The 108,106-nt window shown below is 44.0% G+C and carries 98 protein-coding genes and 1 tRNA gene (1 of these 99 only partly in view); 49 read left to right on the top strand and 50 right to left on the bottom strand.

The features are described from left to right. The 8 genes from BC643_RS21865 to gdhA (BC643_RS21900) form a co-directional block, all read right to left on the bottom strand. Positions 1-262: the 5' portion of a biopolymer transporter ExbD gene (locus tag BC643_RS21865; RefSeq protein ID WP_120275455.1), read on the bottom strand. 317 nt of this gene lie to the left of the window's left edge; 262 of the gene's 579 nt are visible here — the first part of the coding sequence; the start codon lies at positions 260-262; the stop codon falls past the left edge of the window. Positions 263-296: 34 nt separating this feature from the next. Next, a complete protein-coding gene (locus tag BC643_RS21870; RefSeq protein WP_120275457.1) occupies positions 297-752 on the bottom strand; it encodes a hypothetical protein in 456 nt (151 codons plus the stop codon). A gap of 8 nt (positions 753-760) precedes the next feature. Continuing rightward, a complete protein-coding gene (locus BC643_RS21875) occupies positions 761-1,579 on the bottom strand; it encodes a MotA/TolQ/ExbB proton channel family protein (RefSeq protein WP_245995045.1) in 819 nt (272 codons plus the stop codon). 149 nt (positions 1,580-1,728) lie between these two features. Then, a tRNA-Ser gene (locus BC643_RS21880) sits at positions 1,729-1,816 on the bottom strand. Positions 1,817-1,876: 60 nt separating this feature from the next. Continuing rightward, positions 1,877-2,923: an asparaginase gene (locus tag BC643_RS21885; protein WP_245995046.1), complete on the bottom strand. Its 1,047-nt coding sequence runs from the start codon at positions 2,921-2,923 to the stop codon at positions 1,877-1,879. Positions 2,924-2,936: 13 nt separating this feature from the next. Beyond that, the gene (locus tag BC643_RS21890) at positions 2,937-3,701 is read right to left on the bottom strand and encodes a TatD family hydrolase (protein ID WP_120275459.1); all 765 of its coding nucleotides are present in this window, start codon (positions 3,699-3,701) and stop codon (positions 2,937-2,939) included. Between the two features lie 147 nt (positions 3,702-3,848). Then, on the bottom strand, positions 3,849-5,183 hold the full coding sequence (gdhA, locus tag BC643_RS21895) for an NADP-specific glutamate dehydrogenase (RefSeq protein WP_120275461.1): 1,335 nt from the start codon (positions 5,181-5,183) through the stop codon (positions 3,849-3,851). A 160-nt stretch (positions 5,184-5,343) separates the two neighbouring features. After that, positions 5,344-6,696 carry an NADP-specific glutamate dehydrogenase gene (gene gdhA, locus BC643_RS21900; protein ID WP_120275462.1) on the bottom strand — a complete coding sequence of 451 codons (1,353 nt, stop codon included), beginning with the start codon at positions 6,694-6,696 and terminating at the stop codon, positions 5,344-5,346. A gap of 410 nt (positions 6,697-7,106) precedes the next feature. Here gdhA (BC643_RS21900) and BC643_RS21905 point away from each other — a divergent pair, with 410 nt between their 5' ends. The 4 genes from BC643_RS21905 to BC643_RS21920 all read left to right on the top strand — a co-directional run bounded on the left by BC643_RS21905 (position 7,107) and on the right by BC643_RS21920 (position 9,802). Then, complete coding sequence (locus BC643_RS21905) at positions 7,107-7,901, top strand: CPBP family intramembrane glutamic endopeptidase (protein ID WP_147377302.1); 795 nt, start codon at positions 7,107-7,109, stop codon at positions 7,899-7,901. A 61-nt stretch (positions 7,902-7,962) separates the two neighbouring features. Beyond that, positions 7,963-8,400, top strand: coding sequence for a peptidylprolyl isomerase (locus tag BC643_RS21910; protein WP_120275465.1), 438 nt, complete (start codon positions 7,963-7,965; stop codon positions 8,398-8,400). Positions 8,401-8,478: 78 nt separating this feature from the next. Then, the gene (locus BC643_RS21915; RefSeq protein WP_120275467.1) at positions 8,479-9,366 is read left to right on the top strand and encodes a DMT family transporter; all 888 of its coding nucleotides are present in this window, start codon (positions 8,479-8,481) and stop codon (positions 9,364-9,366) included. Between the two features lie 43 nt (positions 9,367-9,409). Further along, complete coding sequence (locus BC643_RS21920; RefSeq protein WP_120275468.1) at positions 9,410-9,802, top strand: rhodanese-like domain-containing protein; 393 nt, start codon at positions 9,410-9,412, stop codon at positions 9,800-9,802. Here the strand turns inward: BC643_RS21920 and BC643_RS21925 are convergent. The 3 genes from BC643_RS21925 to BC643_RS21935 all read right to left on the bottom strand — a co-directional run bounded on the left by BC643_RS21925 (position 9,799) and on the right by BC643_RS21935 (position 13,011). Beyond that, a complete protein-coding gene (locus BC643_RS21925) occupies positions 9,799-11,004 on the bottom strand; it encodes an MFS transporter (protein ID WP_245995047.1) in 1,206 nt (401 codons plus the stop codon). The genes BC643_RS21920 and BC643_RS21925 overlap by 4 nt on opposite strands. Before the next feature lie 16 nt (positions 11,005-11,020). After that, positions 11,021-12,547: a pyruvate kinase gene (locus BC643_RS21930; RefSeq protein ID WP_120275470.1), complete on the bottom strand. Its 1,527-nt coding sequence runs from the start codon at positions 12,545-12,547 to the stop codon at positions 11,021-11,023. 158 nt (positions 12,548-12,705) lie between these two features. Next, positions 12,706-13,011: an isoamylase early set domain-containing protein gene (locus tag BC643_RS21935; protein WP_120275472.1), complete on the bottom strand. Its 306-nt coding sequence runs from the start codon at positions 13,009-13,011 to the stop codon at positions 12,706-12,708. A 413-nt stretch (positions 13,012-13,424) separates the two neighbouring features. Here BC643_RS21935 and leuS point away from each other — a divergent pair, with 413 nt between their 5' ends. Then, complete coding sequence (leuS, locus tag BC643_RS21940; RefSeq protein ID WP_120275473.1) at positions 13,425-16,076, top strand: leucine--tRNA ligase; 2,652 nt, start codon at positions 13,425-13,427, stop codon at positions 16,074-16,076. 98 nt (positions 16,077-16,174) lie between these two features. Beyond that, positions 16,175-16,672 carry a hypothetical protein gene (locus tag BC643_RS21945; RefSeq protein WP_120275475.1) on the top strand — a complete coding sequence of 166 codons (498 nt, stop codon included), beginning with the start codon at positions 16,175-16,177 and terminating at the stop codon, positions 16,670-16,672. A 48-nt stretch (positions 16,673-16,720) separates the two neighbouring features. Here the strand turns inward: BC643_RS21945 and BC643_RS21950 are convergent, their stop codons facing one another. Then, the gene (locus BC643_RS21950) at positions 16,721-18,136 is read right to left on the bottom strand and encodes an SDR family oxidoreductase (RefSeq protein WP_120275477.1); all 1,416 of its coding nucleotides are present in this window, start codon (positions 18,134-18,136) and stop codon (positions 16,721-16,723) included. 162 nt (positions 18,137-18,298) lie between these two features. On the opposite strand from BC643_RS21950, the gene BC643_RS21955 reads away from it, so the two are divergent. The 4 genes from BC643_RS21955 to BC643_RS21970 all read left to right on the top strand — a co-directional run bounded on the left by BC643_RS21955 (position 18,299) and on the right by BC643_RS21970 (position 22,666). Beyond that, positions 18,299-19,123, top strand: coding sequence for a DUF4405 domain-containing protein (locus tag BC643_RS21955; RefSeq protein ID WP_120275479.1), 825 nt, complete (start codon positions 18,299-18,301; stop codon positions 19,121-19,123). 190 nt (positions 19,124-19,313) lie between these two features. After that, positions 19,314-20,183, top strand: coding sequence for a YitT family protein (locus tag BC643_RS21960; protein WP_120275480.1), 870 nt, complete (start codon positions 19,314-19,316; stop codon positions 20,181-20,183). Between the two features lies 1 nt (position 20,184). Further along, positions 20,185-21,504 (top strand): M23 family metallopeptidase, encoded by a 1,320-nt coding sequence (locus tag BC643_RS21965; RefSeq protein ID WP_120275623.1) that lies wholly within the window; start codon positions 20,185-20,187, stop codon positions 21,502-21,504. A gap of 502 nt (positions 21,505-22,006) precedes the next feature. Further along, positions 22,007-22,666: a DUF2202 domain-containing protein gene (locus BC643_RS21970; RefSeq protein ID WP_120275481.1), complete on the top strand. Its 660-nt coding sequence runs from the start codon at positions 22,007-22,009 to the stop codon at positions 22,664-22,666. 107 nt (positions 22,667-22,773) lie between these two features. On the opposite strand, the gene BC643_RS21975 is transcribed toward BC643_RS21970, so the two are convergent. The 3 genes from BC643_RS21975 to BC643_RS21985 form a co-directional block, all read right to left on the bottom strand. Next, the gene (locus tag BC643_RS21975) at positions 22,774-23,457 is read right to left on the bottom strand and encodes an FISUMP domain-containing protein (RefSeq protein WP_120275483.1); all 684 of its coding nucleotides are present in this window, start codon (positions 23,455-23,457) and stop codon (positions 22,774-22,776) included. A 178-nt stretch (positions 23,458-23,635) separates the two neighbouring features. After that, positions 23,636-24,145: a hypothetical protein gene (locus tag BC643_RS21980; RefSeq protein ID WP_120275485.1), complete on the bottom strand. Its 510-nt coding sequence runs from the start codon at positions 24,143-24,145 to the stop codon at positions 23,636-23,638. A gap of 151 nt (positions 24,146-24,296) precedes the next feature. Further along, the gene (locus tag BC643_RS21985; RefSeq protein WP_120275486.1) at positions 24,297-25,694 is read right to left on the bottom strand and encodes a sensor histidine kinase; all 1,398 of its coding nucleotides are present in this window, start codon (positions 25,692-25,694) and stop codon (positions 24,297-24,299) included. A gap of 644 nt (positions 25,695-26,338) precedes the next feature. Here BC643_RS21985 and BC643_RS21990 point away from each other — a divergent pair. Together BC643_RS21990 and BC643_RS21995 are read left to right on the top strand one after the other, a co-directional pair. Continuing rightward, positions 26,339-26,845, top strand: coding sequence for a thioredoxin family protein (locus BC643_RS21990; RefSeq protein WP_120275488.1), 507 nt, complete (start codon positions 26,339-26,341; stop codon positions 26,843-26,845). Positions 26,846-27,022: 177 nt separating this feature from the next. After that, on the top strand, positions 27,023-27,559 hold the full coding sequence (locus BC643_RS21995; protein WP_120275489.1) for a hypothetical protein: 537 nt from the start codon (positions 27,023-27,025) through the stop codon (positions 27,557-27,559). Positions 27,560-27,639: 80 nt separating this feature from the next. On the opposite strand, the gene BC643_RS22000 is transcribed toward BC643_RS21995, so the two are convergent. The 6 genes from BC643_RS22000 to BC643_RS22025 all read right to left on the bottom strand — a co-directional run bounded on the left by BC643_RS22000 (position 27,640) and on the right by BC643_RS22025 (position 35,306). Then, entirely contained in the window at positions 27,640-28,374 is a 735-nt protein-coding gene (locus BC643_RS22000) for a hypothetical protein (protein ID WP_120275491.1), read from the bottom strand. Between the two features lie 108 nt (positions 28,375-28,482). Then, positions 28,483-28,881 carry a hypothetical protein gene (locus tag BC643_RS22005; RefSeq protein WP_120275492.1) on the bottom strand — a complete coding sequence of 133 codons (399 nt, stop codon included), beginning with the start codon at positions 28,879-28,881 and terminating at the stop codon, positions 28,483-28,485. 645 nt (positions 28,882-29,526) lie between these two features. After that, complete coding sequence (locus tag BC643_RS22010; RefSeq protein ID WP_120275494.1) at positions 29,527-31,995, bottom strand: alpha-ketoacid dehydrogenase subunit alpha/beta; 2,469 nt, start codon at positions 31,993-31,995, stop codon at positions 29,527-29,529. Between the two features lie 75 nt (positions 31,996-32,070). Then, the gene (locus tag BC643_RS22015) at positions 32,071-32,460 is read right to left on the bottom strand and encodes a four helix bundle protein (protein ID WP_120275496.1); all 390 of its coding nucleotides are present in this window, start codon (positions 32,458-32,460) and stop codon (positions 32,071-32,073) included. Positions 32,461-32,502: 42 nt separating this feature from the next. Further along, positions 32,503-33,861: a dihydrolipoyl dehydrogenase gene (gene lpdA / locus BC643_RS22020; protein WP_120275624.1), complete on the bottom strand. Its 1,359-nt coding sequence runs from the start codon at positions 33,859-33,861 to the stop codon at positions 32,503-32,505. A 125-nt stretch (positions 33,862-33,986) separates the two neighbouring features. Next, entirely contained in the window at positions 33,987-35,306 is a 1,320-nt protein-coding gene (locus BC643_RS22025) for a dihydrolipoamide acetyltransferase family protein (protein WP_120275498.1), read from the bottom strand. Positions 35,307-35,650: 344 nt separating this feature from the next. Here BC643_RS22025 and BC643_RS22030 point away from each other — a divergent pair, with 344 nt between their 5' ends. From BC643_RS22030 to BC643_RS22045, 4 genes are all read left to right on the top strand, one after another. Continuing rightward, entirely contained in the window at positions 35,651-36,364 is a 714-nt protein-coding gene (locus BC643_RS22030) for a GntR family transcriptional regulator (protein ID WP_120275499.1), read from the top strand. 426 nt (positions 36,365-36,790) lie between these two features. Continuing rightward, on the top strand, positions 36,791-38,101 hold the full coding sequence (locus BC643_RS22035) for an aspartate kinase (protein ID WP_120275500.1): 1,311 nt from the start codon (positions 36,791-36,793) through the stop codon (positions 38,099-38,101). A gap of 327 nt (positions 38,102-38,428) precedes the next feature. Further along, on the top strand, positions 38,429-38,806 hold the full coding sequence (locus BC643_RS22040) for an RNA recognition motif domain-containing protein (RefSeq protein WP_120275502.1): 378 nt from the start codon (positions 38,429-38,431) through the stop codon (positions 38,804-38,806). A 9-nt stretch (positions 38,807-38,815) separates the two neighbouring features. Continuing rightward, positions 38,816-39,013: a cold-shock protein gene (locus tag BC643_RS22045; protein WP_120275503.1), complete on the top strand. Its 198-nt coding sequence runs from the start codon at positions 38,816-38,818 to the stop codon at positions 39,011-39,013. A gap of 92 nt (positions 39,014-39,105) precedes the next feature. Here BC643_RS22045 and BC643_RS22050 read toward each other — a convergent pair whose 3' ends face one another. From BC643_RS22050 to BC643_RS22080, 7 genes are all read right to left on the bottom strand, one after another. Beyond that, positions 39,106-41,397, bottom strand: coding sequence for a PAS domain-containing sensor histidine kinase (locus BC643_RS22050; protein WP_120275505.1), 2,292 nt, complete (start codon positions 41,395-41,397; stop codon positions 39,106-39,108). Positions 41,398-41,553: 156 nt separating this feature from the next. Further along, positions 41,554-42,318, bottom strand: coding sequence for an MBL fold metallo-hydrolase (locus BC643_RS22055; protein WP_120275507.1), 765 nt, complete (start codon positions 42,316-42,318; stop codon positions 41,554-41,556). Further along, the gene (locus BC643_RS22060; protein ID WP_120275508.1) at positions 42,311-42,820 is read right to left on the bottom strand and encodes a shikimate kinase; all 510 of its coding nucleotides are present in this window, start codon (positions 42,818-42,820) and stop codon (positions 42,311-42,313) included. The genes BC643_RS22055 and BC643_RS22060 overlap by 8 nt, the downstream gene beginning before the upstream one ends. Next, positions 42,821-45,451: a DNA gyrase/topoisomerase IV subunit A gene (locus BC643_RS22065; protein ID WP_245995048.1), complete on the bottom strand. Its 2,631-nt coding sequence runs from the start codon at positions 45,449-45,451 to the stop codon at positions 42,821-42,823. It lies immediately after the preceding gene. A 24-nt stretch (positions 45,452-45,475) separates the two neighbouring features. Continuing rightward, positions 45,476-47,308 (bottom strand): DNA topoisomerase IV subunit B, encoded by a 1,833-nt coding sequence (locus BC643_RS22070; protein ID WP_120275511.1) that lies wholly within the window; start codon positions 47,306-47,308, stop codon positions 45,476-45,478. Positions 47,309-47,465: 157 nt separating this feature from the next. Then, positions 47,466-47,954, bottom strand: coding sequence for a Dps family protein (locus BC643_RS22075; protein ID WP_120275513.1), 489 nt, complete (start codon positions 47,952-47,954; stop codon positions 47,466-47,468). 221 nt (positions 47,955-48,175) lie between these two features. Continuing rightward, the gene (locus BC643_RS22080) at positions 48,176-48,694 is read right to left on the bottom strand and encodes an HdeD family acid-resistance protein (protein WP_120275514.1); all 519 of its coding nucleotides are present in this window, start codon (positions 48,692-48,694) and stop codon (positions 48,176-48,178) included. Between the two features lie 405 nt (positions 48,695-49,099). Here BC643_RS22080 and BC643_RS22085 point away from each other — a divergent pair, with 405 nt between their 5' ends. Further along, entirely contained in the window at positions 49,100-51,079 is a 1,980-nt protein-coding gene (locus BC643_RS22085) for a putative porin (RefSeq protein WP_120275516.1), read from the top strand. Positions 51,080-51,098: 19 nt separating this feature from the next. Further along, positions 51,099-52,538: an MltF family protein gene (locus BC643_RS22090; protein WP_120275517.1), complete on the top strand. Its 1,440-nt coding sequence runs from the start codon at positions 51,099-51,101 to the stop codon at positions 52,536-52,538. Here BC643_RS22090 and BC643_RS22095 read toward each other — a convergent pair. From BC643_RS22095 to BC643_RS22105, 3 genes are all read right to left on the bottom strand, one after another. After that, the gene (locus tag BC643_RS22095; protein WP_120275519.1) at positions 52,522-53,160 is read right to left on the bottom strand and encodes an NUDIX hydrolase; all 639 of its coding nucleotides are present in this window, start codon (positions 53,158-53,160) and stop codon (positions 52,522-52,524) included. The genes BC643_RS22090 and BC643_RS22095 overlap by 17 nt on opposite strands. A gap of 124 nt (positions 53,161-53,284) precedes the next feature. Next, entirely contained in the window at positions 53,285-54,535 is a 1,251-nt protein-coding gene (locus BC643_RS22100; RefSeq protein WP_120275521.1) for an ABC transporter permease, read from the bottom strand. A gap of 28 nt (positions 54,536-54,563) precedes the next feature. Then, complete coding sequence (locus BC643_RS22105) at positions 54,564-55,559, bottom strand: lysylphosphatidylglycerol synthase transmembrane domain-containing protein (protein WP_120275522.1); 996 nt, start codon at positions 55,557-55,559, stop codon at positions 54,564-54,566. A gap of 198 nt (positions 55,560-55,757) precedes the next feature. Here BC643_RS22105 and rsmA point away from each other — a divergent pair, with 198 nt between their 5' ends. The 5 genes from rsmA to BC643_RS22130 are packed head-to-tail and all read left to right on the top strand — an operon-like array spanning position 55,758 to position 60,252. Continuing rightward, positions 55,758-56,537: a 16S rRNA (adenine(1518)-N(6)/adenine(1519)-N(6))-dimethyltransferase RsmA gene (gene rsmA, locus BC643_RS22110; RefSeq protein WP_120275524.1), complete on the top strand. Its 780-nt coding sequence runs from the start codon at positions 55,758-55,760 to the stop codon at positions 56,535-56,537. A 14-nt stretch (positions 56,538-56,551) separates the two neighbouring features. Next, complete coding sequence (gene mgtE / locus BC643_RS22115) at positions 56,552-57,913, top strand: magnesium transporter (protein WP_120275526.1); 1,362 nt, start codon at positions 56,552-56,554, stop codon at positions 57,911-57,913. Beyond that, positions 57,910-58,392 carry an ATP-dependent zinc protease family protein gene (locus BC643_RS22120; protein ID WP_120275527.1) on the top strand — a complete coding sequence of 161 codons (483 nt, stop codon included), beginning with the start codon at positions 57,910-57,912 and terminating at the stop codon, positions 58,390-58,392. The genes mgtE and BC643_RS22120 overlap by 4 nt, the downstream gene beginning before the upstream one ends. A 22-nt stretch (positions 58,393-58,414) precedes the next feature. Beyond that, positions 58,415-59,287 carry a 30S ribosomal protein S6--L-glutamate ligase gene (gene rimK / locus BC643_RS22125; protein ID WP_120275528.1) on the top strand — a complete coding sequence of 291 codons (873 nt, stop codon included), beginning with the start codon at positions 58,415-58,417 and terminating at the stop codon, positions 59,285-59,287. A gap of 2 nt (positions 59,288-59,289) precedes the next feature. Then, positions 59,290-60,252 carry a succinylglutamate desuccinylase/aspartoacylase family protein gene (locus BC643_RS22130; protein WP_120275529.1) on the top strand — a complete coding sequence of 321 codons (963 nt, stop codon included), beginning with the start codon at positions 59,290-59,292 and terminating at the stop codon, positions 60,250-60,252. Positions 60,253-60,256: 4 nt separating this feature from the next. On the opposite strand, the gene BC643_RS22135 is transcribed toward BC643_RS22130, so the two are convergent. Further along, positions 60,257-61,510, bottom strand: a complete 1,254-nt coding sequence (locus tag BC643_RS22135) for an ABC transporter permease (RefSeq protein ID WP_120275530.1) — start codon at positions 61,508-61,510, stop codon at positions 60,257-60,259. Between the two features lie 218 nt (positions 61,511-61,728). On the opposite strand from BC643_RS22135, the gene purH reads away from it, so the two are divergent. The 7 genes from purH to BC643_RS23560 all read left to right on the top strand — a co-directional run bounded on the left by purH (position 61,729) and on the right by BC643_RS23560 (position 71,141). Beyond that, positions 61,729-63,318, top strand: coding sequence for a bifunctional phosphoribosylaminoimidazolecarboxamide formyltransferase/IMP cyclohydrolase (gene purH / locus BC643_RS22140; protein ID WP_120275531.1), 1,590 nt, complete (start codon positions 61,729-61,731; stop codon positions 63,316-63,318). Positions 63,319-63,369: 51 nt separating this feature from the next. Then, positions 63,370-64,392 (top strand): rod shape-determining protein, encoded by a 1,023-nt coding sequence (locus tag BC643_RS22145; RefSeq protein WP_120275532.1) that lies wholly within the window; start codon positions 63,370-63,372, stop codon positions 64,390-64,392. A 33-nt stretch (positions 64,393-64,425) separates the two neighbouring features. Continuing rightward, the gene (mreC, locus tag BC643_RS22150) at positions 64,426-65,289 is read left to right on the top strand and encodes a rod shape-determining protein MreC (RefSeq protein WP_120275533.1); all 864 of its coding nucleotides are present in this window, start codon (positions 64,426-64,428) and stop codon (positions 65,287-65,289) included. Then, positions 65,282-65,791 carry a rod shape-determining protein MreD gene (locus BC643_RS22155; RefSeq protein ID WP_120275534.1) on the top strand — a complete coding sequence of 170 codons (510 nt, stop codon included), beginning with the start codon at positions 65,282-65,284 and terminating at the stop codon, positions 65,789-65,791. Before mreC ends, BC643_RS22155 begins: the two co-directional genes overlap by 8 nt. 2 nt (positions 65,792-65,793) lie before the next feature. Then, a complete protein-coding gene (gene mrdA, locus BC643_RS22160) occupies positions 65,794-67,620 on the top strand; it encodes a penicillin-binding protein 2 (RefSeq protein ID WP_120275536.1) in 1,827 nt (608 codons plus the stop codon). Continuing rightward, positions 67,620-69,047, top strand: a complete 1,428-nt coding sequence (gene rodA / locus BC643_RS22165) for a rod shape-determining protein RodA (protein WP_120275538.1) — start codon at positions 67,620-67,622, stop codon at positions 69,045-69,047. Before mrdA ends, rodA begins: the two co-directional genes overlap by 1 nt. Before the next feature lie 150 nt (positions 69,048-69,197). Continuing rightward, complete coding sequence (locus BC643_RS23560) at positions 69,198-71,141, top strand: glycoside hydrolase family 97 protein (protein ID WP_147377303.1); 1,944 nt, start codon at positions 69,198-69,200, stop codon at positions 71,139-71,141. A 42-nt stretch (positions 71,142-71,183) separates the two neighbouring features. Here the strand turns inward: BC643_RS23560 and BC643_RS22175 are convergent, their stop codons facing one another. The 8 genes from BC643_RS22175 to lysS form a co-directional block, all read right to left on the bottom strand. After that, positions 71,184-71,522, bottom strand: a complete 339-nt coding sequence (locus tag BC643_RS22175) for a BACON domain-containing protein (RefSeq protein ID WP_170154658.1) — start codon at positions 71,520-71,522, stop codon at positions 71,184-71,186. Between the two features lie 218 nt (positions 71,523-71,740). Next, positions 71,741-72,202, bottom strand: a complete 462-nt coding sequence (locus BC643_RS22180) for a cupin domain-containing protein (RefSeq protein ID WP_120275543.1) — start codon at positions 72,200-72,202, stop codon at positions 71,741-71,743. Between the two features lie 215 nt (positions 72,203-72,417). After that, entirely contained in the window at positions 72,418-73,080 is a 663-nt protein-coding gene (locus tag BC643_RS22185; protein WP_147377304.1) for a cation diffusion facilitator family transporter, read from the bottom strand. A 95-nt stretch (positions 73,081-73,175) separates the two neighbouring features. After that, positions 73,176-73,379, bottom strand: a complete 204-nt coding sequence (locus BC643_RS23335; protein ID WP_147377305.1) for a hypothetical protein — start codon at positions 73,377-73,379, stop codon at positions 73,176-73,178. A 109-nt stretch (positions 73,380-73,488) separates the two neighbouring features. Then, on the bottom strand, positions 73,489-74,091 hold the full coding sequence (locus BC643_RS22190) for an acyl carrier protein phosphodiesterase (protein ID WP_120275546.1): 603 nt from the start codon (positions 74,089-74,091) through the stop codon (positions 73,489-73,491). Between the two features lie 51 nt (positions 74,092-74,142). Next, on the bottom strand, positions 74,143-75,057 hold the full coding sequence (locus BC643_RS22195; RefSeq protein ID WP_120275547.1) for a DMT family transporter: 915 nt from the start codon (positions 75,055-75,057) through the stop codon (positions 74,143-74,145). Between the two features lie 125 nt (positions 75,058-75,182). Continuing rightward, complete coding sequence (locus BC643_RS22200; RefSeq protein ID WP_120275548.1) at positions 75,183-76,178, bottom strand: NAD(P)H-dependent glycerol-3-phosphate dehydrogenase; 996 nt, start codon at positions 76,176-76,178, stop codon at positions 75,183-75,185. Between the two features lie 16 nt (positions 76,179-76,194). Continuing rightward, positions 76,195-77,916, bottom strand: coding sequence for a lysine--tRNA ligase (lysS, locus tag BC643_RS22205; RefSeq protein WP_120275549.1), 1,722 nt, complete (start codon positions 77,914-77,916; stop codon positions 76,195-76,197). Positions 77,917-78,225: 309 nt separating this feature from the next. Here lysS and recJ point away from each other — a divergent pair, with 309 nt between their 5' ends. Continuing rightward, positions 78,226-79,947: a single-stranded-DNA-specific exonuclease RecJ gene (gene recJ / locus BC643_RS22210; protein ID WP_120275551.1), complete on the top strand. Its 1,722-nt coding sequence runs from the start codon at positions 78,226-78,228 to the stop codon at positions 79,945-79,947. 34 nt (positions 79,948-79,981) lie between these two features. Beyond that, positions 79,982-81,202, top strand: a complete 1,221-nt coding sequence (locus BC643_RS22215) for a uracil-xanthine permease family protein (protein ID WP_120275552.1) — start codon at positions 79,982-79,984, stop codon at positions 81,200-81,202. A 72-nt stretch (positions 81,203-81,274) separates the two neighbouring features. On the opposite strand, the gene BC643_RS22220 is transcribed toward BC643_RS22215, so the two are convergent. The 9 genes from BC643_RS22220 to purE form a co-directional block, all read right to left on the bottom strand. Beyond that, a complete protein-coding gene (locus BC643_RS22220; protein ID WP_147377306.1) occupies positions 81,275-81,814 on the bottom strand; it encodes a DUF4251 domain-containing protein in 540 nt (179 codons plus the stop codon). A gap of 250 nt (positions 81,815-82,064) precedes the next feature. Then, positions 82,065-82,574 carry a DUF4251 domain-containing protein gene (locus BC643_RS22225; protein WP_120275555.1) on the bottom strand — a complete coding sequence of 170 codons (510 nt, stop codon included), beginning with the start codon at positions 82,572-82,574 and terminating at the stop codon, positions 82,065-82,067. 79 nt (positions 82,575-82,653) lie between these two features. Next, positions 82,654-83,733, bottom strand: a complete 1,080-nt coding sequence (locus tag BC643_RS22230) for a sugar-transfer associated ATP-grasp domain-containing protein (RefSeq protein WP_120275557.1) — start codon at positions 83,731-83,733, stop codon at positions 82,654-82,656. 303 nt (positions 83,734-84,036) lie between these two features. After that, positions 84,037-84,630 carry a hypothetical protein gene (locus BC643_RS22235; protein WP_147377307.1) on the bottom strand — a complete coding sequence of 198 codons (594 nt, stop codon included), beginning with the start codon at positions 84,628-84,630 and terminating at the stop codon, positions 84,037-84,039. Between the two features lie 164 nt (positions 84,631-84,794). Further along, a complete protein-coding gene (locus BC643_RS22240; protein ID WP_120275560.1) occupies positions 84,795-86,240 on the bottom strand; it encodes a sodium/proline symporter in 1,446 nt (481 codons plus the stop codon). A gap of 199 nt (positions 86,241-86,439) precedes the next feature. Then, on the bottom strand, positions 86,440-87,603 hold the full coding sequence (locus BC643_RS22245) for a 1-acyl-sn-glycerol-3-phosphate acyltransferase (protein WP_120275561.1): 1,164 nt from the start codon (positions 87,601-87,603) through the stop codon (positions 86,440-86,442). 37 nt (positions 87,604-87,640) lie between these two features. Then, positions 87,641-89,641, bottom strand: coding sequence for a ComEA family DNA-binding protein (locus BC643_RS22250; protein ID WP_120275563.1), 2,001 nt, complete (start codon positions 89,639-89,641; stop codon positions 87,641-87,643). After that, positions 89,638-90,354: a PorV/PorQ family protein gene (locus BC643_RS22255; RefSeq protein WP_120275565.1), complete on the bottom strand. Its 717-nt coding sequence runs from the start codon at positions 90,352-90,354 to the stop codon at positions 89,638-89,640. The genes BC643_RS22250 and BC643_RS22255 overlap by 4 nt, the downstream gene beginning before the upstream one ends. A 262-nt stretch (positions 90,355-90,616) precedes the next feature. Then, positions 90,617-91,123, bottom strand: a complete 507-nt coding sequence (gene purE / locus BC643_RS22260) for a 5-(carboxyamino)imidazole ribonucleotide mutase (RefSeq protein ID WP_120275566.1) — start codon at positions 91,121-91,123, stop codon at positions 90,617-90,619. Positions 91,124-91,403: 280 nt separating this feature from the next. Here purE and hpt point away from each other — a divergent pair, with 280 nt between their 5' ends. The 14 genes from hpt (at position 91,404) to BC643_RS22330 (ending at position 104,958) form a co-directional block, all read left to right on the top strand. Further along, entirely contained in the window at positions 91,404-91,943 is a 540-nt protein-coding gene (gene hpt / locus BC643_RS22265; protein WP_120275568.1) for a hypoxanthine phosphoribosyltransferase, read from the top strand. A 25-nt stretch (positions 91,944-91,968) separates the two neighbouring features. Further along, entirely contained in the window at positions 91,969-92,541 is a 573-nt protein-coding gene (locus BC643_RS22270; protein WP_120275570.1) for an adenylate kinase, read from the top strand. Between the two features lie 88 nt (positions 92,542-92,629). After that, the gene (gene obgE, locus BC643_RS22275; protein ID WP_120275571.1) at positions 92,630-93,625 is read left to right on the top strand and encodes a GTPase ObgE; all 996 of its coding nucleotides are present in this window, start codon (positions 92,630-92,632) and stop codon (positions 93,623-93,625) included. A 5-nt stretch (positions 93,626-93,630) separates the two neighbouring features. Then, on the top strand, positions 93,631-94,320 hold the full coding sequence (locus BC643_RS22280) for a phosphatase PAP2 family protein (RefSeq protein ID WP_120275573.1): 690 nt from the start codon (positions 93,631-93,633) through the stop codon (positions 94,318-94,320). Beyond that, positions 94,317-96,095 carry a MutS-related protein gene (locus tag BC643_RS22285; RefSeq protein WP_120275574.1) on the top strand — a complete coding sequence of 593 codons (1,779 nt, stop codon included), beginning with the start codon at positions 94,317-94,319 and terminating at the stop codon, positions 96,093-96,095. The genes BC643_RS22280 and BC643_RS22285 overlap by 4 nt, the downstream gene beginning before the upstream one ends. A 455-nt stretch (positions 96,096-96,550) precedes the next feature. Beyond that, positions 96,551-97,117 carry a UpxY family transcription antiterminator gene (locus BC643_RS22290; RefSeq protein WP_120275576.1) on the top strand — a complete coding sequence of 189 codons (567 nt, stop codon included), beginning with the start codon at positions 96,551-96,553 and terminating at the stop codon, positions 97,115-97,117. Between the two features lie 95 nt (positions 97,118-97,212). Continuing rightward, entirely contained in the window at positions 97,213-97,998 is a 786-nt protein-coding gene (gene rfbF / locus BC643_RS22295) for a glucose-1-phosphate cytidylyltransferase (protein WP_120275577.1), read from the top strand. An 18-nt stretch (positions 97,999-98,016) separates the two neighbouring features. Beyond that, positions 98,017-99,120, top strand: a complete 1,104-nt coding sequence (locus BC643_RS22300) for an NAD-dependent epimerase/dehydratase family protein (RefSeq protein WP_120275579.1) — start codon at positions 98,017-98,019, stop codon at positions 99,118-99,120. After that, the gene (gene rfbC, locus BC643_RS22305; RefSeq protein WP_120275580.1) at positions 99,077-99,619 is read left to right on the top strand and encodes a dTDP-4-dehydrorhamnose 3,5-epimerase; all 543 of its coding nucleotides are present in this window, start codon (positions 99,077-99,079) and stop codon (positions 99,617-99,619) included. Before BC643_RS22300 ends, rfbC begins: the two co-directional genes overlap by 44 nt. Positions 99,620-99,631: 12 nt before the next feature. Continuing rightward, on the top strand, positions 99,632-100,966 hold the full coding sequence (locus BC643_RS22310; RefSeq protein ID WP_120275582.1) for an NAD(P)H-dependent oxidoreductase: 1,335 nt from the start codon (positions 99,632-99,634) through the stop codon (positions 100,964-100,966). A gap of 251 nt (positions 100,967-101,217) precedes the next feature. Beyond that, complete coding sequence (locus BC643_RS22315; RefSeq protein WP_147377308.1) at positions 101,218-101,538, top strand: hypothetical protein; 321 nt, start codon at positions 101,218-101,220, stop codon at positions 101,536-101,538. A gap of 45 nt (positions 101,539-101,583) precedes the next feature. Beyond that, positions 101,584-102,738, top strand: coding sequence for a GDP-mannose 4,6-dehydratase (gene gmd, locus BC643_RS22320; protein ID WP_120275585.1), 1,155 nt, complete (start codon positions 101,584-101,586; stop codon positions 102,736-102,738). A 64-nt stretch (positions 102,739-102,802) separates the two neighbouring features. After that, positions 102,803-103,900: a GDP-L-fucose synthase family protein gene (locus tag BC643_RS22325; protein ID WP_120275586.1), complete on the top strand. Its 1,098-nt coding sequence runs from the start codon at positions 102,803-102,805 to the stop codon at positions 103,898-103,900. Positions 103,901-103,902: 2 nt separating this feature from the next. Further along, positions 103,903-104,958 carry a mannose-1-phosphate guanylyltransferase gene (locus tag BC643_RS22330; RefSeq protein WP_120275587.1) on the top strand — a complete coding sequence of 352 codons (1,056 nt, stop codon included), beginning with the start codon at positions 103,903-103,905 and terminating at the stop codon, positions 104,956-104,958. A 24-nt stretch (positions 104,959-104,982) separates the two neighbouring features. Here BC643_RS22330 and BC643_RS23655 read toward each other — a convergent pair whose 3' ends face one another. Then, positions 104,983-105,135: a hypothetical protein gene (locus BC643_RS23655; protein ID WP_245995049.1), complete on the bottom strand. Its 153-nt coding sequence runs from the start codon at positions 105,133-105,135 to the stop codon at positions 104,983-104,985. On the opposite strand from BC643_RS23655, the gene BC643_RS23785 reads away from it, so the two are divergent. The 3 genes from BC643_RS23785 to BC643_RS22345 all read left to right on the top strand — a co-directional run bounded on the left by BC643_RS23785 (position 105,076) and on the right by BC643_RS22345 (position 107,891). Then, the gene (locus BC643_RS23785; protein WP_394340532.1) at positions 105,076-105,375 is read left to right on the top strand and encodes a VanZ family protein; all 300 of its coding nucleotides are present in this window, start codon (positions 105,076-105,078) and stop codon (positions 105,373-105,375) included. The genes BC643_RS23655 and BC643_RS23785 overlap by 60 nt on opposite strands. A gap of 81 nt (positions 105,376-105,456) precedes the next feature. Next, complete coding sequence (locus tag BC643_RS22340) at positions 105,457-106,947, top strand: sugar transferase (protein WP_120275590.1); 1,491 nt, start codon at positions 105,457-105,459, stop codon at positions 106,945-106,947. An 86-nt stretch (positions 106,948-107,033) separates the two neighbouring features. Continuing rightward, complete coding sequence (locus tag BC643_RS22345; protein WP_147377309.1) at positions 107,034-107,891, top strand: DUF5672 family protein; 858 nt, start codon at positions 107,034-107,036, stop codon at positions 107,889-107,891. The last annotated feature ends 215 nt before the right edge of the window (positions 107,892-108,106 follow it).

The following is a 108,106-nucleotide window of genomic DNA, read 5'->3' on the forward strand; positions in this document are numbered from 1 at the left end:
CCTTTTCTCTCAACTCTTCAACGCGACCGATTTCGCCTTCAACCAGTAATTGGTCGTTAGCATTTACCAACACCACGAAAACGTTACGTTCCTTAATAGGAGGTGTATCGTCATTTTGTTGATCTTCAGGTGGCATTGGCGGCAATCTACGTTCCAAACCGCTATCAACATCCATTGTGGTCGTTACCAGGAAAAAGATAAGCAACATGAAGGCAATATCAGCCAAAGATGCTGCGGGTATTTCAGGTACTTTTCTAGCCATAATCTAATTTTTCCTGTAATTAATCCACAATAAATTATTTCAATAAACGAGTTAACGGTGCTACCGCGATGGCGATAATTGTTAAGAACAACAGGATATAAGTTGCATACAAAGTAGTACCAATCCACTTAGAAACAGTGTTGGTTAAGCTACCATCAGCAACAAATTTATCCACACCATAGAATTGAGGAATAGCGTCCGATGCTAAAACGTAAGCAAGAACAAGAACTACGCCTGCAAATACAAGAGCTGTTAAGCCTTTTTTAGCAGCAGCTTTATCCGAGAATGTGTGAATTAACGCAAATACAAGTGCAATAATAGTACTGGCGCCCAACAGGATGTATGACCAAGACAAGTTTGTGTTGATCCAGGTTCCCATGGTAGCATCAGCTTTATCATCGCTAAGATTCATCATCATTGACACAATCAAGATAGCTGAAACTGCCAAAAGTACATACATCAGAATGCTTAATACTTTTTCTAGTTTCATAACTTCAATTATTTTTTAAGATTGTGTTTTACTAAGATGTCGATCAAAGAAATAGAAGCGTCTTCCATGCTGTTTACGATACTGTCGATTTTAGCCAAACAGTAGTTGTAGAAAATTTGAAGAATCATCGCAACAACAAGACCAGATACTGTTGTAATCAAGGCCACTTTAATACCACCGGCAACCAACGCAGGACTAATATCACCAGCAACTTCGATAGCATCGAAAGCCTCGATCATACCGATTACTGTACCCATGAACCCTAACATAGGAGCCAAAGCAATAAACAGAGCCAACCAGCTCAAACCTTTTTCCAACAAACCAGCTTGTACACCACCGTAAGCTACAACTGTTTTTTCTACTACGTCGATACCTTCGTCTGAACGATCAAGACCTTGGTAGAAGATGCTTGCAACAGGACCGCGAGTATTACGGCACACTTCTTTTGCAGCTTCGATACCACCTGTAGCCAAAGCGTCTTCAACTTTCAACAATAATTTTTTGTTGTTTGAAGTTGACAAGTTCAGATAGATAACACGTTCCAAAGACAATGCAAGACCTAAGATCAAACAGATCAATACGAATGACATGAATCCGGCGCCCCCTTCGATGAACTTCTGTTTCAGCTCACTGTGCAAAGATTGACCTTGCTCAGCAGTAGCAGCTGTTTCTTCTTCTGCATCAGCAGAAACAGCTGGTGCAGACGGTTCAGCAGCAACAACTTCAGTTGAATCAGCCTCGGTTTGATCCTGAGCTACGGCATTGTTCGATGCTCCAATGTAAAGCATCCCAAGAACTGCTATAAACGCAAATAGTTTTTTCATCATTGGTTTCAATTTTAATTAGTAAATCTCCTTAATTTTTATTTTTATACTATTTGTATTGATTATTCTGTCAGAATAGTAATGAACCTTCTACCCTTTCCAAAACATTTTCAATTTTTTCATGCTTAAGTTTTTCACAAAGAACGGAACTGCGGAGAGAGAGGGATTCGAACCCTCGGTACCCTTTTGAGGTACACACGCTTTCCAGGCGTGCCAGTTCAGCCACTCCTGCACCTCTCCAAGATCTGGCTCCTGTAAATTCGGGCTGCAAATTACAAAAAAATTGTGAAAAAAAAATAACTACTCACTTATTTCACCGCTCATGCTTTTATTCATGTAAAGCTTGATATCGTCCTCACTTAAACCTTGTCCCAACAAAAACATCAGCTTGGTTACAGCGGCTTCTGTCGTCATGTCTTTTCCGCTGATTACACCGGCATTCAATAGTTCCTGACTCGTCTGATAGTGCCCCATCTTGACGGCCCCTCCTTCGCACTGTGTTACAGTGACAATAAGAATCCGGAGACGGGTTGCCTTCCTGATCAATCGAATGAACCATGGTGCGGTTGGGACATTTCCTGAGCCATAAGCTTCCAATACGATTCCGCGAAGCCCGGGAATGCTCACGATGCTCTCAAAAACGGCTTTGCTAATACCCGGAAAAATTTTCAAAACCACGACATTTTCATCAAAAGCCGTGTTCACATTTAATATTCCCTTTTTTCGGGAATAATAAATATTCTCAAAATAGTACTTTATATCGACCCCTGCTTTAGCCAGCAGCGGATAATTCTGCGAATTGAATGCACTGAAGTGATCGGCGTGGCGTTTCTTAGTCCGATTACCGCGCATGAGTTTAAAATCGAAGTAAATGCACACTTCGGGAACAACAGCCATCCCGTTCTGTTTTGCGGCTGCTATTTCAATGGAAGTAATGAGGTTTTCTTTCCCGTCGGTGCGTAAAATACCGATCGGCAACTGGGATCCGGTTAGTACCACCGGCTTATCGAGGTTTTCGAGCATGTAGCTCAGCGCCGATGCAGTGTAGGCCATGGTGTCTGTTCCGTGGAGGACAACAAAACCATCAAACCTGCTGTAATTTTTTTCGATTAATTTGGCGAGCTTGGACCATTTGCGCGGCGTCATGTTCGACGAGTCGATCGGAGGTGAGAATGTCAACGACTCTAAATGGTAGCCTAAACGGCTTAATTCCGGAACTTCATCCAAAATCTGATCAAACTTCACCGGGTTTAATGCACCACCTTCCTTCTGAACCATACCGATTGTCCCACCGGTATAAATAATTAGTATAGACGGTACCTGGCTGTTCATAGGGTTAATGAGCATCAAGTATACTTTTTCAAATTTGAAACAAACTTTCTGCGTTTTGGCTTGATCGTCTGGCTAGTTCCTGAACACTTATTCCGTGCAATTCGGCAACTTTTCTCGCCACGTAAATCAGATACGAACTTTCATTACGTTTTCCACGAAACGGTACAGGAGTCAAATATGGGGCATCTGTTTCTAAAATAATATGAGATGGGTCAACCTTTTCAATTACTTTGTCCATCCCGCTATTTTTAAAGGTCACCACGCCGTTTACGCCCAATTTAAACCCAAGGTCGATTACTTGCTGTGCCTGCTCAATTGTTCCGGAAAAACTATGGAAAACGCCGCGAAGCCCGGGAACCTTTTCTTCCTGCAAAACAGCCATCACCTCGTTAAACGATTCGCGGAAATGGATGACGATCGGTAAGTCATATTTAATAGCCATCCGGATTTGGCGCCGAAAAGCATCTGTTTGCTCATTCACAAAAGTCTTGTCCCAATACAGGTCGATACCAATTTCTCCGATCCCGTAGAATTTTTGTTTTTGAAGCCAGAACTCAACCAATTCGAGTTCCTCCTCATAATCCTCATTCACTGATGTAGGATGAAGTCCCATTAACGGATAGCAAATTTGCGGGTATTGTTCCGATAAATCGAGCAGCTTTTTAACGGTGGAACTGTCGATATTCGGGAGTACTATTTTTCGGACTTCATTTTCGTACGCGCGCTGGATCACTTCAGCAATGTCATCGGAAAAATCTTCCGTATAAATGTGAGAATGTGTATCGATCAACATTTCTTGAGATAATTTCAAACAAAGAAAACAAGGAAATCCGAACTGGCGGTTTCCCAAATATTATCTTATTACTAATTTGCAAAAAACCGGCTAAAAGTCGATTAACTTTCAGCCGGTATCCTAAAAAAATTCAGAATTCGATTCTTTTTATACAATGCCCTGTGCCAGCATAGCGTCGGCAACTTTCACAAAGCCCCCAACGTTGGCACCCTTCACATAGTTAATCCGCTCGCCGTTTTTTCCGTACCGAACACAGGTATCGTGAATTTCCTTCATAATCAAATGCAGACGAGCATCAACTTCTTCTCGCGTCCAATTCAATCGCTGGCTGTTCTGTGTCATTTCGAGCCCGGACACAGCAACGCCACCAGCATTGACAGCTTTTCCCGGTGCATAATTAATATGGTCTGCCAAATATTCTACAGCCTCGGCTGTACATCCCATATTGGAAGCTTCAGCTAACAAGAAGCAGCCTTTTGCCACCAACATTTTGGCGTCTTCCAAATCCACCTCGTTCTGCGTGGCACAAGGAATGGCAATGTCGACCTTTTGCTCCCATGGCTTCTTCCCGGCGAAGAATTGTGCGCCAAATTCGTTGGCGTATGGTTCAACAACATCGTTATTGGTTTCTCTCAACTCCAGCAAATAATCGATCTTCTCACCACTGATACCAGCAGGATCGTAAATATAGCCATCGGGGCCGGAGATTGTCACAACTTTTCCGCCGAGCTCATTAATCTTGGTGATCGCGCCCCAGGCAACGTTTCCAAATCCGGAAACGGCAAAGGTCTGCCCGACAATGTCTTTTCCCAAATGATCAAGCATGTGGTGCACAAAGTAAACAGCACCAAAGCCAGTTGCCTCCGGACGAATCAAACTTCCGCCCCAAGCCAGGCCTTTTCCGGTGAGCACACCTGTAAACTCGTTCCGAATCCGTTTGTATTGACCAAACAAGTAACCGATTTCGCGACCGCCAACACCAATATCACCAGCCGGAACATCGGTATTCGGTCCAATGTGGCGTTGAAGCTCAGTCATAAAACTTTGGCAAAAACGCATGATTTCATTGTCCGATTTTCCTTTCGGGCTGAAATCAGAACCGCCTTTTCCACCGCCCATTGGCAAGGTGGTCAGACTATTTTTGAAAGTCTGCTCGAATCCGAGGAATTTCAGAATTGAAAGCGTCACTGTGGGGTGAAAGCGCAAACCGCCTTTATAAGGTCCCAATGCTGAATTGAATTCAACCCGGTAACCGCGGTTAATTTGCACCTCGCCTTTGTCGTCGATCCAAGGCACCCGGAACATGATTACCCGCTCGGGCTCAACCATACGTTCCAATATTTTTGCTTTTTGATATCGGGGATTTTTCTGATAAACGTCCCAAATTGTTTCTACTACTTCCTGAACTGCTTGGTGAAACTCAGTTTCACCCGGAGTCTTGGCAATTAATGCCTGCATAAATTCATTCATGTCCGTTCTCATGATCGTTGAGATTGATTCTAAATGATTGAAATTTTTATTGTCAACAAAGGAAACGATGAAAACGACACGAAAAACTGATTTTCGAACAAGTTTGCACTACCTGTTAATGTTTAATAGCAATAAAAAAACCGGGCCCCAAACCCGGTCTTTTCAATTTCACCTAAACAACCCCTTGAGCCAGCATGGCTTGGGCTACTTTTACAAAGCCCCCGATGTTGGCCCCGTCGACGTAATTAATCCAACCATCTTTTTGCGCACCATGTTTCAGACACATGGCATGAATCGTTTTCATAATCGTATGCAGGCGGGCATCCACTTCTTCTCGTGTCCAATTGAGTCGCATGCTGTTTTGCGCCATTTCCAAACCGGAAACGGCAACTCCACCTGCATTTGCGGCCTTACCCGGAGCATATAATATTTTCGATTTCAGGAACAGGTGTACTGCTTCGGGCGTACAAGGCATATTCGCTCCTTCGGCAACAACCTGGCAGCCGTTTTTCAGCAAGTGCTCGGCATCCTCTTTGTGAACTTCGTTTTCGGTAGCACAGGGCAAAGCGATATCGCAGGCAACCGACCAGGGCCGCTGACCTGCATGATACGGGCAGCCGTACTTATCTGAGTACTCCTTGATTCGTCCACGCTGCTCGTTTTTCAGCTGGAATATAAATTCGAGTTTCTCCGGATCAATCCCATCCGGATCGTGAATAAAACCACCGGAGTCCGACATGGTGACAACTTTACCCCCCAGCTCCAACACCTTTTGAGCTGCGAATTGCGCAACGTTTCCGGATCCGGAAATACAAACTACTTTACCTTTCAAATCTTCCCCCTTCGTACTCATCATCTCCTGTGCGAAATAAACGGTTCCGTAACCCGTTGCTTCGGGGCGAATCAGGCTACCACCCCATTCAATTCCTTTCCCGGTTAAAACACCCGTAAATTCGTTCCGCAAGCGTTTGTATTGCCCAAACAAAAAACCGATTTCGCGACCACCAACACCAATATCGCCGGCCGGCACGTCGGTATTGGGGCCAATATGCCGAAACAGCTCCGTCATGAAGCTTTGGCAAAAGCGCATCACTTCGAGATCTGATTTATTCTTCGGGTCAAAATCCGAACCTCCCTTTCCTCCACCCATTGGCAAACTGGTCAGGCTGTTTTTAAAGGTCTGCTCAAACGCGAGGAACTTCATGATACTTAAATTTACGGTTGGGTGAAATCGCAAACCTCCTTTATAAGGACCGATCGCGGAGTTCATCTCGACCCGGAAACCACGATTCACCTGGATGTTCCCCTGATCGTCCAACCAGGGAACTCGGAAATGCAGGACACGCTCGGGCTCAACCAAACGTTCCAGGATTCTCATTTTTAAATATTTCGGATGATCTAAAAGAAAGGGAGCCAATGACTCAATGACTTCGTGCACGGCCTGGTGAAATTCAAGCTGATTGGGATCCTGTGCTTTGACGCGTAACATAAACTCGTCGATGAAGCTTTCAATTGGTTTTTTCATAGCTAAAGTTTTAGTTTCGCCAGGCAGACCGCCAGCACCTCTCCAACCTAAAAATCGACTTTCCCCCCGGCTGCCTCAGCCCGGCTCTGTAACACAATTATTATTATCAAGTTCGGAAATAATTCTGTAAATGGGAAGGTGCTATTCAACACAACAAAATGAATTTCAATCAATTACCACCAACAAGATCATCAACTCAAAACAAAAAACAGGTTTTATCTAATAATCTAAAAGTCATTTCACCTTTTAATCTTCGATATATAAAAAAAACTCTCTTGTGGGCGTAAAACCGCAATTCATGTTGCAAATCAGCTTGTTCGTCAAATTTAATTGATTGTCAGGCAAGGAATTGATGTATTTAACTAAATTTGACAAGCCTTAAGAATGATAAAAAAAACCGGAAATCTAAAATGCAGCCAAACTACCCATCGGCCTATCAATCAATATTGTTATTGCTACGTCTCGTACTAATAATAGCTGCATTATTAATTCCGTATTGTATCGTCCGCTTTATCATCAATGATTCCACCACGATCACAAGACTGGACGCATTTTATTTTTACACTTCAAAAATCCTTGCTCAAATACTCGTTTTTTACTGGGCTTACAAGCGAGTACAAAAAGAGGATTTATACAGCCTGTCGGATGAATTGTCGCCCTCGCTGAACTCCAGCTTACTATGGGCGATTCTGGGGGGGCTGGCTTTAATCTTCCTGATGGAACCGATTGAACAGTTTGTACCGGCAACCAGTACTGTACAAATCTATTTCTCCAACCTCTCAACCAATAAGTTTGGCTCGTTCCTTTACGTCGTTCTGATATCGCCGGTATTAAACGAGCTGATATTCCGGTCGATTATTCTGCGCGGCTTTTTGAAAAATTACAAACCCGGCCTTGCCATATTAGGAACCGCCTTACTCTTCTCTATATTCCATGTTTCGTTACTGCAAGCGGTTATTTCATTTATTTTAAGTTTATTCATCGGCTTTGTTTATTGGCAAACACGCTCCTTGCTGTTATGCATCATTCTGCATATACTCAACAATGCCGTTGCGTACATCATCATCGTTTATTCAGGGCAAATAGAAAGCATATCCAGCTTAATTCCGGATACAAAAATTTACCTCTTTCTCTATCTGCTTGCGGCAGCGGCTCTGTCAATCACGCTTCTTCAGATCTATAAAAAGAATCAAGTCGAAATTTAGCAGAGTTTCACATTCGGATAATTTGTATTTTTGAAGCTGAAATATTTAACAAAGAAGAGAAATGAAAAAAGCAGAGATTTACACGGAAAAGGGTGTCATGAAATTGGAGTTCTACGAAGATGATGCTCCCGGAACAGTAGAAAACTTTGTGAAACTTTCCAAGTCGGGCTTTTACGACGGACTTACATTCCATCGCGTAATTCCTGGTTTCGTAATTCAGGGAGGTTGCCCGGATGGAACAGGAGCAGGCGGCCCAGGCTACACAATTAAATGCGAATTGACCGGCGAAAAACAATACCACGATCGCGGTGTGCTTTCAATGGCACATGCAGGTCGCAACACAGGTGGCTCTCAATTCTTTATTTGCCACAACCGTCAAAACACGAAACACCTCGACCGCAAACACACCTGCTTTGGCAAAGTGTACGAGGGGCTCGATGTGATCGACGCTATCCGGCCGGGCGATGTCATTGAAAAGATTGTAATCATCGAAGAATAAATCAGAAGCCGGTTCCCACCGGCTTTTTTTAGCTCCTATTTATCCCCCGAACTACCCAGATCACTTAATCTGAACCCGATGTCAAACAACTTTAAAGGGATCGTCTTCACCCTAACATCTGTCGTCATGTTTGCCTTCATGGCCGTTTTGGTTCGAATGATTCCCCACGTCTCATCCTTCCACTCCAGCTTTGTCCGATTCACAATTGGGTTGGCAATCATCGGCATACTGGCCATGTTTAAACTAATCCCGCTCAAATTCCGCGACCGCAAAACCTTGTTCATCCGGGGGCTGATTGGTGGCATCGCGGTTTACCTGTTCTACCTGGCAATCGTTCGGCTTGGAATTGGAAAGGGATCAGCCTACGTTTATTCCTACCCCGCTTTTGCGACCTTGCTTTCCATGTTTATGCTGAAGGAAAAAGTTGAAGGCATCAAGTTCATCCCTATCTTTACCTCCATTGCCGGATTGGTTCTTCTTTCACTTGGCCGCACAAATGGCGCGATGGCAGGATTTGGCTGGAACGAACTAATTGCCATTGGTGGCTCCATCACCACAGCACTGGCCGTCGTTTATGTGAAAAAACTTCACCACAGCGACAACTCCTATGCGATCTTTTTCGCGCAAAGCATCATTGGGTTTTGGCTCTTTCTTATCCCATCCGGATTAACACAAGGCCAAGGAAACTCATTCGACCTGACAATCCTGATCATTCTCGGGCTGGTTGCTACAATAGGACAGCTATTCATGACTGAAGGTTACCGCTACGTGAATGTCGCAACAGGATCACTTTTTCAGTCGATGGTTCCGGTGCTCAATTTACTTTCGGGCTATTTCATTTTCGAAGAACATTTCTCTACAACCGAGACCTTGGGTGCATTCGTCATCGTTTTGTCCTGCATATCGCTGGTCATCATTAACTACAGCATCGGCAAACGCAGCAGAATATTAAAACTGGTTGAGTAAACTTTCGGGAATGAGCCCTGTTTAAATAGGGAAACTACGCACCATGAAAGAACAAATTGCCTTCTACAAACAGAAATTACAATACGAAACTGACGCCTGGGATTTAGCTGAAGCACTCAAAAAGAAAAACGACATCATCGTCGTGGATGCCCGCTCGGCTGAAGCCTGGGACAAAGAACACATTCCCGGCTCAATCAATTTCCCGCATCGCGAAATCAACATCGAATCGACGGAGAAACTCGATCGCGCAAAGCTTTACGTCACTTATTGCGACGGCATTGGCTGCAATGCCTCAACGAAAGCCGCTTTTCAACTTTCCAGATTGGGATTTCGAGTGAAAGAATTAATCGGTGGACTGGAATGGTGGAAGCGCGATGGCTACGAGACACAAGGGAAGTTTGCAGAAAACAAAGAATTTACCAACTGCGGGTGCTAGCCGGCTTTTGATTTCTGTGTCACAGCATCTTCCTTCGACGGATTCACCAGGATCAGAATCAGCAAAAACATCAATACAGCAACGGCGGCACCTCCGGCAAAGGCGGTGCGAATTCCTCCAAATTCGTAAAAAACACCAATCAGCAGCGGCCCCAAGGTTTGTCCAACCCGCAACACCATCGAATTTAGCGACATAAAAGCGGCCCTCTCCTGGATTGAGGCCAAACCAACCATCATATTCTGCAAAGCCGGAATCAAAACGCCGTGCCCGAGCCCGAAAACGACGATCCCGGTAATAATGCTGCCCCAATTGAAAGATCTTCCCAATATGAGCATCGACACCAAATAAAACATACTTGCAAACAGCAGTTGCTTTTTCGGACTGAGCAGCCTGTTAATCCTGGGCATCTGAAACGAAGTGAGCGCAGTTACTGCCGACATCAGCGACATGGCTCCGCCGATAATCACCGATCCCGAATCCAGGCGCGAACGCAACAACAGTGGGAAATAAGTCAGATAGGCCCCATACAAAATCACAAACAACAAAATGTTAGCACCGAAAAGTCCCCAGACAATTTTCCGATTCACCGTTTGCCAAACATTGGAAAAATAAGTGCTCAATGTGGTCTGTCCCGCAGGTTCGGGGTTGTGCAAATAGAGCAAAACCAAAATTGCCAGAGGTACCGATAAAATCGGAAGGAGGAAAACAAATTGCCAGCCCATGACAGTCAACAGTCCGCCAATGGCAGGATAGGATGCCGTGCCGATGCTCAACACGCTGGCATTATAGCCCATAGCAGCCACACGGTCGTTACCGGAGAATAAGTCACCAATCAGGGTAATATTGATACTTGCCAAGCTGCTGGCTCCAACACCTTGGACAAAGCGCAACAGCAGCAACCAGTAAAAATCGCGGACAAAGAAACAAGCAAAACCGGCCAACCCGAACAAGACCAGCGACGGAATCAAAATCACTTTTCGACCTAAACGATCCGCCAAAATACCGGTAAGCGGAGTCAGGAAAATTCCGGGCAGCGTAAAAGAAACAATCAACCAGCCAACCTGCCGGGCGGTGATATGGAAATACTGAATCACTTCCGGAAAAGCCGGCGTAATACTCGCCACGCCCATCACAGCAACGAGCGTCACCCCAAAAATCAACTGTAAATTCCTATTTTCGATGATTGATTTTCGATGCGGCATAGTCAGTCTCCTTTTATTATTTGATCATATCGACTCCCCGATTTCGTTGATCCAGAAAGCGCGAAGCAACATTCAACGGACGAAGCGTTCCCTTTTTCTTATACTGATGTGCTTCCATCCGCCCCAGGATACTCGACAGAATCCGAACGGTCTCAACAATATGATCGCCCTTGTTCAGCATCACACATTCGGAACGAGCCGACATCGACGCATCAGTAATTTCGGCACGGGTTGCAATTCCTTCTTTCGCCAGGTGCTCAAAAACCTGTGTGGCCCAAATATTTGGGATGAAAGCTGCCTCACAAAGCCACAACAACATTTCCTGCACTTCCGAAATCCGCTCCGGTCCCAACTCAACAGCCAGATCGCCACGGGCAATCATCAGCCCGATATTTGGACTCCGCATCGCTGTCAAAATAAGTTCCGGCACATTGCTGAACGCTTCTTCATTTTCAATTTTCAGCACCACGCCAATATCTTCCCGACCGTGTTCTTTCAGTTTTTGCTGAAGAAATTCAACATCGGCGGCAGTTCGTACAAACGAGTAGCCCAACAAATCAGCATGTTTCAGGATGAAGGGGAGATTTTCAAGGTCTTCATCCGGCAGCGACGGCAGGTTCAACTTGGTATCCGGCAAATTAATTCCTTTCTCTGCCTTCAGTTTCGTTCCGCCAACTTTCGCTTTTACGATTTTCACCAAAAACGAATCCGGCAGAACAGCTTCAATCATTCCGCCAATCTTTCCGTCGTCAAACCAAATTCGTTCGCCAACTTTCACATCAGCAACTACCGAAGCGATTGAAATCACAACACTCGCTTTTTCGGATCCAAAAACCATATCGTTTCGCTCGGCGACGTCAACACGCAAGTAATCTCCGGCCTCCAGTCGAACGAAATCTTTCGAGCCTGCATTTTCGCCCAAGCGGACGATCTGCTCCGTACGTAACTTGGGTCCGGGAAGATCCATATAAACTTTGCAATCGCGCTTGGTCTCCACTGCAATTTCGCGAACATTTGCAGCCATTCGGGCCCATTCGGTTTGCGAATCGTGACTACAGTTTATCCGGGCATTTTCCATCCCCGCATCCATCAGGTCACGAATCAGCTGCTTATCTTCGGCAGCCGATGTTGGCAGCGTTACCATGATTCGGGTATGAAAGGGTTGGTTCGACTTGCCCAAAAGCCGATCGGTGTTTTCATCCAAAACATGAAGACTCTTGAAATAATTGACCGGATGTTCGCCAAGCCCAAAGCGCCCCTGAAAGGACTGCCCAACGTACAAATGAAGAAAATACAGGATATTTTCGATATTGGCCAACACATAACGTTCGGAGTGACCGATTGACGACAAGCCCAGCGCCGACAACTCCTCCTGAATGGGGCGCAACTCGAAAGTTCGTAGCCGCAGGTAGCGGACAAAGTTCCGGGCCGAGTAATGATAATTCGGGTGAACGGAATCAATCAGTGGCTTGTATTCTGTTTCACAAGCTAAAATTGACTCTCTTATTTTCAGCAATTGATCGATTAATTCTTCTATTGTCATAGCATCACAGTGTTCTCAACCAAAGATAAACACATTGTTCTGCTTTTAACAAAAAGTCGAAATAAATTGCTTTTGCTCCGGAAACCTAAAAATGAAAGCAGGTTGCCGATCTTTAAAAAATCGACAACCTGCCTGCCTATTATCTAAGTCTGTTTATCTTACACGCTTAAAACACTGTTTTCGCCACCAAAGCTGTTAGCTGCGTAGCCGTCTGCTTCAGGGTCGTTATACCAGTCTTGCCCGCCAACCAGGTAACGGAACTCATAGGTTTTACCGGATTCTATTTCAACAACACCGGTAAATTCACCACTTTTCAATTTATTCAGCGGGGTTTCAATCGGATCCCAATTATTGAAATCTCCAACAACAGTAACTGTATCTGCCCCGGCGGCCATCTCTTTTGACACACGGAATGTAACCTTACAAACCGGCTTTGATTTTAACATTTGTTTCTTTAGACTCATACCAATAACAATTTTCTATTAACGTAATCACTTGATTTTAAAAACTAAAAATAGAATACTCAAAAAGATATCGGTTTTCATTTTCTTTCAAAACAGTCATTTGTTCGCAATAACTTAATATTTCCCTACTTTTCAGTAAATCATTCAGGATGTTATTGTTAACGCGACAATATAAAATAGTGCAAACCTGATCATTTTCCGGAGCGAAGCGATTACTGCCTGCAGCTTTTAGATGAGCTCCACCGATTTAAGTCATATTTTTCAACACCTAGTCTACGCAGTTTTTTCTATCTTTGCGCCTCAGTTTTAAGTGGTAACATGAATGGTGAAAAATGTCACCGCCAAAAAACCACAACTAACATTGTTTAACACAAAGGTCGGCGACCTTAAAATGCTTTTAACCAACCAATACCATGGAATACAAATTCTGGGACATTGAGCCGAAATGGCAAGCTTACTGGGAGGAGAACAAAACCTTCAAGACGGAAAACGATTTTTCGAAACCGAAATATTATATCCTCGACATGTTCCCTTATCCGTCAGGTGCCGGGCTACACGTTGGACACCCCGAAGGTTACACAGCAACCGACATCATCAGCCGTTACAAACGCATGAAAGGGTTCAACGTGCTTCACCCCATGGGGTGGGATGCGTTTGGTTTGCCGGCCGAGCAATATGCCATTCAAACGGGAACGCACCCTTCGATTACAACCCAGAAAAACTGCGACAACTTCCGTCGCCAGATTAAAACCCTGGGATTGAGTTACGACTGGGATCGCGAGATTAACACAACCGATCCGAAATATTTCAAATGGACACAGTGGATCTTCACCAAACTGTACAATACGTATTTTGATGCAGAACAAGGAAAAGGTCGCCCAATTAGCGAACTGCCAATTCCGGCTGAAGTAAAAGCTGAAGGTGACGCTGCTGTTAACCAATACATCAGCAAAAAACGTTTGGCCTACTACGATAATGCCCAGGTTTGGTGGTGTCCGAACTGTAAAACAGTTTGTGCCAACGAAGAAGTGTTGACCGACGGATCGCACGAAAAATGTGGACACCAAGTGAATCGCAAAAACCTGAAACAATGGCTGCTTCGCATTCCTCACTACGCGCAACGTTTGTTGGAAGGTTTGGATGAACTGGACTGGCCGGAAGGTGTAAAAGACATGCAGAAAAACTGGATTGGTAAATCGACCGGTGCGGAAGTTGACTTCGCATTGGAAGGCATCAACCAAAAGCTGCGCGTGTACACCACTCGTCCTGACACGCTGTTCGGAGCAACTTACATGGTTATTTCGCCGGAACACCCAATGATGAGCGAAATAGTAACCGCCGATAAAAAAGAAGAAGTTGAAAAGTACATTCAGGCTGCTGCTTTGAAATCAGACCTGGACCGTACCGAGCTGAATAAAGATAAAACCGGTGTATTTACCGGCCGCTACGCCACCAACCCGATCAACGGAAAACAAATTCCGGTTTGGGTGGCCGACTACGTGTTGATGGGTTACGGAACCGGAGCCATCATGGCTGTTCCGGCGCACGACACCCGCGACTTCGAGTTTGCTGAAAAATTCGAAATTCCAATCATCTGTATCCTCGATCCGAAAGATGCGGAAGCTGAATTGCGCGATCAGGTTTTGGCCGGCAAAGCCTGCTGGACCGAAGATGGCGCCTACATTAACTCAGCCAGCGCCGAAACCGGTATCGACATCAACGGACTCAACAAAAAAGAAGGGATCGCGAGAGTGATTGGCTGGTTGGAAGAACAAGGAATTGGTAAAGCAACTGTCAACTTCAAACTGCGCGACTGGTTGTTCAGCCGCCAACGTTATTGGGGCGAGCCGTTCCCGGTTATCCACTGGGAAGATGGCGAGATTGAACTGGTAGATGAAGATCTTCCGGTAACCTTGCCTGAACTGGAAAAATTTGAACCGGGTGAGGGTGGTGAATCTCCGTTGGCCAACGCCGGCGACTGGTTGACTGTGGTTGACAAAAACGGCCGCAAAGGTCGTCGCGAAACCAACACCATGCCGCAATGGGCGGGCTCGTGCTGGTACTACCTACGCTACATCGACCCGAAAAATGACGAATCGATTTTCGACCCGAAAGTAGAAAACTACTGGATGCCGGTCGACCTGTATATTGGCGGTGCCGAGCACGCCGTGCTGCACTTGCTGTACTCGCGTTTCTGGCACAAAGTGCTGTTCGACCTGGGAATCGTTTCAACCAACGAGCCGTTCCAAAAGCTGTTCAACCAAGGAATGATTTTGGCATTTGCTTACGAGACCAAGACCGGTGCCAAAATTGCTTCGGATTTGGTTGAAGAAAAAGAAGGCAAATATTTCCACATCGAGACCGGCGAAGAGCTGCGCCAGATTGTGGCAAAAATGTCGAAGTCACTGAAAAACGTGATCAACCCCGACGATGTGGTTGAGAAATACGGAGCCGACTCGTTGCGTCTGTACGAAATGTTTATGGGACCGCTGGACGACACCAAGCCTTGGGCCGAGAACGGCGTAAAAGGAGTGTTCGGATTCCTGGGCCGTGCTTACCGTTTCTTCGGAAACCTCGACAATATTGTGGAAGGCGAAGAAGACAAGGAAATGGCGAAGTTGTTGGCACAAACGATCATCAAAGTTGGCGACGACATTGAAAACCTGAAGTTCAACACCGGTATTTCAGCCTTGATGGTATTGAACAACCTGGCCATGAAAAAAGGCAAAGTAACCAAAGCGACAGCCGAGACTTTTGCAAAAATTCTGGCTCCTTACGCGCCTCACCTTGCCGAAGAATTGTGGCAAATGTACGGCAACACCGCAACCTTGACTTACGAACCGTGGCCGGTAGCTGACACCAGCATCCTGGTGGAAGACACGTTCGAATACCCGGTTTCATTCAACGGCAAAGTGCGCTTCAAACTGGCAATGCCGGTTGATGCCGCCAAAGATGCCATTGAAAAAGCGGTGATGGAACACGAAGCTGCACAAAAGTGGCTTGATGGTAAAACACCGAAAAAAGTCATTATCGTACCGAAAAAGATTATCAATGTGGTTTTATAAATACCACATCTACAAAATATTGAAAAGATCCGGGCCATTATTGGTTCGGATCTTTTTTGTTTAGTACATTTATTCAACCAATCAACTATCCCCAAACAATGAAAACAATTCTTCTGCAACTAATTTTAGCATTCTGCGCAGCATTAACAACACAAGCACAAGATTATAACTCAATCAGATTAACCCATTTAAAAAACCAGCTGAGTTTCGAGATTGAACGAGGAGCAAAAGTCGTTATTACAACAAGTGACAACCGGATAAAAGGGAAAATCAGCCAAATACAAGATGACGCTTTAGTGATTGGAACAGACACAATCACATTTTCGGAAATCAATATTTTATTTGCAAAAACATATTCTTCCAAAACATCCGGAGTACTGCTCAGTATTTTAGGAGGTTCTCTGGGTACAGCGGGAATCTATGGTACAGGAGTCGCAATTGTAGAGGGAGGCTACTCACGTTTAATTCTACTTTATTCGCCCGCCCTCATAACAGTAGGCACCATTATAACCATCAAAGGCGTCCAAATGCTGAGTCGCGGAAAACGCTTCAAGAAAACGAAATGGGATTTCAGCCCAACAATTGTGGCCCAATAATCTCTTCGACTGCTGAAAACCAAAAAAAATATCTGCTAAGCCCTCAGGCTATTCTGTCAATTTCCGGATTAGGCCGCTGAAAATGTAGCCATGGAATGGATAAACCATTGCCCAGTACAAACGCCCGCCAACTCCTTTGGGGCGGAATGTCGCCGTTTGTACCAACTCGTCTCCCTGTATCCGAAATTCCAGCCAAGCCTCCCCCGGAATCTTCATTTCAGCCAGCAGAAGTAAACGTCCCTCTTCGCGATTGGCATATAAAACCCGCCAAAAGTCCAGCGTATCACCCGCTTCAATTTTATCGATACTCGTCCGGCCGCGGCGCAAACCAACGCCCCAAGTTAGCTCATCCATAAATCCACGGATTCGCCACAACCAGTCGCCATGATACCAGCCATTGTCGCCACCGATTCGCCAGATCCGCTCCACACAAGCCTCGATATCCCGAATTCGCCGCCGCCGCACATCGCGGTAACAACCAAAGCGGGGAACATTGATAAAATCGGAGATTTGGTAATTCAGCCGCCCGCTGATCGTGGAATCTTTCCAGCTCGAAACAATTTCGTTTTGCTCAATCTTTTTGAAGGCCTTAACAATGGCATCCTCGTACGACAGTGGTTGAATTCCGAGCATCTCGGTTAATCGCTGATCCTTGGCTACCACTTCAACCTTCATGCTGTCCACCAAAGCACAGGCTAATTTATAGGACGTTGATGTGACGAAATAGAGCCAGTACGAAGACAGCCGCGGCGTCATCACCGGAACAACGCCGATGTAGCGCTTCAAACCGCGGACACGGGCAAACTCCAGCAACATCTCTTTATAAGTCAAAATCTCGTTCCCGGAAATATCGAAGCTTTGCTTGTAGGTTTCCTCGCGCCCCAACACACCCGTTAAAAACTGGATCACATCGCGAATAGCAATTGGCTGGCAGCGCGTATTCAGCCATTGGGGAGCAACCATTGCCGGTAATTTCTCCACCACGTCGCGGATAATTTCGAACGAAGCACTACCCGAACCAATGATAATTCCGGCCCGAATCGTTGTCAGCGCATAATCACCGAGCGCCAGTTCATCCTCAACCGTTTTTCGCGATTGCAGGTGCTTGGATAAAGTCTGCGAATTGACAATACCACTCAAATAAATCACCTGCCTGACACGAGTCGCGTGCATGGCATCCCGGAAATTAACAGCCGAGCGCCGCTCCAGCTCATCAAAATCACTTGCCGTCGACATGGAATGTACCAGGTAGTAGGCAAAATCAATATCCTCCGGAATATTTTGCAGCGACTCCCTGTCGGTCAAATCGTTCTCGATTACCTCAATCTGTTCCCGAATGGATTTTACCGGATTGAAGCGCTGAACATCGCGCACACTACACACCACCTGGTGACCTTCGTTCACCAAAACAGGCAGCAATCTTTTTCCGATATATCCGGTTGCCCCGGTCAATAGTATCTTCATAAAATTAGAAGGATTCAGCGCTTTTATCCTAAAACGGCAAACAGGGGTGCACGGTTGCAGTCGTCCTAAGTTCCGAATAAAAAAGAGGACGTCCGCCCGCAAGTTTTCGAACTTATTCGTGTCCAATCGCCAAAACGAAAATCAACTTAAAAAGAATCAACAATGAAAAACAAATTCTCGTGGCGGGCATTTATCAGCTTTGGCCTCACTTACAGCCTCATCATCGTTCTTGTTTCCGGTTTAGTTTTATATGTTTCTCCTCCGGGACGCTACGCGCACTGGGTGAATTGGAAACTACTCGGTGCAACCAAAGAAGGTTGGCAAGCCATTCATACCATCTTTTCATTCGCTTTTGTTATCCTTTCCCTACTTCACCTGTTCAGCATTAACTGGAAAGCGTTTCTAAGTTACCTGCGAGCCAGAACAGAAAAAAGCCACAGCAAGAAACGCGAATTGGTATGGTCCAGTGTTGTAGTCGTCATCTTCTTTATCGGGACTGTCTTTTCTATTCCTCCTTTCAGCTCGGTCATGAATTTAAGTGAAAACCTGACGGCTTCTTGGGAAAAAACAGAGGAAACACCACCGGTTCCGCATGCCGAACTCCTCACCCTTGCCGAGCTGGACACACAATTACCAGACCTCAGCCTGGATCAAATTACCGAAAAATTGAAACGGCACAACATCGCTTTCGAAAACGCTTCGACACAAACCCTGCGCGAAATAGCCGAGCTAAACAACCAAACGCCAATGGAGATTTACGCGCAAATCACCCAAAAACCAGCTTCACAAATGCAGGGAAGCGGCATTGGCCGAAAATCACTGGAAACGATTTGCACCGAGCTAAATAAAAATGCAGACGACGTAATTTTACTTTTGGAAGACAACGCGATCATTGCAGACAAGGACCAAACGCTGCGCGCTATTGGCGATGAGAATGGCATCAGTCCGAAAGAAATCTACGATTTAATTAACCAGCCGCCTAATTAAAAATCAAGCGTCAGCATTTCATCCGGGGAACCCTCAGGTTAACTGACTCTTAAGCCGTTTCATAATCTTTTCTTAATTCCTTCACCAGATGATTTTTAGCAGGATTTTTTCATATTTTATATTCTTCATTTGCAGCCAATTTTAAAATCACGAAAAAACGGAGCGGAAACGCTACACATAAATTGCTAAAATGACTGAAGAACGTAAATTCAAGTTGAAGACCCTGCTTACTGATTACCTCATTATTACCGTGGGGATGTCGTTGTATGTTGTTGGGTGGACACTGTTCCTGATTCCTGCTGAAATCACCGGTGGAGGAATTAGTGGTGTATCGACAGTAATTTATTACAGCACCAAGTTTCCGATTGCGATCTCTTATTTTGTGATCAACGTTTTCCTGATCCTGGTTGCCATCAAAGTTTTGGGCGCCAGCTTCGGCGTGAAAACCATTTGGAGCATGCTCGTTGCAACGCTCCTGTTTTGGATCACCCCCGGAATGATCAAAGAACCACTGATTGATGACACTTTCCTTTCGGCTGTTTTGGGCGCCATGCTGGGTGGTATGGGAATCGGCCTGGTGTTCACGCGCGGTGGCAGCACCGGCGGAACCGACATCATTGCCATGATTATCAACAAATACCGCAACATCAGCCCGGGCCGGGTAATCATGTACTGCGACGTCATTATTATTGCGTCCAGTTACTTTGTTTTCCACTCGCCGGCAAAGCTGGTGTATGGCTACGTATCCATGTGGGTGGTCTCTTATTCGATTGATGCTTTTTTAAGCGGAGCCAATGCTTCTGCTCAAATTTTTATATTTTCGAAGAAATTTAATGAAGTTGCGGATTACATTAATCAAAATGCCAACCGAGGTGTTACAGTACTCGACGGCACAGGATGGTACTCCAAGGAAAACGTTAAAATTGTCATGACCGTTGTTCGCAAACGCGAATCGAGCATGATTTTCAGAAAATTAAAGGAAATTGACCCGGATGCTTTTATCTCCATGGGTAGTGTGATGGGGGTTTACGGCAATGGGTTCGAAAACATCAAAATTTAGTATGAAAAGATATTGGGCTGAAGGGATTTTTATTGTCATTGGAATTGCATTGGTAACCTGGATTTTTATCTACAAACAAAATCCGGAACCTGAAGCAGAAGTTATCCCCGAGCCCGAAGTTATCCCCGAACCGATTTTAAAGTTCGGCCTCCCGGTCGATTCGTTTTACGTTGAAGCGAGCTCCATCAAGCGCAATCAAAACCTATCCGACTTGTTGGTTAACCGGGGAGTTTCGTACCAAACCATTGATGAAATTGCACGTAAATCGAAACCTATTTTCGATGTGCGCAAGCTGAAACAAGGCAACAACTGCTACTTCTTTTGCACTCCCGACACCAACAAGCTGGCTAAATACTTCATTTACGAAATCGACCCGATTGAATATGTGGTTTACCAGCTCGACGATAGCCTGAACATTTACAAAGGCGAAAAGCCAGTGACCCAGGAGCTGAAAACCGCATCAGGCGTTATCGAATCATCGCTGTGGAATGCCATGACGGGGAACGACCTCAACCCGGTTTTGGCCATCGAGCTTTCCGAAATTTATGCCTGGACAATCGACTTCTTCGGCATCCAAAAAGGCGATAAATTCCGTTTGATCTACGAAGAGAATTTTGTTGACAGTGTTTCTGTGGGCATCAACGCCATTTACGCCTGCCAGTTCGAACACATGGGCGAGGATTTTTACGCCTTCGAGTTCGAGCAGGACAGCATTATGAGCTACTACGACGACCAGGGAAAGAGTCTGAAAAAAGCATTCCTGAAAGCGCCGCTTAAGTTCTCGCGAATCAGCTCGCACTTTTCGCGTGCCCGCCTGCACCCGGTACTAAAGATTAGCCGTCCGCACCTGGGTATTGACTATGCTGCGCCAACCGGAACACCCGTTCACAGTATCGGCGATGGCGTGGTTACCCGCAAAGGCTACCAGGCCGGTGGTGGCGGTAATTACATTTACATCAAGCACAACTCAGTATACACCACCTGCTACATGCACCTGAACAACTTTGCCAAAGGCATGGCGCCGGGCGTTCGCGTCAAACAAGGGCAGCTGATTGGTTATGTTGGAAAAACGGGGTTGGCAACCGGGCCTCACCTCGACTTCCGCGTATTTAAAAACGGATCGGCTATGGACCCGCTGAAATTGAAAGCACCACCTGTTGAGCCGGTCAAAGAGGCCTTGATGCCGCAATACACCCAACTGAAAGATTCACTGATGCTCCGCCTGCAGGCAATTCCGTTTGGCGACGAGCAACCAGCAACTCAACCACAACTGCAAGCTTCGTTACCGGAAGACCAACCAGCCGAGATGCCTTCAAACTAGCATTCGAGTTATGCGGATTACAAATCCGCGTTTAAGACGTCAGGATTACAAATCCTGACGAGCAAGGGGGAAGATCTACCAATAGACATGCCTTCGAATTAGTTTTGGCATTGAGCTTCAACGCAACAGACGAATGTTCTTAAATTCCAACGGTCTCATCAGGGCTATCACTAAAATCCAAAGGATTTAAATATTTATAGTCCAAAAAACAACCGGACTCATTCGACTCCCGCCGGAGTCGTACGTCAACTTCTCCTTATTTTCTATAAATATAGAATGCCTCCGGCATCCTCGAATCCGAGGTTAAACAAATAAGATGATCTTTCGATTTTCATCGATTGTAAATACTGAAAGCAATGTCATGCTAAATTCCAGCTGCATTTTAATTGAATTCCGGTAGGGTAAAACAGGAGCAGTGCGGTACATCCACAGTTACACCCCACGCGTTGTTCTTCCACCCCTTTCTAAGTTTTTTTCTCGGAAATTCAAAAAATACAGCACCATGAAAACAAACCCACTTTTAAAATTGATGACCCTGGTTGCCATGCTCGTTACAATCGTATCGTGCAGCGAATCGTCACTATCGGAAGCCGAACCCACGGATTTTGATACGCCCCTAACGAAAAGCGCGTTAACAGAGATACAGACCGAAAACTTAGTCTTCGTTTTTGAAGAAGAAAAAATGGCCCGAGACGTTTATTACTACCTCAACGAAAAATGGAATTTAACAGTCTTTGCAAACATTATCGACAGCGAACAAAACCACAAAGACGCGATGGAAAAATTGTTGATCTCGTACGAAATCGACTACCCGGACAACGACACGTACGGTGAATTTTCGATTGACGAAATCCGTCAGCTTTACATCGCGTTGACCACTTCGGGAGAAAGCTCCATCCTTGCAGCACTCGAAGTCGGAATGACGATCGAAGATTTCGACATTGAAGACTTGCAAGCACGATCCGAAGAATTTGAAGATGCTGACGTTGTTAAGGTTTTAGGCAATTTAACCGAAGGCTCGATGAACCATCTCCGCGCCTTTTATTCGAACCTGAAAAACCTGGACGAAACGTACACTTACAGCCCTCAGTTCATCAGCCAGGAATTGTTCGATGCGATCATCGCCAGCACGGATAGCCGCGGCCACTATGGCTCCAAATAAAGGATATGTATGGATCGGATTTGGAATTAAAATCTTCCAACCAATATTCGTCGGATTTCCAGTACTCACAGAATTACTTATAGAAAATATAGTGTTTCGTAATTATTCTAATCCTTGAAAAGACGAACACTAAAACCACAACAAGCGGGATACTTCTTTCCGTTATAAAACATGTAAGCAGTTTTTCTGAAATTTAAACCATGCCGGTCATCATCTTTACTTTCTAAACCATAAACTCTTATATTGGATTTATATGAATCCTTTTGTTTAATTGTAGTGATGGATGTCCAAAATCTGGCTTTGTCATTAAGGCATTTAAATTCTCCATCGCAAGTACGCATACCTCCAAGTAACATATTCAATCCACTACTTCCTCCAACTACCAGCTTTGGGTATATTTCTTCCAAATAGCGCCATGAATCTTTATTTTTACAGCCTAATGATTTTGCTACAGCTAACCATTCATCTCCGGAAGGAATATGCCAGCCTGGCGGTACATTATTCATTGCAGTTTCCCAGTCGTACAGGTAACCGTATATTGCAATATTGCTGTTATCATTTTCATATGCCCAATAATTTCCTGTATCAGGTTTGTATGCCATATTTTCAGCCAAAATCCATTGATCCCCGATTTTTACAGTTTTGTAGATCTTACCATCCCGCGGGTCAGTGAAACTACCTTTTTCAATCGTAATATGATCCGTTTGGTTCGTGCTGCGATTGCAGGCAAACAGTAGTACTATGACAAACGTTAATATCAGGTGGGTAATAACAAGTCTGTTGTTTTTCATAGTCGCAATGTTTTATAGTGCACACATTGAAATTCTATTGTTTGATCCTATTTCTAGTGAACGAAACGGTTCGGCTATAAAGTGTGGCGGTTCTCGGAGAGCGTCAGTGTCCACCGGGACACGACGCCGAACGAAGAGCCAGCGCGCGGAAACCACTGCGCCCACCATGCTTTTAGAACTATTGTTGTAACCTGTTTTTGTCCTTCCATTTATTCATAAGTTCTGCTAACTCATCAACATTCATCCCAAATAGATCGGGCAATGCGGCCTCGCTACCAGAAAGAGCTTTGGAAAAAGATTTACCAACTCTATGTTTTTTGTTACTCATTTTGTAGTCATAAAAGACCATTTTCTTTTTCATTGGCAAAAAAGTACCGAATGACGCAAATACAGGTATTGATATAAAACCAGCTCTAAAGGATTTGATATTAGACCATCTAGTGAGATGTGATCGATATAGACTTCGCACTTCAAAACCATCTTGAGTAAGTTTTAGAAATGAGGCGTTTGGAAACAGTTGAATAACAAAAACAATAAATCCTAATCCAAAAAAAGAAATACAAGACCACCCTAATAAAGGTTTTTTATCTATAAAGGTAAATGCTCCGATAGTGAATGTCAAGGATATCAGAAGCAGTCTTATTGTTTTAAGTTTTTTGGGACTAAGTATTATTATTTCTTTTTCCATCAATGAGAAATAGTGTACAACTTCTGCGTATATCTACCAGGTAAACAGATGACGCTAGTATCGCCTGTTTTTTCGACCTTCAATTTAACATTTAAAAGCTTAGCTATTTCTTTTTCCTGGTGGTAATTTTGCGTTCTGCAAAATCACAGTATCAGTCGTCGGCCATTGGTAGTGTGATGGTGAAACAACTGCCGTTGTTTTCTTCGCTCTCTACCCGAATTTCGCCGCCGTTGTAAGCAACAAACTCAGCCGCCAGAACTAGTCCCAGCCCGGTTCCTTTTTCATTCTCTGTGCCGTATCGGTTAAAATTCTGCCCCAGCTTAAATAACTTCTGTACCGATTCAGGCTTCATACCGATACCATTATCCCGCACCGATAAGCGCACCTGCGATCCGTCCACCTCGCTGAACAGCGCGATTCGCCCTCCTTTATTGGTAAACTTAATGGCATTGTTGAACAAATTGGAGATCACCACCCGAATCGTTTTCTCGTCGACCAGCACATACAGGTCATTGTCAATTTGAATATCAACATCCAGGTTTTTCAGTTTGGCGCCATTGAGGTAAGCCGAAACACTATTATCCACCATATCAGCCAGATTATGCCTGGCCTTTTCAATCTTGATCCCCATCCATTGTGTGGATGCCCAATAAAGCAGGTTGTTGATGAGTATTAAGGTCGTGTCGCTCGATTTCACAAGCAGGCGAATACGATATTCAATTTCATCCAGACTATAATCCCCGAAATTCTCGTCCATGTCTTCCAACAAACCCACGACGGCTGCAATTGGGCTTCGCAAATCATGAGCGATAATGGAGAACAGTTTGTTTTTCGATTGGTCAATCCGCTCCAACTCTGTCAGCGCCTCGTCCAGCTGCTTGTTCATCTTTTCCAGCTGGTCGTTTTTCGACTGAGTCTCGACATAAAGCTCGTGCGTTTTATTCTTTTCCTCCACCAAATTTCGCTGGAAATAGAATTCGTTGAAGCGTGTTTTTTCGCTGTAAAAGCTTAAGATAATAATCCCGACAAAAACTGTTACCAACCCCATGATTTCGGCCTGGCTGTATACCGGAAAATACAAATACGAATAAACAAGCGTGACGAGGGCCATGGCAAAACCGATGGAATACAGCAGGATAATTGCCCGGTAGCCTTTCACAAAAAAGTGCGAGGCCACAACAAACAGGATGCAGGAAATAATGCCCTTAAACCCATACCCGGGACCGAGGATGGTCAGACTAAAGCCCATAAACAACAGGGCGATACAGTGTAAATTGTTAGCCACAATAACCAGCTTTCGGTTTTTTCGGAGCGAGCTGTAGGTAATTGTGAGCAAAAGCAGGCAGGTGAATATGCCCGGATAGCGGGTGGGGGCAAACACCGGGATGTGCCAGATCAGGTAATCGCCAATGGTGTAGTACAGAAAAACCACCAGCATAAAGGGGATTAACAGCTTGTTGTACTTTAAGATCGTTTTTTGTACTTCGTTTAAATATTCGTCGTAGTACTGATCTTTATAATTCGCGTTTAGAAAGCTCGTTAGATTCATGTTCGATTAATTTGGGCTGAGCTTTATTCCATAACCTCCAGCTTGCAAACGGGCCTGTCTTTCCCTACAACGCTTAAATCGCAGGACAGACTGCTCTAATCTTAGCGATCACACGACAGGAGACCTTAATCCTCAACAATCCCATCCCCGAAAAACATTCCTGCATGTCGGGTCAAAACGCTATCGACGATTCAGTTCACGGGCACTTTCCCTCCGGTAAAAGGATAACGACCCGCCAGATCGCGACCTGACGACTAGCTCTGTACAATCTTAAGGCAATTTGAAAAAAAGCGATCAACTCATTCCATTACTCTTCCGGTAGTAAATTTATTAAAAATGAGAAAATTGGTTGCAGCCCGGATCACGAAAAATGCGGTTTTGATGTCAAAAAGCAACCTTTTCGTAAAGTCTGCCGGAAAGCCGAAATCGCGAAAACTTATTTCATGTTTAAATCACATATTTTTCACCGACAACTCCCCTGAGCCAGCTACTAAATCGCGCTTCTGGTTTTAAATGTTTATCTTTAGCTGAAAACCCGAAAACAGACTCTTTCTGAATCATCCAAAATTTTTGACAAGGACAATCAAAAACGCCGTGTTGTTAGCGACGATAGCATCAGTTTGCAAAAATTAATTCATCCAGCTATGAAAAAAACAGTTAATCCCTCTGCTAATTCATCAACCAAAGCTCCGAAGAAGAAGCCTCACCCGTTTTGGCGTGTGTTTTGGCTCACCTTTTTGGTCGCTTCGTTGGGCTATGCCTGGTATTCGTTTTATGTACCTTCAAACGATGTGGTTTGGGCCGACGACATGGTCACGGCACAAAAGCTCGCCAACGATTCGGGCAAGAACATGCTGCTGTTTTTCACCGGGAAGTGGTGCGTACCCTGCCGAATTATGAAGCGTGAAGTTTTCGCAGACAAGGAGGTCATGAAGGCCATCAATGCACAAGTTGTACCCATCATGATTGACATTGATGATCCGAACTCGCAAGAGCTGGTAAAACGGTATAAAATTGGCGGCACGCCGATCACAATTTTCACCGATCCCCAAGGAAACGTACTTGATTATGCTGTTGGCAAGATTGACAAAACAGAATTCTTGGAGATGCTTGAGAAATTGAGGGCAGCCCCAATGGGGTTTAAGCAGTAGCCCAGCTGCCGAAGGATGTGTCGTGTGACAAAATAGACTAAAACACTCGAAGGGATTCGCGGGGTAGCAGACGAGAATTGCTCTGGACCGATTGGTAAAATAATTTTAATTCAAATAACTGTTGCATTATGGAATTTGTCGTGCAAAATTCCATAATGCAACCTAAAAACGATTGTAATGGATTTACAACGTGCAAAAGAACTTTTTTTAGAAATGGGCTGTTCGCATTTCCATATGGCTCGGGAGAAACCTGAGCTGTATGAACAATATCGAAACCTTAATATTACTCACGAGGACGAAGCAATATGGAGGCAAAGTGTATTTAATGAGTTGTTTGAAAAGATACTGCAAGGAGACTACAAAGACCTGGAGTTGTGGAGCCATCACGCATATCTTTGCGAATTAGCACTCAAACTTAATCAAGTAGATAGCTTTCAAAAAATTTTAGATGCGAATAACTATGTATCAAGTCATTTACCAAAAGATAAATGGGTCCTTGTCTCGGAAAGGCTAATTAGCAAAGGGATCTACGATATTAAGAAAAGCCTAATATTCTTTGTGTACCGTATTTGTGGCATAGAGATGGCCAAAGAATACCTAAGACATGCACGTCAATTCTGCACATATTCTGACGGAATGGACTATGAAAGATGCTTGCAATCACAGGATCAATGTATTAAGATTGAAGAAATACTATTCGGACTGGAAGCTTAAGTTCCTCAAGCTGCCGAAAGATGTGTCGTGTGACAAAATAGACTGCTCAACGCGCAAGCTTGCCTGATGCAAGCAGGGATTTATTCCCACGATTTATTATCCCACAATATTTTATTTTCTTCTGTTTTTACAGCGTCATTTAAAACGTCATCAAATGACGCGACATTCACAAGCTCGAACGTTATTGTTGAATTGTCAATATTTTGAAATTGACAATAGACAAAACCATAGCCATCATTAAAGTACCCTACAAATTCGGACTTGAACTTCGGATTAATAGAATAACTTCTAATCTCATAATAAGTCAACAAGGATTTTGCAAAAGAAAAATATTCTTGATTTTTAGCTTCAACCTGGTAGCGATATTGCAACGTATCATTTGCAAGAACATTCAACTCTTCATCCTCCCAGTATTTCCCTAGCGTAAGTTGCCAATTCCAATTACTATTTGTCTTTAGTGGATATTTCACATAGGGGAATGGCGAATATTCAAGGATTCTAAACTCATTATTCCTTGGTGGATGAATGAATACCCGGTTGGTATCTTCAATTGCTCCTGTATTATTTCGTTTCTCACTAAGCTCCCGTTTATTTTTTGTCCAGACTATAGCAAATTGTTTTTGTTCTTTAAGTGGCAAAAGTTTGCCTAAACATCCTAAATAGATCCTACCTGTTTCTTTTCTCCCTTCCTTAAAAATTGAATAGTTATAGGTATAGACAAGCTCTTTCGAATATATTGTATTGTCTTTCCCATTGGACTGTGAAACGGGAAAAGAGTAAAGAAATCCTATTATAAATGTCAACACGATTCTCATTTTATCAGTTTTAAAAATGGTATCGAAGTATGAACTGTCGGACGATGTAAGGTGTGGCTAAATTGCCAAGACCATGATAACGTCATTGTGCTAGCAAGGTTAGTTTTTTCATGGATATGTTATGGTCCAATCTGACATTTCCAAATCACTTTCAGTAATTTCTTTTCGCTTTAACACGACGTAATTAGAAACAATACTATCCCATGACTCAGCCTCTACTACGTTTGCATCGAAGAAGAATATTTGAGTAGTGTTATCCTCGGCCAAAATTATTGTTCGAATGGACATTGTATCTCCTGCTTCAATTTTTTGAGTCGTATTACCTTCATAAAAAGGAATAACTTCAATGTGAGATAACGACGTATCGGGAAAAGAACTTGAGATTCCGAAATAAATATCAGAAACAGAATTGTTAACTATTCTAAGATGACTAGGAATATCATCGCTATATGGACAACCATATAGACCGAAAATAATTATCGAAAATAGACCGAAAAACTTTTTCATAAATCACTCAAACTAAAAACTTGATCGTTTTAAAATCATTTTGTCCCTGATAATTTGCAACTAATGCTGACGTATATCTACATGGTCCTACCCCAGCTAATCGTCTTATTTATCCTCATTCAATTTAACATTAAAAAGCTTAAATATTCTATTCTCCCTCCGGTAATTATCAACAAGCGTTCAACATCGATTCAGGTGGGCGACTGACTGCCAACAACAATGCAATTATCACTTAATAACGATCACTTGGTTTCAGCCGACGATTATCATTTAGTAATTGCTCCGCTGGCGGCTGGGCGACCAATTATCATTTGATTATGCCTCCTCCAATTGGTTGGACAAGCAATTATCATTTAATAACGACTACGAAATGAACTGGTAGCTCGAAGTCACCAGATAACCCGCTGCCGCGCGATTGTATCTCGTGGCGAAATTTAGCAAACCAAGCAAAGGGATTCGTGCGGGAGCTGAGCCTGTTTAAACGGATTGAGGGCTTCACTTCGAGTGAAACCCTCAATTTCCTGGCAGGCCCTCCAAACCAATTAACAGGGTGACTTCGAGTCACCCGGTTAATATCCACTCCTGAAAAGAAAAAAGGCCATCCGGAGCACCGGACAGCCTTGGGGAAAAATCTATCAACAAAAATTAAACGCCCAACTTATTACGTCTGATTTGTTCGGGCTCGGTGAAGTTGCTTTTCACCACGTGCCCTTTCAACGGAACAATTTTTTCGTGAATGGCATCGATGATCCAGTCGGCTTGCGGGAAGAAGGAGTTCTCCAGCTCGTAAGCAGGTGTGATCCAGTTGCGCGAGCCAACGACCACCGGCGGGCCATCCAGCTCGTCGAATGCCAGCTCGGTGATGTTCGAAGCCAAATCGCGCATGAACGATCCGCGGGCCGACGCATCGCCGGAAATCACCAGACGACCGGTCTTCTTCAGCGACTCGATCACCGGCTCGTAGTTAAACGGCACCAACGAACGGGCATCGATCACTTCGGCACTTAGGCCATATTTTTCCTGCAGAATGTCGGCAGCCTCGAGCGCACGGTATAAGGTTGCACCAATGGTCAGGATGGTCACGTCCGAACCTTTGCGCTTCACATCCGGCTCGCCAAACGGAATTTCGTAGTATTCTTCGGGCACACCACCTTCGTGGAACTGCTCACCAATATCATAAATACGTTGACTTTCGAAGAAGATAACCGGGTCGGTTCCCTGCAGCGCCGAGTTCATCAACCCTTTGGCATCGTAAGGTGTAACTGGGAAACAAACTTTCAGGCCCGGAATATGAGCCGCCAGGGCTGTCCAGTCCTGCGAGTGCTGGGCTCCGTATTTCGAACCAACGGAAACACGCACCACCACCGGCATTTTAATCACATTACCACTCATGGCTTGCCACTTCGGCAACTGGTTGAACACCTCGTCGCCGCAACGGCCCAGGAAGTCGCAATACATGATTTCGGGAATCACGCGGCCGCCGCACATCGCATAACCAATGGCAGTACCGATAATGGATGCTTCGGCAATCGGCGAATTAAACAGGCGGTGATATGGCAGCGCCTCTGTCAGGCCGCGATACACCGCAAATGCACCACCCCAGTCACGGTTTTCTTCACCGTAAGCCACCAGGGTCGGATCTTTATAGAATCGGTCGACAATGGCTTCGAAAATACCATCGCGCAAACCATATTGTTTGATTTTAGAGAAAGGCTTGCCATCCTTGTCGAAGGCGAAACGCTCTTTCGTTTGCAGCTGCTTCACCCGCGGATTTTCGGCCATGGGGTGATTCACCTCAACCGGGCGATCTTCCATTTTATCAACCGACTCGTCCGAGAACATCATGTCGCCAATCAGTTCCGGGTATTTTTCCATATCCATCAAAGGTGAAATAACGGGGTCAATTGCCAGTTTCACGCCCCAGGTAATGAGGTCGGTTGTGGCCGAGCGGGTACCATTCAATTCATCTTCAGTGGCAATTCCGGCTTTCACCAACTCAGCACCAAACCACAAAATTGAATCCACCGCCTGCCATGCTTCCACCTCTTCTTTCGAACGGTAAGACGAGGCATCGGATGGCGAGTGACCGCTGAAACGGTAAGTCAGCACATCCAGCAAAACAGGCCCGCGCTTTTCTTCCAGAATTTTGCGCTTACGTTTGTAGGCGTCGATCACCGCCAACGGATTGTAACCATCCACACGTTCGGCGTGCAACTGGTCGTCGTTCAGGCCGGCGCCAATACGCGCAGCAATATTGTATCCCATGGTTTCGCCACAAGTTTGGCCACCCATACCGTACTGGTTATTCATGATGTTGATGATCAGTGGCAGACCACCTTTCATGTCTCCTTCCCACAACTGGTTGAACTGGTCCATGGTTGCAAACGACAAACCTTCCCAAACAGGACCGCAAGCCATGGAAGCGTCACCGATGTTGGCCACAATGATACCATCCTTGCGGTTTACCTTTTTGAAGAGCGCTGCTCCAACTGCAATATCGCCCGAGCCACCAACAATGGCGTTGTTCGGATAAACGCCGAAAGGTGTAAAGAAGGCGTGCATCGAGCCACCCAAACCACGGTTAAAACCGGTTTCACGCGCAAAGATTTCAGCCAGTGTTCCGTAAATCAGGAAGCGGATCGCCAGTTCTTTCACGGTACCTTTGAAGTTTTCTTTAACCGGCGCAAAAGTTTTGCCGTCGAAATGCTTGTTCATCACATCCATCAGCTGGTCGTCGTTCAATTTGTGAATTGCCGATAAACCTTTGGCCAAGATCTCACCATGCGAACGGTGCGAACCGAAAATGAAATCCTCAACACCCAGCGTGTAAGCCATACCAACAGCCGCTGCCTCCTGCCCGATCGACAAGTGAGCAGGTCCAGGGTGGTTGTAAGGAACACCATTGTACTCGCCTTTGGTTTTGATTTCATTCAACATGGTTTCGAACTCGCGAATCACCACCATGTCGTGGTAAATACGCAGAAAATCGTCTTTCGAGAAATTGGCTTTCTCGTCTTCAATTGTTTTGTTGTATTGATTAACAGGAATTGGCTTGAAAGTTACTTCGCCAGCTTTCCTGACATTTTGCGGATCAATAAATTGTACTTTAGGCATATCTAATTAGTTTTTAAGTTTTGAGTTAATAAATGTTCCAAGTTTTAAATTTCAAGTTCCAAGTGAGATCGGCATTTACTTAAATTTCTTTCCCTTTAGATCAGATTCTTTCAAGTAGCCGATCAAGCCATTTAGCATTCGGCTAATTTCAATTGCTGATTCATACGCTTCGTCAAATTCAGATTGGGAAATATAACCGCAATCCAAAGCCCGATACAACTGAGACCGGCACTCGCCGCAGGATCCTTTACTTATAGCCAGAAACCGAATAAATTCCTTGTTTCCATCCCGCTCGTATCCCTCAGCGATGTTGTCCATCACAGAACCCGAGGAGGCTTTTATCTGGCTAACAAAGCGGTAGTCTCGAGAAAAGCCAACTATTGAAGTGAATGCATGAATCGTCTTGCAGAACTCTCGAGAAGCCTGCCACACTTTCAAATCTTCAAATCGCTGCACTTTACTCATTACTTCAAAACTTGGAATTTGAAACCTGAATTTTGGAACTTTTTAAAATTGAAATATGGTTTCCTTGATAATCTCACTAACGGTTGGGTGCGGGAAGACAATTTCTTCGACATCCTGAACACGCAGCTGGGCTTCGATTAAGGCGCAGGCGCCCCAGATCATTTCGGAGCAGGCTCCACCAACCATGTGAACACCGAGAATTTCCTTGTATTTCTTACCAACGACAACTTTACAGAAGCCGTCTTTCCCTTCGTTTTCAGCAATGAACCGCCCGGCATAAGCCATAGGCAATTTGCGGGTTTCAACCTCAATACCTTTTGCTTTAGCTGCTGACTCGGTCAAGCCAACTCCGGCGATCTCGGGATGCGTGTACACAACACCGGGAATGGCATTGTAGCGCATCACATCCTTTCGTCCCAAAATGTGGTTGATGGCAACTTCGCCCTCACGACTGGCCGTGTGAGCCAACAGCGAGAAACCGGTAATGTCGCCGGCAGCGTATACATTCGGAATGTTGGTGCGACAGAACTGGTCGATCTTCACACCGCGGGGTGAAAACTCAACGCCAATGTTTTCCAGTCCGATACCTTGTACATTCGGGCGGCGGCCAACCGACAACAGCACTTGCTCGCCAGTTACCGACTGTACTTTGCCATCTTTTTCGAAAACCACTTCCTTGCCTTTCAGCTCGGTTACTTTGGCGTTCAGATGGTACTCGATTCCGCGCTTGGTAAATTCCTTGCGCACGAAAGCACAAATCTCTTCGTCGACGCCGGTCAGAATTTCTGGCAACATCTCGATCACGGTTACCTTCGTTCCCATGGCGTTGTAAAAATCGGCAAACTCGGTACCGATCACACCGCCACCGATGATCACCAGGCTTTTGGGCAATTCTTTCAGTTGCAGAATTTCGCGGTTTGTTAACACCAGCTCTTTATCGAGTCCCGGAATGGGCGGGACAGCTGCTTCGGAACCGGTACAAATCAGCAGGCGGCTGGCCTGGTAATCTTTTCCGTCGGCAGTAATGGTAATTAGGTCGCCACGCTTTTCTTTAATTACAGCCTCGGCCATCACAACCTCAGCTTTGGCATGCTTCATTTTCATGCCTACGCCCGACACCAGTTTGTTCACAACCTTGTCTTTGCGGGCCATAATCTTTCCGAAATCGAAGCCTACACCATTGACCTCGATTCCGTATTTTGATGCCTCGTGGGCATATTCCAAAACCTTAGCCGAATTCAGCAAAGTCTTGGTTGGGATGCAGCCTTCATTCAGACAAACACCACCCAATGCTCTTTTGTCGAAGATGATCACGCTCAAGCCTTTTGCTCCTGCCCGTTCGGCAGCAACATAACCGGCGGGACCTCCTCCCAAAATAGCTATATCAAATTTGTTACTCATTTCAATTAGATTGTTAGATTTTCGGATTGTTAGACTATAAGACTTCCCGATGTTCAGATTGTCAAATCGCCAGAACATGTGGTTTTAGTTAGTCTGACAATCCAATCATCCAGTATCTGAATATCCTAAATCGTCAGGTTTTCAATTTGCTCTTTAATTTCTTTCAGGAACAGTGTCGCTTCGCCGCCGTCCAGCGCCTGGTGATCGTAGGTCAACGATAAGCCCATCATCGGTACAAAACCATAGACGCCATCGCCCAAATCTTTCGGACGAGGAACAATGGTACAGACACCAAGGATAGCCGACTGCGGCAGGTTGATGACTGGCGTAAACATTTCCACGCCATAATTACCCAGGTTCGAAACAGTGAAAGTTGCTGCTTCGGGCTTCAACAACTCCGGATCAACATTGCCCTTGCGAGCTGCACCGGCAACGGACGCCAACTGAGACGATAGTCCTTCAATGGAAAGATCGTCGGCATTTTTAACCGCCGGAACCATCAAACCACGTTCGGTATCAACCGCCAAGCCCAAATGCACTTTCTTAAACCAACGCATACTGTCGCCGATAAAATGGGTGTTTACCTGCGGGAATTTCTTCAGCGCTTTAATAACTGCAAAGCAAACCAAATCGTTTATCGTGATATTTTGAGAGATCTCTCCGGCTTCCAATTTCTTTTTGTATTGTTTGCGCAGTGCCATCACCTTGCGGGCATCGGCACTCATATGGTGTGTCAGCTGTGCTGAGTTTTGCAGCGACTGGTGCATGGCTTTTGCAATTAACTTGCGAATATTTGGCAACTTTTTAACCTCGAAATCGTCACCATAAACCGGGTTGTAATTCATCAGGTCGGCTGCAGCAACACGACCACCCAAACCTGTTGTTTCTTTCGGAGCTTCCAAACCTTCCGCTTTCGCTTTCTCAGCGGCCAGCGGCGTCATCTTCGGCAAGCTTTCAGCTGCGGCTTCTACATCCTGCGCAATGATACGGCCGTTCGGGCCACTGCCCTGAATTTGTTCGTAGGCAACACCCAACTTCTCGGCCATCACTTTCGCCCGAGGCGAGATCTTCACATCGCCGGCTGGCTTGTCAACCAACACAACTTCTTTCTTTAACTCAACAGGTGCAGCTGCTTCAACTTCAGGTTTTGATTCTTCGGCAGCCGGTGCGCTTCCGCCGCCCGGGCGAAACTCGTCAACAGCTTCACCTTTTGTTCCCAAAACGGCAACATTGGTCAACACCGGAACTTCATCTCCGGCTTCGAAGAAGATGGCCAACAACTCGCCATCTTCCTTTGCTTCTTCTTCAAATGATGCTTTATCGGTTTCGTAGGAGAAAAGGATATCGCCGGTTTTCACGGCGTCACCCACCTGTTTGTACCATTCGCCGATGATACATGTCTCGACAGATTGCCCCTGGCGGGGCAGAATAACTGGAATAGCCATAGTGGAATTTTATTTCGTTTAATTAGTCTCGTCCTGTTAGTCTATATCTACAATCCGACTCGAAAACTCAATATTATAAATCGACTTGTAAATACAACACTTAGAATCCAAATGCAAACAGAACCGCCAGAAACGAGCAACAAAGGCATTTATAGGATTCCGGTTGTAAACTTATATTTTTAAACTTGTAAATACAAGTTAGAAATTGAATTTTAATATTTTTTCTTAATTTTGATCTGAGATTTTGACAAAACACCACTATCCCAAGGGCTCAGCCAATTATTCAAAGCTTAACACAAACCAATAATCAGACTGAGACTTGAGAAAGTTGTAAAGACAACAGAATGGCTGAGAATAAATTACCGCAATACAAGAAACTATACGAGTCGCTGCGCAAGCATATTTTGTCGGGCATTTACGAAGAAGGCAGTTTATTGCCGTCGGAAAACGAACTATGTGCCGTACACAACATGACTCGTCCTACCGTTCGCCACGCTTTGGAAGCATTGGTGCAAGACGGGTTCATCCAGAAAAAGCAGGGAAAAGGAAGTATCGTTCGTAAACCTCCACAGGATATCGGCATCCTGTCTATTTCCGGAACATCATCAGCCATTGGCAAAGATTTCCTGCAAACCCAGATTTTGCAAAAGCCGGAAATCATGTCGTGGCCTGAGCCCTTTCATTTCGAAATATCAGAAGTTGAACGGGATTTCGGGTGCATCTACATGGAGCGTCTGCGCATTGTGAACGGGCAACCGGTTTTCTACGACATCAACCACATACCAAACATCAACCTGCCCCGGTTTACGAGTCGCACTTTTGAGAACAAATCGCTGTTTGAAATCCTGCGAACGCAGTACCAGATCGAGGTAAAAGGTGGCCAGCAAAAACTGAAAGCCCTGAAGGCCGATCAGAAAGTAGGGAAACTACTGAATATCAAAAAAGGGGATCCGGTTTTATATATTGAACGGAAGCTTTTTACCAACCGAGAGAATTTCAACATTTATTCAACCATCTATTTCAACTCGGAGAAGCACGCTATTTTTGGAAATTTTTGATAAAAAAAGAGGTGGACGTCCGTGCAACCACCCCTAACTGCACTTTAATTCCGCATGACGGAACTGGACATCCACCTTAATATCATATACAAATAACGAATATTTTACGGCTTCATCAACATTTTATACAACAGGCTGCCTACTACCCTATTTTTGCAACCTTTCGTTTCATTCAACGAAAACAATTTTTAATTCGGTATTTTCAACTTTTGTGCAAATATAAATATTCATTCACGCAATATGAATAATTATTCAGCAAATACGAAAATACTTTATTAATAAGAATAAAATCCGCATATTTGCCCTCCGAAATTAATTGGATTAATTAACTAATATACAAGACTGAATAGCATCAAATAAACTGGAGCCGGCACGTCGGATTCCGATCCTGCTTCAGGCTATTACCGGACGCAAAAACAACACGCAATGAAAGTATTAAAATTTGGTGGCACATCCGTTGGAAGCGTAGAGAACATGAACGCTGTGATGAAATTGATTACCGACGGAGAAAAGAAACTGGTTGTATTATCCGCCATGTCTGGAACGACCAACGCATTGGTCGAAATCGCTGATTATCTGAATAAGAAAAATAAGGACGCAGCTTTTACACAAATCGCTGCACTCGAGCGTAAATACGAAGCGGTTGTCAAGGAGCTTTACAAAAGCGCCGATATCCGCAAGGAAGCTGCCAAAGCAATAAAAAAGGCATTCACCACAATTAAATCTTTCACATCCGGCGAGTTTAACGAAATCGGCGAAAGAACCATTGTTGCTCAGGGCGAACTGATCTCAACCGCTCTTTTCACCCAATTGATGAAGGAAAACGGTCACAAAACCAAACTTCTTCCGGCATTGGATTTCATGCGCATCGATGCAGACAAAGCAGCCGACATGCACGAAATTCGTCCGTTGATTCAGAAAAGCCTGCAGGAAGCCGGTGAAGCAGATTATTACATTACCCAAGGTTTTATTTGCCGCAATGCCGATGGCGAAATTGACAACCTCCAACGTGGTGGTTCAGACTACACGGCTTCGTTGATCGGTGCAGCTATCGATTCTGAAGAAGTTCAGATTTGGACCGACATTGACGGATTCCACAATAACGATCCGCGCTACGTCAAAAACACGAAGAAAATTGAACAACTGTCGTTTAATGAAGCGGCAGAGCTAGCCTATTTTGGCGCTAAGATTTTGCACCCGCAAACAGTATTGCCGGCCAAACTTCAAAACATCCCGGTTCGTTTGAAAAATACCATGAACCCAACTGACGGCGGAACGTTGATTACCCACGACTCAAGCGGCACAGGTATCAAAGCTGTTGCGGCGAAAGACGGTATCACTGCGATCAAAGTTCGTTCGTACCGCATGTTAATGGCTTACGGTTTCATGAAAAACCTTTTCGAAATTTTCGAGTTTTTCAAAACGCCAATCGACATGGTAACAACATCAGAAGTTGCCGTATCGGTTACCATCGACAACACCAACAAACTGGAAGACATTGTTCGTGAACTGAAAGAATACGGCGAAGTTGAAGTGGACGAAGACCAATCGATCATCTGTGTTGTTGGAGACCTGATTGCCGACGAACACGGTTTTGCGGCAAAAGTATTTACCGCCCTGGAAGGTATTCCAATCCGCATGATCTCGTACGGTGGTAGCCGTCACAACATTTCGGTGCTGGTTGCAACAAAAGACAAACTGACAACACTGCAAGCATTGAGCGATCACTTGCTGTAAATAATAAGAATCAAATTTAAATCAGCTGGTTCTAACAGGGCACGATGCTCATTTAGTTAGAATCAGCTGATTTTTTTTGCTCCAATCTCAATTCGAAGGACATTGGCCCGATCTTAATCATAGTAGCGGTCATCCTTTTTCTAAATCACGGGGAAATCCCGAATCTTCCGAATTTTACATTTCTGTTCGCCAATTCGGGCGAAATCAGGCACTTTGAGTTAAAGATTTGATATAAAAGGATAAATAAATGGTTTATTTACCTCAATAATTTTTTTAGAAGCAAATTAAGAGTACATTTACGACTTACATTTTTATTTTTTATTGATTATGAACATTTTTGTTGGAAACCTCAACTACAACATCACTGAGGATGACCTTAGAGAAATTTTTGAGGAGTATGGTGAATTGAGCTCTGTAAAATTAATTTCAGACAAATTCACTGGTAAAAGTAAAGGTTTCGGTTTCGTTGAAATGGCTGACGCTGATGAAGCAAAAAAAGCTATTGAAGAATTAAACGGAGCTGAAGTCGAAGGAAGAACAATGGTTGTTAACGAGTCTATCGAGAAAAAAAGAGAACCTCGTGACAACAATCGCAGAGGCGGCGGCGGTTTCAACCGTGGCGGCAATGGCGGTGGTTTTAACCGCGGTGGAAACAGCGGTGGTGGCTACGGTCGTAGAGACAACAACTTCAGATCAAACTACTAATAGTTTGGCATGAAGGGCACTGTAAAATGGTATGACGCTACCAAAGGTTTCGGTTTTATCCTGACAGAGGAAAACAAAGACATCTTTGTTCACCGGACCGGGTTAGTTGATTCATTTGCTGGTCTCGAACCAGACGAGACTGTTGAATTTGAAATCGGACAAAGCAAAAAAGGTCCGGTTGCAACGAACGTAACAAAAGTAGATTAATTTTGAGATTGAGCTGTTTTTATCGATCAGCTCTTCTTTCTAAGATATTTTTACTCTTTGTTTTTTAAAACCCGAAGAAATTCGGGTTTTTTTTATTTTTTAGGCATTCTGAAAACAAACTCGCTTCCTTTTCCAATTTGAGAAGTCACCTCAATTCGTCCACCTAACGCTTCAGCATACGCCTGGGAAATGGCAAGCCCCAAACCCGATCCCTCCTTCAAACGGGTTAAATTCATATCGGCCTGAACAAACCGTTCAAAAATCAACTCCATTTTGTCGGGATAAATTCCGGAACCAGTATCCTTCACAAAAAACAGGAAACTTTCGGCTTCGTTTAAATAGCCAAATTCAATCGAACCTTCAGATGTAAACTTCACGGCATTCTTCAACAAGTTGATGAGTATCGTTTCCAGCTTGTATTTGTCGGTTTCAATGCAATCAACCTCGTCCTTTTCCGGTAGAATACATTGGAGCGATATATTTTTTGCTTCAGCTTGCGTCTGGAATAAATCTTTTAGAAACTGAAACTCTGTCTTCAAGTCTACACTTGTCAAAATCAGCTTACTTTGCCCTGCTTCAATGCGAGAAATTTCGATGATATTCCCGATGGTATCCAATAGCCGGGTGCCACTCATCTTCACCAAATCGAAGAAACTTTGTTTCTGTTTTTCATCGAAGTCAGGATCCTGCAGCATTTCCAGGAAACCTAAAATGCTATTCATCGGTGTCCTGATCTCATGCGACATATTCATAAGGAAAGCAGTTTTCAACCGATCGTTTTCTTCCGCTTTTTCCTTGGCAACAATCAGATCTGCTTCGTTCTGCTTCACCGAACTAATATCGACACAGAATCCCTCATAACTTTTATCTTCCGGATCATACTGCACATACAACGAAAACCACTTGATTTTTCCGCTGATTAACTTCGCTTCGAACTCGTAGCCGTAAAGAGCCCCCTCTTTCTTCAGTGCATTGGCAAACTGCTCTCGCGCCGAATCATTGACCCAAAGCTTTTGTACATTATCGTAGTGCTTTTCAAATTCTTTGGCATCGCAACACTCAAACTGGTGAATCAGCGTATCGTTAAAGATCACAAACTCACCGGTAGCAGCTGTTTTAAAGATTCCGACCGGCGCATTCTCGAAAATGTAGCGATATTTCTCTTCGCTTTCGCGCAACGACTTTTCCAACTCCTTCCGCTTGGTAATATCCCGCCCAATCCCTAAGATACCTATCAAGTGCCCATTCTCTTCAAACAGGGGCGTTTTAATCGTTTCCAAGATCTCCCGGTGCCGGTCTGCGAACTCAATTTCTTCTTCATAAATATAAGATTCGCCGACCTCCATTGCCGTATTATCCTCTCTTCGAAAATGATCAGCAATGTCTTTGGGGACGAAATCATAATCGGTTTTCCCAATGATCTCGTTCACCCGCTTGCCAAAAAATTGGGAAACGCGCTTATTACACAGCTGAAAAACACCTTCCGAATTTTTCAACCACATCATATCCGGAAGTGCATTGATCAGAGCCCGCAGCTGTTCTTCCTGTTTGCGGAGATTCTCTGTTGCTAGTCTCAGATGAGTAATATCCCTTCGAATCCCAACAATCCGTTTCACAAAACCACTATCGGTAAGTCCGGCTACTGAGCCAATTACCTGGTGCCAGCGATAGTTTCCGTCGGCATGCAACATTCGCGCTTCATAACGGTACTCGTCTGTTTCGCGCGCCAAAATACGTTGAATATTGCGAATCACCTCCATCCGGTCCTCCGGGTGCACCCGATTAAGCCACACATACCGGTCGTGATGTCCGTACTCTGGCTTATACCCCAGCATCGTGTAAAATATTGGCGATGCATACCATTGATCGTTCGAAACATCCCAATCCCAGATACCGGTCTCAGTCGTTTCCAAGGAAATTCGCAAGCGTTCCTCGCTCATCTTCAACTCACGCTCCAGTTGATGATGTTTCGTTACATCGATAATTGACCCGGATATTGCGGGGCGCCCGTTATAATCAATTCGATTCCCCAGTACGCGTACGTAAACAGTCTTCCCTGATTGATGCTTGCCTTCAAATTCATATTCCAACGATTCAACCTCTGCCTGTAGCCGGGCATTCACATTTTCAACGACCTTTGAACGATCTGATTCAACAACCAAATCTTCAGGTCCCAGAATATCGACAATCTCGTCCGGTTTGTACCCGAAGATATCGGCGAAACGCTTATTCGCATACCGAAAACGATGGTCTTGAATAATGTACATTCCGACCAGCGAATTTTCAATCAAACTGTCAAATACACCTTGATTGGAGTTAGACAAATTCGCGTGATTGTATTTCCGTTTTTCTCTTCCAAGAAGGCGAGGTAGCAATCTCAACATAGCTTTGATCAATTAGCGGGGTGCAACCGATTCAAATTAACTAAATAACATGAAAGATAAATATACGGCAATCCGAAGTGACGATCCAAAAAAATGTGGGCAATTCGCAAAATAAATTACAAACCTAGAGGAAAAAGCAGAATTTTTAACCGTTTTCTAGAGTTCGAAAATGGCCGTGGATTGATGTCGCGAAGTCAACTCAACCTGGAATCGGCTGCGTAACGGATCGAACACAGCATCAGCTATTTCGGGCGTATTGTTCTCACCCGACAAGTGACTTAAGAAAATTGTGCGGAGATTTTCGCCTGCAAACTCGTTCGCTAATTCATAGGCCTGCAAGTTGGACAAGTGCCCCACAGCTGATGATACGCGCTGTTTCAAATAATAAGGATATGGACCACTCATCAACATGTCTTCGTCATAATTACTCTCCAGAAAGACGGCGTGACAAGCCGAAAAATGAGATTTAACCTGATCGCAAGCTTCTCCGATATCCGTCATAACGCCGACATGTTTACCGGCGTAACTCACCCGGAACGAACAAGCGTCGGCTGCATCGTGCGATTTAGAAAAAGCATGCACCTCGAACTCTCCAACCGAGAAAGATTGATCGGGATCGAACCAAACAACATGCTCAGGCCGATTAGCTTTACTCAGCGCTAAAAAAGTCTTCTTGGTAATGTACACCGGTATGTGGAGGCGTTTGCTCAGAACCCGTGCTCCACGTGCATGATCGCAATGCTCGTGCGTAATCAACAGGGCTTTGATTTTGTGCTCAGCAATTCCTTTCTCCTGCAAACGAAGCTGCAACTGGCGGGCGCTCAAACCAACGTCGACCAGGATTGCCTCCTGATCGTTACCTATATAATAGCAGTTTCCGTTACTACCCGACGCCAATGCACATACTTCCAGTTTACTCATGCTCAAACTCTATGCGGGACAAAATTTCAGGGGTTGTAATATTCGATCCGGTGATTTGGTAGCTCGCCTGTTCATAGTACGGACGGCGTTTTTCCAACATGCCCTCAATGAAACCAACAAGCTCTTCCGGGCTCTTTCCTTTCACCAAAGGTCGTTCTGTTTTCGATTGCATCAAGCGATTGGCCAGTTCTTCCGCATCAACATCCAGAAAAATGCAGATTCCGGTCCGGTTCATCACCTCCACATTATCGAAAAAACATGGTGCACCGCCTCCGGTCGCAATCACCACATCTTCGAATTCCGAAACTTCCTGCAAACAGGCTTGTTCCTTCAAACGAAATCCCGACTCCCCTTCTTCTTCAAAAATCTGAGGGATAGTTTTAAAATATTTTTTCTCCAGGTATTTATCCAAATCCAGGAACGACAAGCTCAATTTTTTGGCCAACTCTTTTCCCAAAGTAGTTTTGCCACAGGCCATATAGCCAATCAGATAGATCCTCATTTAGAATAACGACATTTGGTTCTTATCATCTTCTTCATCATCTTTCTTCTTCCGGTTTACTTCGAAAGGAACATCTTCAGTGTCCACTTCTTCCGGTTCTTCATCCGGTATCTCATGCTCGTCCTCGTCTTTCACGATCGGCTCCAACTCGGTAATATTCTCCACCTCGTAGTTGGTCAATCGTTTTCCGCGCGCTTTATGCGATTTTACACCGATAAATTCCGAAACCTCGATGATCTCGTTTTCACGCTGAGCATTTTTCCCGCCAAAGGTAATCTCTAATCTCGGATAATGTACCCAGGTGATGCTAACTAATTTATTATTGGGGTGATCTCCAACAAAACCAACCCGTTTTCCCTGAACGTCATCAATCTGGAATCGCTTCACGTAATAGAATTCCTGTTCGGCATCGAAATACACAACAGAGAGCACTTTTTCGTGATCAAACTTCTCGATGATCAGGATATCCTGATCGAAGTGATTACTCAAGTCGAAGTTGTAAAGCTGATAATCGCCGTTTTTGTAGAGCACCAAAATCTGATCGTCTCCTTGAAATTCACCAAGGAACTTACCACGACCATCTGAATTCAGACGCAGCACATCGTGATCGAACCAGATTTTTCGTCCTCCTAAAGTTGATACACCTTTCTCCTTCAGGACGATTTTGTGCAATTCGAATTTGGAAAGAATATTCCCCATGGCGGCCCGTCCCTTAATCGCCAACTCGCCCATGTCGACTTCAAACATCAGGCGTTTTAAGCGGGCTTTCGGTTTTAGCGTCACTTTCAGTACTTCGGCTTCTCCGTTCGGGTTGGCGCTGAAGTAGCAAATTCTCGATCCGGCAGTTCCCTGCGTTACATCATATTCTTTGTCGCGCGTAACGCCAGTTACGGCAAAGCGCTTCATGTAGTAATTACCGGCCTTTCCGTCGCGATAAACCACATTATAAATGGTACGCTTGTCATTCTTTTTGAACACCGCCAGGTGCTGAATATTTTTACCGATAAAGGCTTTATCCGACACCTTGGTGATGAAATAAGTTCCGTCCTTCCGGAAGACGATAATGTCGTCGATATCCGAACAATCGCAAACATATTCGGCTTTCCGCAGGCTGGTTCCCATGAAACCTTCCTCGTAATCGACATACAATTTTTCGTTGGCAACAACCACCTTGGTTGCTACAATATTTTCGAAATTCCGAAGCTCGGTTTTCCGCTCTTTTCCTTTTCCGTATTTGGCTTTTATCCGCTCGTAATATTCAATACTGAAAGGAATAATGTTTTCGATGTTTTTGTTGATTTCTGCGATCTCATCTTCAATCGACTGAATATGATCGTTCGCCTTGTCGGTGTTGAATTTCAAAATTCGCGCCATGCGAATCTCCATCAACTTCAAAATATCTTCGCGGGCAACTTCGCGGATCAGCTTCGGCTTCCAGGGTTCCAGGCGTTTATCAATGTGGGCAATCGCCTCATCCATGTTCTCCGCCTGTTCAAATTCTTTATCCTTGTAAATCCGCTCTTCGATGAAGATTTTCTCCAACGAGGCAAAATGCAGCGCATCCTGCAATTCACTCTTCCTAATCTCAAGTTCCAGCTTCAACAGCGCAACCGTCTGGTTCGTGTTTCGCCTCAGGATATCGCTAACTCCCAGGAAAAGCGGCTTATCGTTTTCAATGATGCAAGAGTTGGGCGAAATCGACACCTCGCAGTCGGTAAATGCGTAAAGGGCGTCGATGGTTTTATCGGAAGAAACACCCGGTGCCAGGTGCACCAGAATTTCTACTTTGTCCGACGTATTATCGTCGATATGTTTGATCTTGATCTTATTCTTTTCGTTCGCCTTGATGATGGACTCGATGAGCGTGCTCGTTGTTTTCCCAAAGGGCAGTTCGGTAATCACCAAAGTTTTGTTGTCCTGCTTTTCAATTTTAGCACGAACTTTAACGGCACCGCCACGCAGCCCGTTATTGTATTTAGCCACATCAACCGAACCTCCCGTTGGGAAGTCGGGATACAATTCAAACTCTTCCTCATTCAGGTGTGCAATCGACGCGTCGATCAGTTCGATGAAGTTGTGGGGCAATATTTTCGATGCCAAGCCAACAGCGATCCCTTCAACACCTTGTGCCAGCAGCAAAGGGAATTTCACAGGCAGCGTCACAGGTTCCCGGTTTCGGCCATCGTACGACAACTTCCACTGGGTCGTCTTCGGGTTGAAAACAACGTCGAGGGCAAACTTCGATAAACGCGCTTCAATATAACGCGGTGCAGCCGAACCATCACCCGTCAGGATGTTTCCCCAGTTTCCCTGGGTATCCACCAACAGGTCTTTTTGCCCCAATTGCACTAAGGCGTCACCGATCGACGCATCACCGTGCGGGTGATACATCATGGTTTGCCCGATGATGTTCGCTACCTTGTTGTAACGTCCGTCATCCATTTCGCGCATGGCATGTAAAATCCGTCGCTGTACCGGTTTCAGTCCGTCGTTAACATACGGAACCGCCCGCTCCAGAATTACATACGAAGCATAATCGAGGAACCAGTTTTGGTACATCCCCGACAAATACGTAATGTTGTCTCCCTTTTCAGAACCCGCTTGATCTGCTTTGATATCCTCTTCGCTCACCTTAATTGCATTTATGTGTTGCTATTAAACTTCGTCCTTTTCCACATACAGGTTTCCTATAATGAATTCCTGTCGCTCCGGCGTATTTTTCCCCATGTAAAATTCCAGCATTTGCGACACCGACTCGTGTTTCTTCATCAGCACCGGCTCCAAACGGATGTCGGGCCCAATGAAGTTTTTAAACTCGTCGGGCGAGATTTCACCCAACCCCTTAAATCGGGTAATCTCCGCTGCCTTGCCACACTCTGCAATGGCCGAAACGCGTTCCTCGTCCGAATAGCAATAAAATGTTTTCTTTTTGTTGCGTACCCGGAATAGCGGAGTTTGCAGAATGTATAAATGCCCTTTTTTAACCACTTCAGGGAAAAATTGTAAAAAGAATGTAATCAACAACAGGCGAATGTGCATACCGTCCACATCGGCATCGGTTGCAATAATCACTTTGTTGTAACGAAGGTCATCCATGCTTTCCTCGATGTTCAAAGCTGCTTGTAACAGGTTGAATTCTTCGTTTTCGTAAACCACCTTTTTGGTCAGGCCAAAGGTGTTCAAAGGCTTTCCTTTCAAACTGAAAACCGCTTGTGTGTTCACATCGCGCGACTTGGTAATCGAACCACTGGCCGAGTCACCCTCAGTAATGAAAATGCTCGATTCCGCTTTATTGTCTTTCGTTGAATTGAAATGAACCCGGCAATCGCGCAGTTTGCGGTTGTGGAGGCTCACCTTTTTAGCACGCTGCTTCGCCAGCTTCTTAATTCCGGAGATGGCCTTGCGCTCGCGCTCCGACTCCTGTATACGGCGCAACAACACCTCGGCAACATCGCCATTTTTGTGCAGGTAGTTGTCCAGCTCTTTGCTCACAAAGTTGACCACATGGTTACGAACTGTCGGACCATCGGGACCAATATCCCGTGAGCCCAACTTGGTTTTCGTCTGCGACTCGAATACAGGCTCTTCAACCTTAATACTGATCGCTGCTATGATAGACGCCCGAATGTCGGACGGATCAAAATCTTTTTTGTAGAAATCGCGGATGGTTTTCACGATTGCTTCGCGGAAAGCAACCAGGTGCGTACCCCCTTGCGTGGTGTGCTGACCGTTGACAAACGAATAATAATCTTCGCCATACTGATTGCCGTGAGTCAATGCAAGCTCAATGTCTTCCCCTTTCAGGTGAATAACCGGATAAAGTGGTTCTGAGTCGAGGTTTTCCTCCAGCAAGTCCTTCAACCCGTTCTTACTTTGATAGCGCTCGCCATTGCAATAAATCACCAGGCCCGCATTCAGGAACGAGTAATTCTTCATCATGTTTTCCACGTAATCGGCGCGGAAGCGATAATTGCGGAAAATATCGCCATCGGGAACAAAGCTCACCTCGGTACCATTGGGCTGCTCGGTAGTTGTAACTTCTTTCTCTTCGACAACCTGTCCCATCGAGAAAATAATTTCCTTCACCTGCCCCTCACGAAAAGCTTTTATATTGAAAGTAGTAGAAAGCGCGTTCACGGCCTTGATACCAACACCGTTCAAACCCACCGACTTTTTAAAGACTTCAGAATCGTATTTGGCACCGGTATTCATCTTCGAGGCAACGTCCTTCAACTTACCCAGCGGAATACCCCGGCCGTAGTCGCGCACGCTGACCAGCTCGTTCGAAACCTTTACTTCGATTTTCTTCCCGAAGCCCATCATAAACTCGTCAATCGAGTTATCGAGGACTTCCTTCAACAGCACGTATATCCCGTCATCGCTGGCAGTACCGTCACCCAGTTTCCCGATGTACATCCCCGGTCTTTTCCGGATATGTTCTTGCCAGTCGAGCGTTTTAATTGATCCTTCGTCGTAGTTTGGAGTCATAGTGAAACAGATTTTGTCGCGAATATAAAGAAAGCAAAAGTGCGCAAATTTTGAAAGAATATGTCAATAACTCGCCTCAAACAGTTGAAAAAATTGGCACAAAAAAAGGGCAATGGTGCGTAACCAATTGCCCCCAAGCAACCAAGCCTGCTATGAATTAATTTTTCGACCAGGCACTAAACATCCAGTAATATTTCTCGGTTGATTTCACCATCTTGTTGACAAGGTCAACAGTAGAAACGTCGCCGGTTTCGTTCGCCTGATCCAGTACGTTTATCATTTGCGAAAGAATAATTTCGAAGTCGGATAAAATTTCCTCAACCATGCGCTCCGGTGCAGGAATTCCTTCCGGCTCAGCAATTCGTGAATAGTGCAAATAATCAGAAAGGCGAGCCATCGGGTTAGCTCCGAAAACGCGAGCACGTTCCGCCAAATCATCAATATTCACTTTTGCAAAATCGTAAAGCTCTTCGAATTTCTCGTGTAAATCAAAAAAGTCTTTCCCGGTTACATTCCAGTGGAAGTTTCTCAATTTTTGATAATGCACGTGATAGCTTGCGATCAGCACATTCATGCGATTGACCAACTCCTTTGATTTCTCTGTTTGATAACCTAATCTGCTTACTGTTTTCTCTGTTGTTTCCATATCATTATTTATTTTGAATGTTATTGTATTCGTGAGGAAACAATGGGAAAAGCATTCCAAAATCAGGCGCAACCAAAGCAATTCAGCTTAAACTCTGAAATTCAGAAAAATAAAAAGATTGAGCTTTGAAAAAGACATTCAATCGCAAGTAGAAGCAGCTCCACAACTGTGGAAAAAGGAAGACAAACAAGGTTAAAAACGATTGACAAGTGTTGAATCCACTACCGCGAGAAAGCAGAAAAGAGCGACAACAAGCCATGCAACAAAACAAAGGCACCAATAATTGAAGCCAACGCAAAACCACCGCGCAGCGGCTCAAAAATCAACACCAGCCCGAAGGTCATCGCAACCAAGCTATTGAAAAATAAAAACCAACTAGTGACGCCCGCTTTCCGAAGTTGATTAAAGGAAAAGGCCATTAACAAACCTCCAAGGATAGCCCAGATGGCGAGCACAACGACAAAAAACGAGATGGTCGTTCCCGGGTTATAAAGTATGATGAAACCAACAATCAAACTAACGCCCGCCTCAAGACCAAACGCATATTTATTAATATCAGCCCGGCGATATCGGAACGCAGACAAAGCAACAAAAATGCCCTGAACAATTAGAAAAATCGCGACAAGGCGGGCCAACGAAACCAGGGTCACTTCGGGGATGAACAACAAGGCTAATCCCAACACCACCATCAACAATGACTTGCCCAGTTCAATAACGCCCCTTTGTTTTATCTGTGCCATAGCTTTTTCTTCTGAGGATTAACTTTTCTCAATAAAACTCAACTGCCAGCCTTCGACAATAGTCGTGGAAACCGAATAAAATTATTTCTGTTTGGGATTGTTTTCCGCCACTGTCCCCCTCACGAGTCCTCCGCGTAAAGCCGGCTTTATGATCTGCTTGAAAACGAAAGTGTTTTTATGTGTACAAGTTACAGCGACTCCGTGGAATAGCCTCTATTTCTAGAATAAAAAATCGCTCACCCCTCGAAGCCGATCGATTCCCCGTTGCAAATCACTGCAAAATCAACCTGCTAAAAGTGCTTCTTTTGTACTGTTTGGTTTTCTTAACAAAGGCCAAACAGATATAAGTTTTTTTAAAGTTTAAAAGACAGTGCGACTGACAGTTTTAATTATCTTTGCCCGGTTATGATTGGAAAACAGTTATTCTTTATTCTTCTTTTTGTATTTGCTGGTCACCTCGTTAGGGCCCAGCAAGGCGTTGAGACATTCGGTACGGGAGGTAATTCAACATTCGATGAGGAGCAGGATGGGGAGCACACGGATGATGAAGATTCAAAAAAACAAGAGAAGAAATACGTACCGTCCATCATCACAAATTGGGAAGTTGAAAATTACGGCGCCAACTTTGAAGAGGCCCAATTGGACACAACCCTCGGATTCTACCACGTTTACAACCCCATTTTCAAGCGCGACCTTCGTCCCGTTTTTACCGGCAATATTGGTGGAGCCTATCAGTTTGGCGATTTTTTCAACCGCGACTATCAATCGGACTTTTACTTCTACCGATCGTACGAAGCCTACGCCAAGTTTCCGGGGGATATCAAGTTCATGAACACCACGACCCCCTACACCATTCTCGATTATACCCAAAGCGATAATAAAAACACCCGAAACGAAACCCGTTTCAACGTTTTTCACAGCCAGAATGCGACCCCAAAGTTCAACTTCCAGCTGTTTTACGATCAAGACAAATCGACCGGGTTTTATCAGTACCAGGAGAATAAGTTTCACGATATCGGGTTGGCGACAACCTACCGCTCGGATAAATTCAATTCTCACGGTGCTATAATCTTCAACCGAATTAAAAATGAAGAGAACGGCGGGCTGGAACCGGATCAGGATTTAAATGAATACCAGGAAACAGAAACCTACCTGGTTAACCTTACCACCGCAAATTCGCAAATAAGCAACAATACGATTTGGCTTAACAACGAATATAAACTGGGAAAATACGAGGAACAGGAAGACTCGTTAGGCAATCTGAATGATGTTTTCCGCCCCATATCCGGATTTATCCATCAGCTGGAATATTCTTCGAACCGCCGGATTTATGAGGACACAGCACCTGATCTCGACTACTATCCATCAGCCAGAGATTCCTCAGTGACAGGCGACTCTGTTTATTACAATCGTTTGACCAACGTCCTTCAACTCAAATTTTACGAATCGCCGAACCGAAAATACACATTCAGCAAACGGGTTTTCATCGGGCACGACCTGATTTCGAGCCGCATGGCCGATGTCGACAGTACCTACCTGGTGAAAGACAAAATGCACAACACCTTCGTTGGTGGAGCTATCTCGCGCGATGAAGGTGAATTTTGGCGCTGGAATATCCAGGGAAAATTTTACACCACGGGCTACCGCTCGGGGCAAACCGAGCTCAGCGCTTTCATATACAAACCGCTGCGCATCGGCAAAGACACAACCAGCTTATTTGTATCGGGTGAGCTAAACACGATCGTTCCTGATTACTACCAGCAACAGTATCACTCCAACCATTACAACTGGATCAACCGGTTTGACAACACCAACGAGATGATCATCAAATCGAAGATCCACTCGCAACGGCGTCATCTGACGTTAGGATTCAATTACGCCTTGATTGGCAATTACATATTTAACAACGAGGATGCCTTGCCTGAACAAGGAGGAAGCGAAATGCTCGTACTATCGGCATACCTCAACAAAGACATTGAAACCAAATTCTGGCTGATCCGGGCACAGGCGCTGTGGCAAAAATCAAATCAGGAAGATTATTTGCATTTACCGGACCTAACCGGCTACTTGAGCGTAAGCTTCAAACTACTGATATCCAAAGTCATGTATTCTGATTTTGGCTTTGATGTTCGGTATACAACAGCGTATTATGCTGACGCTTTTAATTCGGCTACCGGAAGTTACTATTGGCAAAATCAACAAAAAATTGGTAACTTTCCAATAGTGGACCTGCATGCGAATCTAAAATTGAAACGAACCAGGGCATTTTTCCAGTTGATGAATGCTGCAACTGGGATGCTTGACGGAAATTTTTGGGCAGCACCCGACTACCCTCTTTACCGCAGAACGTTTCGTTTAGGCATTGCGTGGACTTTTTACGATTAGACAACGCTAAGTTCCTGGTATGAAGAGAAAAAGATTAGCGACATACGTCCTAACCCCTATTTTTCTATCCCTCTTGTTTTCGTGCGGAACGAAGGGGAAACTAGACGAGCAAGTCAGCGAGTCGAAGAAAAATACCGAGCTTACCCGGATCATGCGAACCGGAAAGCTGAAAGCCGTTGTGGACTATAATTCGACGAACTACTTCATTTACCGCGGCCGCCCAATGGGATTCAAGTACGAATTACTGCAACACCTGGCCAAAGACATGGGCCTCAAACTTGAAATCTCCGTCAGCAACAACCTGCAAGAAACATTCGATGGACTAAGAGACAAACGATACGACCTGATTGCCAAAAACCTCACCGTGACAAAATCGAGAAACGAGCTGATCGACTTTACCGTTCCGCTTGAAGAAACACGACAGGTTTTGGTGCAACGTCGCCCTGACAATTGGGAACGATTGCCGAAAGACCAACTGGAAGATTCACTGATCAGAAACCAGCTCGATTTGGCAGGCAAGACAATCCACGTGCAAAAAAACACAGCCTATTATCGCCGACTGGTAAACCTGTCTGATGAAATCGGAGCAGAAATTGATATTGAGGAAGATACCATTTACGGCGTTGAACAGCTCGTGGGAATGGTTTCGAAAGGTGAAATCGACTACACTGTTTGCGACGAAAATGTCGCCAAGGTTAACCAAACCTATTTCCCCAATCTGGATATCGAAACACCGGTTAGTTTTCCTCAAAACATTGCCTGGGCCGTCCGGCGGGACAGCCCCGAGTGGTTGAACTACCTGAATAACTGGATTATCAATTTCAAAAAGACGAAGGAATTTGCGATTCTCTACAATAAATATTTTGAAGTAAGTCGGGCACACCTACTGGCTTTGGACGACTATCACTCCATCAGCAACGGCAAGATCTCCCCTTTCGACGACATCATCAAAGCCAAAAGCAAACACTATGGACTCGACTGGCGTCTGACAGCTGCCGTCATTTACCAGGAATCCAAATTCGACCCGGAAGCCACTTCATGGGCGGGTGCTTACGGATTGATGCAGGTGATGCCGGAATCTGCCGACCTCTTCCGAATCATTGATTACGAAGAACCTGATAGAAATATTGAAGTCGGTGTGCGCATGCTGAAGTGGCTTGATGACAATTTCAGAAAAGAAGTACCCGACTCGCTGGAGCGGATCAAATTCGTACTGGCTGCCTACAATGTAGGCTTGGGACACGTAAAAGACGCCCAGCGACTTGCTGCCAAGTACAATAAAATTCCAATTGTTTGGACAAATAATGTGGATTATTTCTTATTGAATAAGTCGGCCTCAAAATATTACCGCGACCCGGTTGTAAAATGGGGCTATTGCCGTGGCGATGAACCCTACAATTACGTGAACAGGGTTCTAAACACCTACCACCACTACGTCAATCTTATTGAGACATCGTAAACTGCGGGTATTTCAGCACATCCAGAAACTCGGATAAAATCATCGCTGTTGCTCCCCATATTATTTCACCGTCGAACTGAAAACAAGGCACATCCAACAAGCCAGTGCTCGTTTGAACGGGGAAATATTTCAAGCGCTTTTCTTCGAAGAATTCCTGAATCGGGAATAAAATAACTTTTTCGGCTTCGGCCACATTGATCTGAAATTCGGGCTTGTAGTCTAACCAGCCTACAAATGGAAATATTTTAAACCGGCTAACCTGCACGTACAAATCGGAAAGACGTCCCAGCAAAAGCACATCTGCCGGATCAATTCCAACTTCTTCCTGCGCCTCGCGCAATGCGGTCACCTCGGGCTTCTCCCCTTCTTCGATCCTTCCGCCCGGAAGACTGATTTGTCCCGGATGATTCTTCATCCCCGTAGCCCGTTTGGTTAAACACGTATGCAATTTACCTTCATGCTGAAACAGTAAAAGCAACACCGAGCTGTTCCGAACCTGATCCGTCTCAGACTCGCTAACAGCCAATTCGCGGCCAGGCGGAATCATCTTCAGATGAGACTTTTTGCCAGGCAAGCCTGCTCGTAACAATCGGGCAATATTTTCGGGGCTGAAATCATGCATAGTTAAAGATACACATTTATTAAAAACCGGGAATAAATCAACTGGTATCCACTGCTAGTGAAACCCAAAGGACAATATTGAGATAATGAAACGATCTATGAGAACGGAAAATTGTCGTCGACGATTAATCGAAGCGGATCGTCTTTTCGGGCGAAATTCGACCAACCAAATACGAAGGTCCCAGCAGCATTAAAAGTGTCACCAATAACGCGCCAACGTTCAGCAACAGCAAATGATGAATCATCAAATTAACCGGCACCGTATCCACATAGTATGACGCCGGATCGAGATGAATAACCTTAAACTGACTTTGAATAACACACAAAAGAATACCAATGATGTTGCCCCAAAGCAAACCCTTGCCCACTAAAAAGGCAGAGAGATAAAGGAAGATTTTGCGGATATTCACATTGGCTGCTCCCATCGATTTTAAAATGCCAATCATGCGCGTGCGCTCGAGAATGATCACCAGCAAACCGGAAATCATATTGAAACCCGCCACCAAAACCATCAGCAACAGGATAATCCACACGTTCATATCGAGCAGATTGAGCCAATCGAAAATGTATGGATATTTTTCTTTGACATTCACTACCCGTAACATTGGCGCATCTACATCCAGACTTCCGAGCACAATATCGCGAACCTGGCTACCCAAGTTTTCGACCTGATCCAAATCGTCAACAAAAACCTCGTAACCACTAATTTGGTCATCCGCCCAATTATTTAACCGTTGGATATGCCGCAAATCAATCAGCACAAACATTCGGTCGAACTCCTCCAGTCCTGAACGGTAGATACCACCGACTGTAAACCGGCGAAGGCGGGGAATGCGTTCATCCTCATTCAAAAAATACATTTGAAACTTGTCGCCCATTTCCAGGCGCAACAGGTCGGAAATCTGCTGGGAGATCCATACCAAATCGGTTCGTGCTGAATCCAGAGGAATCAGGTCTCCTTCAATCTTGTTTTTAGCAAAAAAGCTCCAGTCGAAATCAGCTGAAATTCCTTTCAGTACAACGCCCTGAATCTCTTCGCCCGCTTTAATAATGCCGGGCTTGGTTGCAAACTTTTGGATATGGGTTATTCCACTGAGCTGATTCAACTTTTCTAAAAAAGGCTGACCTTCATTTATGGGAACCGTCTGGTAACTCTGATTGCTGTCGTAATTGACAATTTGAAGGTGCGCCGCAAAACCATTGACCTTGCTTTCGACCTCACCCTGAAAGCCGGTAACAATAGCCACGGCCAAAATCATCACCACCATTCCCAGGCTAATACCGGCAACCGCCAAACGCACGATTCGACGGGACAAATGCTGTTCGGCGTCTTTCGAAGAAAATAAACGACGTGCTATGAATAATTCGGTATTCAAACTTCGGGTTAATGGTTTGCTCGTAAAGCTACAAACTTTCTGTATTCCGGCGATTAATAAACGGAAGAATCAGCAATGAAATCAAACCAACGATGATCATCATCGCCGTCATCGACGAGTGCGCCAGGAATGCAAAAACAACTGCATCTGCTTTACTGATGCCATAAACAATCAGCGCCTGAATAACCATAAAGTGCCAGGCTCCAATTCCGCCCTGCACCGGAGCAACCATTCCGTAACTTCCCAAAACAAAGGTTGTCAATCCAGCTATCGCGGTTAAGTTCGAAGTAAAACCGAACGCGAAAAAAACCACATAGAGCATCAGGTAATACATCACCCAAATAAATACAGTGTGAAAAATGAAAGCGCCTTTGTGCTTCATATTTCGGACGGTGCGCAGCCCCTCGCCAAACTTATGCAAAATACCATTTAGCTTGTGAAACAAGTTAGATCGCTTGATCCGCTGGCGAGCCAGATACACCCCTACGACCAACGCGATTATGCTGATAATCATTACCGGGGAGAAGGTGATACTTTCGAGTTTGCTCTTTACTTCCGGATTATTATCCAGAAACTGCACCAACTTCCCGAGTTGAGTGACTGTAACAATCATCGTGAGCAAAAGCATCATGATCACATCGATAATCCGCTCGGTCACCACTGTACCGACAAGTTTTGTAAACGAGATTTTTTCGTAGCGCGACAATACGCCACATCGTGAAATCTCCCCCATCCGCGGGATAACGAGGTTCATGAGGTAGCCCACCATTACTGCAAGAAAAGTATTCACCATTCGCGGGCGCTGGCCCAATGGTTCGATCATGATCACCCAGCGCATGGTTCGGCTAATGTGGCTCAAAAGCCCTAAAAACAGCGACACCCAGATCCAAAAATAATTCACATCATTTTTTAGGATAGATTCAATCCGCTCAATATCCTGATCTTTATACACCAGCCAAAAAATAACAACGCCCAATGCAAAAAAGGCCAGGACTTTGAATAGCTTCAATAACTTATGTTTCAAAATGAACTTGTTTATTTCTGAAAATGCGCTATTTTTAAGAAAGGTTTAGCACCACTTTCAAGCGTTTTATTAAGTACTTTTTTAAATTTGCACGCTTTTGTCAAAAGCCCAAATCGCCGACAAAAATAAATATTTGTTTTAAACCTCATTCTTTTTAGTAACATATTCACAAACCCTCAAATCAGAAGACCAACGACGATGACAACTGTAAGGGCCAAAAAAAATTTGGGTCAACACTTTTTAAAAGATCAGAATATTGCTCGAAAAATTGTTGACAGTCTTCATGCTGAGCAAGTTTCCAACGTATTGGAAATTGGCCCTGGCATGGGGGTATTAACGCAATACTTGTTGCAGAAAGAAACTTTCACAACCAGCGTTGTGGAAATCGATCACGAATCGGTTGACTATTTAAAACAGCACTTTCCGGCGCTGGAAGAACGAATTATTTCGAAAGATTTTCTGAAACTGAAGCTCGAAGAATATTTTCCGGAAAGTTTTGCCATCATCGGAAACTTCCCCTACAATATTTCATCGCAAATCTTTTTTAAGGTGCTCGACTATAAAAACCAGGTTCCCGAAGTGGTGGGCATGATCCAAAAAGAAGTAGCTGAACGTCTGGCAACCGGACCGGGCTCAAAAACCTACGGTATTCTCAGCGTTTTACTCCAGGCCTATTACGACATTGAATACTTGTTCACCGTTCACGAGAATGTATTCAACCCACCGCCCAAAGTAAAATCAGCGGTAATCCGCCTAACACGCAATCAGCGCCAAAACCTCGATTGCGACGAAAAACTGTTTTTCACCCTGGTGAAATCAGCTTTCAATCAACGGCGCAAAACAATGCGTAATTCGCTCAAACAATTCCTGACCGACGAAACATTAAAAGCAAACGAACTGTTTAACCTTCGACCCGAACAATTAAGCGTTTCGGACTTCGAAAATTTAACCCGACTGATTCAGCAGCAGCAGTCTTAAAAAATCTCTTAGCCATGACCACCGAATTGAACATGGAATTCATCATTAAACTTCAGGATCTGATTGAAGCAGAAGACTCCGCTGAAGTTTTGAAAATGCTGGAGGACCTCCACCCCACCGATATAGCCGAGATCATGGACAAGCTGACCATGGACGAAGCCAAATATTTGTACCTGCAATTAGACGGTGAAATGGCGTCGGATGTACTGCTTGAAATTCCGGAAGGTGTTCGCCGCCGTTTTCTGCGCGTGCTGCCACCCGAAGTGATCGCTCACCAGTTTGTGGAGCACATGGACTCGGACGACGCGGCCGACATCATGGGCGAGCTGGAAGAAGAAGTGGTTGAAGCGGTACTCTCGGAAATTGAAGACAAAGAACAAGCGGGCGACATTGCCGACCTGTTGGAATACGACGAGGACACCGCCGGGGGTTTGATGGCCAAGGAGCTTATTAAAGTGAACGAGAACTGGAATGTTCAAACCTGCCTGAAGGAAATCTCAACTCAATCTGAAGAAATCGACGAAATCTACTACGTCTATGTAGTGGACGATGACAATATATTAAAAGGTGTGCTTTCTCTTTCGAAGTTGATTCAAAAGTCGACGCACAGCAAAGTGAAAGACCTGATCAACGAAGACATTCAATCGGTGAAAACCGACGCCAGCCAGGAAGAAGTTGCCCAAATCATGGAAAAATACGACTTGGTTGTGTTGCCGGTTGTCGACCAGATTGGCCGACTGAAAGGGCGAATCACCATTGACGACGTGGTGGACGTGATCCGTGAAGAAACCGGCAAGGACTACCAGATGGTTTCGGGTATCACCGGCGACGTGGAATCGACCGACAATGTTTGGCGTCTCACGCGCGTTCGAATACCATGGCTACTGATTGGTACGGTTGGCGGCCTAACCGGCGCCCAGGTACTGAGTCACCATCAAGATACGCTGAACCACATCCCGGCGATGGCCTTTTTCATTCCGTTGATTGCCGCGACTGCCGGAAACGTGGGAGTGCAATCGTCATCCATCGTGGTGCAGACGCTGGCCGCGGGAAGTCGTAAATTCGATACGCTCGGCAAAAAATTATTCAAGGAGCTGGGGGTTGGGCTAATTACCGGTTTGTTTTTCGCCCTGCTCATCTTCGGCTACAACTATCTGTTCAGCGATAGCTACAAACTAACATTAACCGTGAGCTGCACCCTGTTCATCGTTATTGTTTTTGCTTCACTGTTTGGCACATTGATTCCGCTCATCCTGCACCGGTTTAAAGTTGACCCGGCTGTCGCCACCGGACCGTTTATAACGACCATGAACGACGTACTCGGACTATTACTTTACATGGGAGTCGCCCATTTCTTTTTCAACTTTTTGGGATGAAAAGGCGCACACTCATCGGACGCTTCGACGAGGCTGACTTCCCGCTACTTCAACTCGAAAACATTGAAGTGAAAGTAGACACCGGCGCATACACGTCGAGTTTTCACTGCCACAACATCGAGCTTATCGAGCTGGACGGACAAAAAAAGCTTCATTGCTATTTTTTAGATCCTGATCATGATCAATATCACAACAAAGAATTTATATTTGACCGCTTTTCAAAAAAACGGATTCGCAGTTCCAACGGACAAATGGAGGAACGCTATAGTATTGAAACTCAAATCCGATTATTTGATCAAGTCTACCCAATTGAATTGACCTTAACCGAAAGAGGCGCCATGAAATACCCGGTTCTGCTGGGCCGCAAATTTCTGTCGAAGCGCTTTGTGGTTGACGGATCGAAAACGAGGCTTTCAGCCAAAAAAGAAAAATGGCTGGTAGAATTGAAGAAAGCACCGAATGTCACAACACATCTGTAAATATTAAAGATTCTAATTCAAAGTGAAAATTGTAATTCTATCACGCGATCACAACCTCTACTCCACCCAACGGTTGGTCGAGGCAGGAGAGAAAAAAGGTCACGAAATGGTCATTCTCGATCATTCCAAATGCGACTTGGTGATTGAAAAAAAGAGACCCGGCATCATTTACAAAGGGCACATGGTTGAAGACGTAGATGCCGTCATTCCCCGAATCGGAGCTTCGGTTACCTTCTACGGAACAGCCGTTGTTCGCCAGTTCGAGATGATGAAAGTATTTACGGCCATCGAATCGCAGGCGCTGGTTCGCTCACGCGACAAACTACGCAGCTTGCAAATCCTGAGCCGGGCGGGACTGGGACTACCCAAGACGGTTTTTACAAACTATTCGCGCAACGTTAAGGACATTGTAAAAAGCGTTGGAGGTGCTCCGCTTGTTATCAAGCTACTGGAAGGAACCCAGGGCTTGGGTGTGGTTCTCGCTGAAAACGACAATGCAGCCGAATCAGTTATCGAAGCCTTCAACGGCCTTAAAGCACGGGTCATTGTTCAGGAATATATTTCGGAAGCCAAAGGAGCCGACATTCGCGCATTCGTGGTGGACGGCGTAGTTGTTGGCGCTATGAAACGGCAAGCCAAAAAAGGCGAATTCCGTTCGAACCTGCACCGCGGCGGGACGGCAACCATTATCGAGTTGACAGAAGAAGAAGAAAATGCCGCGCTGAAAGCCGCCCGCGTCATGGGCCTGGGCATCGCCGGTGTCGACATGCTGCAATCCAATCACGGCCCGCTGATCCTGGAAGTCAATTCCTCACCAGGGCTGGAAGGTATTGAAGCTGCAACCGGCAAGGACATTGCCAACAGCATTATCCGATACGTAGAACGCAACGTTTAACCATGAAAAGACAATCACTTCAATTATTAGGGAAAACAATTCCGGCCGGGCGCAAAACCATCATCAACCTGGAAACCGCCAGGCTGCATACCCGCAACAAAATTGAAGTGCCTGTCATTATTGAACGGGGAAAAGAACCCGGACCGGTACTTCTGCTGATTGGCGGAATACACGGCAACGAGATCAACGGCGTTGAAATTATACGCGGTCTGATTTCGCAAAAATACAACAAACCAACAGCCGGGACAGTCATCTGCATCCCGGCTCTCAATGTACTGGGATTCCTGAATCAAACCCGCGAATTCCCCGATGGGAAGGATTTGAACCGCATGTTTCCCGGATCGCAAAATGGCTCCATGGCCAGTCTTTTTGCCTGGAACCTGATGACTAAAATTCTTCCGGCAGCCGACTACATCGTCGACTTCCACACTGGTGGAGCCAACCGGTTCAACAGTTCCCAAATTAGGATCAGCCGTGATCATCCGGAACTTTTTGAACTGGCAAAAATCTTTAAGCCTCGTTTTATTGTACTGGCACCCGACCGCGAAAAATCCTTCCGCGAAGCAGCCACCAAACTGGGCAAGAAAATTTTGTTGTTTGAAGGCGGGAAGTCGCTCGACATCCACAACCGGATTACCCAGCGCGGCGTCAACGGCGTTTTGCGCCTGATGCACCACCTGAACATGCGTGACTTCTCGGCCGAAATAGCCGGCATGCCCAACACCGATCCAATCTTCATCCGGGAATCGAGCTGGATTCGTGCGCGCCATGGCGGCATGTTCCGCTTTCAGGTGAAGGATGGTGCCAAAGTTGAGAAAGGAGAAATCATTGGTAGCATTTCCGACCCCTACGGCGGTTTCGAAAAAGCAGTAAAAATGCCGGAAAGCGGTTACATTATTGGCCTCAACCACGCTCCCATCATCTACCAGGGAGATGCCTTAATTCATTTGGGAAAAACGGAATAGCCGATCAGGCTGCATTGATCGCATTTACAGGGTCAAGTCGCGAAGCGATCCAGGCCGGAATAAAACCGGCAATCAAGCCAATGACTCCGGAAACTATTAACCCCATGCCAATATTTTTCAAACTGAGCACCAGGTGCATCTCTGACACGCCACTTACAATCGATGCTCCAAGAAAGACCAAAACGAGTCCAACCGCACCACCGATCAGCGACAGAATAACCGCTTCGAAAATAAATTCAAGCAAAATGAAATAGCGTTTCGCGCCCAACGATTTCTGAATCCCAATAATTCTCGTCCGTTCTTTTACTGAAACAAACATGATATTGGCAATTCCGAAGCCACCGACCAAAATACTGAAACCGCCGATGACAGACCCCGCCAGGTTGAAAATCACAAAAAAAGCGTCGAACCGATTCGAAATAACGCTGACCTCGTTGATCGCAAAATCATTTTCCTCCATCGGCTTCAGCTGATGCATCCCGCGCAAAATTCCTTCTAATTCAGCTGCAAACAAATCATTCTCGACACCAGCTTTAGCCTTCACATTGATCGATTGCCCCATCTCGCGATTCCGAAAATCAAGCATTGATCCGGCCAACGTAGTTGAAATGTGCAGCCGTTTGTCCATACTGGTCCCGAACATGTCGGTTCCCTTTTTGGTGTAAATCCCGATGATTAAAACCCGCCGACCTTTCACCTTTATTTCCTTGCCAACCGGATTTTCACCACTAAAAAGCTGATCGGCAAGTTCAACGCCGATTACCGCCATCGGCGAACCGCTGGTCATTTCCGAATCGGTAAAATAACGGCCTTTGTCGATCCCAAGGTTCCACAAATTAATCAAGTCGTAGGTGCTCGCCATCACTTCAGCATTTTCGGCCGATGATGAGCCATATTGAATTGTCGTATTGAATCCAACGAAAAAGGTTGCCTGCTCCGCCGAAGTCGAGCGTCGCAAAATCTCTTCCGCTTCTTCTTCTTTCGGAACCGGCCGGTTTAAATATTTCCACCAGGGGTATTCACTCTCGCCTTCGGGCGGCGTCCAGGGCCATTTCTGAATATACACCATATTCGTCCCTAACGAGTTCAAACTTTCACGCATGTATTTTTCCAGGGAATCGATTACGGTGAACACCGAAATGATGGCAAAGATCCCGATGGTTATTCCCAACAAGGATAAAATAGTTCGTAGTTTATTGGCTCGAAGTGAATTAATAGAGAACGAAAAACTCTCGAGTATGAGTCGTAAAAGAATCATCCAATCACGTTTTTTCGTAAAGTTATAAGATTTAGAATTCTGCCGGCCCCATTCATCCAACTGAAGCTAATTTATTTTTAAACAGAACTACATTTCAGCTTTTAAGACCCAAAAATTCTTTCTATTTTCAACGCTAAATTTTTGTGATTCCAGAGCGATTGACCTCGATTAATCACGTGAATTTATTATCTTTGCGACGCATTTTTAACAAATTGTAAATGAAGGATTTAAAAAAGATAAAATCAGCCTTGATCTCGGTTTATCATAAAGATAGACTGGATGTCATTGTAAAAAAATTAGATGAACTGGGTGTTAAACTTTATTCGACCGGCGGAACGCAATCGTTTATCGAAAGTTTGAATGTTCCATGTACTGCAGTTGAAGATTTGACGGGGTATCCGTCGATTCTGGGTGGACGTGTAAAAACCCTTCACCCTAAAATTTTTGGAGGTATCCTGAATCGCCGTGACAACAGCGGTGACCAAGAGCAAATTGCACAGTACGAGATTCCTGAAATCGACCTGGTTATTGTCGATCTTTATCCTTTTGAAGAAACTGTTGCTTCGGGCGCATCCGAAGAAGACATCATCGAAAAAATCGACATCGGTGGTATCGCGTTGATCCGTGGTACAGCGAAAAACTTCAACGATGTGATTATCGTTTCTTCACGCGACCAATACGAAGAATTCATCGAATTACTGAATACCAAAAACGGCGAGAGCACATTGGAAGACCGTAAAGCATTTGCACGCAAAGCATTTGCAACCTCTTCTCATTACGACTCGGCCATTTTCAACTATTTCAACGGTGGTATCACCGACAAAAACCGTGTTAGCCTGAACGACGGGAAAGTATTGCGCTATGGCGAGAACCCTCACCAATCGGCTACTTTCTACAAATTCGACAACGCGGATTCGAAAGTGACTCTGGCAAATGCGGAAGTATTGCAAGGCAAGGAATTGTCGTACAACAACCTGTTGGACGCCGATGCAGCCTGGAAATCAGCTTCGGATGCCTATCACTCGATTAACCACATCGAAAACAAAGTTGCTGTTTCTGTCATCAAGCACTTAAATCCTTGCGGATTGGCAGTTACCGACAACATCCTGAAATCGTTGGATTTGGCATGGGAAGGTGACCCGATCAGCGCTTTTGGTTCGATCATCTGCTTTACTGACACGGTTACTGCGGAAGTTGCAGAGTGGTTCGGTAAGAAATTCGTTGAAATCATCATCGCTCCGGCCTTCACTCCTGAAGCACTGGAAATTTTCGCAAAAAAGAAAAACCTGCGTTTACTGGTAACTCCGGTTAAGGCTGAAACGACCGGTGAAAAACTGTATCGTTCCATCAGCGGAGGTATCTTGGTACAGGACGAAGATGAGGGCATGGATGCAGAATTCAAAAATGTCACAAAAATTCAGTTTGACAGCAATAAAATGAATTTGGCGAAGTTTGGTATTACAGCGTGCAAGCACCTGAAAAGTAATGCCATCGCGATTGTCACTGAAAATACCGACGGTTCGTTTTGGCTTACAGGTGCCGGAATGGGACAGCCAAACCGTTTGGACAGCATGCGCCAATTAACAATGCCTCGCTTTGATATGAAAGAAGGAATCAAGATTGAAGAATCAGTTGTGATTTCGGATGCCTTCTTCCCATTCAGAGACAGCATTGAAGCCGCTAACGAATATGGTGTGAAATACATCGTAGAGCCGGGTGGCAGCATTCGTGACGAGGAAGTAATTGAAGCTTGCGATGAATTCGGTATCGCGATGCTGTTTACCGGTCGTCGTCACTTCAAACATTAATTTGTAACAACAATCGGTCATTAACTTTTTGACTTAGGGAGACGATAAAATATGGGATTGTTTTCATTTTTAACCCAGGAGATTGCGATTGACCTGGGGACTGCCAATACCATCATCATACAAAACGACAAAATCGTATTGGATGAGCCATCGGTCGTTACCATCGATATGAAAACGGAAAAGCTTTTTGCCATTGGTGAAAAAGCCCGTCAGATGGAAGGCCGTACGCCACCAAACCTGAAAACGATTCGCCCGTTGCGTGACGGTGTGATCGCCGACTTCAACGCTGCAGAGCAAATGATTCGCGGGATGATTAAAATGATCAACCCGAAATCGCGTTTGTTCACACCATCGTTAAAAATGGTTGTTTGTATTCCTTCAGGCTCAACTGAAGTTGAGATTCGTGCGGTGCGTGACTCTTCGGAGCATGCCGGCGGACGCGAGGTGTACATGATTTACGAACCAATGGCTGCTGCAATCGGTATCGGTCTGGACGTAGAAGCGCCAGAAGGAAACATGATTGTCGACATCGGTGGTGGTACAACCGAGATTGCCGTGATCTCGCTTGGCGGTATAGTAACCAACAAATCGATCCGTATTGCCGGTGATGACCTGACTGCGGACATCATGGAATACATGCGTCACCAACACAACATTAAAGTTGGGGAACGCACTGCCGAAGATATCAAAATCAACGTTGGATCAGCCTTGTCACAATTGGAAGACCCACCAAACGACTACATCGTTCAGGGGCCAAACCAAATGACAGCATTGCCAATCGAAGTTCCGGTTTCGTACCAGGAAATTTCACACTGTCTGGAAAAATCAATTTCGAAAATTGAAACCGCTATTCTGAGTGCATTGGAATTGACGCCTCCGGAGCTTTATTCAGACATTGTGACAAAGGGTATTTACCTGGCTGGTGGTGGTGCCTTGCTTCGTGGTTTGGACAAACGTTTATCCGAAAAAATTAATATTCCGTTCCACGTTGCCGAAGACCCATTGCGCGCAGTAGCCCGCGGTACCGGCATCGCACTTAAAAACGTTGATAAATTCTCTTTCCTGATCCGGTAATCCCAGAGCAGGAAAGAGCAAACTTTCCGGTGAATGAGAAGTTTGTTACGCTTTCTGGCGCGAAATTATTTCTTTTTATTGTTCCTGTTGCTCGAAGCAGTCAGTATTGGACTGATTGTGAACTACAACAACTTTCAACGCGTTCGCTTTTTCAACTCGAGCAACAGCGTCACAGCTTCGATCTACGAAAAGTTTAATGCTATTACAAGCTTTTTTGCACTGCAAAAAACCAATGCCGAACTGGCGGACGAAAATGCTCGTTTGCGCACGCAGCTTGAGCAATATAAACAGGTATTCATCCCGCTGGATTCGATGAATATTGCTGAAGGGAAAGAAGAGCAAGAACTGCAAACACCTGACACAACCTTACGCCAGTTTGATTTTATCCCGGCCAAGGTTGTCAACAACTCGTTTATCAAACAGTACAACTACATCACCATAAACAAAGGAAGTAATGATGGCGTTGCTGTTGATATGGGGATCATTGGTCCCGGTGGTGTTGTTGGAATTGTGACCAGCGTATCGAAAAACTACGCAACAGGCCCGACAATCCTAAACAAACGGTGGTCGGTTTCTGCTAAAATCAAAAACTCCAATTATTTCGGGACACTGGCCTGGGACGGTATCGATCCGCATGTTGCCCGGCTAAATGAAATTCCGTTTCACGTAAAGATGGAAGTTGGTGATACCATTGTTACCAGTGGATTCTCCGATGTATTTCCGGAAGGTGTTCCGGTTGGTATTATTGAAAAGTTCGATCATGCGAGCGGACGTAACTTCTTCGACATTTCGGTTCGCCTGCTGACGAATTTTGCCAACCTGAGTTACGTTGAAATTGCGAAAAACAACCATTTGGAAGAGTTGATTGACCTACAGAAGATGAATACAAATGAATAGTGGCATACTCAAATATATCGCTTCGTGGATCATCCTCGTGCTGATCCAGGTTCTGCTGCTCAACCACATCCAAATCAGTGGTCTGATCAACCCGTATTTGTATATTCTTTTCATCCTGACCTTGCCTTTCGGCACACCAAATTATTTGTTGCTGCTACTTGGATTCTTGTTGGGATTGAATGTCGATATATTTTCAAATACAATCGGAATTCACGCAGCTGCCACGACCTTTCTGGCTTTTATTCGCCCGTTTGTGATTAACCTGATTTCTTCGCGCGACGTGCTCGAATTAAACCAGGCACCCCGCATCTCTGAACTGGGCTTCGCCTGGTTCTTCCGCTATACGGTTATCCTGGTTTTGGCGCATCACCTGTTCCTGTTTTTCATCGAAGTTTTTACCTTCCACGGATTTTTCTACACATTGCTCCGCGTTCTGTTTAGCTCGGCGTTGACGATTGTATTAATAATTATTAGTCAGTATATTACTGCAAAAGAAAAGTAGCTGTGGATAAATACGCCAAACGAAAATATATACTGGGAGCCATCTTCGTCTTGGTGGCGTTAATCTTCATCTTCAGACTTTTTTCGCTGCAGGTACTCGACAGTTCCTACAAACAGTACGCGACCAAAAACGTATTGCGGAAGGTGATTAACTATCCGGCCCGCGGATTGATTTACGACCGTAACGGCGAATTATTGGTTTACAACAAAGCTGCCTACGACTTACTGGTTACCCCGCGTGAAGTCTCAGCTTTCGACACCACTCAGCTGTGTTCTATTCTGAAAATCGAAAAGAACGTCCTTGTCGAAGAACTGCGCAAAGCAAAAAAATACAGTCGTTACAAACCATCGGTTATTGTGAAGCAGCTATCGCCGGAGATGTACGCGATGCTGCAGGAAAAACTTTACAAATATCCCGGATTCTTCGTTCAGACACGTACTTTGCGCGAATACGCCCATCCGATTGCAGCTCACATGCTCGGTTATGTTGGTGAGGTAAATCAATCGCAAATCAACAAAGATCCTTATTACGAACAGGGTGACTACATTGGTATAACCGGGATTGAACGCGCCTACGAAAAAGAACTGCGCGGACACAAAGGCGTTAACTTCTTTTTAGTTGACGTACACAACCGCCTAAAAGGTGCCTACAATGATGGCAATAGTGATACAGCTGCCGTACTTGGCAACAACCTGACGACGACTATCGACGCCAAGCTGCAAGCCTACTGCGAGTTACTCATGCAGAACAAACGCGGTGCTGTCGTGGCTATTGAACCAAAAACCGGTGAAATTCTTTGCTTTTACAGTGGCCCCGACTACGATGCCAACTTGCTTGTTGGCCGCGAGCGAAGCAAGAATTACCAAATGTTGCTGAATGACACCCTGAAACCACTAACCAACCGGGCAATTTCTGCAGCTTATTCTCCGGGATCTACATTCAAAACCCTGAACGCCTTGATTGCTTTGGAAGAAGGAGCAATTACTGAAAATACTTCTGTTACCTGTTACGGGAAAGCGTCATCACCAATTCGCTGTACGCACAACCACGAGTCACCGATTCGTTTGCAAGGTGGTATCCGTGAATCCTGCAATCCTTATTTTTGGAATACATTCAAAAGTACAATCAATAAATATCCGACTGCAGAAGAAGGTTACAACAACTGGCGTGAACACATTCTGAGCTTCGGTCTGGGCCAGACTTTGGGGACTGAGTTTTACGGAGAATCAGCCGGAAACATTCCCCAATCGTCATATTACGATCGGTTTTTCGGCAAAAAGAGATGGAACGCGCTAACAGTTCGTTCACTTTCGATCGGCCAGGGGGAAATCATTGTTACACCTTTGCAAATGGCAAATATGGTTTCGGTTATCGCCAATCGTGGCTATTACATCGATCCCCATATTGTAAAATCGGTAACTGATCCGGAGAACGAAGTTCATCCACTCGAATTTGCCCGGAAAGATGCGATGGTTCATCCCGAATATTTTGAACCTGTCATTGACGGAATGCTACAAGTGGTTGACCAAACAAATACGCGCTACACTGCTCACGTGGAAGGAATTGAAATTTGTGGTAAAACCGGAACTATTCAAAACAGTCACGGTTCCGACCACTCGGCTTTCATCGCTTTTGCCCCGAAGGATAATCCGCAGATCGCAATTGCGGCATACGTTGAAAATGGAGTGTGGGGTGCGCGCTATGCCGCTCCGATTGCCAGCTTGATGATTGAAAAATATTTGAATGACTCGATTGGTGCACCCAACCGGATCGCCCTGGAGAAAAAGATGATCGAAGCAAACCTGTTAAATCCAAACCAACCGAAATAATGGCAAGCAGAAACAACATATGGGCAAACCTTGACTGGCTGACGATTGGCATCTACGTGTTGTTGGTTTTTATGGGTTGGATTAATATTTACGCTGCTGTGTTCGATGAAGACCACGCCAGCATTTTGGACATGAGCCAGCGCTACGGTAAACAGTTGATCTGGATTATTGCTGCATTTGTTTTAGCCGGCGTGCTCATTCTTATCGACAGTAAGTTCTACGTCTCCTTTGCCTACCCGATTTATATTGTCACCATACTTTTACTGGTAGCTGTCTTGCTTATCGGGTCCGAAGTAAAAGGGGCCAAATCCTGGTTTCAGATTGGCGGCTTCGCCTTTCAGCCCGCCGAAGTCAGTAAACTGGCAACTGCCTTGGCCTTGGCAAAATTCACCAGTTCGTACAATTTTAAGATTGAAAAATTGCAGTCGATCCTCGTGATCGGGGCAATTATATGTACGCCTGTCGCGCTTATTTTCCTTCAAAACGACACCGGATCCGCCCTGGTATTCGGCGTATTTGCGTTTGTGCTTTACAGAGAAGGAATGTCGGGTGTTTTCCTTTTTATGGGTCTTTTAGTTGCCATTGTTTTCATCCTGACGTTAGTACTACAACCTCTTGTCACGATTGCGGTAATAACCGTTTTAGCGATATTGGCCAACTACTTCGTCAATCAGAAGTTTGTGGAAGCCCTGAAGGCACTCGGAATTTCGGCCAGTATATTCATGATTTTGTGGTTAACCAACTCGCTTCTTAAGCTTGAAATATCTTCCGTTCGCATTGCATTGTTCTCAGGGATCATCGCTACCATCATCTTTGCTGTTTATGCGTTGCGCCATCGATTAACCCAACTGCTGATAATTCTCGTAGTTTACATCGGGTTGATGTTTTTGATCTTCTCGGTCGACTACGTTTTCAATAATATTTTGGAACCTCACCAACGTGCCCGTATCGAAGAATTGTTGGGTATCAAGTCCGATCCGTTGGGCGTTGGCTACAACGTGAACCAATCCAAAATCGCTATTGGTTCCGGTGGAATGTTGGGTAAAGGTTTCCTCAACGGAACGCAGACTAAATTCAACTTTGTGCCGGAACAAAGTACCGACTTCATTTTCTGCACCGTTGGCGAAGAATGGGGTTTCTTCGGCACAACAATGGTTGTCCTTTTGTTCCTCGGCCTGCTCATCCGGCTGGTCTTCTTAGCGGAACGGCAACGCTCGGTTTTCAGCCGCGTGTATGGCTATAGCGTGGCCTGCATCCTGTTCTTCCACCTGGCAATCAACGTTGGGATGACCATCGGCTTGGCTCCGGTTATCGGTATTCCTCTCCCCTTCTTCAGTTACGGAGGATCTTCGCTCTGGTCGTTCACCATCCTGTTGTTTATTTTTCTGCGTTTGGACGCCAGCCGAATGGAGAAACTGAGCTACTAGAAGTATCTTGATTCCTTCGCGCAAATCGATATCCGAACATCCTATTTGGCTTTAATTGATTCGTTTTGGAGAACCGATGTAAATAGATTTTTTGTATTTTCAGCTTTCAAACTCAACAACCTGAATCTGATTCAGCTAAATCTAAATAGCATGAAGTTTCTACAATCAAGCTTTATAATGGCGCTGTTAACATGCGCGCACTTCATCTCCAACGCACAGGCTGTGACAGTGAGTTCTCCCGATGAACAGATTAAAGTGACCATCGAAAATACTCAAAAGTTAAGTTACTCGGTCGACTTCAATGGACGGGAAATTATAAACACCTCTCCTTTAGGCTTCGAACTTAAGAACGAAGAAGACATGACGGGCAACTTCACGATTCAGAAGCAGCAAACGGAGTCTGTCAAAGAAACCTGGAAACCAGTGGTTAAATCAAAACACGCAATAGTTGAAAATAACTACAATGAACTGACTTTGGAACTGAAAGAGCAATCCGGAAGTGCGCGCCGAATGGATCTAATAGTGCGCACTTACAACGACGGAATTGCTTTTCGCTACAAATTATACCGCTCCGAAAAAATCGGAAATCGTGAGATCACCTGCGAAAAGACCGGATTCAATATTCCGGGTGATCCAAAATCCTGGATCGTTGAGTACGGTGGATACTCGACCTCGAATGAAGCCGAGTACTTCGAGCGAAAACTTAGCTACCTGACGGAACAGTCGATTGCCGGATTACCGGTATTGATGGACTACGGCAACAATTGTTGGGTCGCCATTACAGAAGCAAATATTGACAATTACGCTGCTTTTTACATCGGTACAAACGGGCAGACAGATGAGTTAACCACCAAGCTGGTTCCGATTCCGGGAGAACCGGAAAACGGCGTGAAAGTGCGGTTTGATGACGAAATCTGCACACCGTGGCGCGTGGTTATGATTGGAGAAACTCCCGGCACATTGATTGAATCCGAGATCATTCAAAATTTGAACGAGCCTTGTCAAATTGAAGATCCTTCGTGGATTGAACCCGGCAAAAGCGCCTGGGATCATTGGTGGAGCGGGGAAGTAAAAATGGAGATGCCGGTGATCAAAGAATACATTGATTTCGCATCGGAGATGGGCTGGAAATACATGCTGGTTGACTGGCAATGGTACGGCCCTTTTAATTCGCAGGAAGCCGACATTACGAAATGGGCTCCTCAACTGGATATGCCGGAAATTATCAGCTATGCCGCATCAAAAAATGTCAAAATTATCTTGTGGTTGTACTCCACCGACGTGAACCGAAATTCCGCCTATAAAGAGGCTTTCCCCTTGTATCACAAATGGGGAGTAGCTGGTATCAAGATCGACTTCATGGATCGGGACGACCAGCAGATGGTGAACTGGTACCACGATATTATCCGATGTGCTGCTGCAAACCAATTGCTGGTCGATTTCCATGGCGCGTACAAACCCGACGGCATCATCCGCACCTACCCCAACATGATTACCCGCGAGGGTGTGATGGGCAACGAATACTACAAATTCTCGGACAAAATGAGCCCGGAACACAATGTAAAACTTGCCTTCACCCGTATGTTACTTGGACAAATGGATTACACGCCCGGTGGATTTTTGAATGTAACCCGTGAGGATTTTCAGCAAAAAACGCCAACTGTTGTTTGGAATACACGTGCAGCTGAGCTGGCCAAATTTGTGATTTACGAAAGCCCGCTAACAGTTGTTTGCGACCATCCGAAGAACATTCTCGACCAACCCGGTTCCGATTTTCTGAAAGTTGTTCCGACCGTTTGGGATGATACGCATTTCATAGGTGGATATCCGGGCGATTACATCGCTTTGGCGCGGCAAAATGCAGAAACATGGTACATCGGAGTACTGAATAATAGCCAGGCCAAAGAGATTGTAGTGAAACTCGACTTTATACCAAAAGGAACTTACGAGATCGAGTTTTGGGCCGATTCAAAAAAATCGGACGAAATACCGACCGAACTAGTGCAGAAAACGCAATTCGTGAAAAGCGGCGATTCCATTAATCTAAAACTGGCCAAGAACGGCGGGTACGTAGCTATCATTAAAGCGAAATAAAATTGCCTTTATTTTTACCAAACAGCAAAACCTTTACTGAAGTCAATTTGCAGCCTGCGTAACTTTGATGCTATCAAAATAATCGCCGGCTTCCAGGTAAACAATTAATGTCCGCTCGGCTCCTGTGGTATTGGCATCCATGCTCACAACGATCGTCGTCAAATCGCTGCGCTCAATCGAAAACTGATCTTCGTCTAACGTATATGGCGCAGAGCTGAGATCTAATTCTACGGCGTCATAATAATAAATGTCGTCATCAAGAGAAGCGCCATACACCCACCACGATTCTCCTTCTGTTGTAATTGTCGCCGAGCCGCCGGTAGCAGCCAAACTAACTTCTTTAGTGGATAATTTAATAATGTCATCCCAGAGTCCATCCACCTGCTCTTCATTTGAACAGGCCACCAGTGCAAAGACACATCCAAGAAAAATAACAAGTTTCTTCATCGTCGGAATTTAGGGTTGGTGTAAATGCTTTTGCGTTGCTGTTTAGAATAGATGGTATTGCACCGGTTTAGTTGCGTCGAAATCGGATGTCTACGTTATTTGTTCTATTGTTACTTCGAAATGGCATTCCGGAAATAAACAAATAGCCGAATCTACAAATCTCTCCATTTTGCCTCACAGGACACTCGCTCGCCATCGTCGGTCGTATATTCTTCCAACGAGTCTTTTTTTGATTGCACACAGATGTACACCATTTCCACGTCGGAAGTATTACATAAACTTCGAACTCCCTCCGGTGCAACCCGAATGACACTCCCCTCCTGTATTGGGAAGCAATCGTCGTCGACCTGGTAATAACCTGCCCCACTCAAAATGATGTAGGTTTCTTCATCCTTATAATGAAGGTGAAAATAGCCCAATTCGGTTTTCGGTGGTATTGTCGTAAACGAAATCTCAGTCCCTGAGGACAGCGTCGGCTCTTTCAGAAATACTTTTCCTTTCACCTCTTTTCCCGTTTTCGGATGGATCAGGGAGTAGGATTTCACATCTGCTAACCGGCCAATATTTATTGCCGTAAAATTCTTGTTTTCTGCAAGTTTCTTTATTTGCTCCATGGCTTCGACTTTTTGTTTCCCGATGAATAGTCAAGTTACGAGCTTTCGCTCTGATTCCGGATAACACGGTGAGATTCTTAGCTTAAAATTAATCATATAACAAAGCCCGGCAGCAGTTGCTAACCGGGCTTTAAACCGAGTTCGATACCTTTTCTCCATCGGCCTTTTTAGAATCTCTTAAACGCAATATTTTTGAAGTTTTAAATCACTCCTACCTAATGATGATGGTGGTGTCCATGATGTCCGTGCTCTTCTGCCTCTTCCATATCGAGTAACGATTTGCCGGTCTCCTTCAGCAAACCAACTGACCATTTAACGATGACCAATGAACTGAGAACAGCCGCGATCGTATCAATAAAGGGAATATCCCAGACCATTGCTGCGGTCAATCCCAAGATGGCGGATACACTGGTCAGAGCGTCGGCGATAACATGCAAATAAGCCGCGCGAATGTTGTGATCCGAATGGTCATGATCGTGATGGAGCAGAAAAGCACTGGCAATATTAACCGCCAATCCGATAATTGCGACCAGAATAGCTTCTTTGTAAACAATGGTTACCGGCGTGAAAAAACGCTCAACAGCCTCAACCAGGATTACAATGGCAAAAATCAGTAGCATTAAACCACTACTGTAGCCCGAAAGTGAGAGAATTTTATCGGAGTTTCCGGAAAACGAATCGCTCTTGTTAACTCTCCGGACAATCACGTAAGCCAGCCAACTCAACCCGATCGCCAATACATGCGATCCCATGTGGATGCCGTCGGCCAGCAGAGCCATCGATTTTGTAGTTAATCCAAAAATAATTTCGACGACCATGGTCACTGCCGTCAGCAAAACCACCCACATGGTTTTACTTTCGTGTTGATGTTTTTCCATACAGAGCGAATAAAGGTTTGGATTGGTGAAAGTAACCGCTTTCATTCGCCCCGTCAATCCCAAGATCTTGGGATTTTTTTAGATTTCCATGAAGCTCATTTTTTCCTATCTCTCCTTTTTCTTCGGTAATAAATGAGAAAGATGACCAAAGCAATCGGTATGACGAGATAGAGGATAATGTTGAATAAAGTTGGTGCAACGGGTTCGGGCACGGGCGGCGGATAATGTTCGGGCGTTTGAGCAAAAGCTACGACCATCCCCTGGAAAACCATCATCAAAGTTGTTAATTCGCGTTTCATAGCTTCTCGTTTTATTGTTAGAACTCCTTATAACGAAGCAATTGAAACGGCCAGTTTGTTCAGTCAGCAACACTCCATTTCCGGATACAATCACGACACTCTTCTGCGTTTATTTGACCTTCTTCAAGATATTAACATCAAAACGCTGTTCCGCGTGCAATACCAATTCTTCAAAAAAACGTTCAAACAATTCTTTCAGCTCGGCAAAATTCCTTTCCAGCACAGCGATCGCTTCGTTGGTATGATCGGGCAGACTGGTGCGGTGCGCCATGATGTGCAACGATTGTTGAATACCGTCGAGCTGCGCATATGACTCGAGCCGTTTGTGTTGAATAAGAAAAGGCAGGAAGCCTTTTACACGGTTTGGCAGTTGAAAAAAATTGGACAGCAAAACAGCATGCACATGTTTCGCGAATTGTCTAAGCGTGTAGGGCGAATATTCGCGCCAGTATTTGGCAAGAAAATGATCGAAAATAACATCGGTAACAATTCCGGAATAACGGCCGTAAGCCGGGCGAAAGAAATCGGCAGCTTCTTTCACTACCGGATGGGTATCGGTAAACGAATCAATCGCACGATGTAAAAGAATTCCCTTTTGGACGTCTTCAGAGTAACGCAGGTATTGTTGTCCTTTCACATAATCGCCAATGAAATTCCCCAACATCATCTCATCCGATTCACCCGACAAATATAAATGTGCTAAATAATTCATGACTTCTACATTCTTCTCCTTTCACGCAATATGCTTGCCGCGTATTTAAGACTACTGCGAAACCTTCCCTTTCCGATTAAGGTAAGGAAGCTTTGCCGCGGAAATCAAAATTACTCCAAGCAACGTCAACAAACCGCCAACCAGCTGATGCAACAAAGGGAACGTCCCAAAATAAATAATGCTGCCAACCAACACGAACACCACTTTCGTGCTTTGCACAATCGACGATTTCGACACTTCAATGTAATGAAACGAATAATAAATCAGCAACAACGCGATGAAGGGTCCCAAGGTGGCACCAATAGCAATGTTGACAAATGCACGAAACGGTATCTCGAACGACTGCCTGTAAAAAATAAACATGAGCAAGGAGAACACAAACAGCCAAATGGAACGGTTTGTATTGATCAGCTCGGGCGACATATCACGCACATTTATTTTGACAACAATTGAAGCAATGGCTGCAAATATGCAATTCAACAACACAATGCCCGCACCGGGAATAAAGAATTCAGAAATCGTCGTACCCCCTTGGTAACTTACGATAAAAGCGCCGATCAGGGCAAGCACCGCTCCAAAAGCTTCCATTGCAGTAAAACGCTCTTTCAGAAAAATAATTCCCATGCCCGTAAGCAATACCGGGTAAAGATTTCCCATGAAACTGGTCACTGCCGGATCAGGAATAATTTGGATGGACAAAAAGAAAAAACTGGTTGTGATGATCTCTAAAATTCCGAGCGTAATCAGGGTACGTATTTGCCGTTTGCTCAATGCCCGCACATAGCGGTTATGTTTGCGGTAAAACAGCCAAACCAGATTCAGAAAAGCTCCGATGCCAAACCAATACATGCCGAACTGGCTCAGGTGCACCTCATTCAGCGCCGCTTTGCTGAAAATGTAGATATTCGAAAAAGCAATGGTTGCAATCAGTGCGAACAGGTAGCCTTTCAGGTTTTCAGATTTCATTCGGGGCAATTTTGAAGCTTTGTTGATTTCAAATGTACAAAAATAAGAAAGGCCTCAACCCGTTTGGGATGAAGCCTTCTGTATTTCGAATAAAGAATTTTCTATTGAATACTCCCTTTTAATACCTAGCGCAGTTTCTCAGTCAAACGACGAACTTCGGCTGCAGGATTCTCACCCTCATACAAAATATTGTACACTGTTTCGCAGATCGGTAGATTCACTTTGTACTCCTGGTTTATTTCGTGAATGGACTTGGTGGCGTAATACCCCTCAGCAACCATGTGCATTTCCAGCTGTGCGGTACGGGTTGTATAACCTTTTCCGATCATGGTACCAAACGTCCGGTTTCTCGAGAACTGAGAATAGGCCGTCACCAGCAAGTCGCCCAAATAGGCTGAACTTTTGATGTCGCGCGTAATCGGGTGAACTTTGTCCACAAAGCGCTTAATTTCCTGAATCGCATTGGCAATCAGCACTGCCTGGAAATTATCACCATAACGCAGACCATGTACAATTCCGGAGGCAATCGCGATAATATTCTTCAACACCGAAGCGTATTCAGTTCCGAAAATATCGTCGGAAACATGCGAACGGATATACGGGCACTCCATTTTAAAGGCAAAATCGCGCGCACGGCGGATATCTGGACAAGCGATCGTCAGGTACGAAAGTCGCTCCAACGCAACCTCTTCTGCATGACACGGACCGGCAATAACACCAATTCGTTCGTAAGGCAACTTAAACTTTTGATTTAAGTATTGACCCACGATTTGGTTGCCTTCCGGAATAATCCCTTTGATGGCCGAAACAACATATTTGTTGGTCATTTCAACATTCAGTTCCGACAAAGAACGATCGAGGAAAGCCGACGGAATAGTCAACACCAGGACATCGTGTTCTTCAAAGGTTTTATTGATATCGCTGTAAAAGTCAATTCGATCAATATCAAACTCAACCCCTCTCAAATAACCGGGATTGTGCTTGAATCGTTTGAATTGCTCAATACTTTCCGGATTGCGGAAATACCAGCCAATACGATCAACATTATTCAGGAGTATCTTTGCCAGCGCTGTAGCCCAGCTACCACTCCCGACTATTGCTATTTTGGGTTCAGTAAACATATTAACAAGGTCAATGTTAGGCGATCCAGTTAGTCACGTCTTCCATTGATGGATTTTCCAATCCAAGTTTATTTTTTTTGTTGTAACCGCAAAGGTCGTTAAACAACTTTCCGGCTTTTACATCTTTTAAGGCATCTACTTTTTTGAAACCCATTTTACGAAGGACATCAATCCAATCGGAAGGAATTCCTTTGGCTTCATATTTTTCATCAGTATCAGCATCAGCTTTCTTCTCCGGCTTCATTTGCGGGAAGAAAAGTACATCCTGAATCGACGGGCTGTTGGTCATGAACATGGTCAAACGGTCGATACCGATCCCCATTCCCGATGTTGGAGGCATGCCGTATTCCAGAGCACGAAGGAAATCCTGGTCGATAAACATCGCTTCATCATCTCCTTTTTCCGACAGCTTCATTTGATCTTCGAAACGCTCACGTTGATCAATCGGGTCGTTCAACTCCGAGTAGGCATTTGCCAGCTCTTTACCGTTTACCATCAACTCGAAACGTTCAGTCAGTTCCGGATGTTCACGGTGTTTTTTGGTCAGTGGTGACATTTCAACCGGATAGTCGATGATGAAAGTTGGCTGCACATAGTTGTGCTCACATTTTTCGCCAAAAATTTCATCAATCAATTTTCCTTTACCCATTGTCGGGTCAGTTTCGATCCCCAATTTGTCACAAATTTCACGCAATTCAGCTTCCGATTTACCGGCAATGTCATAACCAGTATGTTCTTTAATCGCTTCGTACATTGTCACGCGCGGATACGGACGTTTGAAATCGATGATCTTATCACCAACCTGAACTTCAGTTTTACCATGCAACGCCAATGCCACACGTTCAACCATTTCTTCGGTGAAATTCATCATCCATTTGTAATCCTTGTATGCCACGTAAATTTCCATGGCTGTAAATTCCGGATTGTGCGTGCGGTCCATTCCTTCGTTACGGAAGTCTTTGGCGAACTCGTAAACACCTTCAAAACCACCTACAATCAGGCGTTTCAGGTAAAGTTCGTTTGCAATACGAAGATACAATGGAATATTTAGTGAATTGTGATGCGTGATAAACGGACGTGCAGCAGCACCTCCGGGAATTGACTGCAGAATCGGCGTTTCCACTTCCAGGTAACCATGCTCGTTGAACATTTGACGCATGGTGTTGATGATTTTCGTGCGCTTCACGAAGACGTCTCTAACCTGCGGGTTAACAACCAAGTCGACATAACGTTGGCGATAGCGTTGTTCCGGATCAGTGAACGCATCATAAATAACGCCGTCTTTCTCTTTTACGATTGGCAGCGGACGCAAACACTTGCTCAACATGAACAACTCCTTCACGTGAACTGATTTTTCGCCAACCTGCGTTGTGAAAGCAAAACCTTTCACACCAATGAAATCGCCAATGTCCATCAACTTCTTGAAGACATCGTTGTACAGGGTCTTATCCTCCCCCTCACAAATTTCGTCGCGATTAATATACAACTGAATCCGACCTGAATCATCCTGTAATTCAGCGAATGAAGCTTTTCCCATAATCCGGCGGCTCATAATGCGACCGGCCAACACCACTTCCTGGAAGTTGTTCTTTTCAGGATCATAGCCAGCCTTTATTTCAGCTGTTTTAGCATTTACCGGGAACTCCTCGGCCGGATATGGCTCGATTCCCAACTCTCTTAACTTTGCTAAAGAATTTCTCCTGATTACTTCCTGTTCGCTAAGCTCTGCTGTACTCATTGGTAATGATCAATTATTATTCTGCTTGTAAAAAAATTTGTGCAAAGATAAGATAAGAATTAAAAAAACCCTACTCTGCACTGTTATCAAACTAAAACGAACAAAATCAGCTGTTTGTATTTTTACGCTCAATGTTAATAATTTTATGTCGAAGCTAAAGATTTGAGCGGATGAAATTTAGGTAAAATTTAATTTCAGAAATCTTCAAACATGCCTGTCCGTGTATTAAAATAAGGTTTCCAGATCAGCTTGCATTTTTTATCTTTGAGCTTTTAATCAAAGCATCTCCAAGGCAACACCGCAATATCAATGGATAAAATCTGGAAAGTAAAAGAACAAGGCGACATAAATGTAATCAAGCATTTATCTGCTGCCCTGAACGTCAACATGGTTATAGCCAACCTGTTGTCACAAAGGGGGATTACATCATTCAATGAAGCCAAGTCTTTTTTCCGCCCCAAATTGTCCGATTTACACAACCCTTTTTTGATGAAGGATATGGACAAGGCTGTTGCCCGCCTTGAACAAGCCATCAACAACCAGGAAAAAGTATTGATTTACGGTGATTATGATGTTGACGGAACAACCTCAGTTGCTTTGATGTACCAGTTCTTGCGGACCCGCATCAAAGATCTCGACTTCTACATCCCGGATCGCTATTCGGAAGGCTACGGTATTTCGCCGCGAAGCATCGAATTCGCGTCGAATGAAAAATTCACACTGGTCATTGTTTTGGACTGCGGAATCAAGGCGATTGAAAAAATCAAGCAGGCAAAGGATCTTGGAATCGATTTCATCATTTGTGATCACCACAATCCCGATGATCAAATTCCGGATGCAGTGGCGGTACTTGATGCGAAACGTCCCGGTTGTGAATACCCTTACAAAGAGCTTTCAGGTTGCGGCGTGGGGTTCAAATTGCTGCAGGCGTACACACAAAAGAACGATATCCCGGTAGTCGAACTTTACGATCTGCTGGATTTGGTTGTCGTGAGTATCGCTTCCGACATTGTTCCGGTAACCGGCGAAAACCGGGTTTTGGCTTATTACGGGTTGAAAAAATTGAACAGCAACCCAAGTCTCGGATTGAAAACGATCATTCAGATTTCGAACCTTGTTGGACAGCAGATTACAATCAGCGATATTGTTTTCAAAATCGGGCCTCGCCTCAACGCATCTGGCAGAATTGAGCACGGTAAAAAGTCTGTGGAAATTCTGGTTATGAACGACGAAGATCAGTCGTTTGCCCTTGGAGAAGAAATTAACTCGTACAACGAAATTCGGAAAACTCTCGACCGCGACATTACCCAGGAAGCCCTGGACATGATCGCACACGATCCCGTTCACGACGAGCGTTTTTCAACGGTATTATACAATCGCGACTGGCACAAAGGTGTTGTTGGTATTGTTGCCTCGCGCCTCACCGAACATTATTACCGCCCAACCATCATCTTAACCGAATCGAATGGTTTAGCAACCGGATCGGCTCGCTCGGTGCGCGACTTCGACCTTTACGAAGCAATCGGACAATGTTCCGACCTGCTTGAATCGTACGGTGGCCACATGTACGCAGCCGGCTTGACCATGAAGATTGACAACATCCCGGCATTTAGTCGCCGTTTTGAGGAAATTGTAAAAAACTCGATTACCGATTCTCAAAAAACAGAAATTCTGGAAGCCGACACGAAATTGCAACTGTCGGACATTACCCCGAAATTCTACCGCATATTAAAGCAATTCGAGCCATTTGGCCCGCACAACATGACTCCGCTATTCCTGACTGAAAACGTTCTGGACAGTGGTACCAGCAGATGCGTTGGCCGCAACCAGGAGCACCTGAAACTCGACTTGGTGGAGCCAACCGGGAACTCGTCCGTTTTTTCAGCAATTGCTTTCAACCAGGCAAGCCACTACGAAGCCATTAGCCAGGGACTCCCCTTCGATATCCTGTACACGATATCCGAAAATGAGTTCCGTGGAAAGACAAACCTCCAGCTCTACATACGCGACATAGCAGCTAAAATATATTAGTTCCGCTTTTTACTAACCCTTAAAACTAAACCCTATGAATCTTGCCAGTAAAAGCCAAAGCCAGTACACTCCAAGAAATATGGTTTTGGGCGTTCAGTTTCTCTTTGTTGCCTTTGGAGCAACTGTATTGGTGCCGTTATTGGTCGGCATCGATCCGGCCGTTGCACTATTTACTGCCGGCATCGGAACATTGCTTTTCCATTTAATCACAAAAGGAATGGTCCCGGTTTTCCTGGGCAGTAGCTTTGCCTTCATTGCTCCAATCATCGAATCGACGAAATTATACGGACTACCGGGAACCTTTTCCGGAATTATCGCAGTAGGAGTGGTTTACGGCGTGGTATCCGGCTTAATCAAATTAAGAGGACTCACATTTGTTGAAAGACTGTTTCCGGCAACTGTTGTTGGGCCCGTTATCATGATCATCGGCCTTTCGTTAGCCAGTGCCGCAGTAGACATGGCCAAAACCAACTGGATCATTGCAGCCGCAAGCCTATTAACGGCGATCATTGTCGTAGTCTTCATGAAAGGTATTATCAAACTTATCCCAATCTTTGTAGGTATCATTGTTGGATACATCGTTGGTCTCATCATGGGAGTAATTGATTTCACGCCAATAAAAGAAGCAGCCTGGATCGGGCTTCCATCGTTCACTGCCCCTAAATTTAGCTGGGGAGCAATCACCTACATGATTCCGGTTGCCGTAGCTCCAATTATCGAACACGTTGGCGATATGTATGCCATCGGTGGAGTTGCCGAAAAGAATTTCATTGAAAAGCCAGGTCTTCACCGCACCTTGCTCGGCGACGGTATTGCAACCAGCTTGGCAGGATGTTTCGGCGGTGTGCCGAACACAACTTATTCTGAAGTTACAGGAGCTATTAGTCTTACGAAAGTTACCAATCCATTTATATTGCGAATCTCAGCCGTAACGGCAATTGTTTTTTCGTTAATAGGAAAAGTAAGCGGATTCCTCAAGACTATCCCACAGGCTGTTCTGGGTGGCATCATGCTGCTTTTATTCGGACTGATTGCCTCGATTGGAATCAAAACTTTAATCGACTCAAAAACCGATATGACAAAAATCCGCAACCAGGTAATTGTATCCGTTGTATTGACCGTCGGTATTGGCGGAGCAGTCATATCCTGGGGTAACTTCTCCTTGGCAGGAATCGGTCTTGCCGCTGTTGTTGGCATTCTACTGAACCTCATTTTGCCGGGAGAATCCAAAGAGATCCAGGTTCAAAACGACTAAAAGCTTTTCTTTAAATATGAAAAAAAGCCGCTTGCATTTTTGAAAGCGGCTTTTTTGTTCTCTGTTGAATTCTTAAATACTCCGGCTTCTTGCAGGCATGCTCACAACCTCGCCTTCAAAACGCACAGCCTCCCTATCATCGGAAATAACTGTTAATTGCGCTTTTCCATCAACACCTATGCGCATTTGCAAATGCAACCGTTCCGAATCAGTATCAACATCAAAAAAGATTTGATAACTACGATTCCTTTCATCGTAAAGCACCCGACTGCTTTGGGCAACTTGCCGAAACTGCAGTCTTTCGCTTTGCCGATTTGACCAAGTCTGTGATTTTTCCAAATCGGGCAACCAACACGCGACAAAATCATGATCTATCCGAAGATCATAACCATACGACAGCGGCACCTTTTGACCTGATCGCTTGAACGTACAATCAGCCGTAAACAAAAACTCACCGGATTCAACCAAGGATTTGATTTCTTTCGACTCTTTTCTTTCCCAATTACCCGAGTACGGAAGTTGAGCACTTGAATAGACCCAACTTACCAACAAAAAAAATACAATTAATCCACAGGTCTTCATAATAAATACTTTTAGAACATTCCAGTTCAAGCAAAATAAATGCCAATCTTTATAAGGATCAATATAAATTATACATAAGATAACTAATCCTATTTGCTAAACGCCTCATGCAAATAATACATAATACTAGTAATCACGTGACCTTTTTGAAATCTATAGAACTTAAGTTCATTTCTACATTGACATAATTTTACGAAACTCTTTTGAATAGACAGTTTGGCAAGCTATCGCTATGAAATAACATTATCAAAATGATGAGTAAAAACGAAAGCGAGCCTGGTTATTTCTTTTCATCAACTGCTGACGCTTCGACAACACCACTAAAACTAATGCTTTGCCGGTGAGTCATCGTCACACTGAGATTTGCATATCCACTCAAGCCCACAATCAAATTCATCTGATACGTGTCACGTTGCTCTTTCACTTCAAAATTGACCTGGTAAGACTTTTTCTTGTCGTTAAACTTTGTTTCGATGTGATCGACCTTTGCCTTGAATTTAATTCCGCCGTCTCTATCGGCGTAAGGTGCCTGATAGGCTCTACCGAAATAGGGCAACCAAGCCTCAACGGAATCGCCTTTAAATTTTAAATCGTAAATAGAAGTAAGGTCTATCTTGGGCCCGGACATTGGACTGGCATACCGGGCTATAAAAACGAAGTTGCCCGACTCAACTAATTCTTCGATCTCTGCTGCTTTTTGCTCCTTTCGCTCTTTCGACGAAAGCTTTTGTGCGAAACATATCTGTCCCCCGATCAAGAATACAACAACCAAAATTCCTATTGCTTTCATGATTGTATGGTTTTATAAATTGAATAACAAAACCGATACCAATTCCAGAAACAAGCCACGCTCCCAAATCACCAAAACATCAATAAACCAACAGTGGATTCTCTTTCAATAAATGAAGTTTATCCCATCCTAAATCAGCAAAAACCGCTCCTTTGACACCTTGCGCGATACGCATTCCGTTATCCGCACCATTCCACTCCATTACTTTGACATCTTCATTTTTGTCTACTACTAAATCCCAGCCAATACAACGAACCTGAGGGATTGTTGCATGCAACGAAACAACTGCATCAACGCATTTTCGATAGCAAGGAAGTGTTTTCCCTCCAAATTGATATCCAGTATCCGGATGCCTGTCTGTGTATTGATAATTCATATAATAAACCTCTTGATCCAGCTTTCCCGTAACTGCGTCCGCAAGCACGTTTATCTCGCTTTTTGCTTTCACATTCGGCTGTCCTGATCTTCCAACTCTTAAAAAACTAGAACGGACTGAAACCTGACCTTCCCGATCTACAGCTGTCGTCAACCGAATTGTAGCAACCGAATCAGGCATAATTTCCTCAAAAAACGGGTGCTGATGAATAAAGTCCTGAAATACACCATTTCCCAACATTAAAATACTATGAATATCAAAATTTTCTTTTGTGAAAAAATGAATACCTAGGCCTTGTAGAAAGTTTGTGTCACTTTTGAATACTACCTTATCTCGATTCGCGAAAAGAACTTCTCGAACCTGATCCGGCAAAACGACTTTAGAATAAGAATCAAGCCAAATCCCATTAACATAGCTAACTAAGTCGGGAAACAAATCGGAACGGAAGATATACCTCGTCATCGGTTTCAAATAAGACACCTTACCGTAGTCGCCTTGAGCGTACTCCACTACAAAACGCCCGTAATAATTTTCGGGTAGCCAACCTTCCTGAAAACCACCATTCAGAGCCGAAAACAATTGCAGCCCGGGAGAAAACACCTTGCCTCCCAAGATATCTTCAGCATATTCATCACACTTTCGGACCATGCTTTTACTCAGTTTTCCTCTCTGAGCTTCTACATCGGCAAGAATTTTATATGTCTCTTTGTTTATCAAATAATTATACCTCTTCCATTTCACATCATCGAATAAACGCTTCGCGATCAACTTAGATTTACTCATACCATTTATATAATTAAGCTAGAATTAATGACACCAATCTCCCACATTCTCCACTCTTTTTTCAATTCCGTCAGCCCTTGTCCTGGAGCCCAAGGAACCAGTGAACAATTAGCGCTTTTAATGTCTATCGAAAAGAAGACTTACAATACTTCTAATTAAAGCGCAAATTACAATACTCAAACGATTACATCAATTCGTAAATTCCCCCATCAATCCAGACTCGTTCAAATCCCTAATCTACATGTAAAAGGATTTAAAACGCTGATTGTACCAATCAGGCAATAATACTTGAACTTTAGGGAACTAAAAACCCACTCCTACCCCAATACTAAAAAATGGTTCCCAATCGTCGTAAGGAGAGTTTTCATCCTGAAGTACATCGAAGAGAATCTGCGCGTTTAGCCAAACATTCTGAGAAATCGGCTGGCTGTAGCCTCCACCTACAAATAGGAAGTTCACCCATTCGCGTTGACTGTCTCCGTTTGTGTAGAACAGCTCGTAATTCATCAGCTCGTACTCAATATGCGTGTAGAGCGACCGCATGATACGGTAACGATTAAAAATGCTGAATCCGTAATTTGAAGAACTGTAATCCTCGGAGTACCGTTTGTCATTTACGTACTCGTAAGTTAACTGAGTACCAACCGATAACTTAGGACTAATTTTATAACCAATAAGCGGGGCAACACCAACGGTAGTAACGCGGCCAAAAGACAAATTAACGTAACCGCCATAATAGAGCTTGCTCGCGTCGAATTTCGGTTGTTGCTCAACTGTTTGGGGCTGCTCCTGCACGATCACCGTATCTTGGGCAACAACTTGTTCCTGAGCGCCGCTTTGGCCGAAAACATTGAATGAAACAATTAACATTCCAGCTAAAAAATAAAGTACTTTCATGCGGGTTGGTTTTATGAATTATAACTCGGTTCCTTATAAATTTACGGAATTCTTCCCGTATGAAAAGCAACCAACCTGCAAGTGTGCACGATAATTAATTCAAATACTGAAGTTTTTCAACTAATTTTTCAAGGGATCCAGGCGTCTTCGGTCGAAATCAATCATCAAAATTCATTGCACGATTCCTTCTTCTCCGGAAATAGAATTGAAAAGAACAATGCGCAAATAAAGGCCAAAACATAGCTGGCTAATCTTTCTGACACTCCGGTTATATCACCAAGAAAAGTTTTCCAAACCACTGCAGAAACAGTTCCTGTTATTAAACTGGCATAAAGGCCTGCCCGCGAAAACCGCTTCCAGAACAACAACATCAACACTGCCGGGCCAAAGGCAGCGCCAATACCCGACCACGCATAAGAAACTAAACCATAAACCGTATCCTCCATCGAAATAGCCAGCAAAAAGGCAAACAGGCCTACCAACAAAGTCAACCATTTGTTGATTCGCAGCATACGTTTTTCATCCAGCTGCTTTTGGCTGAGATTTGCAAATAAATCCTCACTAATGGCTGAAGAAGCGACCATCAATTGCGACGAAGCAGTAGACATCATCGCCGAAACAGCACCGGAAAGCAGTATCCCCGCAAGGATCGGGTTCAACAGCGTAACTACCATAACCGGCAAAATCTTCTCCGAATCGTCAGCTAATGCTGCGGCAGAATCACCTACCAAGCCCATTTGGACTAATCGAAATCCGATGATCCCTATCAGGAAAGCGCCGCCGTAAGCCAAAATTGTCCACACCACCGCAAGTCCACGAGCCTGCAATGTTTCTTTGCGGTTTCGCATGGCCATCATCCGAGTGAGAAGTTGCGGCTGGCCGGTATAACCAAAAGCCCAGCTCAAGCCATTCAATATGAAAAGCCACCCAGCTGCAGAATAGTCTGCCGGTAGCGTCTCTGTACGCAAAGCCGCCATATCCATTCCGCCGGGATTATACTCCGCATAAACAAAAAATGCGATGATTGGCAGGACCACACAAGTAACAACCATCAGCACCGCCTGAAAAGCATCGGTGGCCACCACTGTGATGAACCCACCCAACATGGTGTAAACAGTCACCAAAAGCGAGCCAATAACCATTCCCCAGAAAGGATCGATACCAAAAGTGTCGTGAAAAATCTTACCAGCTCCACTGAACTGTGCCGCGATGTACAGAATAAAAAAGAAAATGATGATAACCGAACTGATAATCCCCGTCTTCTTCTCGCTTCCCGGAAAACGATAACTGAACAAACCAGGAACCGTTAGCGCTTGTGTTTTTGCCGCGTAATGCTGAAGCGGTGCCGCCATAAAAAACCACAGGAACAAAATTCCGAGAACGCAACCAACAGCAACCCAAATTGCACTCCAACCTTCGGCATACGCATGTCCGGTTAATCCCAGCAGCAACCAAGCCGATTCGCCGGTAGCCCGTTCCGAAAGCGCCAGGGAAAAACCGGAAATCTTCTTTCCGCCAATCACATAATCTTCATTGGTTTTTGAACGTCCTGAAGAATAATAGACGATTCCCATGAGCACCACAAGGTAAAGGACGAAAACGGTTATCATACCATCAAAATTTTAGGGGGTTTCCCAAAAGTAATTTTTGAGGTTGAAACCGACAAACGAATCCGACGATGTGTAATGATTTGGTAAAGGATGAAGAGAAGCAAAACTAGAGGGGGTGAACACCGGTGCTTTACCACTCACCAAAGAAGTACCTTTTTTCGTGAAAACAAAAAAGCCGGAGTATAAACTCCGGCCTGACTTATGATAGCATTTTCGATTTACAAACGTTTTCCGCATTTAAAAGCGGATTAGCATACATCTGCATAAACATCCGTTTCTGACAGTCAGCATCACCGCCGCCAATGGTCTTCACCAAGTCTTCGAGCAGTTCAGCAAATTTTTCGCGGGTTGCCACATCAATATCGCCATTGTACTTCCGGCAGTCGCTCAACATCTCTGCAGCGAGGTAATTGTAAGGCCACAGCTTGTAATTTTTGTAGATACAAGCATCGATATGATCGGCCAATTTCTGGATAGACTCCTGAGGATTCTCCAATTGTGCAATGCGGTCGAGCTGCGCATCAATTGGTTTACCAAATGCAAAGTGAACTCTTCCTTTCGGACGGGTCAGACCGTAAGCCATGCTTTTCAGGTCATCTTCCTGGGTCTTCACGAAGCCTTCGCGTTCCTTCTTGTAAATTTCCTCCACTTTCGAAATTCCGCAGGGCTCGCGCTCATAAGAAATCGACAACGGAACAATCTTTAGTTCGCGAAATCCACTCACAAAGTCACCCGAATTACTCAAGTTCAGCATCTTCAAAAGGGCTTGTTGTGTTTGATCACAGCCATCTTTTGTTCGTCCTTCGCGCTGCGCTATCCATACAGACATGTTGTCCTCTGTGATTGTTTTGCGGATGTAGGCCGACAGATTTTTCGATGCTGTGAGCAACTCGCGCGCCGGTAAATTCCGTTTTACAACGAATGCACCGTTCAGCTTCACAATATGCTGAATCCAATCGTAAATCAGCAGGTTGTTGCCAATAGCAACCTCAGTTGTATTCATACCTGCCTGTACAACAATGTAGTTCAGGATCGCCGAGTCCAGAATAATATCCCGGTGATTGGAAATAAAAAGATAACTCTGAGACTTATCTATGTTCTCAATCCCACTGTAAGTTACGCCGCTGGTAGTTCGTTTTATAATCCAGTCTTCAATCAGCGGATACATGAATTTCATTTGCAACTCATGCTTCGTTTTCACTCCCGCGAGTACCGCACTGATTTCCTTGACCTTTTGCTCATCATTAAAGATGAAAAACAAAACCTGACGGAACAAATCATCCTTCAATAAAACATTGATGTAATGATTAACTTCTTGATCTTCGTAAGGACGAATATCGTCGAAACACATCATATCCCTCATTCAGTTGATTTAGGGCGGCAAATATACAAAATGGGATTCAAATCTTAAACCGTATTTGGAGCTTCACCTCCGTCCTGCTCGAACCATCAATCGCTGTATCCCCGCTACCAAGCGAGTTTACGCCTTTATACCACGTTCTGGAACATTTAAACCAACACTCTATTTTTTCACAAATTTTAACTTTTCCACTTATGTAAGATCTCCATCCTTCCCCATAATACGCCGGAATTGAGAACTGGTAGAGTAAATCATTTTCATAGGCGTATATTCTCGAATCATAGTCATCTGTGTTGAAATAGGCGAGCCGAAGCCAAAATCGGGCGCCATCATTTCGCGCCTGCCAGCCCAAATCCTGACTTATCATCCAACCATCTGAATTGTGATCGTGCTCGTAAAATGAATGCTCGAATCGTGTTCGAATCAAAAACTGATCACTAAGTTGGCCACTGAGTTGCGCTCTGAAATATTGACGAATTTGTGTCTCATTATATCGGATCACATCCGAGCTCTCCTTCAACGGTTTACCTTCGTAAAGGTAACGCCCGTAAAGCTGCCAGTTACTGTTAAAATTGTAATCTGCACGAATTAAATACTCATGCCCTTTCCCGGGTGCGGCTGTCGTGTATTTTATCCATTTGTACTGAAAAAAATCAGCATAAGCGTTAATTACAACTTTGGCTGCCGGAAAAACCCGTAAACCAAAGAAAATTCCCTCCTCGTCATTAACCCGACTGTTTTCAGCAAAAGTCGCAGCAGAAACGGCGTTGTATTCTTTCGATATATTCCGGTACAAGGCAGAAAACGAGACTTGCCCAACAGGTTGAAAAATAAAACCGTTGATCGTAGCCAGGCCGCCAAACGACGTTGCAGTTTCACCAAACAAGTAGAACCGGTTGAAAGTGCAGCGATAATCTAAGGCCAAATTCGATACCCGTGTCCCTTCAAACAAAAACTGATTGTAAAGATCATCCGCCCGATCCAATGGATATTCAAATTGAGTTTGAACGCCCGAAACCCCGAGTGCAAACCGACCGGAATTAAATGACAAATGAGCACCACCATTCAATGCAGCCACCGAATTTTTATCTTCAATCTCCGAAACCGTGCGATGCAAACCACTTGTTTGAATTGAAGTGAACACTTTCAAATCGCCGATAGAATCGGTGTTTGCATCAAACTTTTTATACGAAATGAAGGGTTGGAACTGAAACTTTCCAAACTTCAAATCGGCTCCAAGTCCACGCATGTGGTTATTCTCATCGGTCGATGAATAGGGCTTAATTCCCTGGTTGAATCGCGAAATCCGATCCACATCGGTCGACTTCCCCATGGCAAATCCCTGCCAGATCACCAGCCCTTGTCCCCACTGTACAATATAATCACCCAAAACCACAGACGACCGCTTCTTTCCAAACTCAAATCGGCCAAAGCCGCTGTTGTAATCAAAACCTTTGGAATTCTCACCTTCAAAAAAACTTTCTCCGGCATCCTTCTCCCCAATGTATCCAAACTGAACACGACTCGAATTGAATCGATAGCGCAGATAAAGTTTCTCGGGAGATCCTTCAAACTTGCCGTTTTCAAAACCGGTTTGTTCCTCTATCAGGCGTGTGCCCCGTACCAAAATCTCCTGGCGAATTCTTCGTCGCCGAATGACTTCCTGATCCGCCACAAAATTGAGGAAGAAAGCTGTTAATTGAGCCAAAACCGGATTGAAGCCTTCAACTGCAGATAGCTCAAACGGACTCAGCACAGGCCCAAATTCATCGCGATAGGCAATCAGTGCTTCGATCTGAATTGGAGAAAGAAAAAACAAAGGAGCCAAATCTTCCGAAGTTGCGTTATTTATGGAAATCGGATTTTCAGCCAACTCGATCAAGTCAGATAACAATTGCTCAACATCGGCATTTTCGTCCTCTTCATAAACCTGTTCAAGCAAATCCCACAACTGATCATGTAAAATCATTTCAGATTGCTGAGCAACCAGCCAATTGGGCGCCAGCAACAAGATCATCGATATAGCCAGTGTCTTTCTCATCGTTGTTTCAGATAGAGTGAAACGGAAGGTGAAAAGCCAAGATACTCGTGATAAGAGAACGCCAAATCAGTTTGAACTTTGGCGAACAGGAATCCAAGGCCCATCGACCAGCTCGGACTGGAAGACTGAACTCCGGCTCGAATACAAAACCGATCGAGCACAAAAATTTGCAAACCAATGTGAGCTGTTATCTTTCGAACGTCTTCGTAAGTAAGTTGGGATACAACCAGAAAATGATCACCAAAAGCCTTGTGTGCACCCAACCGTCCAACAAACGGATATTCCCGAGTAAAATCGGAGGATGTCATTTTTTGCGAAATCGGGTTGAAAACAGAAAGGCCAAAACCATAATCGGCATTGGTGAAATTTAAGCCCAAGCTAAAAGTCGACAAGCCTGGCTTGCGGCCGTTCTCCGCCATCAGTAACTGAAAATAGTGAAACTGGACTCCCCCCGAAAAATGATTACCGAATTTTCGAGCTAATCCAATACCTACATGATTTTCGCGAAATGCTCTATTACCGAACTGGCCGAACTGCGCAAAAACACTACTACCAGCAATCGGGACAATCAGCTGCGCATCACCTGCAACGAGCTCTTTTAACAAAAAACGATTGGCATATGAAATTCCGGCAGTAAAACCAGAAGAAGATACAGAAGCTGGATTTAGCTGAAGTGCGTCCACTTCGGGCAAGCTGGCTCCGCCGCCTCCCATTGCCTGGATTGAAGCAGGAACGACAACGGCGTCCTGCCCCTTTGCAAACTGACAAGGCAGGAAACACGCTAAGAAAAACCAAAATTATATACCCGAATAACCACGCATAAAAAAAGGGTTTACCTTTTCGGTCCACCCTTTATATTGCACTTAAACAAGTTACAAAGTATTGCTAAACAAAAATATTATTCTTGCTCTTTATCTTAATGTTTTACAACAAGTTTCGTGAGCATTCGATTTGTCAAGCAAAAATTGAAGCGTTTTAGTTCGTTTTAAATTTGAACTTCACTTCCGATAAATCCTGGTTCGCTTTCACGATTTTAGTTTTCAAAGTCTCTTTGAACTCAACCAGCTTTTCAGCCATCTCAGCATCACCAAGCGAAATCATTTGTGCAGCCAGGATGCCCGCATTTTGAGCTCCGTTGATAGCAACTGTTGCAACCGGAATTCCCGGAGGCATTTGGGCAATTGCCAGCAATGCGTCCAGTCCGTCCAAGCTGGCACGAATTGGCACGCCAATAACAGGCAGTGTTGTCATTGCAGCAATTACTCCCGGCAAGTGAGCAGCCATACCGGCGCCGGCAATAATAACTTTAATACCGCGGTCTTTTGCACCTTTGGCAAAAACTTCAACCTCGGCTGGAGTACGATGAGCAGATAACGCGTTGATTTCAAAAGGAATCTGAAACTCATCTAAAATTTTTGCTGCAGCTTCCATCACTCCTAAATCGGAGGTACTGCCCATAATAATACTAACTTTTGGTTCCATTATATCTGTTTTAAATCACTGTAAACACACCTCAAACAAGCTGACCTGCAATCGGGTTCATTTACCCGCATTAAATTCCGGCACAAGTTCGCTACAAATTTACAACGAGCCGCCGACTCATTCAACTTAAAGTGAAAATAATCAGCTACTGAGCGTAAAACGAGCGATAATTTTTTGTTACTTTGCAGCTTTTTAAAATCCGGGCAAAAATAGTCGATTTAAACTGATATTGAAAACAGCTTTCAACCGCCTGTTTATCCGGTTAAAATTTTAAAACACGATGGGAAAAATCAAGATTATAGACAAGGAATTTGAATTGTTCATCCCCTACGAAAAAATACGTGCTGTGATTGAAAAAATCGCAGACGAGATGAACGAAAATCTGGCAGGGAAAAATCCACTTTTCCTATGCATCCTGAATGGATCCTTCATGTTTGCAGCTGAAATTTTCAAACGAATTACGCTGCTCGACGCTGAAATTTCATTTGTTAAGCTTGCTTCATACCAAGGAACTTCGACAACCGGCACCGTGAAAGAACTTATCGGACTTAACGAAAGTTTGGAAGGCCGCACCGTTGTAGTTCTCGAAGACATCGTCGATACGGGCATCACGATTGAAAAAGTGATCGCTCAAATTAAAGCTAAAAACCCGGCTGAAGTTCAGGTAGCTACTTTGCTTTTAAAACCTGACGCTTTACAACGTGACGTTAATTTGGATTACGTTGGGCTGGAAATTCCCAATGAATTTATTGTTGGCTACGGTTTGGACTACGATGGAAGAGGCCGCAACCTGATTGATATTTTTAAAGTAGTTGAATAATCCCCTTTATAAAAAATAATACAGAATGTTAAACTTAGTTTTGTTCGGCCCTCCGGGAGCAGGAAAAGGAACACAGGTCGAATTCTTGATCGAAAGTTACGGATTGGTTCACTTGTCAACCGGCGATTTATTGCGTAACGAAATTGCAGCATCAACTCCACTTGGAATTGAAGCAAAACGTTACATGGACAATGGCGAATTGGTTCCTGATTCGGTAGTAATCGGAATGATTAAAAACAAACTGGAAAATACATCCGATGCAAAAGGATTTATTTTCGATGGTTTTCCACGCACAGTCGCTCAAGCCGAAGCGTTGGACCAACTGCTTAACACAAACGGCACTCCGGTTTCGGGCATGCTGAGTTTGGAAGTAGAAAAAGCTGAGCTGGTTGCCCGCTTGCTGAACCGTGGTAAAACTTCGGGACGTTCTGACGATCAGGATGAATCAATCATCGAAAACCGGATTAATGTTTACAACGAAAAAACATTACCGTTGAAAAATTATTATGCCGCTCAAGACAAACACTTTGGAATTAACGGAATGGGATCAATTGCTGAAATTGCATCTCGTTTGTCTGATGCTGTAAACGCATTATAATCATACGAAATAGTTTCCAGAAGACGGATGTGCTCCATGCATTCGTCTTTTTTTATATTATCTTGCATCTATTCAATTTTTTAAGCAAATGGCTGAAAGCAATTTTGTTGACTACGTAAAGATTTTTTGTCGTTCGGGAAACGGGGGATCCGGATCTGCACACCTTCGCCGTGAAAAATATATTCCCAAAGGTGGCCCCGACGGTGGCGATGGCGGTCGCGGAGGACACATTATCGTTCGTGGAAATGCCCAAATGTGGACGCTGCTTCACCTGCGTTATCAACGTCATATTTTTGCAGGCCATGGCGAATCCGGCAGTAAACAGTGCAGCACCGGCGCCGATGGAGAAGATATCATCATCGAAGTTCCGCTGGGTACTGTAGCCCGTGATGCGGAAACCGGTGAATTCTTATTCGAAATCACACACGACGGCGAAACAAACATCCTGGTTAAAGGTGGTCGCGGGGGATTGGGAAACACCCATTTCAAATCGTCGACTAACCAAACGCCGCGTTATGCACAACCAGGAGAGCCAAGCGAAGAAGGCTGGAAAATTCTCGAGTTGAAAGTATTGGCCGATGTCGGTTTGGTTGGATTCCCGAGTGCAGGTAAATCAACACTGCTTTCGGTAGTGTCTGCAGCCAAGCCCAAAATCGCCGATTATCCGTTCACCACGCTCGTTCCCAATTTGGGAATCGTTTCTTATCGTGATAATCAGTCTTTCATTATGGCCGACATTCCGGGTATTATTGAAGGGGCTCACGAGGGGAAAGGTTTGGGATTGCGTTTCCTGCGTCACATCGAACGAAACTCGATGCTTTTGTTTATGGTACCAGCCGACAGCAAGGATCACCGAAAAGAATACCTGATTCTTTTGAGCGAGCTGGAGAAATACAACCCGGAATTGTTGGATAAGGAACGATTTTTGGTGATCAGTAAATCTGACTTCCTGGATGATGAACTGAAAGCGGAAATCAGCAAAGAATTTAAAGATATTCCGCACGATTTCATTTCGTCGGTAACCGGAGGTGGAATTACAAAACTGAAAGACACCATTTGGCAGATTTTGAATAAACCACAATAAGATTTATGGAGCACATAATCGACGTCGATAAATCCATCTTTTTTTATCTAAACGGGATGCATTCCCCGTTTTGGGATGTCGTTATGGCTCTGTTCACCCGCACCGAATACTGGATTTTACTTTTTGGTGTAATCATCTATTATATCATTCGCAGGTACCGGATGAAGTCGATCATGATTCTTATTCTGATCGCCTTATGCATCCTCATTGCCGACCAATTCTCCGGGCTCATCAAGGACTCCGTGCAACGATTGCGACCAACCCACGATCCAACAATGCAGGATCTGGTACACAATGTGCTTTCCAAAGGAGGGTTGTACGGATATTTTTCGGCACACGCGGCAAATACATTTGCAGTCGCAACTTTCACCTCATTCATTTTCAAAAACAGAGCATTCAATTTTCTCATTTTCAGTTGGGCGATCGTGGTTAGCTACAGCCGCATTTACCTCGGTGTCCATTTTCCATTCGACGTGTTGACAGGCGTCACCTTCGGCACCGCACTGGGCTACGGCGCTTATCGGCTATTAATATTTCTCGACAACCGCTTTTTTGTGCTTGGACTGCCCAAATTGGCCGAGGCACGGCTACGAAACAAAGATTTCCGCTACATTCTTATTATCGTATTGAGCTTTGTATTCACAACCCTTTTGTTGGTTAATCGCCTTCAACATTTTAACTGGATTCAGTTATGAGCAACCCTGCAAGCCAAATTGAAGAATTCCTGAGACAGGACAAAGGAGATTTGGAGCGTTACAATAAAAAAATGAAACAGCTTTTCTATTTCCGCTTAATCAGTTTTGCGGGAATCATCTTGAGCGTTATTTATCTTCCTTATCCCTCATTGCTTGTTTCTACTCTTATCTTCACGGCACTTTTTCTATTTTTCATTCGCAAAAACATTTTGCTTGAAAAAGAACGAAATTTTCGGAAGCGGCTGATAAAAATCTCTGAAAAAGAACTTTTAGCGCTTCAAGAACAATACTCCCACTTCAATCCCGGTAAAGAATTTAACAATCCGGATCATCCGTTCTCATTCGATCTGGACGTGTTTGGAGAAGGTAGCCTGTTTCAGTTCCTAAACCGAACCACTACACCTTTAGGGAAAAAGCGCCTGGCAGGCCTGTTGGAAAACCAAGAAACTGATGTCTCAGCTCTAAAAGATCGTCAAAACGCGATAGAAGAACTCGCAAAAGAAGTTCGATGGAGACAAGTATTTGCAGGAAAAGGAAACCTGGACAACGAAGCTGACCTGAAACTGTTGCGAAAACTCAGTGAAGAGACAAAGCTGAAAAACCCGGGCAGAATAAAATGGTTAATTACGATTATTCCCGTCATCTCAACCGTTATACTCGTTTTAGCATTCGTTCAATTGGTGCCTTGGACTTTACTAATGCTTGTCGCTGTTTTCAATGTCGCGATTCTGTCGTTCAGCAAAAAGACGATCGATGACTTTTATAACCACTTCGGAAACCAGACATCAATCTTAGGCAAATATTTTGATTTGTTAAAGATGATTGAAGACCAGAACTTCAACTCATCTTCCCTCAAACAGCTTCAACAAAAACTGTACGAAGAGGAAACATCAGCAACAGCAACCATACAGCAACTGAAGTCTATTTTGGCCAGATTCGACTACCGAGCCAATTTCATTTTCATCCTCGTTGCAGACTCGCTATATCTGTGGGACTTAATTTGCGTGCGGCAATTGGACAACTGGAACCGGGATCACCAATCCAAACTTAACGTATGGATTGATGTCATCGCCGAGTTTGATGCATTATCAAGTCTGGCAAATTTCAACTTTAACAATCCGGAATATTGTCTCCCTGCTTTCGAGTCTCCTGAATTCTGTTTCGAAGCGCAGAACCTCGCTCATCCTTTAATGAAGAAAAACAAGCGGATTGGAAATGATTTCAACATGAAAGGAAGAGGTCAATTTGTCGTTTTGACGGGCGCTAATATGGCTGGCAAGAGTACTTTTCTCAGAACCTTGGGAATAAACATGATTTTGGCCTTGAATGGATGCCGTTGCAGTGCCGACCAAATGACTTTGTCACCGGCCCCCCTGTACACAAACATGCGTACTACTGATAACCTGCAAAAAGAAGAGTCCTACTTTCACGCGGAATTACTGAGATTAAAGGGAATTTTGGACGAGATCCAGAACGGTTCTCCTGCCTTCATCTTAATCGACGAAATGCTGAAGGGAACAAATTCGGTGGACAAACTACAGGGATCTGTTGCATTGACTCAGCGCCTGCTCGCACTTAATGCAAACGGAATCATCTCCACACACGATTTAAAACTTGCCGAATTAGAACAACAATATCCCCACAACATCACTTCTCTTTGCTTTGAAATTCGCATTGAAAACGACAAATTATTCTTCGACTACCGCCTAAAACAAGGAATTACCCAAACTATGAATGCAAGTTTTTTGATGCATCAAATGGGTATTATTTCTTGAAAACAAACACAATCGCTTGCACCACTATCATTTTGTCAAAAAGAGGACCTTCTGCATATGGGGGAAATTACCCATTGATTTCCGATAGATGTTATAAAACACATCCCTTACTGCTGATTTACTGCCACTTACAAAAACCAATGCATTTTTGCGTATAATCCCCACTTGAATTCGATCTAAATAAGCCGGAATTTTGACTTAACGCAATTCGATAAAGTTTGGATAATCTGAAACAGCGATTACGACTTAATCGACAAGACACAAATCGAGAAGACTAAATCAAATCTTAAACAACGAAAACTTAGCGCCTCTCTAAAAAAAGAGGTTCTAAAAACACAAATGATTTGATGATATGAGACGAGACCCGTGTGGGTCAGGAAGCGAAGCTGTGTTAAGCCGTTAACCAATAAGACGATCTGCAATCAAAATAGTTATTAATCTCTAAATGATTAGTTATGAGTTTAATCAATTCAAATTACCAGTGGTTTGCCTTGTACACAAAATCACGATTCGAGAAAAAGGTACATGCGAGCCTTCAGTCAAAGGGAATCGAAAGTTATCTGCCAATAAGGACTGAAAAACGTCGTTGGAGCGACAGAATCAAGACTATAGAAGAACCTTTGCTGAAAGGCTACATTTTCGTGAAAGTAAGTAACAAAGAATACTTCAACGTATTGAATACTACCGGTGCAGTTGCCTATGTATCTTTCGGTGGAAAAGCTGCCCCAATCCCAGAAAAGCAACTGGACGATTTGAAAATCTTCCTGCAAGGTTACAACCAGGAGATTGATGTTACTTATGACAATCTGGAAGAAGGGCTTAAAGTAATTGTTGTCGCGGGACCTATGAAAGGTGTGGTTGGAGAAGTTGTTGAGTTCCGTGGAAAAAGCCGAATCGCTCTTCGATTCAAGAACCTGGGATATTGCATCTTGACTGATATCGCGACAAAAGACGTGGAAGCTTACAAACCACACTTAATTAGTTCCCACAAACGTCTGGTTAACTCACTTTTATCTGCCTAGGAATAAATTTCTACGAGGTAGTTATGCTCATTGGTTGTGCAAAGCAGCACTCTATCTCCCTAACGTGTATATTCTAAAAGTAATACCCCTTAAATATGAAAGTACTTATTCTGGCTGGCGGTCTGGGAACTCGCCTATCAGAGGAAACAAAGATCAAACCAAAGCCGATGGTCGAAATCGGAGGATATCCAATTATCTGGCATATCATGAAGATTTACGCGGCTCATGGTCACAACGATTTCATAGTCTTGTGTGGTTACAAAGGCTATATCATCAAGGAATTCTTTGCGAACTATTTACAAAACCACTCGGACATCCATGTCGATTTAGAGAAAAACGAAATCAGTTATCTGAAGTCCAATGTCGAACCTTGGAAGGTTACACTGATCGACACAGGTTCTGAAACCCTCACCGGTGGACGTATTAAGCGAGTTAAGGATCTAGTTGGTAACGAGCCATTCTTGTTGACTTATGGTGACGGTGTTTCAAACGTTGACATAACTGAAACGATCAAATTTCACAAGAGTCAAAACTCGCTTGTAACACTTTCGGCGATTAAACCCCCCGGCCGATTTGGAACCTTCAGCCTCCAATCCGACGGAAACACTATTGCAAACTTCAGGGAAAAACCTTCGGGAGACGGCAGTGAGTCTGCATGGATTAATGGCGGTTTCTTTGTGGTCGAACCGGAAGCGTTCAACTACATCGACGGAGACCAGACGATTTGGGAAAGAGATCCTTTGGAAAATATAGCTTCAGAGGGAAAACTTTCAGCTTACCGACACCACGGATTTTGGCATCCGATGGATACTTTACGCGATAAGCACACCTTGGAAGAACTTTGGGCTAGTGGTGAAGCCCCCTGGAAAATTTGGAATTAATCTTTAAACAATAAAGAAATGAAAATCTTAATTATTGGAAACATGGGCTATGTTGGCCCTGGCGTTGTCAAGCAACTTCGACAAACTTATCCTCAAGGTGAGCTCGTTGGTTATGATATCGGCTATTTTGCAAATCAACTTACAAATACAGAATTTTTGCCGGAAGTAAAACTCAATCAACAACTCTTCGGTGATGTTCGCGAATTCCCTTACGAAATTTTATCCGGATTTGACTCTGTTGTCTATTTGGCTGCTATCTCTAATGACCCAATGGGTGCCAAGTATGAAGAGATTACATTAGACGTAAACTATCGCTCCTGCATAAAAATCGCAGAAAAAGCGAAAGAAGCTAAAGTAAAATCATTCGTTTTCGCATCAAGCTGCAGTATTTACGGAGCTGCAGACCAATATGCTAAAAAAGAAACTGACACAAAAAATCCATTAACGGCTTACGCCAGATCGAAGGTTTTCGCAGAACAAGATCTAGAGCCATTGGCAGACGCTAACTTTACTGTCACTTGCCTCCGATTTGCAACTGCGTGTGGAATGAGCAATCGATTGAGATTAGATTTGGTTTTAAATGATTTCGTGGCTGGAGCTGTTGTTTCCAAAGGAATTGATATCCTCAGCGACGGAACTCCATGGCGACCGCTGATTAACGTTTTGGATATGGGCCGGGCAATCGACTGGGCAATCACCCGGAAGGAATCAAACGGCGGCCAGTTCTTGGCAATAAATACTGGTAGCAACGTTTGGAACTACCAAGTTAAAGAACTCGCAGAAGCAGTTGCCAAAGTTGTTCCAGGCTGCAAGGTCACAGTCAATCAAGATGCTCCCCCTGATAAGCGTTCTTATAAAGTAAACTTCGACCTTTTTAAAGAACTTGCTCCAAATCATCAACCGATTTTCGACCTGCAATCAACAATCGAAGATTTATTTAAATCACTCACAAACATCGGATTAAAAGACCCCAAATTCAGAGACTCAAAGTACATGCGCTTGAAAATATTAGCAAGTTTACAAGAAAATGGGCACCTCAGCGAAAACTTAATGTGGAACTTTCTAAAAACATCTGAAAATGATATTCACCGAAACGAAGTTGCCGGGAGCGTATGTAATTGAGATCAAGCAACTCACTGATGACCGTGGTTTTTTTGGTAGATCATGGTGTAAACATGAAATGGAGGAGCACGGACTTAACGGCAATGTTGTCCAATCGAACACTTCTCTTAGCAAATTAAAAGGCACTTTGCGTGGAATGCACTACCAAAAGCATCCATACGAGGAAACAAAATTAATCCGTTGTACTAAAGGAGCAATCTACGATGTAATTATTGATTTGAGGAAAGACTCTCCAACTTACCTGCAGTGGTTTGGCATCGAACTTACTGAAGACAATTACAAAATGTTATACGTTCCTGAAAAGTTTGCGCACGGATTTATTACGCTCAAAGACAATACCGAAGTTACCTACCTAGTAACAGAGTTTTATACTCCCGGATCAGAAGCGGGTTTACGCTATAATGATCCTCGGTTCAACATTCAATGGCCCGGAGAAATAACGGTGATTACCGACAAAGACAAAAACCACCCGGACTTCGACGAATCTTTACTTCCTTAAAACAAAACAAAAATGATTATCGTTGATAAAGCCCTCCAAAAGAGAGCAGCAGAAAACAACCCCATCCGTGTCGGAATGATTGGATCCGGTTTTATGGGGCGTGGAATTGTTATTCAAATAACCAGGTCTGTACCGGGAATGGAGTTGGTTGCAATTTCAAACCGTACTCCGGAGAAAGCGATCAAAGCATATGCAGAGGCCGGCATAGACAAAGTTTCTCAAGTCAATCGTGTAACAGAGCTAGAAGACAATATCCAAAAAGGTAAATACAGCGTTACTGACAACCCTGAACTACTATGCCGTGCTAACGGAATTGATGCCATTATTGAAGTGACAGGAGCAATTGAATTTACAGCGAAACTAATCATGACTGCTTTTGACCATAAAAAGCATGTTATCCTTATGAACGCTGAAATTGACGGAACAATCGGGCCCATATTAAAAAAATATGCGGATAAAGCAGGAGTCGTTTTGACAAGTGCAGATGGCGATCAACCTGGGGTTGAAATGAATCTTTACCGATTTGTAAAGTCAATCGGCGTTAAGCCTGTTCTTTGCGGCAATATAAAAGGGCTTCATGATCCTTACCGAAATCCAACAACGCAAGAAGGATTTGCGAAAAAGTGGGGGCAAAACCCAAGTATGGTCACTTCGTTTGCAGATGGCACAAAAATCTCCTTTGAACAAGCCATCGTGGCAAACGGAACAGGTATGCGTGTGGGTAAAAGAGGCATGCACGGCCCGACAGTTCCATCTGGCGCTGCTCTTCAAGATGTCGTTCATAATCTCTATCCATTAGATCAACTTTTAGAAGGCCCTGGAATAGTAGACTACATAGTAGGAGCACAGCCTGGTCCTGGCGTATATGTTCTGGGAACTCATGACGACCCTCTTCAACAGCACTACCTCAATCTTTATAAGTTAGGTGAAGGTCCATTATATTTGTTCTATACACCTTACCATTTATGTCATTTCGAAGTACCGATGACAGTCGCTAGAGCGGTGTTGTTCGGAGATGCAGCTTTAACACCTATTGCAGGGCCAATGGTAGACGTTGTTGCCACTGCCAAAATACCACTTAAGGCTGGATCAACGGTCGACGGATTGGGCGAATACATGACTTATGGTCTATGTGAAAACTACGATACTTCTCGCATTGAAAACTTGTTACCAATTGGTTTGGCCCAAGGATGTATATTAAAGAACGATATTCCAAAAGACCAAGTTCTAACCTACAATGACGTAATTATCCCTGCAGGTCGTCTATGTGATAAACTGCGGCAAGAACAAGATAAAACGTTCACTGTAAGTGTAAATAGTCCAAAACAAAAACTCTCAGTGGATTAAGATAATATTGTAAAAGTGCTTCCCCCCTGCGATAGTGTAAACAATAAATTGTTTACACTATCGCAGATGTTTTCAGAAACAACTCAACTATTCCCCTCATTCCTTTCGCATTCAGAGAGAACATTCAAGGAATATACTCACTAGGTAAGCGAAATTTGAGAAACCCAACCTCTTATATAAGCATTCAAATGCGTTTAAAGCACTTTAAAAATTTTGATCTTTGGAGGAAATCGAAAAAAATGGTTACTTCTATGAATAAGATGGACATCCGTGCAAATGCGACTGAAGATTCAATTTTTGGTCAGTTGAAAGAACTAGTTCGAACGATCAATTACGACATCCAAGAAGCTTGTTCTCAAGACGATTTGCATATAACTCTATACCATTTTTCAAAAGCAAAATCATCATGCTTGATATTGGGTGAGCTGCTAATCAGTATAGATATTTTCAATTCTGACAAATTAAATTCTGATTTTGCTAGACTAAACAACGACATGATAGCAATGCTAAATAACTACATCCATCTTAATCGGGTTAACATTATTATAGACATCCGAAGAAAAAAAAAATAAATTTGTGGCTCTAAAATCAGTAAAAATCTCATAAAACTAAAGAAAATGTCAAAGGTTGCTCTAATTACCGGGATCACTGGACAAGACGGTGCTTATCTCGCGGAATTCTTATTAAAGAAAGGTTATGTTGTTCACGGTATCAAACGTCGTTCCTCGATGTTCAATACGGATCGTATCGATCACCTTTACCAGGATCCACATACCGATCACCGCAATTTAATCTTACACTATGGTGATTTAACGGACAGTATGAACCTTACCCGTATCATCCAGGAAGTAAAACCTGACGAAATCTATAATTTGGCAGCAATGAGCCACGTAAAAGTTAGTTTCGATACCCCTGAATATACTGCTAATGCTGACGGTATCGGAACACTTCGTATATTGGAAGCTGTTCGTTTGTTAGGTTTGAAGAGCCGCATCTACCAAGCATCTACATCTGAGCTTTACGGTTTGGTTCAACAAGTTCCTCAATCCGAAACAACTCCTTTCTACCCTCGTTCTCCTTATGCCGTAGCCAAATTATATGGCTATTGGATTACTGTAAACTATCGCGAGGCTTATAAAATGCACGCCAGCAATGGTATCCTGTTCAACCACGAATCACCGATCCGCGGGGAGACTTTCGTTACCAGAAAAGTTACCCGTGCAATCTCAAGAATCGCTCTTGGAATGCAAGATAAAGTTTACATGGGTAACCTGGCTTCAAAGCGTGACTGGGGACATGCCAAAGATTATATCAAAGCAATGTACCTGATCCTTCAACAAGATGAACCGGATGATTATGTAATCGCAACGGGTATTACAACTACAATCCGCGACTTCATTAAAATGGCTTGCCAGGAAGTTGGTTTGGAAGCTTCATTTAAAGGAGAAGGTGTCGATGAAGTTGGTTACATCTCAGGTGTTGACGAAAAGCTTTTCAATGCAAAAGTTGGTGTAGAGTATTTGGAAGCAATTAAAGAGCGAATCAAATCAGGAAATAACGATATTGTACACGTAGACCCAATGTATTTCCGTCCTACTGAAGTAGATTTGTTGATTGGTGATCCGACAAAAGCCATGAGCAAATTGAATTGGACTCCAGAATATGACTTGGCAGGATTGGTTGCCGATATGATGCAATCAGACGTTAAACTGATGCAAAAGGATGCTTACCTGAATAAAGGTGGGTACCAAACCATGAACTATTTTGAATAGTAGAACTGTAATTACTTATTAGCTAAAAATTACAAGAAGTCTATAAATTCAAAATAAACCGTTCATGGAAAAAAACAGCAAAATATATATTGCAGGACATCGGGGTTTGGTTGGCTCGGCTATTTTGAAAGGTCTTAAAGAAAAAGGCTATACCAATTTTGTCACCAAAACGCACAAAGAACTTGATCTATCCGATCAGCTCGCCGTTGCTAAATTCTTTGAAGAAGAGAATCCGGACTACGTATTCTTAGCTGCTGCAAAAGTTGGTGGAATCATGGCCAATAACGTCTATCGGGGTCAGTTTATTTACGAGAACCTGATGATTCAAAATAATGTCATCCACCAAGCCTACCTAAATAACGTAAAAAAACTGCTTTTTCTGGGGAGTACTTGTATCTACCCCAGGGAAGCGCCACAACCAATGCCGGAAGACAGTTTGCTGACTTCTCCGTTGGAATACACAAACGAGCCATACGCTGTAGCGAAAATCACCGGAATTAAAATGTGTGAGAGTTACAATATTCAATACGGCACCAACTTTATTTCTGTTATGCCAACGAATTTGTACGGGCCAAACGACAACTTCGATTTGGAAAAGTCACATGTGCTGCCTGCATTAATCCGGAAGATTTACCTCGGGAAGTGTCTCTCTGAAGACAATTGGGACGCGATTTTGGATGATTTGGAGCAACGCCCGGTTGAATCAATCGACAATACAGCATCCAAAGACAGTATTCTTGGCATACTTGAAAAATACGGAATCAAAAATATCGACGGTAAATACGCCGTGGAAATTTGGGGTACTGGCAATCCGATGCGTGAATTTCTTTGGAGCGAGGACATGGCAGCCGCTTGTATCTTCGTAATGGAGAATATCAATTTTGAAGACGTGGTTCCTAAAAACTCGAATGAGATTAGAAATACCCACATTAACATTGGTACCGGCAAAGAAATCAGTATACGCGGATTAGCCGAACTGATCAAAGCCAAAGTTGGTTTTGATGGCGACCTCTATTTCAATCGCACGAAACCGGATGGAACAATGCGTAAACTCACCGACCCGTCAAAACTCCACGGCTTAGGATGGAAACATTCTGTTGAAATCGAAGACGGTATTGAGAGTATGATAAAGTGGTATACTTCAAACGTAAAAGTCGGCTAAAAATGAATCTAAACAACTACCTCGTTATAATGGCGGGCGGGATTGGCAGCCGTTTTTGGCCTGTCAGTACCGCTCAAAAACCAAAGCAATTTCTGGATATGTTAGGAACAGGCAGAACACTGTTTCAACATACCGTTGATCGATTTAAAGGAATTTGCCCGCTTGAAAACATTCTTGTGGTCACTTCTGAGAATTACACCGCAATCGTAAAAGAACAATATCCGGAATTGCTTGACGGAAATATTTTGGCTGAACCTTGTATGAGAAATACAGCGCCTTGCATTGCGTATGCTTCTTACAAGATCAAAAAACTCAATCCAAATGCGAATATTGTAGTTAGCCCGGCGGATCATCTTATTGACGAATTCGATGTTTTCGAAAATACCGTTCAAAAAGGTCTGGATTTCACGGCTGCCAATAAGGCAATATTGACATTAGGTATTCTTCCCCATAAACCGGAAACCGGATATGGATATATCCAAACCTCGGATAAAAATGCGGAGATCGCAAGCGTGAAAGCTTTCAAAGAAAAGCCAGATCTTGACACTGCTAAGAAATACCTGGCCGATGGTGGATACTATTGGAATGCCGGTATCTTTTTCTGGTCAGTATCTACAATTATTGAAGCTTTTGAGAAATATAATCCAACCTTGGCTTCGACTTTCGAGAAAGGGCTGGAGTATTTTTACACGGAAAAAGAGGGAGAATACATCAACGAGGTGTTCCCCGCATGTGAAAATATCTCGATTGACTACAGTATATTAGAGAAAGCTGATAACCTTTTTGTTGAAAAGGCTACCTTCAGCTGGTCAGACCTAGGTACCTGGGGATCTTTGTGGGAAAAATCGGAAAAACCAGCAAATGGTAACTCCGCCGCAAGTTCCAAAGCCAAATTTTACGAGAGTAAAAATAATTTGGTTCACACCAGTACTATTAAAAAAGTAGTCGTGCAGGGTTTGGAAGATTACATTATTGTAGAAGCAAACGGCACGCTTCTCATTTGCAGCAAACAGGAAGAACAGCGCATCAAGCAGTTTCTAAATGACATGCAAAGCTGATAGAATCAGTCAATCAAGTATATGCTAGAAAACAATTTTATCCCGGGTATTCGGAACGCAAAGATCACGCAGGTCTTCACCATCGCATGGGGAATCATGATCCTTATATTGTGCCTCATGCCAGCGAGTGATTTGCCAAAGGTCGAAAGAATTCCGAACCTGGATAAAATTGTTCATTTCACCCTCTATTTTGTGCTCTCTGTATCAGAGTTGATAACTATTAAACTGCAGAAAACAAAAATTAACTCGGCATTTGTAATCATCGGCTTCTTTCTGGGGAGCTTCTTAATTGAAGTTCTGCAAGGAATCCTCCCGTTCAATCGTTCATTTTCTATGCTCGACTTAGTCGCAAATTTATCAGGACTTTTGGGCGGATTGTTGTTCTACCGATTCGTAATATCTGAAAAAATAGCGTAAGCTTTATCCCAAATCAAATTTCTGGGAATAAAACGTTGTACAACTAATAGCAAATCAATCGTGGTTGAAGATTGATCAAGCATGCATAAACAAGCCCCAAACAGGGCTGACGACTTTCTATTAAATCCTACACCCTTTTTATTAAAAAATTTACTTGTCATGTATAAGGAACGTGAAATTGTTCTTGCTAAACTTAGCATCGCGATTCAAGTTATTTTAACTGTGCTATGTTTTTTGGCAATTGGTTTTATAACCGACAGTGAGGAGTTTAAATATTTAAGCTCATCGCGCGAATTGAAAAACGCGATTGTTGTTATCACTCTATTATGGTACATCATCCTCGACATTTACGGGATGGGGTCGGTAGCTCGTACCATGGGAACGAGCAACATTGTGAAAGGCTATATTAAAGCTGTAACAACATCAGTGTGTTTTCTTTTCGCCGTAAACATTATCCTCCGCTATCAAGTATTCGAGTTGACAAACCTGCTTTACTTCGGTGTAGTAGACCTTGTTTTGCTCATCTTATACAACAACTCGGTATTTATGCTGATGCGTTACTTACGTCGAAAAGGGTTCAACTCAAAACAAATCCTAATTATTGCGGATAAAGAATGTATCCCAAACATCGATGAGATTATCAACACAAAAGACTGGGGGTTCCAAATATGGGGAATCATGTCAGATTGTGAGGAAATTAAACAGAAATATGTTCTCGACTACAATGTCATCTCTATGCGTTCGAATATCAAGCCTCTTATTGATTCGAACCCGATTGATGACGTCATATATTGCCGTTCTGGAGTAAACCAAAAGGAAATTAAAAACTACTTGGATGACTGTTCCGAAATTGGTGTTGGGTTCCACTATCAAACAAAAATTGGGGCCTTTATCAAAGAGAAAAACGGAAGTCCTTCAATGTCACGAATCAATACGCTTCCGTTTATTTCTTATAAAAATGCACCTGATAATTATTTGGAACTGAAGTTTAAGTCCCTGTTCGACTTTTTCTTTAGCTTGTGTGTTATCGTTCTTACCTTTCCCGTACAGTTAGCAATTGCAATCGCTATCAAAATAGACGACGGCGGACCAGTTTTCTTTAAACAAGAGCGAGTAGGCTTAAACGGTCGCAGATTCCACTGTTTCAAGTTCAGAACAATGGTAGTAAATGCCGAGGAGTTAAAGGCACAATTAGCTGGTCAAAACGAGCAGGAAGGGCCGGTATTCAAAATCAAAGCAGACCCTCGAATTACGAGAATTGGGCGTTTCCTTAGAAAAACTTCACTTGATGAAATACCGCAGTTCCTAAATGTAATTCGTGGCGATATGTCTGTCGTTGGTCCACGACCACCGCTGCCATCAGAAGTCGAGAAGTATGAAAGATGGCAAATCAGACGTCTTAGTATGAAACCAGGAATTACTTGTACATGGCAAGTATCAGGGCGAAATAATATCCCTTTCACTCAGTGGATGAAGCTAGATTTGGAATATATCGACAATTGGTCGTTTAAAAACGATATTAGCCTTATCTTTAAAACAGTTAAGGTAGTCGTAGTCGGTGATGGTAGCTAAGTCATTTAGTACCTCATCTCATAAAATCCGGTTCTTAAAACAAACGCTGTAACTCTACCGAATCCTATTAATACGAAGAATAATTTATGAAGCACTTTGTAGATAGAAAAGATGTCTGCGTCATAATACCAATGCACAAGCCAGTTCTCTCAGACTTGGAGAATATTTCATTCCAACGAATTGTTAATAAATTCTCAAGTAGAAAAATTTTCATTATATGTCCGGCAAAGGTATCTGAGGCACTCGCTAAAATGTCGTCAAAATATCCAAACATTGAAGTGAAGATTTTTGACGATAAGTACTTTGGGAAAATAATTCGACATAACAATCTATTACTAAGTTTAGAATTCTACACGGCGTTCGATAGTTACAACTTTTTGCTTATTTGCCACTTGGATGTGATGGTAATCAAAGACGAGCTTGACTATTGGATCCAGCAACCATACGACGTCGTTGGTGCCCCAATCTTGGAAGGATACCATAATGATACAACTGGTAAGATCAAACCTAAAGGATCAAATGGAGGTTATTCCCTCAGAAATATAAAATCATGCATAAAGGTATTGTCATCAAATAACCTATGCTTCAATCGGCTCTCTTCTCTATGGGAAATGGAGAAAATTTGGTATTGGAAAATCTTTAGGTTGATGCGAGACGGCATTATATACAATTACAACGTTTTTAATTTAAAACCTCGCATCAATGAAGACATGTTTTGGTCAGTTATAGCACCTGACAAATTTGCATGGTTCAAAGCTTGCCCTCCACAAAAGGCATTGCGTTTCGCTTTCGACGCTAATCCAAGAGCACTATTTAAATTAAGCGATGGGCAACCTCCGATGGCCATCCATGCCTGGTGGAGATACGATAAAGAATTCGTATTACATCTAGTTGATAAGGTTGAAACCGGAGAACTACAGCCTAATGAAAAAATAGCAATCTAATCTACTCTCTTCAATCATATATTGAAGTAAGACCTTTTAATAACAAATCCCTTTTTGATAAAATCAAAAAGGGATTTGTTATATATACATGTCACAAATTGATGCTTTCACTTATTATGAGGCATAAAAAAACCCTGTGCTCTGTCGAACACAGGGTTTGTTAAAGATGGCGACGACCTACTCTCCCACATAAATGCAGTACCATCGGCGCTGGC

The organism is Mangrovibacterium diazotrophicum (assembly GCF_003610535.1).
GTDB classification, from domain to species: domain Bacteria; phylum Bacteroidota; class Bacteroidia; order Bacteroidales; family Prolixibacteraceae; genus Mangrovibacterium; species Mangrovibacterium diazotrophicum.

Bases quoted from the DNA above. Each gene is read 5' to 3' on its own strand.
- BC643_RS21870 (WP_120275457.1), bottom strand. From the start codon at position 752: ATGAAACTAGAAAAAGTATTAAGCATTCTGATGTATGTACTTTTGGCA.
- BC643_RS21875 (WP_245995045.1), bottom strand. From the start codon at position 1,579: ATGATGAAAAAACTATTTGCGTTTATAGCAGTTCTTGGGATGCTTTAC.
- BC643_RS21885 (WP_245995046.1), bottom strand. From the start codon at position 2,923: ATGCTCATTAACCCTATGAACAGCCAGGTACCGTCTATACTAATTATT.
- BC643_RS21890 (WP_120275459.1), bottom strand. From the start codon at position 3,701: ATGTTGATCGATACACATTCTCACATTTATACGGAAGATTTTTCCGAT.
- gdhA (WP_120275461.1), bottom strand. From the start codon at position 5,183: ATGAGAACGGACATGAATGAATTTATGCAGGCATTAATTGCCAAGACT.
- gdhA (WP_120275462.1), bottom strand. From the start codon at position 6,696: ATGAAAAAACCAATTGAAAGCTTCATCGACGAGTTTATGTTACGCGTC.
- BC643_RS21905 (WP_147377302.1), top strand. From the start codon at position 7,107: ATGCAGCCAAACTACCCATCGGCCTATCAATCAATATTGTTATTGCTA.
- BC643_RS21910 (WP_120275465.1), top strand. From the start codon at position 7,963: ATGAAAAAAGCAGAGATTTACACGGAAAAGGGTGTCATGAAATTGGAG.
- BC643_RS21915 (WP_120275467.1), top strand. From the start codon at position 8,479: ATGTCAAACAACTTTAAAGGGATCGTCTTCACCCTAACATCTGTCGTC.
- BC643_RS21920 (WP_120275468.1), top strand. From the start codon at position 9,410: ATGAAAGAACAAATTGCCTTCTACAAACAGAAATTACAATACGAAACT.
- BC643_RS21925 (WP_245995047.1), bottom strand. From the start codon at position 11,004: ATGCCGCATCGAAAATCAATCATCGAAAATAGGAATTTACAGTTGATT.
- BC643_RS21930 (WP_120275470.1), bottom strand. From the start codon at position 12,547: ATGACAATAGAAGAATTAATCGATCAATTGCTGAAAATAAGAGAGTCA.
- BC643_RS21935 (WP_120275472.1), bottom strand. From the start codon at position 13,011: ATGAGTCTAAAGAAACAAATGTTAAAATCAAAGCCGGTTTGTAAGGTT.
- leuS (WP_120275473.1), top strand. From the start codon at position 13,425: ATGGAATACAAATTCTGGGACATTGAGCCGAAATGGCAAGCTTACTGG.
- BC643_RS21945 (WP_120275475.1), top strand. From the start codon at position 16,175: ATGAAAACAATTCTTCTGCAACTAATTTTAGCATTCTGCGCAGCATTA.
- BC643_RS21950 (WP_120275477.1), bottom strand. From the start codon at position 18,136: ATGAAGATACTATTGACCGGGGCAACCGGATATATCGGAAAAAGATTG.
- BC643_RS21955 (WP_120275479.1), top strand. From the start codon at position 18,299: ATGAAAAACAAATTCTCGTGGCGGGCATTTATCAGCTTTGGCCTCACT.
- BC643_RS21960 (WP_120275480.1), top strand. From the start codon at position 19,314: ATGACTGAAGAACGTAAATTCAAGTTGAAGACCCTGCTTACTGATTAC.
- BC643_RS21965 (WP_120275623.1), top strand. From the start codon at position 20,185: ATGAAAAGATATTGGGCTGAAGGGATTTTTATTGTCATTGGAATTGCA.
- BC643_RS21970 (WP_120275481.1), top strand. From the start codon at position 22,007: ATGAAAACAAACCCACTTTTAAAATTGATGACCCTGGTTGCCATGCTC.
- BC643_RS21975 (WP_120275483.1), bottom strand. From the start codon at position 23,457: ATGAAAAACAACAGACTTGTTATTACCCACCTGATATTAACGTTTGTC.
- BC643_RS21980 (WP_120275485.1), bottom strand. From the start codon at position 24,145: ATGGAAAAAGAAATAATAATACTTAGTCCCAAAAAACTTAAAACAATA.
- BC643_RS21985 (WP_120275486.1), bottom strand. From the start codon at position 25,694: ATGAATCTAACGAGCTTTCTAAACGCGAATTATAAAGATCAGTACTAC.
- BC643_RS21990 (WP_120275488.1), top strand. From the start codon at position 26,339: ATGAAAAAAACAGTTAATCCCTCTGCTAATTCATCAACCAAAGCTCCG.
- BC643_RS21995 (WP_120275489.1), top strand. From the start codon at position 27,023: ATGGATTTACAACGTGCAAAAGAACTTTTTTTAGAAATGGGCTGTTCG.
- BC643_RS22000 (WP_120275491.1), bottom strand. From the start codon at position 28,374: ATGAGAATCGTGTTGACATTTATAATAGGATTTCTTTACTCTTTTCCC.
- BC643_RS22005 (WP_120275492.1), bottom strand. From the start codon at position 28,881: ATGAAAAAGTTTTTCGGTCTATTTTCGATAATTATTTTCGGTCTATAT.
- BC643_RS22010 (WP_120275494.1), bottom strand. From the start codon at position 31,995: ATGCCTAAAGTACAATTTATTGATCCGCAAAATGTCAGGAAAGCTGGC.
- BC643_RS22015 (WP_120275496.1), bottom strand. From the start codon at position 32,460: ATGAGTAAAGTGCAGCGATTTGAAGATTTGAAAGTGTGGCAGGCTTCT.
- lpdA (WP_120275624.1), bottom strand. From the start codon at position 33,861: ATGAGTAACAAATTTGATATAGCTATTTTGGGAGGAGGTCCCGCCGGT.
- BC643_RS22025 (WP_120275498.1), bottom strand. From the start codon at position 35,306: ATGGCTATTCCAGTTATTCTGCCCCGCCAGGGGCAATCTGTCGAGACA.
- BC643_RS22030 (WP_120275499.1), top strand. From the start codon at position 35,651: ATGGCTGAGAATAAATTACCGCAATACAAGAAACTATACGAGTCGCTG.
- BC643_RS22035 (WP_120275500.1), top strand. From the start codon at position 36,791: ATGAAAGTATTAAAATTTGGTGGCACATCCGTTGGAAGCGTAGAGAAC.
- BC643_RS22040 (WP_120275502.1), top strand. From the start codon at position 38,429: ATGAACATTTTTGTTGGAAACCTCAACTACAACATCACTGAGGATGAC.
- BC643_RS22045 (WP_120275503.1), top strand. From the start codon at position 38,816: ATGAAGGGCACTGTAAAATGGTATGACGCTACCAAAGGTTTCGGTTTT.
- BC643_RS22050 (WP_120275505.1), bottom strand. From the start codon at position 41,397: ATGTTGAGATTGCTACCTCGCCTTCTTGGAAGAGAAAAACGGAAATAC.
- BC643_RS22055 (WP_120275507.1), bottom strand. From the start codon at position 42,318: ATGAGTAAACTGGAAGTATGTGCATTGGCGTCGGGTAGTAACGGAAAC.
- BC643_RS22060 (WP_120275508.1), bottom strand. From the start codon at position 42,820: ATGAGGATCTATCTGATTGGCTATATGGCCTGTGGCAAAACTACTTTG.
- BC643_RS22070 (WP_120275511.1), bottom strand. From the start codon at position 47,308: ATGACTCCAAACTACGACGAAGGATCAATTAAAACGCTCGACTGGCAA.
- BC643_RS22075 (WP_120275513.1), bottom strand. From the start codon at position 47,954: ATGGAAACAACAGAGAAAACAGTAAGCAGATTAGGTTATCAAACAGAG.
- BC643_RS22080 (WP_120275514.1), bottom strand. From the start codon at position 48,694: ATGGCACAGATAAAACAAAGGGGCGTTATTGAACTGGGCAAGTCATTG.
- BC643_RS22085 (WP_120275516.1), top strand. From the start codon at position 49,100: ATGATTGGAAAACAGTTATTCTTTATTCTTCTTTTTGTATTTGCTGGT.
- BC643_RS22090 (WP_120275517.1), top strand. From the start codon at position 51,099: ATGAAGAGAAAAAGATTAGCGACATACGTCCTAACCCCTATTTTTCTA.
- BC643_RS22095 (WP_120275519.1), bottom strand. From the start codon at position 53,160: ATGCATGATTTCAGCCCCGAAAATATTGCCCGATTGTTACGAGCAGGC.
- rsmA (WP_120275524.1), top strand. From the start codon at position 55,758: ATGACAACTGTAAGGGCCAAAAAAAATTTGGGTCAACACTTTTTAAAA.
- mgtE (WP_120275526.1), top strand. From the start codon at position 56,552: ATGACCACCGAATTGAACATGGAATTCATCATTAAACTTCAGGATCTG.
- BC643_RS22120 (WP_120275527.1), top strand. From the start codon at position 57,910: ATGAAAAGGCGCACACTCATCGGACGCTTCGACGAGGCTGACTTCCCG.
- BC643_RS22130 (WP_120275529.1), top strand. From the start codon at position 59,290: ATGAAAAGACAATCACTTCAATTATTAGGGAAAACAATTCCGGCCGGG.
- BC643_RS22135 (WP_120275530.1), bottom strand. From the start codon at position 61,510: ATGATTCTTTTACGACTCATACTCGAGAGTTTTTCGTTCTCTATTAAT.
- purH (WP_120275531.1), top strand. From the start codon at position 61,729: ATGAAGGATTTAAAAAAGATAAAATCAGCCTTGATCTCGGTTTATCAT.
- BC643_RS22145 (WP_120275532.1), top strand. From the start codon at position 63,370: ATGGGATTGTTTTCATTTTTAACCCAGGAGATTGCGATTGACCTGGGG.
- mreC (WP_120275533.1), top strand. From the start codon at position 64,426: ATGAGAAGTTTGTTACGCTTTCTGGCGCGAAATTATTTCTTTTTATTG.
- BC643_RS22155 (WP_120275534.1), top strand. From the start codon at position 65,282: ATGAATAGTGGCATACTCAAATATATCGCTTCGTGGATCATCCTCGTG.
- rodA (WP_120275538.1), top strand. From the start codon at position 67,620: ATGGCAAGCAGAAACAACATATGGGCAAACCTTGACTGGCTGACGATT.
- BC643_RS23560 (WP_147377303.1), top strand. From the start codon at position 69,198: ATGAAGTTTCTACAATCAAGCTTTATAATGGCGCTGTTAACATGCGCG.
- BC643_RS22180 (WP_120275543.1), bottom strand. From the start codon at position 72,202: ATGGAGCAAATAAAGAAACTTGCAGAAAACAAGAATTTTACGGCAATA.
- BC643_RS22185 (WP_147377304.1), bottom strand. From the start codon at position 73,080: ATGGAAAAACATCAACACGAAAGTAAAACCATGTGGGTGGTTTTGCTG.
- BC643_RS23335 (WP_147377305.1), bottom strand. From the start codon at position 73,379: ATGAAACGCGAATTAACAACTTTGATGATGGTTTTCCAGGGGATGGTC.
- BC643_RS22190 (WP_120275546.1), bottom strand. From the start codon at position 74,091: ATGAATTATTTAGCACATTTATATTTGTCGGGTGAATCGGATGAGATG.
- BC643_RS22195 (WP_120275547.1), bottom strand. From the start codon at position 75,057: ATGAAATCTGAAAACCTGAAAGGCTACCTGTTCGCACTGATTGCAACC.
- BC643_RS22200 (WP_120275548.1), bottom strand. From the start codon at position 76,178: ATGTTTACTGAACCCAAAATAGCAATAGTCGGGAGTGGTAGCTGGGCT.
- lysS (WP_120275549.1), bottom strand. From the start codon at position 77,916: ATGAGTACAGCAGAGCTTAGCGAACAGGAAGTAATCAGGAGAAATTCT.
- recJ (WP_120275551.1), top strand. From the start codon at position 78,226: ATGGATAAAATCTGGAAAGTAAAAGAACAAGGCGACATAAATGTAATC.
- BC643_RS22215 (WP_120275552.1), top strand. From the start codon at position 79,982: ATGAATCTTGCCAGTAAAAGCCAAAGCCAGTACACTCCAAGAAATATG.
- BC643_RS22225 (WP_120275555.1), bottom strand. From the start codon at position 82,574: ATGAAAGCAATAGGAATTTTGGTTGTTGTATTCTTGATCGGGGGACAG.
- BC643_RS22230 (WP_120275557.1), bottom strand. From the start codon at position 83,733: ATGAGTAAATCTAAGTTGATCGCGAAGCGTTTATTCGATGATGTGAAA.
- BC643_RS22235 (WP_147377307.1), bottom strand. From the start codon at position 84,630: ATGAAAGTACTTTATTTTTTAGCTGGAATGTTAATTGTTTCATTCAAT.
- BC643_RS22240 (WP_120275560.1), bottom strand. From the start codon at position 86,240: ATGATAACCGTTTTCGTCCTTTACCTTGTGGTGCTCATGGGAATCGTC.
- BC643_RS22245 (WP_120275561.1), bottom strand. From the start codon at position 87,603: ATGAGGGATATGATGTGTTTCGACGATATTCGTCCTTACGAAGATCAA.
- BC643_RS22250 (WP_120275563.1), bottom strand. From the start codon at position 89,641: ATGAGAAAGACACTGGCTATATCGATGATCTTGTTGCTGGCGCCCAAT.
- BC643_RS22255 (WP_120275565.1), bottom strand. From the start codon at position 90,354: ATGGGAGGCGGCGGAGCCAGCTTGCCCGAAGTGGACGCACTTCAGCTA.
- purE (WP_120275566.1), bottom strand. From the start codon at position 91,123: ATGGAACCAAAAGTTAGTATTATTATGGGCAGTACCTCCGATTTAGGA.
- hpt (WP_120275568.1), top strand. From the start codon at position 91,404: ATGGGAAAAATCAAGATTATAGACAAGGAATTTGAATTGTTCATCCCC.
- BC643_RS22270 (WP_120275570.1), top strand. From the start codon at position 91,969: ATGTTAAACTTAGTTTTGTTCGGCCCTCCGGGAGCAGGAAAAGGAACA.
- obgE (WP_120275571.1), top strand. From the start codon at position 92,630: ATGGCTGAAAGCAATTTTGTTGACTACGTAAAGATTTTTTGTCGTTCG.
- BC643_RS22280 (WP_120275573.1), top strand. From the start codon at position 93,631: ATGGAGCACATAATCGACGTCGATAAATCCATCTTTTTTTATCTAAAC.
- BC643_RS22285 (WP_120275574.1), top strand. From the start codon at position 94,317: ATGAGCAACCCTGCAAGCCAAATTGAAGAATTCCTGAGACAGGACAAA.
- BC643_RS22290 (WP_120275576.1), top strand. From the start codon at position 96,551: ATGAGTTTAATCAATTCAAATTACCAGTGGTTTGCCTTGTACACAAAA.
- rfbF (WP_120275577.1), top strand. From the start codon at position 97,213: ATGAAAGTACTTATTCTGGCTGGCGGTCTGGGAACTCGCCTATCAGAG.
- BC643_RS22300 (WP_120275579.1), top strand. From the start codon at position 98,017: ATGAAAATCTTAATTATTGGAAACATGGGCTATGTTGGCCCTGGCGTT.
- rfbC (WP_120275580.1), top strand. From the start codon at position 99,077: ATGATATTCACCGAAACGAAGTTGCCGGGAGCGTATGTAATTGAGATC.
- BC643_RS22310 (WP_120275582.1), top strand. From the start codon at position 99,632: ATGATTATCGTTGATAAAGCCCTCCAAAAGAGAGCAGCAGAAAACAAC.
- BC643_RS22315 (WP_147377308.1), top strand. From the start codon at position 101,218: ATGAATAAGATGGACATCCGTGCAAATGCGACTGAAGATTCAATTTTT.
- gmd (WP_120275585.1), top strand. From the start codon at position 101,584: ATGTCAAAGGTTGCTCTAATTACCGGGATCACTGGACAAGACGGTGCT.
- BC643_RS22325 (WP_120275586.1), top strand. From the start codon at position 102,803: ATGGAAAAAAACAGCAAAATATATATTGCAGGACATCGGGGTTTGGTT.
- BC643_RS22330 (WP_120275587.1), top strand. From the start codon at position 103,903: ATGAATCTAAACAACTACCTCGTTATAATGGCGGGCGGGATTGGCAGC.
- BC643_RS23785 (WP_394340532.1), top strand. From the start codon at position 105,076: ATGCCAGCGAGTGATTTGCCAAAGGTCGAAAGAATTCCGAACCTGGAT.
- BC643_RS23655 (WP_245995049.1), bottom strand. From the start codon at position 105,135: ATGAACAATTTTATCCAGGTTCGGAATTCTTTCGACCTTTGGCAAATC.
- BC643_RS22340 (WP_120275590.1), top strand. From the start codon at position 105,457: ATGCATAAACAAGCCCCAAACAGGGCTGACGACTTTCTATTAAATCCT.
- BC643_RS22345 (WP_147377309.1), top strand. From the start codon at position 107,034: ATGAAGCACTTTGTAGATAGAAAAGATGTCTGCGTCATAATACCAATG.